Source organism: Propioniciclava sp. (assembly GCF_047602245.1).
Lineage (GTDB): Bacteria > Actinomycetota > Actinomycetes > Propionibacteriales > Propionibacteriaceae > Propioniciclava.
Genome location: NZ_JASGHT010000001.1, coordinates 3,425,853 through 3,539,577, shown reverse-complemented (window position 1 = coordinate 3,539,577; position 113,725 = coordinate 3,425,853). Strand labels below are relative to the sequence as shown.

Annotated in this window: 104 protein-coding genes and 2 pseudogenes (1 of these 106 running past the window's edge); 30 read left to right on the top strand and 76 right to left on the bottom strand. The window is 69.6% G+C overall.

What is annotated here, in order from left to right; genetic code table 11:
- A partial coding sequence (locus QM708_RS16675; protein ID WP_415111184.1) for an efflux RND transporter permease subunit occupies positions 1-2,255 on the top strand: 2,255 nt, incomplete at its 5' end.
- Here the strand turns inward: QM708_RS16675 and QM708_RS16670 are convergent.
- Positions 2,236-2,568, bottom strand: a complete 333-nt coding sequence (locus QM708_RS16670) for a hypothetical protein (RefSeq protein ID WP_415111181.1) — start codon at positions 2,566-2,568, stop codon at positions 2,236-2,238. The two genes, QM708_RS16675 and QM708_RS16670, sit on opposite strands and share 20 nt — an antisense overlap.
- A 50-nt stretch (positions 2,569-2,618) precedes the next feature.
- On the opposite strand from QM708_RS16670, the gene QM708_RS16665 reads away from it, so the two are divergent.
- A complete protein-coding gene (locus QM708_RS16665) occupies positions 2,619-3,572 on the top strand; it encodes a hypothetical protein (RefSeq protein WP_415111178.1) in 954 nt (317 codons plus the stop codon).
- A 176-nt stretch (positions 3,573-3,748) separates the two neighbouring features.
- Here QM708_RS16665 and QM708_RS16660 read toward each other — a convergent pair whose 3' ends face one another.
- Entirely contained in the window at positions 3,749-5,452 is a 1,704-nt protein-coding gene (locus QM708_RS16660; RefSeq protein ID WP_415111175.1) for an ABC-F family ATP-binding cassette domain-containing protein, read from the bottom strand.
- Between the two features lie 417 nt (positions 5,453-5,869).
- Between QM708_RS16660 and QM708_RS16655 the strand changes: the two genes are divergently transcribed.
- A complete protein-coding gene (locus QM708_RS16655) occupies positions 5,870-7,477 on the top strand; it encodes a DUF222 domain-containing protein (protein ID WP_415111172.1) in 1,608 nt (535 codons plus the stop codon).
- Positions 7,478-7,482: 5 nt separating this feature from the next.
- Here the strand turns inward: QM708_RS16655 and hisS are convergent, their stop codons facing one another.
- On the bottom strand, positions 7,483-8,808 hold the full coding sequence (gene hisS / locus QM708_RS16650; protein ID WP_415111169.1) for a histidine--tRNA ligase: 1,326 nt from the start codon (positions 8,806-8,808) through the stop codon (positions 7,483-7,485).
- A gap of 4 nt (positions 8,809-8,812) precedes the next feature.
- On the bottom strand, positions 8,813-9,502 hold the full coding sequence (locus QM708_RS16645) for an MBL fold metallo-hydrolase (RefSeq protein WP_415111166.1): 690 nt from the start codon (positions 9,500-9,502) through the stop codon (positions 8,813-8,815).
- Between the two features lie 64 nt (positions 9,503-9,566).
- Between QM708_RS16645 and QM708_RS16640 the strand changes: the two genes are divergently transcribed.
- Positions 9,567-10,811, top strand: coding sequence for a DUF349 domain-containing protein (locus QM708_RS16640; protein WP_415111164.1), 1,245 nt, complete (start codon positions 9,567-9,569; stop codon positions 10,809-10,811).
- Positions 10,812-10,894: 83 nt separating this feature from the next.
- Here QM708_RS16640 and QM708_RS16635 read toward each other — a convergent pair whose 3' ends face one another.
- The 15 genes from QM708_RS16635 to hisD all read right to left on the bottom strand — a co-directional run bounded on the left by QM708_RS16635 (position 10,895) and on the right by hisD (position 25,647).
- Positions 10,895-13,093 carry a RelA/SpoT family protein gene (locus QM708_RS16635; protein ID WP_415111516.1) on the bottom strand — a complete coding sequence of 733 codons (2,199 nt, stop codon included), beginning with the start codon at positions 13,091-13,093 and terminating at the stop codon, positions 10,895-10,897.
- A gap of 162 nt (positions 13,094-13,255) precedes the next feature.
- Positions 13,256-14,317, bottom strand: coding sequence for a potassium channel family protein (locus QM708_RS16630; protein WP_415111161.1), 1,062 nt, complete (start codon positions 14,315-14,317; stop codon positions 13,256-13,258).
- A gap of 2 nt (positions 14,318-14,319) precedes the next feature.
- Complete coding sequence (locus QM708_RS16625) at positions 14,320-14,853, bottom strand: adenine phosphoribosyltransferase (protein WP_415111158.1); 534 nt, start codon at positions 14,851-14,853, stop codon at positions 14,320-14,322.
- A 5-nt stretch (positions 14,854-14,858) separates the two neighbouring features.
- Positions 14,859-16,040 (bottom strand): protein translocase subunit SecF, encoded by a 1,182-nt coding sequence (secF, locus tag QM708_RS16620; RefSeq protein ID WP_415111155.1) that lies wholly within the window; start codon positions 16,038-16,040, stop codon positions 14,859-14,861.
- Complete coding sequence (gene secD, locus QM708_RS16615) at positions 16,040-17,599, bottom strand: protein translocase subunit SecD (protein ID WP_415111152.1); 1,560 nt, start codon at positions 17,597-17,599, stop codon at positions 16,040-16,042. Before secD ends, secF begins: the two co-directional genes overlap by 1 nt.
- Before the next feature lie 54 nt (positions 17,600-17,653).
- On the bottom strand, positions 17,654-18,058 hold the full coding sequence (gene yajC, locus QM708_RS16610; protein WP_415111149.1) for a preprotein translocase subunit YajC: 405 nt from the start codon (positions 18,056-18,058) through the stop codon (positions 17,654-17,656).
- A 70-nt stretch (positions 18,059-18,128) separates the two neighbouring features.
- Complete coding sequence (gene ruvB / locus QM708_RS16605; protein ID WP_415111146.1) at positions 18,129-19,184, bottom strand: Holliday junction branch migration DNA helicase RuvB; 1,056 nt, start codon at positions 19,182-19,184, stop codon at positions 18,129-18,131.
- On the bottom strand, positions 19,181-19,792 hold the full coding sequence (ruvA, locus tag QM708_RS16600; RefSeq protein WP_415111143.1) for a Holliday junction branch migration protein RuvA: 612 nt from the start codon (positions 19,790-19,792) through the stop codon (positions 19,181-19,183). Before ruvA ends, ruvB begins: the two co-directional genes overlap by 4 nt.
- A complete protein-coding gene (ruvC, locus tag QM708_RS16595) occupies positions 19,789-20,373 on the bottom strand; it encodes a crossover junction endodeoxyribonuclease RuvC (protein WP_415111140.1) in 585 nt (194 codons plus the stop codon). The genes ruvA and ruvC overlap by 4 nt, the downstream gene beginning before the upstream one ends.
- A gap of 43 nt (positions 20,374-20,416) precedes the next feature.
- Positions 20,417-21,184, bottom strand: coding sequence for a YebC/PmpR family DNA-binding transcriptional regulator (locus QM708_RS16590; protein ID WP_415111137.1), 768 nt, complete (start codon positions 21,182-21,184; stop codon positions 20,417-20,419).
- Positions 21,185-21,257: 73 nt separating this feature from the next.
- On the bottom strand, positions 21,258-21,986 hold the full coding sequence (gene priA / locus QM708_RS16585) for a bifunctional 1-(5-phosphoribosyl)-5-((5-phosphoribosylamino)methylideneamino)imidazole-4-carboxamide isomerase/phosphoribosylanthranilate isomerase PriA (RefSeq protein WP_415111134.1): 729 nt from the start codon (positions 21,984-21,986) through the stop codon (positions 21,258-21,260).
- A 19-nt stretch (positions 21,987-22,005) separates the two neighbouring features.
- The gene (gene hisH, locus QM708_RS16580; RefSeq protein ID WP_415111131.1) at positions 22,006-22,635 is read right to left on the bottom strand and encodes an imidazole glycerol phosphate synthase subunit HisH; all 630 of its coding nucleotides are present in this window, start codon (positions 22,633-22,635) and stop codon (positions 22,006-22,008) included.
- Entirely contained in the window at positions 22,632-23,243 is a 612-nt protein-coding gene (gene hisB / locus QM708_RS16575) for an imidazoleglycerol-phosphate dehydratase HisB (RefSeq protein WP_415111128.1), read from the bottom strand. Before hisB ends, hisH begins: the two co-directional genes overlap by 4 nt.
- Positions 23,243-24,340 carry a histidinol-phosphate transaminase gene (locus tag QM708_RS16570; RefSeq protein ID WP_415111125.1) on the bottom strand — a complete coding sequence of 366 codons (1,098 nt, stop codon included), beginning with the start codon at positions 24,338-24,340 and terminating at the stop codon, positions 23,243-23,245. Before QM708_RS16570 ends, hisB begins: the two co-directional genes overlap by 1 nt.
- Positions 24,334-25,647: a histidinol dehydrogenase gene (gene hisD, locus QM708_RS16565; RefSeq protein WP_415111514.1), complete on the bottom strand. Its 1,314-nt coding sequence runs from the start codon at positions 25,645-25,647 to the stop codon at positions 24,334-24,336. Before hisD ends, QM708_RS16570 begins: the two co-directional genes overlap by 7 nt.
- An 18-nt stretch (positions 25,648-25,665) precedes the next feature.
- Here hisD and QM708_RS16560 point away from each other — a divergent pair, with 18 nt between their 5' ends.
- Together QM708_RS16560 and ybaK are read left to right on the top strand one after the other, a co-directional pair.
- Positions 25,666-26,409, top strand: coding sequence for a DUF554 domain-containing protein (locus QM708_RS16560; protein WP_415111122.1), 744 nt, complete (start codon positions 25,666-25,668; stop codon positions 26,407-26,409).
- 41 nt (positions 26,410-26,450) lie between these two features.
- Positions 26,451-26,945 (top strand): Cys-tRNA(Pro) deacylase, encoded by a 495-nt coding sequence (gene ybaK / locus QM708_RS16555; protein WP_415111119.1) that lies wholly within the window; start codon positions 26,451-26,453, stop codon positions 26,943-26,945.
- Between the two features lie 41 nt (positions 26,946-26,986).
- On the opposite strand, the gene QM708_RS16550 is transcribed toward ybaK, so the two are convergent.
- From QM708_RS16550 to hisI, 18 genes and pseudogenes are all read right to left on the bottom strand, one after another.
- Positions 26,987-28,480: a CHAD domain-containing protein gene (locus QM708_RS16550; RefSeq protein WP_415111116.1), complete on the bottom strand. Its 1,494-nt coding sequence runs from the start codon at positions 28,478-28,480 to the stop codon at positions 26,987-26,989.
- Positions 28,473-29,033, bottom strand: coding sequence for a hypothetical protein (locus QM708_RS16545; RefSeq protein WP_415111113.1), 561 nt, complete (start codon positions 29,031-29,033; stop codon positions 28,473-28,475). Before QM708_RS16545 ends, QM708_RS16550 begins: the two co-directional genes overlap by 8 nt.
- Before the next feature lie 10 nt (positions 29,034-29,043).
- Positions 29,044-32,577 carry a DNA polymerase III subunit alpha gene (gene dnaE / locus QM708_RS16540; protein ID WP_415111110.1) on the bottom strand — a complete coding sequence of 1,178 codons (3,534 nt, stop codon included), beginning with the start codon at positions 32,575-32,577 and terminating at the stop codon, positions 29,044-29,046.
- Between the two features lie 29 nt (positions 32,578-32,606).
- A complete protein-coding gene (locus QM708_RS16535) occupies positions 32,607-33,992 on the bottom strand; it encodes a hypothetical protein (RefSeq protein WP_415111107.1) in 1,386 nt (461 codons plus the stop codon).
- 131 nt (positions 33,993-34,123) lie between these two features.
- On the bottom strand, positions 34,124-35,497 hold the full coding sequence (locus QM708_RS16530) for an NAD(P)-binding protein (protein WP_415111104.1): 1,374 nt from the start codon (positions 35,495-35,497) through the stop codon (positions 34,124-34,126).
- A 53-nt stretch (positions 35,498-35,550) separates the two neighbouring features.
- Positions 35,551-36,138 (bottom strand): hypothetical protein, encoded by a 588-nt coding sequence (locus QM708_RS16525; protein WP_415111101.1) that lies wholly within the window; start codon positions 36,136-36,138, stop codon positions 35,551-35,553.
- Positions 36,135-37,328: a hypothetical protein gene (locus QM708_RS16520; protein ID WP_415111098.1), complete on the bottom strand. Its 1,194-nt coding sequence runs from the start codon at positions 37,326-37,328 to the stop codon at positions 36,135-36,137. Before QM708_RS16520 ends, QM708_RS16525 begins: the two co-directional genes overlap by 4 nt.
- On the bottom strand, positions 37,325-38,002 hold the full coding sequence (locus tag QM708_RS16515) for an ABC transporter ATP-binding protein (RefSeq protein ID WP_415111096.1): 678 nt from the start codon (positions 38,000-38,002) through the stop codon (positions 37,325-37,327). Before QM708_RS16515 ends, QM708_RS16520 begins: the two co-directional genes overlap by 4 nt.
- 618 nt (positions 38,003-38,620) lie before the next feature.
- On the bottom strand, positions 38,621-40,087 hold the full coding sequence (locus tag QM708_RS16510; protein ID WP_415111093.1) for a glutamate synthase subunit beta: 1,467 nt from the start codon (positions 40,085-40,087) through the stop codon (positions 38,621-38,623).
- On the bottom strand, positions 40,080-44,588 hold the full coding sequence (gltB, locus tag QM708_RS16505) for a glutamate synthase large subunit (RefSeq protein WP_415111090.1): 4,509 nt from the start codon (positions 44,586-44,588) through the stop codon (positions 40,080-40,082). The genes QM708_RS16510 and gltB overlap by 8 nt, the downstream gene beginning before the upstream one ends.
- Positions 44,589-44,724: 136 nt before the next feature.
- Positions 44,725-45,612 carry a prolipoprotein diacylglyceryl transferase gene (gene lgt / locus QM708_RS16500; RefSeq protein ID WP_415111087.1) on the bottom strand — a complete coding sequence of 296 codons (888 nt, stop codon included), beginning with the start codon at positions 45,610-45,612 and terminating at the stop codon, positions 44,725-44,727.
- 22 nt (positions 45,613-45,634) lie between these two features.
- Positions 45,635-46,474, bottom strand: coding sequence for a tryptophan synthase subunit alpha (gene trpA, locus QM708_RS16495; protein ID WP_415111084.1), 840 nt, complete (start codon positions 46,472-46,474; stop codon positions 45,635-45,637).
- Entirely contained in the window at positions 46,474-47,715 is a 1,242-nt protein-coding gene (trpB, locus tag QM708_RS16490; protein ID WP_415111081.1) for a tryptophan synthase subunit beta, read from the bottom strand. The genes trpA and trpB overlap by 1 nt, the downstream gene beginning before the upstream one ends.
- Before the next feature lie 41 nt (positions 47,716-47,756).
- Positions 47,757-48,551, bottom strand: a complete 795-nt coding sequence (gene trpC / locus QM708_RS16485; protein WP_415111078.1) for an indole-3-glycerol phosphate synthase TrpC — start codon at positions 48,549-48,551, stop codon at positions 47,757-47,759.
- Between the two features lie 8 nt (positions 48,552-48,559).
- The gene (locus tag QM708_RS16480) at positions 48,560-48,775 is read right to left on the bottom strand and encodes an HGxxPAAW family protein (protein ID WP_415111075.1); all 216 of its coding nucleotides are present in this window, start codon (positions 48,773-48,775) and stop codon (positions 48,560-48,562) included.
- Entirely contained in the window at positions 48,772-49,323 is a 552-nt protein-coding gene (locus QM708_RS16475; protein WP_415111072.1) for a Trp biosynthesis-associated membrane protein, read from the bottom strand. Before QM708_RS16475 ends, QM708_RS16480 begins: the two co-directional genes overlap by 4 nt.
- The gene (locus QM708_RS16470) at positions 49,320-50,843 is read right to left on the bottom strand and encodes an anthranilate synthase component I (RefSeq protein ID WP_415111511.1); all 1,524 of its coding nucleotides are present in this window, start codon (positions 50,841-50,843) and stop codon (positions 49,320-49,322) included. Before QM708_RS16470 ends, QM708_RS16475 begins: the two co-directional genes overlap by 4 nt.
- Before the next feature lie 3 nt (positions 50,844-50,846).
- Positions 50,847-51,203: pseudogene (gene hisI / locus QM708_RS16465) on the bottom strand (phosphoribosyl-AMP cyclohydrolase); the annotation flags it as partial.
- Between the two features lie 62 nt (positions 51,204-51,265).
- Here hisI and QM708_RS16460 point away from each other — a divergent pair.
- Both QM708_RS16460 and QM708_RS16455 read left to right on the top strand, forming a co-directional pair.
- Positions 51,266-51,886: a TIGR03085 family metal-binding protein gene (locus tag QM708_RS16460; protein WP_415111069.1), complete on the top strand. Its 621-nt coding sequence runs from the start codon at positions 51,266-51,268 to the stop codon at positions 51,884-51,886.
- Positions 51,887-51,923: 37 nt separating this feature from the next.
- Positions 51,924-52,652, top strand: a complete 729-nt coding sequence (locus QM708_RS16455; protein WP_415111066.1) for a TetR/AcrR family transcriptional regulator — start codon at positions 51,924-51,926, stop codon at positions 52,650-52,652.
- On the opposite strand, the gene QM708_RS16450 is transcribed toward QM708_RS16455, so the two are convergent.
- The 7 genes from QM708_RS16450 to QM708_RS16420 form a co-directional block, all read right to left on the bottom strand.
- On the bottom strand, positions 52,549-53,832 hold the full coding sequence (locus QM708_RS16450; protein ID WP_415111063.1) for an AMP-binding protein: 1,284 nt from the start codon (positions 53,830-53,832) through the stop codon (positions 52,549-52,551). The two genes, QM708_RS16455 and QM708_RS16450, sit on opposite strands and share 104 nt — an antisense overlap.
- Positions 53,714-54,325 (bottom strand): AMP-binding protein, encoded by a 612-nt coding sequence (locus QM708_RS16445; RefSeq protein WP_415111060.1) that lies wholly within the window; start codon positions 54,323-54,325, stop codon positions 53,714-53,716. The genes QM708_RS16450 and QM708_RS16445 overlap by 119 nt, the downstream gene beginning before the upstream one ends.
- A 29-nt stretch (positions 54,326-54,354) precedes the next feature.
- The gene (locus tag QM708_RS16440) at positions 54,355-55,503 is read right to left on the bottom strand and encodes an acyl-CoA dehydrogenase family protein (RefSeq protein WP_415111057.1); all 1,149 of its coding nucleotides are present in this window, start codon (positions 55,501-55,503) and stop codon (positions 54,355-54,357) included.
- An 80-nt stretch (positions 55,504-55,583) separates the two neighbouring features.
- Positions 55,584-56,795, bottom strand: a complete 1,212-nt coding sequence (locus QM708_RS16435; RefSeq protein ID WP_415111054.1) for an MFS transporter — start codon at positions 56,793-56,795, stop codon at positions 55,584-55,586.
- Positions 56,796-56,856: 61 nt separating this feature from the next.
- Positions 56,857-58,077 carry a CaiB/BaiF CoA transferase family protein gene (locus QM708_RS16430; protein ID WP_415111051.1) on the bottom strand — a complete coding sequence of 407 codons (1,221 nt, stop codon included), beginning with the start codon at positions 58,075-58,077 and terminating at the stop codon, positions 56,857-56,859.
- 103 nt (positions 58,078-58,180) lie between these two features.
- Positions 58,181-59,362 carry an acyl-CoA dehydrogenase family protein gene (locus QM708_RS16425; RefSeq protein ID WP_415111048.1) on the bottom strand — a complete coding sequence of 394 codons (1,182 nt, stop codon included), beginning with the start codon at positions 59,360-59,362 and terminating at the stop codon, positions 58,181-58,183.
- Between the two features lie 167 nt (positions 59,363-59,529).
- Positions 59,530-60,570, bottom strand: a complete 1,041-nt coding sequence (locus QM708_RS16420; RefSeq protein ID WP_415111045.1) for an FAD-dependent oxidoreductase — start codon at positions 60,568-60,570, stop codon at positions 59,530-59,532.
- 194 nt (positions 60,571-60,764) lie between these two features.
- On the opposite strand from QM708_RS16420, the gene QM708_RS16415 reads away from it, so the two are divergent.
- The 5 genes from QM708_RS16415 to QM708_RS16395 all read left to right on the top strand — a co-directional run bounded on the left by QM708_RS16415 (position 60,765) and on the right by QM708_RS16395 (position 65,658).
- Entirely contained in the window at positions 60,765-61,517 is a 753-nt protein-coding gene (locus QM708_RS16415; RefSeq protein WP_415111042.1) for an electron transfer flavoprotein subunit beta/FixA family protein, read from the top strand.
- Between the two features lie 71 nt (positions 61,518-61,588).
- On the top strand, positions 61,589-62,413 hold the full coding sequence (locus QM708_RS16410) for an electron transfer flavoprotein subunit alpha/FixB family protein (RefSeq protein ID WP_415111508.1): 825 nt from the start codon (positions 61,589-61,591) through the stop codon (positions 62,411-62,413).
- 9 nt (positions 62,414-62,422) lie between these two features.
- Positions 62,423-63,730, top strand: coding sequence for an FAD-dependent oxidoreductase (locus QM708_RS16405; protein WP_415111039.1), 1,308 nt, complete (start codon positions 62,423-62,425; stop codon positions 63,728-63,730).
- 17 nt (positions 63,731-63,747) lie between these two features.
- Positions 63,748-64,038 carry a ferredoxin family protein gene (locus tag QM708_RS16400; protein WP_415111036.1) on the top strand — a complete coding sequence of 97 codons (291 nt, stop codon included), beginning with the start codon at positions 63,748-63,750 and terminating at the stop codon, positions 64,036-64,038.
- A gap of 27 nt (positions 64,039-64,065) precedes the next feature.
- A complete protein-coding gene (locus QM708_RS16395) occupies positions 64,066-65,658 on the top strand; it encodes a GAF domain-containing sensor histidine kinase (protein ID WP_415111033.1) in 1,593 nt (530 codons plus the stop codon).
- A 29-nt stretch (positions 65,659-65,687) separates the two neighbouring features.
- On the opposite strand, the gene QM708_RS16390 is transcribed toward QM708_RS16395, so the two are convergent.
- The 5 genes from QM708_RS16390 to gatC are packed head-to-tail and all read right to left on the bottom strand — an operon-like array spanning position 65,688 to position 70,126.
- Positions 65,688-66,344: a response regulator gene (locus tag QM708_RS16390; RefSeq protein WP_415111030.1), complete on the bottom strand. Its 657-nt coding sequence runs from the start codon at positions 66,342-66,344 to the stop codon at positions 65,688-65,690.
- Between the two features lie 25 nt (positions 66,345-66,369).
- Entirely contained in the window at positions 66,370-66,783 is a 414-nt protein-coding gene (locus tag QM708_RS16385; RefSeq protein ID WP_415111027.1) for a VanZ family protein, read from the bottom strand.
- Positions 66,784-66,811: 28 nt separating this feature from the next.
- Complete coding sequence (gene gatB, locus QM708_RS16380) at positions 66,812-68,308, bottom strand: Asp-tRNA(Asn)/Glu-tRNA(Gln) amidotransferase subunit GatB (protein WP_415111024.1); 1,497 nt, start codon at positions 68,306-68,308, stop codon at positions 66,812-66,814.
- Between the two features lies 1 nt (position 68,309).
- Positions 68,310-69,830, bottom strand: a complete 1,521-nt coding sequence (gene gatA / locus QM708_RS16375; RefSeq protein ID WP_415111022.1) for an Asp-tRNA(Asn)/Glu-tRNA(Gln) amidotransferase subunit GatA — start codon at positions 69,828-69,830, stop codon at positions 68,310-68,312.
- Entirely contained in the window at positions 69,830-70,126 is a 297-nt protein-coding gene (gene gatC, locus QM708_RS16370; protein ID WP_415111019.1) for an Asp-tRNA(Asn)/Glu-tRNA(Gln) amidotransferase subunit GatC, read from the bottom strand. The genes gatA and gatC overlap by 1 nt, the downstream gene beginning before the upstream one ends.
- A gap of 157 nt (positions 70,127-70,283) precedes the next feature.
- Here gatC and QM708_RS16365 point away from each other — a divergent pair, with 157 nt between their 5' ends.
- Positions 70,284-70,913 (top strand): amino acid-binding protein, encoded by a 630-nt coding sequence (locus QM708_RS16365; RefSeq protein ID WP_415111016.1) that lies wholly within the window; start codon positions 70,284-70,286, stop codon positions 70,911-70,913.
- A 15-nt stretch (positions 70,914-70,928) separates the two neighbouring features.
- Here QM708_RS16365 and QM708_RS16360 read toward each other — a convergent pair whose 3' ends face one another.
- Positions 70,929-71,186 carry a hypothetical protein gene (locus QM708_RS16360; RefSeq protein WP_415111013.1) on the bottom strand — a complete coding sequence of 86 codons (258 nt, stop codon included), beginning with the start codon at positions 71,184-71,186 and terminating at the stop codon, positions 70,929-70,931.
- A 103-nt stretch (positions 71,187-71,289) separates the two neighbouring features.
- Here QM708_RS16360 and QM708_RS16355 point away from each other — a divergent pair, with 103 nt between their 5' ends.
- On the top strand, positions 71,290-72,120 hold the full coding sequence (locus QM708_RS16355; protein WP_415111010.1) for a sugar phosphate isomerase/epimerase family protein: 831 nt from the start codon (positions 71,290-71,292) through the stop codon (positions 72,118-72,120).
- A 279-nt stretch (positions 72,121-72,399) separates the two neighbouring features.
- The gene (locus QM708_RS16350) at positions 72,400-72,630 is read left to right on the top strand and encodes an NIL domain-containing protein (RefSeq protein ID WP_415111007.1); all 231 of its coding nucleotides are present in this window, start codon (positions 72,400-72,402) and stop codon (positions 72,628-72,630) included.
- A gap of 242 nt (positions 72,631-72,872) precedes the next feature.
- Here the strand turns inward: QM708_RS16350 and QM708_RS16345 are convergent, their stop codons facing one another.
- The 7 genes from QM708_RS16345 to QM708_RS16315 all read right to left on the bottom strand — a co-directional run bounded on the left by QM708_RS16345 (position 72,873) and on the right by QM708_RS16315 (position 81,383).
- Positions 72,873-73,310 carry a hypothetical protein gene (locus QM708_RS16345; RefSeq protein WP_415111004.1) on the bottom strand — a complete coding sequence of 146 codons (438 nt, stop codon included), beginning with the start codon at positions 73,308-73,310 and terminating at the stop codon, positions 72,873-72,875.
- A gap of 858 nt (positions 73,311-74,168) precedes the next feature.
- Entirely contained in the window at positions 74,169-74,576 is a 408-nt protein-coding gene (locus QM708_RS16340) for a hypothetical protein (RefSeq protein WP_415111001.1), read from the bottom strand.
- A 971-nt stretch (positions 74,577-75,547) separates the two neighbouring features.
- On the bottom strand, positions 75,548-75,988 hold the full coding sequence (locus QM708_RS16335; protein WP_415110998.1) for a hypothetical protein: 441 nt from the start codon (positions 75,986-75,988) through the stop codon (positions 75,548-75,550).
- Positions 75,989-76,061: 73 nt separating this feature from the next.
- Positions 76,062-78,119, bottom strand: coding sequence for an NAD-dependent DNA ligase LigA (ligA, locus tag QM708_RS16330; protein WP_415110995.1), 2,058 nt, complete (start codon positions 78,117-78,119; stop codon positions 76,062-76,064).
- A gap of 70 nt (positions 78,120-78,189) precedes the next feature.
- Positions 78,190-79,158 carry a methionine synthase vitamin-B12 independent gene (locus QM708_RS16325; RefSeq protein WP_415110992.1) on the bottom strand — a complete coding sequence of 323 codons (969 nt, stop codon included), beginning with the start codon at positions 79,156-79,158 and terminating at the stop codon, positions 78,190-78,192.
- Positions 79,155-80,228 (bottom strand): tRNA 2-thiouridine(34) synthase MnmA, encoded by a 1,074-nt coding sequence (gene mnmA / locus QM708_RS16320; protein WP_415110989.1) that lies wholly within the window; start codon positions 80,226-80,228, stop codon positions 79,155-79,157. Before mnmA ends, QM708_RS16325 begins: the two co-directional genes overlap by 4 nt.
- A 9-nt stretch (positions 80,229-80,237) precedes the next feature.
- A complete protein-coding gene (locus QM708_RS16315) occupies positions 80,238-81,383 on the bottom strand; it encodes a cysteine desulfurase family protein (protein WP_415110986.1) in 1,146 nt (381 codons plus the stop codon).
- A gap of 134 nt (positions 81,384-81,517) precedes the next feature.
- Here QM708_RS16315 and QM708_RS16310 point away from each other — a divergent pair, with 134 nt between their 5' ends.
- The 7 genes from QM708_RS16310 (at position 81,518) to glgB (ending at position 93,257) form a co-directional block, all read left to right on the top strand.
- Positions 81,518-82,000: a YbjN domain-containing protein gene (locus tag QM708_RS16310; RefSeq protein ID WP_415110983.1), complete on the top strand. Its 483-nt coding sequence runs from the start codon at positions 81,518-81,520 to the stop codon at positions 81,998-82,000.
- Entirely contained in the window at positions 81,997-83,847 is a 1,851-nt protein-coding gene (locus tag QM708_RS16305) for an HSP90 family protein (RefSeq protein WP_415110980.1), read from the top strand. Before QM708_RS16310 ends, QM708_RS16305 begins: the two co-directional genes overlap by 4 nt.
- Positions 83,844-85,736, top strand: a complete 1,893-nt coding sequence (locus tag QM708_RS16300) for a hypothetical protein (protein ID WP_415110977.1) — start codon at positions 83,844-83,846, stop codon at positions 85,734-85,736. The genes QM708_RS16305 and QM708_RS16300 overlap by 4 nt, the downstream gene beginning before the upstream one ends.
- 129 nt (positions 85,737-85,865) lie before the next feature.
- A complete protein-coding gene (gene glgX / locus QM708_RS16295; RefSeq protein WP_415110974.1) occupies positions 85,866-87,983 on the top strand; it encodes a glycogen debranching protein GlgX in 2,118 nt (705 codons plus the stop codon).
- Positions 87,984-88,089: 106 nt separating this feature from the next.
- The gene (locus tag QM708_RS16290; RefSeq protein WP_415111505.1) at positions 88,090-90,036 is read left to right on the top strand and encodes an alpha-1,4-glucan--maltose-1-phosphate maltosyltransferase; all 1,947 of its coding nucleotides are present in this window, start codon (positions 88,090-88,092) and stop codon (positions 90,034-90,036) included.
- Between the two features lie 15 nt (positions 90,037-90,051).
- The gene (locus QM708_RS16285; protein WP_415110971.1) at positions 90,052-91,311 is read left to right on the top strand and encodes a phosphotransferase; all 1,260 of its coding nucleotides are present in this window, start codon (positions 90,052-90,054) and stop codon (positions 91,309-91,311) included.
- Positions 91,312-91,313: 2 nt separating this feature from the next.
- Entirely contained in the window at positions 91,314-93,257 is a 1,944-nt protein-coding gene (gene glgB / locus QM708_RS16280) for a 1,4-alpha-glucan branching protein GlgB (protein WP_415110968.1), read from the top strand.
- 81 nt (positions 93,258-93,338) lie between these two features.
- Here the strand turns inward: glgB and QM708_RS16275 are convergent, their stop codons facing one another.
- Positions 93,339-94,223: a tetratricopeptide repeat protein gene (locus QM708_RS16275; protein ID WP_415110965.1), complete on the bottom strand. Its 885-nt coding sequence runs from the start codon at positions 94,221-94,223 to the stop codon at positions 93,339-93,341.
- A gap of 105 nt (positions 94,224-94,328) precedes the next feature.
- On the opposite strand from QM708_RS16275, the gene pgm reads away from it, so the two are divergent.
- Positions 94,329-95,957 (top strand): phosphoglucomutase (alpha-D-glucose-1,6-bisphosphate-dependent), encoded by a 1,629-nt coding sequence (gene pgm / locus QM708_RS16270; RefSeq protein ID WP_415110962.1) that lies wholly within the window; start codon positions 94,329-94,331, stop codon positions 95,955-95,957.
- Between the two features lie 74 nt (positions 95,958-96,031).
- Here the strand turns inward: pgm and QM708_RS16265 are convergent, their stop codons facing one another.
- Positions 96,032-96,580, bottom strand: coding sequence for a PH domain-containing protein (locus tag QM708_RS16265; protein ID WP_415110959.1), 549 nt, complete (start codon positions 96,578-96,580; stop codon positions 96,032-96,034).
- Positions 96,581-96,593: 13 nt separating this feature from the next.
- Positions 96,594-96,749, bottom strand: a complete 156-nt coding sequence (locus QM708_RS16260; protein ID WP_415110956.1) for a hypothetical protein — start codon at positions 96,747-96,749, stop codon at positions 96,594-96,596.
- A gap of 170 nt (positions 96,750-96,919) precedes the next feature.
- On the opposite strand from QM708_RS16260, the gene mce reads away from it, so the two are divergent.
- From mce to QM708_RS16245, 3 genes are all read left to right on the top strand, one after another.
- Positions 96,920-97,372: a methylmalonyl-CoA epimerase gene (gene mce / locus QM708_RS16255; RefSeq protein WP_415110953.1), complete on the top strand. Its 453-nt coding sequence runs from the start codon at positions 96,920-96,922 to the stop codon at positions 97,370-97,372.
- Between the two features lie 131 nt (positions 97,373-97,503).
- A complete protein-coding gene (locus QM708_RS16250; RefSeq protein ID WP_415110950.1) occupies positions 97,504-98,640 on the top strand; it encodes a DivIVA domain-containing protein in 1,137 nt (378 codons plus the stop codon).
- Complete coding sequence (locus tag QM708_RS16245; protein WP_415110947.1) at positions 98,630-99,904, top strand: AI-2E family transporter; 1,275 nt, start codon at positions 98,630-98,632, stop codon at positions 99,902-99,904. Before QM708_RS16250 ends, QM708_RS16245 begins: the two co-directional genes overlap by 11 nt.
- An 18-nt stretch (positions 99,905-99,922) precedes the next feature.
- Here QM708_RS16245 and nucS read toward each other — a convergent pair whose 3' ends face one another.
- Entirely contained in the window at positions 99,923-100,618 is a 696-nt protein-coding gene (gene nucS, locus QM708_RS16240; protein WP_415110945.1) for an endonuclease NucS, read from the bottom strand.
- 30 nt (positions 100,619-100,648) lie between these two features.
- Between nucS and QM708_RS16235 the strand changes: the two genes are divergently transcribed.
- Positions 100,649-100,921 carry a hypothetical protein gene (locus tag QM708_RS16235; protein ID WP_415110942.1) on the top strand — a complete coding sequence of 91 codons (273 nt, stop codon included), beginning with the start codon at positions 100,649-100,651 and terminating at the stop codon, positions 100,919-100,921.
- A gap of 2 nt (positions 100,922-100,923) precedes the next feature.
- Entirely contained in the window at positions 100,924-101,727 is an 804-nt protein-coding gene (locus tag QM708_RS16230; RefSeq protein ID WP_415110939.1) for an alpha/beta fold hydrolase, read from the top strand.
- On the opposite strand, the gene QM708_RS16225 is transcribed toward QM708_RS16230, so the two are convergent.
- Entirely contained in the window at positions 101,717-102,376 is a 660-nt protein-coding gene (locus QM708_RS16225) for a peptidylprolyl isomerase (RefSeq protein ID WP_415110937.1), read from the bottom strand. The genes QM708_RS16230 and QM708_RS16225 overlap by 11 nt on opposite strands.
- 27 nt (positions 102,377-102,403) lie before the next feature.
- Here QM708_RS16225 and QM708_RS16220 point away from each other — a divergent pair, with 27 nt between their 5' ends.
- Entirely contained in the window at positions 102,404-103,063 is a 660-nt protein-coding gene (locus tag QM708_RS16220; RefSeq protein ID WP_415110934.1) for a cob(I)yrinic acid a,c-diamide adenosyltransferase, read from the top strand.
- On the opposite strand, the gene QM708_RS16215 is transcribed toward QM708_RS16220, so the two are convergent.
- The 14 genes and pseudogenes from QM708_RS16215 to prfA all read right to left on the bottom strand — a co-directional run.
- Positions 103,057-103,503 (bottom strand): DUF2550 domain-containing protein, encoded by a 447-nt coding sequence (locus QM708_RS16215; protein ID WP_415111503.1) that lies wholly within the window; start codon positions 103,501-103,503, stop codon positions 103,057-103,059. The two genes, QM708_RS16220 and QM708_RS16215, sit on opposite strands and share 7 nt — an antisense overlap.
- Before the next feature lie 18 nt (positions 103,504-103,521).
- The gene (locus QM708_RS16210; RefSeq protein WP_415110931.1) at positions 103,522-103,944 is read right to left on the bottom strand and encodes a F0F1 ATP synthase subunit epsilon; all 423 of its coding nucleotides are present in this window, start codon (positions 103,942-103,944) and stop codon (positions 103,522-103,524) included.
- A gap of 2 nt (positions 103,945-103,946) precedes the next feature.
- Positions 103,947-105,392: a F0F1 ATP synthase subunit beta gene (gene atpD, locus QM708_RS16205; RefSeq protein WP_415110928.1), complete on the bottom strand. Its 1,446-nt coding sequence runs from the start codon at positions 105,390-105,392 to the stop codon at positions 103,947-103,949.
- Between the two features lie 16 nt (positions 105,393-105,408).
- A complete protein-coding gene (locus QM708_RS16200) occupies positions 105,409-106,317 on the bottom strand; it encodes a F0F1 ATP synthase subunit gamma (protein ID WP_415110925.1) in 909 nt (302 codons plus the stop codon).
- 148 nt (positions 106,318-106,465) lie between these two features.
- Positions 106,466-107,957 (bottom strand): annotated as a pseudogene (atpA, locus tag QM708_RS16195) (F0F1 ATP synthase subunit alpha); the annotation flags it as partial.
- A gap of 61 nt (positions 107,958-108,018) precedes the next feature.
- A complete protein-coding gene (locus QM708_RS16190; RefSeq protein WP_415110922.1) occupies positions 108,019-108,813 on the bottom strand; it encodes a F0F1 ATP synthase subunit delta in 795 nt (264 codons plus the stop codon).
- Positions 108,810-109,352, bottom strand: coding sequence for a F0F1 ATP synthase subunit B (locus QM708_RS16185; RefSeq protein ID WP_415110919.1), 543 nt, complete (start codon positions 109,350-109,352; stop codon positions 108,810-108,812). The genes QM708_RS16190 and QM708_RS16185 overlap by 4 nt, the downstream gene beginning before the upstream one ends.
- A gap of 11 nt (positions 109,353-109,363) precedes the next feature.
- Positions 109,364-109,588, bottom strand: coding sequence for an ATP synthase F0 subunit C (atpE, locus tag QM708_RS16180; protein ID WP_415110916.1), 225 nt, complete (start codon positions 109,586-109,588; stop codon positions 109,364-109,366).
- A gap of 48 nt (positions 109,589-109,636) precedes the next feature.
- On the bottom strand, positions 109,637-110,458 hold the full coding sequence (gene atpB / locus QM708_RS16175; RefSeq protein ID WP_415110913.1) for a F0F1 ATP synthase subunit A: 822 nt from the start codon (positions 110,456-110,458) through the stop codon (positions 109,637-109,639).
- A gap of 110 nt (positions 110,459-110,568) precedes the next feature.
- The gene (locus tag QM708_RS16170) at positions 110,569-111,018 is read right to left on the bottom strand and encodes a hypothetical protein (protein ID WP_415110910.1); all 450 of its coding nucleotides are present in this window, start codon (positions 111,016-111,018) and stop codon (positions 110,569-110,571) included.
- On the bottom strand, positions 111,011-112,111 hold the full coding sequence (locus QM708_RS16165) for an MraY family glycosyltransferase (RefSeq protein WP_415110907.1): 1,101 nt from the start codon (positions 112,109-112,111) through the stop codon (positions 111,011-111,013). The genes QM708_RS16170 and QM708_RS16165 overlap by 8 nt, the downstream gene beginning before the upstream one ends.
- 3 nt (positions 112,112-112,114) lie before the next feature.
- Positions 112,115-112,765 carry an L-threonylcarbamoyladenylate synthase gene (locus QM708_RS16160; protein ID WP_415110904.1) on the bottom strand — a complete coding sequence of 217 codons (651 nt, stop codon included), beginning with the start codon at positions 112,763-112,765 and terminating at the stop codon, positions 112,115-112,117.
- Positions 112,762-113,607 (bottom strand): peptide chain release factor N(5)-glutamine methyltransferase, encoded by an 846-nt coding sequence (gene prmC, locus QM708_RS16155; RefSeq protein WP_415110901.1) that lies wholly within the window; start codon positions 113,605-113,607, stop codon positions 112,762-112,764. The genes QM708_RS16160 and prmC overlap by 4 nt, the downstream gene beginning before the upstream one ends.
- Positions 113,600-113,725: the 3' end of a peptide chain release factor 1 gene (prfA, locus tag QM708_RS16150; protein ID WP_415110898.1), read on the bottom strand. 951 nt of this gene lie beyond the right edge of the window; only the last 126 of its 1,077 coding nucleotides appear in the window; the start codon falls outside the window, past its right edge — the gene reads right to left on this strand; the stop codon is at positions 113,600-113,602. The genes prmC and prfA overlap by 8 nt, the downstream gene beginning before the upstream one ends.

The following is a 113,725-nucleotide window of genomic DNA, read 5'->3' as shown; positions in this document are numbered from 1 at the left end:
CCGGTGAGGTGTTCCGGCCGTTCGCGGTCGCCGCGGTGGTGGCGCTGGCCGCGTCGCTGTTCGTGTCGCTCACCGTGGTTCCGGCGCTCGCCTCGGTGTTCATGCGCCCCGCCCCGAGCCGGGTGGCGGACGCCGCACTGTCCGGCGAGCCCGGTGCTGCGACCGCCTCCGCGCCGAAGGCGTCCGATGACGAGGACACCGACGGCTGGCTGCACCGCGCCTACCTGCCCGTGCTGAACTGGTCGCTGGCACACCGCTGGCTGACCGTCGGCATCGCAATGGCGATCTTCGCCGGCACGATGGGGCTGGTCGGCCGCCTGAAGACCGACTTCATCGGTTCGATGGGAACCGAAAGCCTGAGCATCAGTCAGGAACTTCCCCTCGGCACCGGCCTGTCGGGTACCGACGCCGCCGCCCGACGCGTCGAGGAGGTGCTGGCGGCCGATGCGGACGTCCAGACCTACACCACCACCATCGGCGGCAGCTCGTCGCTGTTCATGGGCGGACAGTCCGACACCAACGAGGCAAGCTTCACCGTGCCGCTGGTGCCCGGAGCGGACGCGACCACGGTCAGGCAGCGGCTGCGCGACAAGCTGAGCAAGCTCGAGGCCGAGGCAGGCACACTTGAGGTGTCGGTCGGTGCGAGCAGCGGTCAGGAAGGCATCGTCGTCTACGTCGAGAGCTCCGATCCCGAGCAGCTCACCCGCGCCAACGAGGCGGTCATGGGCATGATGCGCGGCATCGACGGCCTGAGCAACGTGACCAGCGACCTGGCCACCTCGCGCGACATGATCTCGGTCGACGTCTCCCCGCAGTACGCCGCCGACCTCGGCATGACCTCTGCCTCGGTCGGTCAGGCGGTCGCGCGTGCGTTGCGCGGTCAGCAGATCGGCACCATGGCCAAGGGCGACTCGACGCTACCGGTGTACCTGCGCACGAATGCGCCGGTCGGCTCACTGGAGGAGCTGAAGGGCCTGCCACTGCCGGTCACCCAGTTGATGAACGCGCATGCCAAGCAGGACGCCGCCGACGAGGTGACCAAGCGTTCCGAGCGGCTGCAGGAGGAATCGAAGGCGAAGGCGCTCGACGCCTACAACGAGCAGGTTCAGGCGCTGCGGGACGGTCGCGCGCAGGCGGAGCGGGCGGCGTCCGATTTGGAGGCGCAAGCCGAACAGGCCAAGGCGACGCTGGCCGGCTTGCAGCAGCAGCTCGAATTGGTGCAGCAGAACCCGAACCCGCAGGATCCGGCGGTGACGGCGAGCGTGTTCGCGCTGACCCAGCAGATCCAGGGTGTGTCGGCCCAGGCCGCGCAGCTCGCGGCCGCGGCGGCGTCCTCGAAGGCGGGGGTCGAGTCGATCGACAAGCAGCTCGAGGGGCTGGCCGAGTCGCGCGCAGCCCAGCTGGAGGCCCAAGCCAAGCAGCAGGAACTGACCGACGCGGGCAAACAGGCGGCCGATGCCATCGCGAAGGCGGTGCGCCTGGACGCCGTGGCGGACGTCGCCGTCGTGCAGGCCCCCGGCGTGGTCACCCGCGTGGACGGCGTCCGCGCGGCGACGGTGACCGCGAGTTCTGAGGTGAACGACCTGGGTGGCATCACCACCGCCCTCAACGCCGGGCTAGCCTCGCTCGACCTGCCTGAGGGCGTCTCGGTGCGCATCGGCGGCGTGTCACAACAGCAGGCCGATTCGTTCCGCGACCTCGGGCTCGCGATGGCGATCGCCGTGTTCGTGGTGTACCTGATCATGGTCGGCACCTTCGGTTCGCTGCTGCAACCGCTGATCCTGCTCGTATCGGTGCCGTTCGCGGCGACCGGCGCGCTCGGGTTGTCGCTGCTGACCGACACCCCGCTGGGCGTGCCCAGCATGATCGGCCTGCTGATGCTGATCGGCATCGTGGTCACCAACGCGATCGTGCTGATCGACCTGATCAACCAGCGCCGCGCCGCCGGAGCCGGGGTTGCGGAGTCGATTCAGGACGGCGCCAAACTGCGGTTGCGCCCCATCGTGATGACGGCGCTGGCCACCATCTTCGCGCTGGTGCCGATGGGTCTGGGCCTCACCGGCGGCGGCGTGTTCATCTCGCGCCCGCTGGCGATCGTCGTCATCGGCGGCCTGGTGACCTCGACGCTGCTGACCCTGATCCTGGTGCCGGTGCTGTACGACCTGCTCGAGACCGGACGCGAACGCCGCCGCGGCCGGCGGGACGCCCGGCGTGCGGCGCACGCGGCCGGCCAGGCTAGCGACGCACCGGCGTAGCGGGCAGGCCGGCGCGAAACGCGATCGCCTCACCCAACTCACGCCCGACGGCGCCGGTCTGGAGTGCCTGCCGGATGCCGGCGAGTGCGGCGGCGTCCGGCGCACGCCACATGCGTGCGGCGGCGGACTCGGCCCAGGCATGCAGGTCGGCCAGGCCCAGGCCGTGGACGGCTGCGTCGGCGTCGCCGGCGGCCAGCAGGCCGGCACGGACGCGGTCCCACCCGCCGCGGTTCCGCAGCAGCCGCCACAGACGGCAGCGTTTGACGGCGTCCGCGGACGCCCACAGCGCGGCGGCGTCCTGATATAGGCCCACAGGCCGTCCCGCGCCGCCAGCGCATCGGTCGCCGCCCGCGCGGGACCCGGATGGGGATCGTCGAGGAGCGTCCACAGCATCGGGAGATCGTCTCGCTCGACGTCGTTGGTCAACAGGCGGGCGCAGGCCGAGCGCACCCGCGGGTCGGCGTCGCGCAGGCCGTCTCTGAGTTCGTCCGCACCGATGATCTCGCCGCATGCGGCGGCGCCCAGCAGCCCGCGCGGATCGCGGCGTTCGTCCCACGCCCGCCGGTACAGCGACCCGGCCGGGATGCCGCGCGCCAGCGCTCGTTCGCGTGCCGCGGCCCGCACGCGCACCGCTTGGTGAAACAGCGCCGCTGCGAGGACCGCATCGTCCAATTCGTCATCCGGAAGCGACTCCAGCGCGGCGGCACGAGCCACCGCTTGCCGGGACGCCAACAGACGCCGGATCACTGCCGGGTCGGCGGAATCCACGACGGTGCGCACCAGGTGCGAGGCCACCCACTGATCGGTCTCGCGCTCCAGCATGGTGACGGCCGCGGACGGCTCGATGCTGCCCGCCTCGACCGCGGTGGCGAACCCCCAGCGCCGCGTGGGCCGGTCGGCGTGCGCGAGGAGCACCGTCCACAGCGCGGCGCCCTGGGTGCGCGCGAAGGCGTCCGCATAGCACTCGATCGCGCCCGCACCTCGGAGCCTTCCCTCAGCCCGTACCAGCAGGGGCGTGACGGCGTCAGCCTGCTCTGCGCTGAGCCGGCGCTCCAGCGCTGGCCAGGCCGCGGACCGGATCACCTCCACCGGGTCTGTGAGGCGGAGGGCCAAGAATCGGTCCGCCTCGGGGTGGGGATCGACGGCAAGGCGTCGCACGGCGCGTTCCCGCGCGTAGCCATCTCGTCCGAGGCTGGCCAGCCAGGTCGCGAGCCGGCCTCCCTTCCGGTCCATCAGGCCTATCATCGCCTGCTCGGTTGCGCCGCCGGATCGCCACCACCACGACCCTTTCCGCGCTCGCTCGTCGGCGAGCAGTAGCGTCGGTGCATCCCAGACCCGTATCCGGTTCAGGACCTGTCCTTCGCCGATCGGATCCAGGGCGGCGTCCGCCAACTCCGCCAGGAGCTCATCCATCTCATTCGGCGTGACCACGAGGACATCATGACCCATCGGTCCGTGCCCAGCGGGGCGAACCCCCTGCTGGGTGCTTCTGATCATGACGGGTCTACCGGGTCATGGGGTGAGGGACCCTCGTCCTCGGATGCGGGCCGGTCTGCGTCGAGGAGTTCGGCATCGGCGGTCAGGCGCAGGGTGCGGTCGAGGTTCAGGCGGTCCAGGAACGCCTGGTCGTGGCTGACCACCAGCAGTCCGCCGCGATAGGACGCCACGGCGTCCACCAGGGCATCCACCGTGCTCAGGTCGAGGTTGTTGGTCGGCTCATCCAGCACCAGCAGTTGGCAGGGCGGGTCGGCGAGCAGGACGCGCGCCAGCGCGACCCGGAATCGTTCGCCACCGGACAGCGCGCCCACGGGGCGCACGGTGAGGTCGCCGGCCAGGCCGAACCGGGCCAGCCGGTTGCGCAGCTCCCGATCGGGCACGTGTGGTGCGGCGGCGCCCACCTGGGCCAGCGCGGACGCCGCATCGTCGAGCCCGTCCAGGCGCTGCGCGAGGTAGCCGATCCGCTCGGTGAAGGCGACCGCGGACGCCTCCAGGTGCGACGGACGCCCCTCGGCCAGTGAGCGGAGCAAGGTCGTCTTGCCGACGCCATTCGCCCCGACCAACCCGATCCGTTCCGGCCCGGCCAGGACGATCGCGCCGTTCGTGCCCCGCAGTTCGGCGAGGCGGCGTCCGGAACCCACCCCCGGGTCGGGCAACTCCAGACGCAGCCGGTCGTCGGCGCGCAGGCGGGCCTCGGCGTCCGCCAGCGCGGAGGCTGCTTCGGCCTCGCGGGCGGCCTGCAGCTGGCGGTTGCCCGCCTGCGACTTCTCGGCGCGATTCTGCCGCCAATCCATCGCGATGCGCGCCTCGCCCTTGGTGGCCCGGGCCTTGCCCTGCCGTTCGGAACGGGACTGCTTGGTCTGCGCCTCGATCCGTTGCCGCTTCTCGGCGCGCAGCCGCTGCTCGGCGGTGCGGACGGCCTGGCGGGCGGCGTCCTGTTCGACGGCCAGCGCCTCACAGAACGCCGAGAACCCGCCCCCGAACACGGTCAACGAGCCGGCGCGCAGTTCGGCGGTGGCGTCCATCCGGTCCAGCAGGGCGACATCGTGGCTCGCCACGATCAGCGCGCCGCGCCAGCCGTCCACGAGCGCGTACAGGCGGGCGCGGGCGTCCGCGTCGAGGTTGTTGGTGGGCTCATCCAGCAGGACGACCGGCGTGCGGGCCAACTCCAGGCCCAGCAACGCGACCAGGATCGTCTCGCCGCCCGACAGGGTCGCCACCGGACGGTCGAGCACGTCGGCGCCCACGAGCGAGCTGGACACCGCGTCCAGGCGGGCGATCGAGCGCTCGGCGATGTCCCAGTCGTCGCCGACCGTGTCGAACAGCTCGGGTTCGATCTCGCCCCGTTCGATCGCCGCGAGGGCGTCGAGGGTGGGCCGGACGCCGAGCAGATCGGCCACCGTCGCGTCGGTGCGCAGCGTCAGGGTCTGCGGCAGGTAGCCGACCGGTCCGCCGCCGTGCACCGTGAGCGAACCGCTGGTGGGGCGAAACTCACCGGCGATCAGCCGGAACAAGGTGGACTTGCCGACACCGTTCGAGCCGACCAGCCCCGTGCGGCCCGCGCCGAAGGTGGCGCTCAGGCCGTCGAGGACGCGGGCGGCGCCGGGGTAGGCGAAGGTCAACGCCGCCAAGGTGACGGCGGGCGAGGTGGCGCGTGCGTGCGGCGTGGACGAGGGTGCAACGAAACGAGATGAGGACATGAGGACTCCCGACAATCAGCGAGCGGATGCGCTGCGCCAAAGCCAGGCTCGACGGACAGCGCGGGTTAGCGGCTGGTGTCGAGATCAGTCATCTCAAGGCCTCTCGTCGGCAATAGGACGCCTCCATGATCCCCGGGCTGGCCGCATCCGGCAAGTCGACGCCGAGCAGCAATGACTGGCGCGGTCGGTGGTCTTGCTGTTTTGGCCGTCCTCGGCCCGCCGATATCGTTATCTTGTCGTAATCTTTGCGAGGTCGTTGGGGCAATCATCCGGCCAAAAAATGTCGGAGGCGACCGGCAGGCTTGGGTCATGGACGAGATGATCACGACGCGACGTGAGGCTCCCTTCGAGAGGGCCGTCAGTCCGTCGTCCGCGACTGGCGCCGGGTCGTCACACGATCGCTGGTCGGTTCCGAGCGTGGCCGAGGGCGAGCAGGATGTGTTCGATGAGCTGGTCGAGACCACCCGCGTCCGTTCCATGGCGGCGTCGCGTGAGATCGCGCTGATCGCGCGTGCGTGCGATGAGTACGAGATCATCGAGTCCGACCTGTACGAGGATCCGCCGCTGGACGCGTGCCTGATGGAGGCGCCGGTACGGTCGCGTGGTGCCGTACTCGGCGGCGAGCGGTGGGTGCCCGGTGGGGCGGACGGCACACCGCACGTCGGGGAGTTCCTCGCGCTCGAACTGGCCGGCATTCTCGGCTGCAGCACCGGCAGCGCCACGGCGAAGATCGCAGACGCGCTCAACCTGCGGCATCGGCACCCGCTGCTGTGGGACGCCGTGATCCACGAGCACCGCCTGGAGGCGTGGCAGGCCGTCGCGGTCGCGCGCGAGGCGTCCGCTGCCGGGCTCGGGCTGGAGGCGAGCTTGCGGCTTGATCGTGAGCTGGCCTCCGCGGTCGGGCTGTTGGGATGGCCGCGGGCGCGCCGGCTGCTCAAGGGGCTGATCGTGCGGGTCGATCCCGGATTGGCCGCGCGCAGGGCTGCCGAGGCGCGCGAACGCCGAGGGGTCTGGGTCACGCTGACGAACCGTGGGGTCGTTGACATGAGTGCGCGACTCGATGGAGCCGAAGGTCTGTCGCTGGAGGCCCAGGTCGCCCGCATCGCTGAACTGCTGGCCACCGATGGCGACACGCGCGACCGTCAGCAGCGCCGCGCGACCGCTTTGGCGATGCTCGCTGTTCCGCACCTGGCCGCCGCATTCCTGGAGGATCACTCGGGTGGTCCGGCTGCCACGGCACCTGAACTCGCGACCGGCATGGAGGTGGCGGCTGGTGCGGGCGGCCCTGTGCGACGCATAGATCCGGAGAAGCTCAGGCCCCGGGTCAACCTGTACCTGCACCTGCATGCCGACGACGTCACGCCCTCCCCGGCGCACGGTGGCGCCGTCACCCACCCCGAGGGGCACGGCAGCGGCCTCACCCACCCCGAGGGGCAGGGCAGTGGCGTCGCTCGTGTCGAGGGACACGGCGCGGTCCCGGTCGGCACCCTGCGGGAGTTGCTGAACGGATGCCACGTCACCGTGCGCCCCGTCATCGACCTGAACCAGCCGCCCACCGTCGACCGGTACGAGGTTCCTGATCGGCTGCGCGAACATGTCATCGCCCGGAATCCGGTCGAGGTGTTCCCGTGGTCGGCCCGGCCGTCGCGCGGGTGCCAACTCCACCACACCGTTCCGTATGATCACGCGCTCTCGTACGACCCTGCGGAACGAGCACCGCAGACCCGCGCCGACAATTTGGGACCACTGGGTATCACCGTGCATCGCGCGAAGACGCATGGTCGGTGGCAACTCAGCCAGCCGGAGCCGGGCGTCTTCTTCTGGCGATCGCGCGCCGGCTACCGCTACATGGTGGCACCGGCCGGCACGATCCCGCTCGGACGTGATCCGCACCACACCAAGATCCGGTCCCTCGGCGGCGCCCAGGCCGGACGCCGCCCACCACCGACCACTCGTGACCGAGCTCCTGTCGCTCGCGCAGACGTTGTCCCGATCACGGAGAAGGAACCCCCTCCCCCGTACTGAGCGCCTCAGCCGCGCGGTGCGACCAGCGGGCGCAGGTCGGCGTCCGGGGGGAACCAGGTGTCGGCGTCGGCGGGGACCTGTTCGCCGGAGCGGATGTCCTTCACCGAACCGTCGGAGAACCACACGTAGGGGATCCCGCGGCGGTCGGCGTAGCGGATCTGCTTGCCGAACTTGTCCGCCTTGGGGGCCACCTCGCACGAGATGCCCCGCGCGCGCAGCCGGGCGGCGGTCGCCATCGCAGCGCCGCGGGTGTCCTCGGCGTCCACGGCCACCAGCACGCAGGTGGGCACCGAACGCGACGACGTCAACGCGCCCTTGGCGATCAGCGGCACCAGGATGCGGCTCACCCCCACCGAGATGCCGACGCCGGGCCAGGTGCGCTTGCCGTCGGAGGCCAGCGCGTCGTAGCGGCCGCCCGAGCAGATCGAGCCGAGCGACTCGAAGCCCGCCATCTCGGTCTCGTAGACCGTTCCGGTGTAGTAGTCGAGGCCGCGGGCGATCTTCAGGTCGGCGACCAGACGTCCGGGCACGGCGACGGACGCCGCCGCGACCACGTCCGCCAAGGCGGCCAGGCCCTCATCCAGCAACGGGTGCTCGACGCCCAGCGCACGCACCCGCTCCACGAAGGACGTGTCGGCGGTGCAGATCGTGGCCAACTCCAGGCACTTGTCCGCGTCCGCGACACTCAGGCCTACCTCGTTGACCAGCAGGGTGCGCACGGCGTCCGGACCGATCTTGTCGAGCTTGTCGACGCGCTGCAGGACGGCCATGTGGTCCTCGACGCCGAGGCCGCGGTAGAAGCCCTCGGCGAGCTTGCGGTTGTTGACGTGCATCACCACGGGCGGGACGCCGAAGCGGGTGTGCAGCGCCTCCAGCGCCTCCAGCATCACCAGCGCCACCTCGATGTCGTGGTGTGCCGCCAGCGTGTTCTCGCCGACGATGTCGATATCGGCCTGGGTGAACTCGCGGTAGCGGCCCTCCTGCGGCCGCTCGCCGCGCCACACCTTCTGGATCTGGTAGCGCCTCAGCGGGAACACCAGGTGCCCGGCGTTCTCCAGCACATAGCGCGCGAAGGGCACGGTCAGGTCGAAGTGCAGCCCGAGGTCGTCACCGGATTCGCCTTCGGCGGCGTGTAGACGGCGGACGACGTAGACCTCTTTGGTGATCTCGCCCTTGCGAGTGAGGGCGTCCATCGTCTCGACGGCGCGGGTCTCGATCGAGGCGAAGCCGTGCAGTTCGAAGGTCTCGCGCAGCGAGTCGAGGACGGCCTGCTCGACGATCCGCCCAGACGGCAGGAACTCGGGAAATCCGGACAGTGGCTTGGGTCGCATTGTTCTACCCCAGGAAGGACGGTTGCAGGTACGGGTTGGTGGCCCGCTCATGGGCCATGGTGGTCTGCGGGCCGTGGCCGGGCAGCAGCGCGGCGGCGTCCGGGAGGCCGAGCACGACATCGCGCAGGGACGTGATCATCGCCGCCTGGTCGCCGCCGGGCAGATCGGTGCGGCCGATCGAGCCGGCGAACACGACATCGCCGGAGAAGATCAGCTCGCGCACCGCGGGCATCTGCGGCAGTGCCTCCGGCAGGCGGTGCCGCAGCAGGACGCAGCCCGGTCGATGACCTGGTGCGTGCACGATCTCGAAGGACGCCCCGGCCACCTCGACGGTCTCCCCGCCCGACCAGGTCCGCAGATCGGACGGCTCGCGCAGGTTCACGCCGAACTGGGCGACCAGCACCTCCATCGGCACGCCCGGCATGCCGGGATCGGTCAGCAGTTCGCGGTCGGCGTGGTGAATCCAGGCCGGGACGCCGTAGCGGTCGGCCACGTCGGCGGCGGTGGCCACGTGGTCGATGTGGCCGTGGGTGAGCAGGACGCCTTGCACGGTGAGTCCGTGCTCGTCGACGATGCGCACCACCGGATCGAAAGCGCCCACCCCGGGATCGATGACCACCGCGTGGGTGTCGTCGGGGGCGAACACGTAGGTGTTCGCCTGCCACGGACCCGCCGGGAACGACGTCAAGAACATGATCCTCACCTTATCGAGTGGCGGGTCACGCATGGTTCACGACTTTTCGGGCAAGATGGACCCCATGACTGACTCTGCAGGTCCGGCCAGCTTTGGTCGCGTCGATCCCGATGGCACCGTCTACGTGGTTTCCGGGGAGAGCGAGAGAGCGGTTGGTCAGGTCCCCGATGTGACACCCGACGAGGCATTGGCGTTCTTCGTCCGCCGCTTCGAAGCCCTCGAACTTGAGGTGACGTTCCTCGAGCAGCGCCTCGGCTCCGGCGCGGTGTCGCCCGATGACGCGCGCCACACGATCAAGAGCCTGCGCAAGAAGGTGTCCGAGGCCAATGCGGTCGGCGATCTCGCCGCGCTGGAGACGCGCCTGGAGGCCCTCACGCCGAAGCTGGCTGAGGCGTCGGAGGCCCGCAAGGCCGAACGGGCCCGCCAGCACGAGGCGACCCGTGCCGCCAAGGAGGCGATGGTCGCCGAGGCTGAGACGCTGGCGGCCGGTAACGACTGGCGCGGCGGCGTCAACCGGTTCCGTCAGCTGCTGGACGAGTGGAAGGCGCTCCCCCGCATCGATCGCGCGACCGACGACGCCCTGTGGCACCGGTTCAGTTCGGCCCGCACCACCTACACTCGCCGCCGCAAGGCCCAGTTCGCCCAGCAGTCGGCGCGCTGGAACGAGGCCAAGGCGATCAAGGAAGCCATCATCGAGGAGGCTCGCACCCTGGTCGACTCGACCGAGTGGGGCCCGACCTCGGGTGCGTTCCGTGATCTGATGACCCGCTGGAAGGCCGCCGGATCCGCCGCGCGCGAGGCCGACGACAAGCTGTGGGCCGAATTCCGCGGTCTGCAGGACCAGTTCTTCAATGCCCGTACCGCCGCCCAGTCCGCCCAGGACGCCGAGTTCTCCGGCAACCTGGCCGCGAAGGAGGCCCTGCTCGCCAAGGCGGAAGCCGAGATGGTCCCGGTCACGGACGCCGTCGCCGGCCGCGCCGCGCTGCGCTCCTTCCTGGAGGAGTATCACGCCCTGGGCAAGGTGCCCCGCGATGCGATCCGCGGCCTCGACAACCGCGTCCGCGCCCTGGAGCAGGCGGTCAAGAAGGCCGAGGACGACGAGTGGAAGCGCACCGATCCTGAGGCGCGCCAGCGCGCCGAGGAGACGGTGGCCATGCTGAGCGCCGAGATCGACAAGCTGACCGCCAAGGTGGAGAAGGCGAATGCCCGCGGCGACCAGCAGGCCGCCAAGAAGGCGCAGGACTCGATCACCACCTACGCGACCTGGCTCGACCAGGCGAAGGCAACGCTGGCGGACTTCACGCGCTAGCCAGCGCGTGAAGCATGGGCACAGCACGCGCTAACTAGCGGGTGAAGCATGGGCAGGGCACCCGCTAACTCGCGCGGGGTTGGTCAGCCCGGCTTCACCCGGTTGACCTCGTAGACGCCCGGCAGGCGGCGGAGGCTGTTCAGGACGGTCTCCAGCAGCCGCGGGTCGGGCGTCTGGAAGGTCAGCTGCATGCTGAACACGTGATCCTTCGAGGTCGTCGCGCTCACCGAGACGATGCTCATGTGCAGTTCGGCGAGCACCTTGGTCACGTCGTTGAGCATGCCGGAGCGGTCGATGCCCTCCAGCTGTACGGCGACCAGGAAGACCGCGTCGGCGGTGGGCGCCCAGCTGACGTGGACGATGCGTTCGGGCATCTGTTTGAGTGCGGCGACGTTGGTGCAGTCCTCACGGTGCACCGAAATGCCTTCGCTGCGGGTGACGAAGCCCATGATCTTGTCGCCGGGCACCGGCAGGCAGCACTTGGCGAGTTTCGTGTACATGTCGGCGTCCCCGTCCACGACGACGCCCGAGTGACCGCGCGGAAGCTTGCTCGAGGGGCGTACCAGCAGCGCCTGATCGACCAGGGACGCCTCGGCCGCGGCCTCGTCGCCGCCCACGGTGGTGATCAGTTGGGTGACGACCGCCTGGGCGCCGATGGTGCCCTCGCCGACGGCTGCGAACAGGCTGGGCACATCGGAGACGTGGAAGTGCTGGGCCAGGCTGACCAGCACCTCGTTGGCCAGCAGCCGGGACGCCAGTTGCTGGCGCTTCATTTGCTTGGAGATCATCTCGCGGCCGAGTTCGATGGCCTCGTCGCGGCGCTCGCGGGTGAAGAACTGCCGGATCTTGGACCGGGCGCGCGGCGTCTTGACGAAGCTCAGCCAGTCCCGGCTGGGGCCGGCATTGAGGGCTTTGGAGGTGAGGATGTCGACGCTCATGCCCATCTCGAGCGGTGAATCCAGCGGCACCAGCTTGCCGTTGACGCGCGCCCCGATACAGCGATGGCCGACCTCGGTGTGGATCGCGTAGGCGAAGTCGACCGGGGTGGCGCCCGCGGGCAGCGACAGCACGTCGCCCTTGGGGCTGAAGACGTACACCTCGTTCTTGGCGATCTCTTCGGTGAAGGTCTCCAGGAATTCGCCGGAGTCTTCGGTCTCCCGCTGCCACTCCGAAATCGACTGCACCCAGTTGATCTGGTTGCCGGAGGACTTGCCCTCCTTGTAGCGCCAATGCGCCGCCACGCCGAACTCGGCCTGCCGGTGCATGTCGTGGGTGCGGATCTGGAGTTCGACCGGCTTGCCGCCCGGCCCCACCACCGTCGTGTGCAACGACTGGTAAAGGTTGAACTTCGGCATCGCGATGTAGTCCTTGAACCGCCCTGGCAGCGGACGCCAGCGGGCATGCACGACGCCGAGGACGTCGTAGCAGTCGCGCTTGCTGTCGACCAGGACGCGGATACCGACCAGGTCGTAGATGTCGTAGAAGTCGCGGCCGCGCACCATCATCTTCTGGTAGATGGAGTAGTAGTGCTTGGGCCGCCCGTAGACGGTGGCCTTGATCTTGTTCTCGGCCAGGTCCTCCTTGACTTGGTCGATCACGGTGCCGAGGTACTGGTCGCGCAGCGGGGCGCGTTCGGCGACCAGTTTGACGATCTCGGAGTAGATCTTGGGCTCCAGCACCGAGAAGGACAGATCCTCCAGTTCCCATTTGATCGCGTTCATGCCGAGGCGATGGGCCAGCGGAGCGTAGATCTCGAGGGTGTCGCGGGCGATCCGCATCTGCTTGTCTTGGCGCAGCGAACCGATGGTGCGCATATTGTGCAGCCGGTCGCCGAGCTTGATCACCAGGACGCGGATGTCGCGGCTCATCGCCAGCACCATCTTACGGATGGTCTCGGCCTTCGCCGACTCGCCGTAGACCATCTTGTCGAGCTTGGTCACGCCGTCGACCATGGTGGCGACCTCGTCGCCGAAGTCGATGGTGAGCTGCTTCAGCGTGTAGCCGGTGTCCTCCACCGTGTCGTGCAGCAGGGCGGCGACGATGGTGGGCTCGGTGAGGCCGAGGCCGGCCAGGATGGTCGCCACCGCCAGCGGGTGGGTGATGTAGTTGTCGCCGCTCTTGCGGGTCTGGCCCTCGTGGTGGTGCTCAGCGGTCACGTAGGCCCGTTCGATGAGCGCGGTGTCGATCTTCTGGTGGTGTTGCCGCATGGCGGCGAACAGTGGTTCCAGGGCCGCGGACGCCGACGGCTTCTGGGTGCCGAGCATCGCGAGCATGCGCCGCATGCTGCGCCGCGGCGGCGGTTCGATCGCGGCGGGCTGCTTCAGCGGCGGCGCGGGGACACGCGGATCCGCCGGACCGGCGTGGGTGCCTTCCACCCTGCGAACACTCTCGCTCACGGTTCACCCCCAATGCTGCACGTGCAGCGAGTCTAGCGCCGTCGGCTTCTACTGACGCTCGCGCGACGCGCGCGAACGCGGCGTCCGGCTCGGCCGCACCACGACGAGTTCGTCGCCGGTCTTCAGCACGGCCACGCTCGGATCGAAGAAGCGGCGCAGCAGGCCGCCGCGCACCACCCCGAGGACCCGCTCGCCGGCGATCTCCTGGGTGCTGCGGCCGACCTCGTCCGGCGCCACCTGGCGCTGGGCGATGTCGAGCCCGTCGCCATAGTTGAGCAGGTCCTCCACCGTCGCACCCAGGTCGGGACTGACCGCCGACAGCCCGACCAGGCGGCCCACGGCGTCCGTGCTGGTCACCACGCCGTCGGCGCCCGATTGGCGCAGCAGCGACACGTTCTCGCCGGAACGGACCGCCACCACCAGATGCGCGTGCGGGTTGAGCTGACGGGCCGTCAACGTGGCCAGGATCGCCGTGTCGTCGCGGTTGACGGTGATCACGATGTGTTTGGCCTTCGGCACCTCGGCGCGGCGCAGCAGATCCCGTGAGGTGCAGTCCCCGACGATGGCGGCCACGCCGTCGCGATTGGCCTCCTCCACCGCCGCCTGGCTGGCGTCGACGACCACGATGCGGTCAGGTTCGGCACCATTGCGCAGCAGGGTGGCCAGCGCGCTGCGGCCCATGGTGCCGAAGCCGAGGATGACGGTGTGGTTGCGCATTCTGCTCCTCCAGCGATGATCGATGAGCGCACGCCTGCCCTGGTTGGCCAGCACCTCGATCGTGGTGCCGACCAGCAGGACCAGGAAGGCCATCCGCAGCGGCGTGACCAAGATGGCGTTCAGCAGCCGCGCGTGGTCGGCGACCGGCGTGATGTCGCCGTAGCCGGTGGTGGTGACCGTGACCGTCGCATAGTAGACGGCGTCGATGAAGCTCACGCCGTCACCGTTGACGTTGTCGGCGTAGCTGTCGCGGTCGAGCCAGACGATCAGCGAGTTGGCGGCGATGATCGCCACGGCGAGGAGGCCCCGCCGCAACAGTTCCATCCAGGGATTCCTGGCTTGGGTGGGCAGGCTGACGAGCGCTTCGTAGGCCTCCCGGCGCCGCACGGCCATGGCTAGACCGTGACCACCGCTGACACGGCGTCCACACCCAGTTCGGCCAGCAGCGCGCGGCCGTTGAGGAAGCCGAGTTCCATCACGACAGCCACGTGCACGAGCTGGGCGCCCTGGCGCTTGATCAGCGCGGCGGTGGCGCCCACCGTGCCGCCGGTGGCGAGCACGTCGTCGACGATCATCACGCGGGCGCCCGGCCAGAGTGCGTCGGTGTGGATGGTGAGCACCTCGGCACCGTACTCGAGCGAGAACGCCTCCTCGTCCACCAAGCCCGGCAGCTTGCCGGGCTTGCGCACCGGCACGAATCCAGCGCCCAGGCGCAGCGCGACCGGGGCCGCGAAGATGAATCCGCGCGCCTCCATGCCCACCACGACGTCGATCTCGCCGGGGGCGAGCGCGACGAGTGCGTCGATGGCCGCACCGAAGCCGCCGGCGTCGGCCAGCAGCGGGGTGATGTCCTTGAACACCACCCCCTTGACGGGCCAGTCGGGCACGTCGCGGATCAGTTCACGCACCCGCTCGGCATTGCCGCTCACGAGGCTCAGCCCTTCTTTCGTTGCGCGCGGGTGGAGTGCCGCGGCTGCTGGCGTTCGCGCAGCGCCTCGGCGGGCACCGCACCCAGCTGCACCGGGTCGATCGGCTCTGCCTGCTCCAAGGACGCCTCGGCGGCCGGTGCGCCGAGGACGGGGGCTCCCGCCGCGACGGACGCCGTCGTCGCCTTTGCCTTCTTGGCAGGCTTATGGTCGCGGCGCTCCAGGCGCTTGCGGTGCGCGACCATCGCGGGCTCGCGCTCCTTCATCTGGGCGAACATCGGCGCGGCCAGCACGATCGAGCTGTAGGCGCCGGCGATCATGCCGACGAACAAGGCCAGGCCCAGGTCCTTCAGCGGGCCGGTGCCGAGCACGAACACGCCGGTGACCAGCAGTGCGGCCACCGGCAGGACGCCGATGATGGTGGTGTTGACCGAGCGGACCAGCACCTGGTTGATCGCCAGGTTGGTCGCCTCGGAGAACGAACGGGTTTGCTCGGTGATGCCGCGGGTGTTCTCGCGCACCTTGTCGAACACCACGACGGTGTCGTATAGGGAGTAGCCGAGGATGGTCAGCATCCCGATCAGGCTGGCAGGAGTGAACGCGAATTGCAGCAACGCGAACACACCGACGGTGAGCACCAGGTCGTGCAGCAGCGCGACGATGGCGGCCACCGACATCTTCCAGTTGCGGAAGTAAGCCCAGATCATCAGCGACACCAGCACCAGGAAGATCACCAACGCGATCACGCCCTGCTGGGTGATCTGCTGACCCCACGAGGCGCCGATCAGGTTGTTGGTCACCTGCTCGGCCGGAATTCCGGTCTTCTCGGCGAGCAGCCCGGTCATGTCGTTGATCTCTTCGGCGTTCAGCGCCCGCACCTGAATGCGGACCTGGTTGGTGCCGACCGTGTTGACCTTGATCTCGCCCAGTTCGGGCAGCCCGCTGTCGGCGACAGTGTCGCGGTAGTCGTCGATCGTCGTCGCGGTGACCTGAACCGGCACCGTGAATTCGGAGCCGCCGGTGAAGTCGATCGACAGGTTGAGCCCGCGGATCGCGACGCCCAGCACGCAGATCACGACGATGATCGCCGAGACGAGGTACCACCGCTTGCGGTTGCCGATGAAGTCGTAGCTCAGCTCGCCGGTGTAGAGCTTGTGGGCGAGGCTGGTCTTCTGCTTGTGCTCGCTCATCACGCCTCCTTCGGGGCACCCGCGCGCAGGCGGCGGATCGGGGAACGGCGCTGGACGCCGAGATGCTCAGCCTCGAAGCCGGAGAACCGCCGGCCCTCGCCGTAGAACTTCGTCCGGCCGAGCAGGGTCACCATCGGCTTGGTGAACCAGAACACGATGGCGATATCGATCAGCGTGGTCAGGCCGAGGGTGAACGCGAAGCCGCGCACCGAGCCGATGGCCAGGATGAACAGCACCACCGCCGAGAGCAGCGACACGGCGTCCGCGATCAGAATGGTCTTGCGCGAACCGATCCAGCCGGTCTCGATCGCGCTGCGCAACGGACGCCCTTCGCGCACCTCGTCACGGATGCGTTCGAAGAAGATGATGAACGAGTCGGCCGTCATGCCGATGGCGACGATCGCGCCGGCGATACCGGGCAGGTTGAGCGCGAAGCCCATCGACTCCCCCAACAGCACCATCACCTGGTAGGTCAGCGTGGCCGCGATCACGAGCGAGGCGACCACCACGACCGCCAGCGCCCGGTAGTAGACCACCGAGTACAGGATCACCAGGCCGATGCCGATCAGGCCGGCGATGATGCCGGCGCGCAGCTGCTCACCGCCCAGGGTCGGCGACACGTTGGCCACCTCGGACAGGTCGAAGGTGAGCGGCAGGGAGCCGTACTTCAGGACGCTGGCCAGGTCAGAGGCCGACTGCTGGGTGAAGTTGCCCTCGATCGTGGCCTGGCCACCCGGGATCGCCTTGGACAGCTTCGGATAGGTGACGACCTGGCCGTCCAGCACGACCGCGAACGTGTTCTGCGGCTCGGTGCGCTGCGCGAGAACACCGGTGACCTGCTCGAAGATCCGGCTGCCCTCATCGTTCAGCGACAGGTTGACGATCCAGTTTACGCTCTGCTGCGGCATGCCCGCGGACGCGGAGGTCAGCATATTGCCGTTGATCACCGCCGGGGCGAGCAGCAGCTTCGCGTCCTTCTCACGGGTGCACGCGATCAGCGGCTGGTCGGGAACGTCGGGGAACGGGTCACCGCAGGCGTAGGCCTCGAAGTCGGCCAGGTCGCGTTCGGTCGGCTCCCAGGCGAGTGCCTGGTCGGTGGTCAGCGGAGTCTCGGCGGGCTCGGTCGGGCGTGCCTCGGGCGGCGGCAAGGGCAGCCCAGACGGCATCGCCGTGGCGGCTGCCACCGCGTACACGGGACGGAAGTACAACTGCGCGGTCTGGCCGACCATCTCCTGCAGCTTCGATTCCACCACGTTGGGCACCGAGACCGTGATCTGGTTGGCGCCGACCGTCGCGACCTCGGATTCGCCGACGCCCACGGCGTCCACGCGCTGCTGGATGATGGTGCGCGCCTGCTGCAGGCTGGCCTCATCGACCGCACCGGTGCCGGTCGTATTGCGCGCGGTCAGGGTGATCGTGGTGCCGCCGCGCAGGTCGAGGCCGAGCTTCGGCGTCCACGAGTTCGACAGCGCCATGATGCCGAACAGCGCCAGCACCAGGATCGCGAGGGAGATCAACGGCCGCAGTGGACGCTGCTTGTTCCGGCTTTCGGTGGCCACAGGTTCAGGCTCCGTTCGAGCGTACGAGAGGGAGGGGTGGGGTGGAAGGAAGGGTCAGTTCGCGCGGTTCTCGCCGGGGGTCTCGCCGCGTTCCTCGGAGTTGCCCTGGGCGAAGAAGTCGGGATCGAGGTCGAACTCGCCGACGGTCTCGGCGGCGGTGTCGTCGTCGTACTCGAACTCCTCCTCCTCGGCGTTCACGGTGCGCATGATCGCCTGCTTGAGGACGGTCATCTCGACGCCGGGGGCGATCTCGATGATGGCCTGGCGCTCGCCCATGTGGCGGATCGTGGCGAGCACGCCGGCCGTGGTCATGATCCGCGAGCCCGGTGCCAACTGGCTCACCATCGTCTGCTGCGCCTTCTGCTTCTTCTGCGAAGGACGAATCAGCAGGAAGTAGAACGCCAGGCCCATCACGGCCAGCATCAGCAGGGTGGACAGCATCGAGTTGTCAGCAGGCATCTCTTCACAAACCTTGTTCTCGGGAGTGCAGGACGCCGAACGGCGCCCCACCAATCGGCAAGACTACCGGCTAGCTTTCGGAGTCACTGAAAAGGTCCGCTCGCGTGGCGGGAACCGACAATCCCAGATGACGCCAGGCGCGCGGCGTGGCGACGCGGCCCCGCGGCGTCCGCATCAGGAATCCCTGCCGGATCAGGTATGGTTCGGCGACCTCTTCGACGGTCTCGGTCTCCTCGCCGATGCTCATCGCCAGGGTCGACAATCCCACCGGGCCGCCGGCGAAACGGACGCACACGGCGTCCAGCACCGCGCGGTCGAGCCGGTCCAGACCCAGTTCGTCGACCTCGTACAGGTCGAGAGCGGACGCGGCGAGCTCGGGGGTGATCCGGCCGTCGGCCTTCACCAGGGCGTAGTCGCGGACGCGGCGCAGCAGCCGGTTCGCGATCCGCGGCGTCCCCCGGCTGCGCAGCGCGATCACCTCGGCCGAGTCCTGGCCGAGTCTCAGCCCGAGCAAGGACGCACTGCGGGTGACGATGCCGACCAGGTCGGCAGCCGCGTAGTAGTCGAGCTGCCCGGTGAAGCCGAACCGGTCGCGCAGCGGCCCGGGCAGCAGGCCCGCGCGGGTGGTGGCGCCGACCAGGGTGAAGCGTGGGATCTCGAGTGGGATCTCGGTGGCGCCGGGGCCTTTGCCGACGATCACGTCGACGCGGAAGTCCTCCATGGCCAGGTAGAGCATCTCCTCGGCGGGGCGGCTCATCCGGTGGATCTCGTCGAGGAAGAACACCTCCCCCTCGCTCAGCCCGGACAGGATCGCGGCCAGGTCGCCGGCGTGCTGGATCGCCGGCCCGGAGCTGATCCGCAGCGGGGCGCCCACCTCGTGGGCGATGATCATCGCCAGCGTCGTCTTGCCCAGCCCGGGCGGGCCGGACAGCAGCACATGGTCGGGCACCACCCCGCGCTGCTGGGCGGCGGCCAGCACCAGCCCCAACTGCTCGGCGACGCGCGGCTGGCCGCGGAACTCGGCCAGGGTCGGCGGCCGCAGCGCGGTGTCGACGACCTGGTCGTCGGCGTGGCGGTTCGGGTCGAGCGGATCGTCGGCGCGCGGTCCGTGCAGGGAGGCGTTCATCGGGCCAGGCTCCGCAGTGCGGCGCGCATCAGGTCACCGATGCCGATTCCGGGGTCCTGTTCGCGCAGCGGAACGACCCGCTCGACCGCGGCGGCGGCGTCCTTGGCCGACCAGCCGAGCGACTCCAGGCCCGAACTCACCTGCTCGCGCCACACCTCACCAGAGGGCACCATGCGGGAGGTGGTGCTCAGGTTGGGCACCGCGCCGAGCGCGTTCACCTTGTCTTTCAGCTCGAGGATCATCTTCTGGGCGCCCTTGGGACCGATGCCCGGCACCCGGGTCAGCGCGGTCACGTTCTCCTGGGCGATCGCCGCGCGCAGATCGCCGGGCGGCAGCACCGACACCACCGCCTGGGCGATCTTCGGCCCGATGCCCGAGGCGGACTGCACCAGTTCGAACGCGTCGCGCTCGTCGGCGTCGGCGAAGCCGTAGAGGGTGAGCGAGTCCTCACGGACGATCAGCGAGGTGTGCAGGGTGGTCTGCTCCCCCACCCGGACGGCCGCGACGGTCGCCGGCGTGCACAGGGCACGGACGCCGAAGCCGGACAGGTCGACCACCACCCAGGTGCCGCCCACGGCGGCCACGGTTCCGGTCAGCTGGGCGATCATGCGAACCTCCGGGGGGCGTCGGTGAGGCGGGCTGCGGCGCGGGTGCGGGCGGCGGTCTGGGCTTGGGCGATCTCGCGGCGCTGAGCTGCCTGGGCGAGGCGCGCGATGGCGGGCGCCCGCCACAGATGGCAGATGGCCAGCGCGACGGCGTCCGCGGCGTCGGCGGGTTTGGGTGGGGCGTCCAGGTGCAGGATGCGCATCACCATCTGGCCGACCTGGGCCTTGTCGGCCCGCCCGTTGCCGGTGATGGACGCCTTCACCTCGGTCGGGGTGTGCTCGGCGACGCTCAGCCCGGCGCGGGTGCCGGCCAGCAGCACCACGCCGGAGGCCTGCATCGTGCCCACGATGGTGCTCACGTCGCGGCGCGCGAACACCCGCTCGACCGCGATCGCGTCGGGCCGGTACTCGGCGATGTACTGCACGATGCTGCGCTCGAGGGCCGCCAGCCGCTGCCCCGTCTCCAGGCCGGCGTCGGTCCGCACCACATCGGCGAGCAGCAGCGCCGGCGTCCGGCCCGGCGAGCCCTCGATCACCCCGACCCCGCACCGGGTCAGGCCGGGGTCGATCCCGAGAACCCGCATCGCTTCCCCCTCTTCGCTCCGAACGTTTGTTCGGATTCTAGGGTCAGCCTTCGAGTTCGGCGAGGATTTCGTCCGGCACGTCTTCGTTGCTGTACACGTTCTGCACGTCGTCGACGTCCTCGATGGCGTCCAGCAGCTTGAACAGCTTCTCGGCGGCCTCCTTGGTGTCGATCGCCTGCTCGTACTGGGCGCGGAACTCGACATCGGCGGAGTCGTAGTCGAAACCGGCCGCCTGGACGGCCTTGCGCACCTCGACCAGCACCGACGGATCGCAGACGATCTCGAAGGTCTCGCCGAGATCGTTGATGTCCTCGGGCTCGGCCTCCAGGGTCGCCTCGAGCAGGTCGTCCTCGGACAGTTCCTTGCCGTCCTGCTTCTTCGACACCACGACCACGCCCTTGCGGTCGTAGATGCGGCTCACCGAGCCCACATCGGCCTGGGTGCCGCCGTTGCGGGTGATCGCCACCTTCACATCGGACGCCGACCGGTTGCGGTTGTCGGTCAGGCACTCGATCAGGATCGCGACGCCGCCGGTGCCGTAGGCCTCGTACATGATCTCGGTGTAGTCGACGACCTCGCCGCCGATCCCCGAGCCGCGCTTGACGGCGCGATCGATGTTGTCGTTGGGCACCGAGTTCTTCTTCGCCTTCTGAATGGCGTCATAAAGCGTCGGGTTGCCGCCGGGATCGCCGCCGCCCACGCGCGCCGCGACCTCGATCTTCTTGATCAGGTTCGCGAACAGCTTGCCGCGCTTGGCGTCGATGGCCGCCTTCTTGTGCTTGGTGGTGGCCCACTTGGAGTGACCGCTCATCGGTCTCCTTCGTGCTGTCGTGTCGTCAGGTCCGTCGGCCATCCTATCGCGGGCGCCGGAGCGCTCTGCGCACTCAGCGCTCGGCGACCTCGATGGCTTCCTCAAGGGTGAAGTTGCCAATGTAGAGCGCGGTACCGATGATCGCGCCGGTCACGCCCAGGGGCCTGAGTTCACGGATGGCGCGCAGGTCGTCGAGCTGAGCGATGCCGCCGGAGGCGATCACCTCGGCGTCCGTGCGGGCCGCGACATCGCGCAGCAGTTCGAGGTTGGGACCGGTCAGCATGCCGTCGGACTTCACGTCGGTCACCACGAACGCCTGGCAGCCTGCCGCCGACAGCCGGTCGATCGCCTCGCGCCAATCGCCGCCCTCGCGGACCCAGCCGCGCGCGGCGAGCTGGGTGCCCTTGACGTCGATGGCGATACCGATCCGGTCGCCGTGCTCGGCGATCACCTTCTCGCACCAGGCCGGGTTCTCCAGCGCGGCGGTGCCGATGTTGACCCGGCGGCAGCCGGTCGCCAAGGCGCGCTCCAGGGAGGCGTCATCGCGGATGCCACCGGACAGTTCGACGTTGAGGGTCATCTGCCCGGCGATCTCGGCGATGATCTCGGCGTTCGAGCCACGCCCGAAGGCGGCGTCCAGGTCGACCAGGTGCAGCCAGGACGCACCGGCGTTCTGCCAGCGCAGCGCGGCGGCGAGGGGATCGCCGAAGGTCTTCTCCGACCCGGCGATGCCTTGGGTCAGCTGGACGGCCTGGCCGTTCTGCACGTCGACGGCGGGGAGCAGGTAGAGCGCATCAGTCACGGGGCACGAGGCTACCTGATCAGCTCAGGGTGGCGATCCAGTTGCGCAGCAGGCGTGCGCCGGCGGAGCCCGACTTCTCGGGGTGGAACTGGGTGGCGCTCAGCGCGCCCAGCTCGATCGCGGCCACGACGCGGTCACCGCCGTGCTCGACCCAGGTCACCCGGGCGTCCTCGGGCCAGGCGACGTCTGCGTCGGCACGAACGCCGTAGCTGTGCACGAAGTAGAACCGCTCCGACTCCGCACCCGCGAACAGGGCCGAGCCGTCCGCGGCGTCCACCACGTTCCAGCCCATGTGCGGCAACCGTTCGGCGTGCAGCCGCTCGACGGTGCCGGGCAGCACACCGACACCGGACGCCTCGACGCCGTGCTCGACGCCACGGTCGAACATCACCTGGTGACCGACGCAGATGCCGAGCACCGGACGTCCGGCGGCGAGTCGTTCGCGGATGATCCGTGGGCCGTCCACCGCTGCCAAGCCCTCCATGCACGCTGCGAAGGCGCCGACACCGGGCACGACCAGGCCGTCGGCGTCCAGGCAGGCGGAGGCGTCCGCGGTGAGCAGCACCTGCGCACCCGCCGCCGCGAGCGCGCGGGTCGCCGAGTGCAGGTTGCCCGAGCCGTAGTCGAGCACCGCCACCGTCGGGCTCACAGCGCGCCCTTGGTCGACGGCACGATGCCCTGGATGCGCGGATCGGGTTCGACCGCGGTGCGCAATGCGCGGGCCAGCGCCTTGAACTGGGCCTCGACGATGTGGTGCGGGTCGCGTCCGCGGACCAGTTCGAGGTGGATGCACAGCCCGGCGTTGAGGGCGAGCGCCTCGACGACGTGGTAGGTCATCGAGCCGGCGTACGGGACGCCGGAGCCGCCGATCCGGGCGTAGACCTGTCCTTCGGGCTCGCCGGTGCACACCGCGTACGGGCGGCCGGCGACGTCCACCACCGCGCCGGCCAGTGCTTCATCGAGCGGCACCAGGGCATCGCCGAACCGCTTGATGCCCTTCTTGTCGCCCAGCGCCACCTTGAGCGCCTGGCCGATCACGATGGCGGCGTCCTCGACGACGTGGTGGCCGTCGATGTGCACATCGCCGGAGGCCTCGACCTTCAGGTCGATCAGCGAATGCTTGCTCAGCGCGGTCAGCATGTGGTCGTAGAACCCGACCCCGGTGCTGATCTCGCTGGTGCCTGTGCCGTCGAGGTTCAACTCGACGGTGATCGTGCTCTCCGACGTGCTGCGCTCGATGCGCGCGGTGCGTGCCATCACTCCCCCATCCTCGGCGCGTCCACGCACGCCAACGCGGCGTAGAACGCCTCCATCTCTTCAGGTGTTCCCGCGCTCACGCGCAGGTAGCCGGCCGGGCCGGTCTCGCGGACGAGCACGCCCTGGCCGAGCAGTTGCTGCCAGGCCAGGTGCCGGTCGGACCAGCGGCCGACCAGGACGAAGTTGGCGTCCGAATCGACCACCTCGAAGCCCATCGCGGGCGCCCGGCGCAGCAGTTCGTCGCGGGCGGCGCGCAGGTCGTCGACCCGGGCCAGCATCTCGCCGGCGTGCCGCAACGCGACCGAGGCGACCGCCTGGGTCTGCGCCGACAGGTGGTAGGGCAGCCGGACGATCCGGCAGGCGTCCACGATCGCCGGGGCGGCGGCCAGGTAGCCGAGGCGTCCGCCGGCGAAGGCGAAGGCCTTGCTCATCGTGCGGCTGACCACCAGGTTGCCGAAGCGCGGCAGCAGGGTGAGCGCGGTCTCGTCGGGGTGGCGGGCGAACTCCTGGTAGGCCTCGTCGACCACGACGATCGCGTCGGTGCCGGTGAGCACCCGCTCGATCTCGGCGAGCGGCGTGGTGGTGCCGGTCGGGTTGTTCGGGGTGGTGATGATCACCACCGTCGGGTCGTGTTCGGCGATCGCGCGCAGCACCAGGCCGGCGTCGAGGGTGTAGTCGTCGTGGCGCGGCGCCGTGACGTAGTCCGAATGCGTATTGCGCGCGTACTCGGGGTACATCGAGTAGGTCGGCGTGAACGACAGCACACGGCGTCCGGGGCCGCCGAACGCGCCGAGCACATGGGTCATCACCTCGTTCGAGCCGTTGGCGGCCCACACGTTCGCCACGCCCAGGCCGTGGCCGAGGTAGTCGGCCAGCTGCTGGCGCAAGCCGGTGAATTCGCGGTCGGGGTAGCGGTGATAGGCCGCGTTCCGGATCGCGTCGGCCATCTCCTCCAGGGTGGACGCCGACGGCGGGTACGGGTTCTCGTTGACGTTGAGGCACACCGGCACGTCGAGCTGCGGGGCGCCGTAGGGCTCCTCGCCGACGAGTTCGGGGCGCAGCGGCAGATCCGCCAGCGTGATATCGGCGTTCACCACCGGTCGACCTCCTCGGCGTTGGTGCGGACGGTGATCGCGGCGGCGTGCCCGGGCAGGCGTTCGGCGGTCGCGAAGGTGGCCACGGTGGGACCGACCTCGCGCAGGGCGGCCTCGTCGTAGCAGATCAGGTGCACGGTTTTGCAGAAGCTGCGCACGGTCAGGCCCGAGCCGTGCCGGGCGATGCCGGCGGTGGGCAGCACGTGCGTCGATCCGGCCGAGTAGTCGCCGAGCGGCACCGGCGACCAGGGCCCGACGAAGATCGCCCCGGCATTACGGACGCGGTGAGCCACTTGGTAGGGCTCGCGGGTGTGGATCTCCAGGTGTTCGGCGGCGTAGGCGTCCACCACGGCGAGGCCCTGGTCAAGGTCGTCGACCAGCACGATCGCCGACTGCGGGCCGGTCAGGGCCTTCTCGATCCGGTCGGTGGTCCCGAGGGCCGACACCTGGGCATCGAGCAGGGCGTTCACGGCGTCCGCGAGCGCTGGGGAGTCGGTGACCAGCACCGAGCCGGCCATCGGGTCGTGCTCGGCCTGGCTGATCAGGTCGGCGGCCACGAACCGCGGATCGGCGGTGTCGTCGGCGAGAACGGCGATCTCGGTCGGCCCGGCCTCGGAGTCGATGCCGACCAGGCCGCGCAGGTAGCGCTTGGCGGCGACCACGTAGATATTGCCGGGACCGGTGACCAGGTCGACGCGCGGGCACAGGCCGGGGACGCCGTGGGCGAACATCGCGATCGCCTGCGCCCCACCGACCGCGTACACCTCGTCGACGCCGAGCAGGTGGCACAGCGCCAGGATGCTCGGGTGCGGCAGCCCGCCGAACTCCGCGCTCGGCGGCGTCGCCACCGCGAGGCTGGTCACGCCGGCCACCTGGGCGGGCACCACGTTCATCAGCACGCTGGATGCCAGCGGCGCCAGCCCGCCCGGCACGTACAGGCCCACCCTTCCGACCGGGACCGTCTTGGTCTCCACGACCGCGCCCGGCGCCACCTCGGCGCGCACCAGACCCGGGGTTGCCTCGGTCTCGGCGACCGCACGGCGGCGCCGGATCGACTCGACGAACGCGGCGCGCACGTCGGCGTCCAACTCGTCGGCGTAGCGGGCCAGCACCTCCGCCGGAACCCGCAAGTGTTCGGGGGTGACGTGATCGAAGCGCTCGGCGAACTCGCGCAACGCCGCCTCACCGCGTTCGGCCACCGCATCGCAGATCGGAGCGACGATCTCGACGGCATGCTCGACATCGAAACTCCCGCGCGGCACGATGGCGCGATAGTCGGGGTTCGTTCCTCGGACGTCGATCAGGCGCAGTTTCACGAAGCTGATTGTATGGCGGGCGTGTTCATCGGATTCGGGACGGTCGTCAACATGGTCACCGTCGCCCTCGGCGCCGGCGCCGGCCTTCTGCTCGGCGACCGGATTCCCGTCCGCACCCGAGACACGATCACCGACGTGCTCGGGCTGATCACGCTGGTACTCGGCGTGTCGTCGGCCCTGACACTGTCGTCGGCGGCCTTGTCGGAGGCGGTCGGCTCGACCGGAATGCTGATCGTGCTCGGCTCGCTGCTCATCGGCGCAATCATCGGTTCGCTGCTGCGCATCGAACAACGGCTGGAGGGCGGCGCCGCCTGGTTGCGCACCCGCTTCGCCGGCACCGGCGAGGCCGGCCGGTTCGTGGACGCCGTGGTCACCCCGACGCTGCTGTTCTGCATCGGGCCGCTCTCCCTGCTGGGCACCATGTCGGACGGGTTGGGCCGTGGCGCCGATCAACTGCTGATCAAAGCGACCCTGGACGGCTTCGCGGCGATTGCGTTCGCGAGTTCGCTGGGCTGGGGCGTCCTGGTCTCGGCCATCGCGGTCGGGTTGACGCAAGGAAGCCTGACCCTGGCTGCGTTCCTGCTCGGCGACTTCTTCTCAGCGGCACAGATCGACGCGCTGACCGCGACCGGCGGCGTCATGCTGGTCGGGCTCGGCCTGCGGCTGCTGCAGCTGAAACCCGTCCCCGTCGGCGACCTGCTGCCCGCCCTCGCCATCGCGCCGGTGCTGGTCAGCGTGGTCGCCGCGCTCAACTGACATCCGGCACCGTCCGGCATGATGCGATCAGGAGGAAGTTGATGGCCAAGAAATCCAAGAAGTCCGGCGGCACCCCCGCGACCGACGCGCTCACCGCCGCCGGCGTCCGGTTCGAGCCGATGGAATACGAGCATCACGCCGACGCCACCGACTTCGGGGCCGAGGTGATCCGCCAGACCGGACTCGACCCTGCCGTGGTGTTCAAGACCCTGGTCGTCTCGGTCGGGCCCCGCCAGCTCGCCGTGGGCGTCGTGCCGGTGGCCGGACGCCTCGACCTGAAGGCGATCGCGTCCGCGTTGGGGGTGAAGAAGGCCGAGATGGCCGATCCCAAGGTCGCCGAACGCTCATCCGGCTATGTCGTCGGTGGCGTCTCCCCCATCGGTCAACGGACGCCCCTGCCGACCGTCATCGACGCCTCCGCGGAGTCGCTGGAGATCATGTACGTCTCGGCCGGCAAGCGCGGACTGCAATTGGGCATCGCGCCCGCCGACCTGGCCGCCGTCACCGGCGCGACCTTCGCCCCTATTGCTCGGTAGCCGGCAGCACCGACGCCCACGCGCACGACATGTACCGTTGCCTACGAAATTTCGTGCGCAACGGTACATATCGTGCGCAACGCTGAGCCGCCGACCCGGGCCAAGGCGGCGTCCAGCGCGGACTGGCCCTCGGCGAGCGCGGCCACGCGGCGGGCGTGCTCGGCGTCGCGGAGCGCCTGCCAGGCGGGCTGCTCCTCGGATGAGGCGTCCGCGGCGACGACGTCGATCAGCTCCAGGGCGACGGCGGTGTCCTGCAGCTGCCCGAAGGACTCGGTGACCGCCTCCCAGCGCTCGATCTCGCCGTCGGTGTGCAGCGCGCAGTCGAGCGCCTCGGCGGCGTAGCGCGCGGCCTTCGCGGCCTTGCGCACCTCGTGCCAGCGCTCCAGGTGGTCGGGGTCGGCGAGCGCGTGCTCGCGCAGCGAGGCCACCTCCTGTTTCGCGCGGGCGAACAACGGCGGCAGCACCGCGGACGCCGCGGCGTCCGTTTCGGACCTCAACGGCGGGTCGACGAGCGTGTCGATCAACGCACGCCGCAGAGCCTGCGCCCGCGGCGAGTCGAGCCCCTCCATCAGCGCGGCGTGCGCGCGGGCGTGCTGCTCGGCCAGGTGCCCGAGCAGGCGCCGGCGCACGGTATCGGTCACCGCGTCCGGGCCCAGTTCGTCCATCAGCGTCTCGAACGCCTCGGCGAGCACCTCGGCGTCGCGCGGGTGCCCCAGCAGGTCGGCGAGCCACTTCAGCTCGGCGCGCAGCGCCTTCGCACGCCGCTTGTCGAACAGCGGCGCGAACGTCTTCAGCAGGCTGCGCAGCCGCCGGGTCGCGACCCTCGACTTGTGCACGGCGTCCGGGGCGTTCGCCCGCACGTCGGCTTCGCGGGACTGCAGGACGCCGACTTGGGTCGCCATCCAGGCCAGCAGCACCGCGCGGGCCGGGGTCTGCGGCGAGGCGGGCGCCGAGAAGCGCGCTGCCTGCGCCATCGCGCGGGCCAGCTTCGACCCGTGCCCCGCAGGCTCGGCACCGGCCGCGGTCAACGCGTCCGCCAGCCGCGCCAGCAGCGACGGGTCGGCGCCGGGCTCCAGCTCGACCTCGATCTCGCGCCATGCGGTGGTGCCCGAGGCGGCCACGGCCGACACCTCGTCGCGCACCAGCGTCGCCAGCGGCACGCCGTCGATCCCCAGCAGGGTCTCCACCCGGTCGGTCACCAGCCGCACGACCGGCACCAACGCGTCCAGGCCGGTGATCTCGCGCACCTCCTGGCGCAACTCCTGCGGCACCGAGTCGGCGTCAGGAGCCCACACCTCGGTACGCGCCCCAGCCTCGCCCGCCGGGCGCTTGAGGTGCCAGCCGGCGTCCTTGCCGCCGCTGCGCCGGCGCAGGCCCCAGCCGGCATCGGTCAGCGTCAGTCCGAGCGTGTCGTGATAGACCGCCTCGAGCCGGAACCGCTCCTCGCCCAGGCGCTCCACCACCGCGGACAGGTCCGGGTCGAAGCCCTCGGGTGCGGCGAACTTCAGCTCGCGCTCGATCGTCCGCTCAGCCATCGGACACCCCGGCGAGCGCCGCGTCCTCGGCGGGTGCATGGCGCCGCCGCGCCACCCGCGCCCGGAACTCGGGGTCGGGGCCGAGCGAGGCCGCGAACAGCGGCACCGCGGTGGCGGCGAACACCCAGGCCGCCAGCGCGGAGGGCGTGGTGAGCGTGAGCGCGATCCGGACCTGGTCGCCGGCCCCGGCAGCGGCCAGCCGGGCCGCGAACGGCCCGGGCCCGATCAGCTCGCCCACCTTCCAGCACACGATGGCCGCCAGCACCGACAGGGCCGCGGTGATGACCGCCACCATCCAGCCCAGCGACCTGAGCCGAATCCAGCTGGCGACCCCCACGGCCAAGCCGGCGAACGCCCCGATCACCACGAACCAGAAGTTGCCCGAGAACAGCTTGGCGACATCCGATTCCGCGATCGTCGCGTGCCCGTCCGCCTGGACGACATAGCTGGGCAGCTCGGTGACGTTGGCCCATACCAGGGCACCGACGACGCCCAGCAGCGCCGCCAGCCCGGCGAGCTGGCCGGAGCGGACCAGCACACGCGTCAGACTCATGGTATCGATGCTAGGCGCTGAAGCATGAGGGCCCCAACAACGCCTTGAGATCGGCGATCAGCGAACCGGAATGCTGCACGCGCAGCCGGTCGTCCAGCTTCCACAGCTTGGTTCCGCCGGGGGCCGACACCTTGACCCGCACCTCCTGCGTGCCGGGGTGCTGGCGCAGCGTGAACCGCAGCTGTTCGACGACCTCCGGCGTGCACCGGGCGGCCTGCAGCGCGATGGTCACCGGACCGGACGGGCTGCTGCTCACGTCGGGGAAGCTCACATCGGACGCGGTGAGCTCGACCGATTCGTCGCGCTCGCGCAGGCGTCCGCGGATCTTCACGACCACGTCGGTGCCCAGCGACATCGCCACCGGCATGTAGGCCTTGTTGAACACCATCACCTCCAAGGAGGCGTCCAGGTCCTCCACGGTGAGGATGGCCCAGATCTTGCCTTCCTTGGTCTGCTTGCGCTGGATGCCGGTGATCATGCCGCAGATCGTCACCTGGCCCTCGCGCGGGCCGTCCTCGGCGAGCAACTGCTGGATGCCGAGGTCGCGGTTGGCGGCGATCACATGCTCCAGCCCGTTCAGCGGATGGTCGCTGACATACAGGCCCAGCATCTCGCGCTCGAACGCGAGCCGGGTCATCTTCTCCCACTCGGGCAGATCCGGCACCGGGGACGCCGCGAGCGCGCCCGCGCCATCGGCTTCCTCGGCGCCGAACAGTTCGGCGAACAGGTCGTCCTGGCCGTTGGCCTGGTTGCGTTTGAGGTCGACGACCTCGTCCACCTTGGTCTCGAAGACCTCCATCAGGCCGCGGCGGGTGTGCCCCAGCGAGTCGAACGCGCCCGCCTTGATCAGCGACTCGATCACCCGCTTGTTGCACACCACCGCGGGCACGTGGTCGAGGAACTGGTTGAAGTCGGACGCCTCACCGTGCTCTTCACGCGCCTCCAGAATGCCGCCCACCACGTTGTTGCCCACGTTGCGGATCGCGCCCAGGCCGAAGCGGATGTCGCGGCCGACCGGGGTGAACCGGCCCTGGGAGGAATTCACGTCCGGCGGCAGCACCTTGATACCCATGTGCCGGCATTCGGCTAGGTAGATCGCCGATTTGTCCTTGTCATCACGCACCGACTCCAGCAGCGCGGCCATGTATTCGGCCGGGTAGTGCGCCTTCAGGTAGGCCGTCCAATAGGACACCACCCCGTAGGCGGCGGCGTGCGACTTGTTGAAGCCGTACGCGGAGAACGGGACCATCGTCTCCCACAGCGCATTGATCGCCTCGGCCGAATAGCCGTTGGCTTTCATGCCGGCCTCGAAGTTGGCGAACTCGGCGTCCAGCACCGACTTCTTCTTCTTGCCCATCGCCCGGCGCAGCAGGTCTGCCGAACCGAGGCTGTAGCCGGCCATCTCCTGGGCGATCTGCATGACCTGCTCCTGGTACACCAGCAGGCCGTAGGTCTCGCCAAGCAGCCGTTCCAGGTCGTCGGCGAGTTCGGGATGGATGTGGGTGACCGGCTGCTGGCCGTTCTTGCGCAACGCGTAGTTGACGTGGGTGTTGGTGCCCATCGGGCCCGGACGGTAGAGCGCGCCGAGCGCAGTGATGTCGGCAAACTTGTCCGGGCGCATCAGCCGGCACAGCGCCCGGTAGCCCGAACCATCGAACTGGAACACGCCCAAGGTGTCGCCGCGGGCGAGCAGTTCGTAGGTGGGTGCGTCGTCGGGCTGGCGCGCCAGGGCGTCCAAGTCGATGTCGACGCCGGCGTTGATCTTCACGTTGTTGACGGCGTCGTCGAGGATGGTCAGGTTGCGCAGGCCCAGGAAGTCCATCTTGACCAGGCCCAGGTTCTCGCAGCTGGGGTAGTCGAACTGGGTGATCCGCTGCCCGTCCTGTTCCCGCTTCATGATCGGGATGACGTCGATGAGCGGCTTGCTCGACATGATGACGCCGGCGGCGTGGACGCCCCACTGCCGCTTCAGGCCCTCGATGCCGCGCGCGGTGTCGACGACGTGCTTGACCTCGGGGTCGGCGTTGTACAACTCGCGGAACTCGGTGCCCTCGCCGTAGCGGGGATGCCCGGGGTCGAACACGTCGGCGATGGCGACGTCCTTGCCCTGCACTGCCGGGGTGTACACCTTGGTGATCTGCTCGCCCAGCGCGAACGGCTTGCCGAGGACGCGGCCGGCGTCCTTGATCGCCTGCTTGGCCTTGATCGTGCCGTAGGTGACGATCTGGCAGACCCGGTCGTCACCGTACTTCTCGGTGACGTAGCGGATCACCTCGCCCCTGCGGCGTTCGTCGAAGTCCACGTCGAAGTCGGGCATCGAGGGACGCTCCGGGTTGAGGAAGCGCTCGAAGATCAACCCGTGCGGCACCGGGTCGAGATCGGTGATCCGCATCGCGAAGGCGCACATCGAGCCGGCGCCCGAACCACGGCCCGGGCCGACCCGGATGCCGTTCTCCTTGGCCCACTTGATGTAGTCGGCCACCACGAGGAAGTATCCCGGGTAACCCTTGTCGATGATGACCCGTTCCTCGAACTCCGCCTGCCGGATCGCGTAGTCGGGCACGCCGTCGGGGAAGCGCTCCTCCAGGCCGCGACGCACCTCTTTGACGAACCAGGAATCCTCGGTCTCGCCTTCGGGCACGGGGAACTGCGGCATGTAGGTACCGACGCCCTCGTCGAACTCGATGTTGCAGCGTTCGGCGATCGCGAGGGTGTTGTCGCAGGCCTCGGGCAGGTTGCTGAACAGCAGCCGCATCTCTTCGGGCGACTTCAGGTAGTAGCCGGAGCCGTCGAACTTGAACCGGCCCGGGGTGTCCTTGTTCGCCCCGGCGCTCACGCACAGCAGCGTGTCGTGGTCCTCGGCGTCCTCGGCGTGCACGTAGTGCAGGTCGTTGGTGGCGACCAACGGCAGGTTCAGGTCCTTGGCCAGCCGGAGCAGGTCGGCGCGCACCCGGGTCTCGATGTCGAGGCCGTGATCCATCAACTCGACATAGAAGTTGCCCTCGCCGAAGATGTCGCGGAACTCGGCCGCGGAGGCGATCGCCTGCTCGTACTGCCCCAGCCGCAGGTAGGTCTGCACCTCGCCGGAGGGACAACCGGTAGTGGCGATCAGGCCCTTGCCGTAGGTCTGCAGCAGTTCCCGGTCGGCGCGTGGCTTGTAGAAGAAGCCCTCCAGCGAGCTGCGCGAACTGAGCCGGAACAGGTTGTGCATGCCCGCGGTGTCGGAGGCCCACATCGTCATGTGCGTGTAGGCGCCCTTGGACGCCACATCGTCGCCGGTGCCGTCGCCGAACTGGACGCGCTTGCGCTCGCTGCGGTGCGTCTTCGGGGTCAGGTACGCCTCGAGACCGACGATCGGTTTGACCGAGGACCCCTTGGCGGTCCGGTACCACTCGTAGGCGCCGAACATATTGCCGTGATCGGTGATGGCCAGCGCGGGCATGCCCATCTTCTCGGCGCCGGCGACCAGCGCTTTCAGGCGCGCGGCGCCGTCCAGCATCGAGAACTCGGAGTGGCAGTGCAGGTGAACGAATTCGTCGCCCATGAGCGTGGTGAACCTCCTGGAAAGCCCCCTCAGCCTAGCTGCTGTGCTCCGGGAAGTAGCTCCTGGCAGTCGCGCGTGGCGCCGGGTTCGCACTCCAGCGGTCCCCCGCCACGGCCGTAGCGGACCAGATCGGTCAGCTGGTGCCACCCGGCCACACGCGCCTCGGCCGATCCGGCGGCGGCGCCACGTGCCCACGCGTCGGCCTCCAGCTCCCACCAGTCGGCGAACGTGGACACCCGCACGCCCAGCCGTGCCAGGCGCTGGGCGGCATCCGGGCCGCCGGGCGAACTCAGGCGCCCGGCCTCGAGATCGGCCAAGACGACGTCGACCGTCGCCGCCACCTCGGCCTCGGTGGTGCCGAACAGACCCGCCGGCCCCGGCTTGATCCAGCCGACGACATACTCACCCCGGCAGGCCTGGCCCTTCATCGTGACCACCCGGCCATCGATGTTCGGGATCACGCCGCGCATCTCGTCGAACGGGACGCCGGGAATGCGCCAGCCGCGGTAGCGGGGTGCGCTCAGCACCAACTGGGAGGCCACGCCCATCGCCTCGCCGGTGCCCCGCAGACCGCCGTCGGCGTCCAACCGGGTGCGTTCCAGAATCAGGCCGCGCACGGCAGCACCGCCGATGATCTCGGCCGGACGCCGCCAGAACTCGAAATGAACGCGCAGGCGAGGATCCGGCACGTGCCGAGTGGAGGCCTCCCGCAGCGCCGCCAGGTTCGCGCGAACGCGATCATCGAGACCGGATTCGTCGATGCCGTACAAGTCGGACGCATCGATCACCGGTTGGACGCCCTCCAAAGTGAGCAACTCGCGCAGTTGCTGCGCGCCGAAGCTCGCGTGCTGCGGCCCGCGCCGCCCGAAGACCCAGACGTCGCGCAGCGTGCCCGCGCTCAGCGCGTCGACGATCGCGCGGGGCGCGCCCGCTGAGGCCAGCACGCTCGGGTCGCGGCCGAGCAGCAGCGCGACATCGGCCGCCACATGGCCGACCCCGAAGGTGGCCACGCTGCGGACGCCCTCCAGCGGCACCGGGGTCGCGTCCGGATGCCCGCACCCCCACGCGACGAACTCGCGGGCCGACACCCGGCCCGGGGCGTCTTCGCCGGGCACGCCCAGTCTGCGTTCTTCCGCAGCGCCCGCTGCGTAGATCACCGCCTCGTAGCCGGACAGCAGCTCCGCGCAGGTGAGCGTGCGGCCGAACTCGACCGGTCCCAGGAATCTCACCCGACCGGATTCGAACGGAGCAGCCAACGCGCGCCCGACGCCGCGCAGGCTCGGATGGTCGAGAGGGACGCCGTAACGCAACAGCCCGAACGGTGCGGCCAACCGGTCGATCACGTCGACCTGCACCCGAGGATGCCGCCGCACCAACGCCTGGGCCGCGAACAGCCCCGCGGGGCGTGCGCCCACGATGGCGACGCGAGGTCGGGCTGGCGATGTCACCTCGACATTCTTCCATGTCAGCCTGTACAGGGAGGCCTCGCCATGACCTGCACATTTAACAGTCGGATTCACTCTGGCGCCCTCGTGGCGCCGCACTGTTAACACTCCTGCTCGCGTTCGAGCGGGCCGCCACCGCGGCCGTGCCTGATCAAATCGGTCAGCTGGTGCCAGGAGGCCACCTTGACCCGGGCGCGCCCCTCACGCGTGCCCCGGGCACGCTCCTCGGCGTCAATCCGTTCCCAGTCCTCGAAGGTGGACGCCTCGATTCCGCGGGCAGCGAGCAACTCGGCCGCGTCGGGGCCGTCCGGGAAGCGAGGGTTGGCGGCGAAATCCTCCAGTAGTGCGGCGACCGTCGCGGCGGCGTCGGACTTGTTGGTGCCGATCACCCCGATCGGGCCGCGCTTGATCCAGCCCACCACGTACTCGCCGGGGCAGAGGCGGCCGTCGAGATCGGTGACCCGGCCCTCAGCGTTGGGAATCACGCCGGCCCGGTCGTCGAAGGGGACGTCCGGCAGCGGGCGTCCGCGGTAGCCGATCGCCCGCAACACCAGCTGCGCCTCGATGGTCTCCTGCTCGCCGGTGGCGATGACCGCACCGGAGGCGTCCAATGTGGTGCGCTCCAGCACGACGGCCTCGACCGCACCGTCGCCGAGCAGGCGCACCGGACGCCGCCAGAACAGCAGGTGCAGGCGGGTGTGCGCGTCCGGCACCACCCGGCCGGTGGCGGCGGTCAGCGCCTCGACGTTGGTGCGGGTGCGCCGGTCGAGCGTGGCCGGATCGATGCCGGCCAGGTCGGCGGGGTCGATGAGCGGCTGGACGCCGGGCAACTCCAGCAGTTCGCGCAGTTCGGTGGTGGTGAAGCTGGCGTGCTGAGGCCCGCGGCGTCCGACCAGCCAGACGTCGCTCACCTGAGCGCGGTCGAGTTCCTCCAGCACCTCAGGTGGCATGTCGGTGCCGGCCAGGTGGCTGGAGGAGACCGACAGCACCCGGGCGACATCCACCGCCACGTTGCCCACCCCGAAGGTCATCGCGCTCCGGACGCCGTCCAGGCTCTGCGGCTGGGCGTCCGGGTGCCCGCAGTACCAGGCCACGAACTGACGCGCCGAGCGGCTGCCCGGCAGATCCTCACCGTCGACGCCCAGCCGCCGGTCCTCCGAGGCGCCGGCCGCATAGATTACGGCGTCATAGGACGCCAGCAGATCGGCCCGAGTCAACGTGCTGCCGAATTCGACCATGCCGAAGAACCGCGTCCGCTCCGACCGGAACGGTTCGGCGAGCTTGGGCTGCATGGCCTGAATGCTGGTGTGGTCAGGGGCGACGCCGTAGCGCAGCAAGCCGAACGGCGTCGGTAACCGGTCGAGGACGTCGATCCGGACGTCCTGGTCGCGGCTCAGCAGGGACTGAGCGGCGAACAGCCCCGAGGGGCCTGCGCCGACAATGGCCACCCGCCTGGGACGCAGCACTGCGTTCATACACGCATGCTCCCACATTGCAGGCGGCCGCGAGGCTCGTCGCGCACTCAGCCCTAACGTGGCCGTGTTTCGATGAGCAGCCCGGCGAGGAGGATCACCGGCGCGAGGACCATCAGGCTGCTGTTCGGGTTCGGATCGGCCGGCCAGGCCCACCATGCCAGAGCCATCATCTTCGTGCCCATCAGGGCCGCGGCGGCTGCGTGCACGCTGGGCAGAATCCAAGCCAGGCGGTAGCCCAGGATCCAGCCGGTCACGATGGCCTCGCCGGCCATGCTGAGCAAGATCACCGTGGCCGGACCCAGGTGATCCGGCGCAACAACGGCGGTGAGAAGCAGGAAGCCGGAGCTGAGGAGCAGGACGCGCAGGTGGCGCAACCACCGGCGGTATCCGGTCGCCATCGCCCACACCTGAGGGCTGGGTTCGGTCAGCGTCATCTGAATGGCGATTCCCAGCGGCGTGGCGATCAGGAGCGCGGTGGGGACCAGCGCTTCGCCCGGCGTGAGGAGTTGCGGCACGGGAATCTGCACGGGCAGCCAGCGGAGCAGGGTCGCGCCGAGGATGCACAGGACGGCGAGGGGGCCGAACCAGCCCGTGATCCACCACAGCCTGAGGCGCCGGCGCTGGTCGGGGCCGGTGCTCAACGACATGAGCCCGCCCGGAGTTGCTCGCGCACCCACGCCCGCTGATCGGCGTCGCCGAGGGCGAACACGTCGGCCAGCGGATCATCGGCAGCCGTCGTCGCAGACCCGACCCGCCCGGTCATCCACCGGTAGACGTTGTCCTGGCTGGCCAAGCCGATCTCCGAGTCGGCACAGCGAGGCCTGAGGCCCCAGGCCGCATTCGACACGTGCGCGCTGGCATCGGCCCCGTAGGACATCGGCACGACGTGATCGCCCGGACGAGCCGGATAGTCATGGTGAACCAGATTCTGCGGAACCTCCCATAGGTCCACGATGAAAGCACGCACCTGGCGGAGCGCCTCCACCGTCGCCACCCGCGTCTGCCCACCCAGAGGGTGAGCGCAGAACGTCGATCCGCCGCCCACGGGCTCGCAGACAGGCCCCTCGGGTATCGGACGCAACTCGTAACGCTCGGCCTCCGCCACGGACCCGATCAGCAGAATCCCGGCCGGCACGAGCACCGCGGCGAGGGCTGTCAGCACCCGCCGCCGCACGGGCGTGGTCGCGAACAGCGCCGACGCGCCGAGGATCAACGCCACCGCCACCAGGGAATGCCCCACCGGAGCGCCCGGTGCCGGCTGCGTCCACGGCACGTACCACGGCGAATCGAACGGTGCCGCCAGCCGGAACCGTCCCTCGAAGTACATCGACGAATAGAACCCGGCGAACGCGATGACCCCCAACACCGGACCGGCCAGCCGTCCACGAAACCGGATCCCGAAACTCGCACCCACCCAGACGCCCGCGACGAGGCTGGCCAACGCCTGCACCCAGGACAGCAAAGCAGTGGGCGGAAGTAGGTCATCCGGGCGGATCAGCGCGATCGGCACGAGGCACTGCGCGAGACCGATCAACCCCGCCCACAGGCTGCCCGCCAGCCCCACCAGCAAGGCAGGATGACGCTCGCCCGCCGTCGACGCACTCGACAAAGCGGACAGGCCTTCCATGCGGCGTCCTGACACGATCGCCGACACCGCCATCAGCACAGGGACCGTGTAGATGCAGATCACCGTCGCCACCCGGGTGCGATCCGGCCACAAGGGAGCATTCTCACCGATGACGCTCAGCACCAGGGCCACCACGAACGTTGCCGCACCACCGGCGAGCATCACTCCCGAGGTGGCTTCGGCCCGCACCACCCGCCATCTCATGCCGGTTCCGTATCTCTCACCAGCGCCACGTACGCGTCCTCAACCGTCGCCGCACTCACCGTCCCCGAGCACAAACCCTCAATGGAGCCGTCATAGACAACACGCCCCGCGTCCAGCACTACGACGTGCTCCGCGAGAGCCGCCACGTCATCGACCAGATGCGTCGCCACCACGAGTTGGCAATCCAGCCCCTTCAAGACTTCACGCAACCGGACGCGCTGGAGCGGATCCAGCCCAACGGTTGGTTCGTCGACGATCAGGACCTCGGGCCGGTGCACCAGAGCTTGGGCCACGCACAAACGCTGCCTCATGCCGCCGGACAATGTGCGAATCTTCGAGTTGGCCTGATCACCCAGCCCCACACCGGCCAGGGCACGCTCCACCCCGGCGCGATAGTCGGTCTGCTGGTGCATCCAGCAGGCGTAGGCCAAGAACTCCTCGCACGACCATCCCCCAGGCAGCGACATCGACTGAGGGACGTAGCCCAGCACCCGCCGGGCCGCGGCACGTCCGTCACGCCGCCCCAGATCACTCCCCTGGATGGCCACCCGGCCGCGCTGCACAGGCAACACCGTCGTCGCGAGGCCCAACAACGTGGACTTGCCGGCCCCGTTCGGGCCAAGAAGAGCCACGCTGCGCGCGCTCAAGCAGAGATCGACCTCGTCCAAGGCCACGACCGAACCATAACGATGCGTCACCTTCGCGAACTCGAGTCCGTACGTGGTAGATGACCTAGTCACGAGCCGATTCCCTCCGACCATCTGCCCGGAACGCGACCTTGCTTCATGACCGCATCCTCTCACGGACGTCCCGAATCAGATGCTGGGGATTCCCCTCACCTCGCGGCCTGCACCACCGACGAGTGGGACGGCCTCGGATGACCTCCGGGCTCGGGTGATACCAGCCTCTTCATCGCATGAGGAGGGTCATCGGAAACGCTGAGGACGCGGTCCGATCAGGCCGCCCGGGTTCGTCACACTCGCCCGGTATGTCGCCCGGTGTAGTCACCGTCGCCCGGGTAGGAAACAGGGCGACAGAGCGGCAACCGGGCGGCATACGGCACCTCCGATCCCCGGGTTCTGGGGCCCGCGTGGTGGAGCGAAGACGCGAGAAGGATCGGGCTCGTACTCAGGCCCGATCCTTCTCACTTCCAACCACCGTTTCACGGTGACCTCACCGTCCAGGGTCTCCGATAGCCCTCGAGAGAACAGGCGCGCGCGGTGTCCAACGCGGAGTCGCCCCGATGGAGTCAGCCCGGGAACCCGGGGCGACCCGATCGGGGCTACGTCGGCTCAGACGACCATCGGGCGGTCGTTCGGGCCGATCGGCCTGGGCAGGATGGAGCGGCCTTGCAGGAAGGTGTCCACGCCGTTGGCGGCGCTGCGACCCTCGGCGATGGCCCACACGATCAGCGACTGGCCGCGTCCGGCGTCACCTGCGACGAATACACCCGGCACCGAGGTCTGGAAGTCGGCATCGCGGGCGATGTTGCCGCGCGGGTCCAGCTCGACGCCCAACTCCTCCACCACGCCGGTGCGCTCAGGACCGACGAAGCCCATGGCGAGCAGCACCAGTTCGGCGGGGATGACCTGCTCGGTGCCCTCGACGGGCACGAACCGGCCCTCGGAGAACCGCACCTCGGAGAGTCGCAGGCCGCTGACCTTGCCGTCCGCGCCGAGGAACTCACTGGTCGACACCGCGAACTTGCGGTCGACCTCGCCCTCCTCGTGCGAGGTGGAGACCCGGAAGATCATCGGATAGGTCGGCCACGGCTGGTTGCCGGGACGGTCCTCGGGCGGGGTGGGCATGATCTCGAGCTGGGTGACCGAGGCGGCGCCTTGGCGCAGCGAGGTGCCGATGCAGTCCGATCCGGTGTCGCCGCCGCCGATCACGACGACATGCTTGCCGGTCGCGGTGATCTGGTTCTCCACCGGCTTGCCGACCGCGACCTTGTTCGCCTGGGGCAAGAACTCCATCGCCTGATGGATCCCGTCCAGCTCACGGCCGGGAATCGGCAGGTCGCGGGCCACCGTCGACCCGATGGCCAGCACGACCGCGTCGAAGCGCTCCCGCAGCTGCTCGCCGGTGATGTCGACGCCGATGGTGGTGCTCGGCTTGAAGACGGTGCCTTCTTGGCGCATCTGCTTCAGGCGCCGGTTGAGCACCTTCTTCTCCATCTTGAACTCGGGGATGCCGAAGCGCATCAGCCCGCCGATGTCGTCGGCCCGCTCGTACACGACCACCGTGTGACCGGCGCGGGTGAGCTGCTGGGCGGCGGCCAGTCCGGCCGGGCCCGATCCGACGACCGCGACCGTCTTGCCGGTGTGCCACTCGGGCACCATCGGCACGATGCGGCGGTCGTCCCAGGCCTTGTCGGCGATGGCGACCTCGATGTTCTTGATCGTCACCGGCTCGCGGTTGATCCCCACGACACAGGCTGTCTCGCACGGCGCCGGGCACAGCCGCCCGGTGAACTCCGGGAAGTTGTTGGTCGCGTGCAGCCGGTCGGTGGCGGTGCGCCACAGATCGTTGTAGATCAGGTCGTTCCACTCGGGAATCAGATTGCCCAGCGGGCAGCCCTGATGGCAGAACGGGATGCCGCAGTCCATGCACCGCGACGCCTGCTGCCGGATGATCGGCAGCACCGCCCGCCCGGGCGTGCCCGGGTAGACCTCGTCCCAGTCGGCGACCCGCTCGTCGCTCGGACGCCGCTCGGCCACCTGGCGGGCGACCTTGATAAAGCCCCTCGGATCAGCCATGAGCCGCCTCCATCATCTTCGTAACCGTCTCTTCGTCGCTCAGGCCGGCGGCCTCGGCGTCCGCGCGGGCGGCGAGCACCCGGGCGAAGTCGCGCGGCAGCAGCTTGCTGAACCGTCCCCGCCAAGAATCCGTCCCGCCATCCAGCAGGCGCTGGGCGACGGCGGAGCCCGTCATGGCGACGTGCCGGCGCAGCAGCGTCTCGATCCGGTCGACATCGGAATCGGTCAACGGCCAGGCGTCCACCAGTTCGGTGTTGAGCCGGTCGGTGTTCAGGTCGAGCACCCAGGCGAGGCCACCCGACATGCCCGCGGCCACGTTGCGGCCGGTGCGGCCGAGGATGAGCGCCTCGCCGCCGGTCATGTACTCGCAGGCGTGGTCGCCCACGCCCTCGACGACGGCGGTCGCGCCCGAGTTACGCACGCAGAACCGCTCGCCGACCTGGCCGCGGATGTAGATCTCGCCGGACGTCGCGCCGTAGCCGATCACGTTGCCCGCGATGATCTGCTCCTCGGCGACGAACGACACGTTCTCGGGGGGCCGGACGGACAGGCGTCCGCCGGACAGGCCCTTGCCGAAGTAGTCGTTGGTGTCGCCGATCAGGCGCATCGTGATGCCCCGGGGCACGAACGCGCCGAAGCTCTGCCCGCCGGTGCCGGTGAACGTGATGTCGATCGTGTCCTCCGGCAGCCCCGCGCCCTTGGTCGCCTTGGTGACCGCGTTGCCGAGCATGGTGCCGACCGTCCGGTCCACGTTGGTGACGTCGACCTCGAAGCGGACCTTCGTGCCCAGCTCGAGGGCCGGGCGCGAACGCTCGATCAGCTCGTTGTCGAGCTTGGCGGCCAGGCCGTGATCCTGGGTGGTGATCCGGTGCAGCGGGCCGTCGGTCTGGACGCGGTGCAGGATCGGGCTCAGGTCGAGACCCTCGGCCTTCCAATGGTCGATCGCGGCCTTGGTGCGCAGCGCCTCGACGTGGCCCACCGCCTCCTGGATCGAGCGGAAGCCGAGCGCGGCCAGGTGCTCGCGCACCTCCTGGGCGATGAACTCGAAGAAGTTCACCACGAAGTCGGCGTGGCCGGCGTACTTGGCGCGCAACTCCGGGTTCTGCGTGGCGACGCCCACCGGGCAGGTGTCCAGGTGGCAGACCCGCATCATCACGCAGCCCGAGACGACCAGCGGGGCCGTGGCGAAGCCGAACTCCTCAGCGCCCAGCAGCGCGCCGATCACGACGTCGCGGCCGGTCTTGAGCTGGCCGTCGACCTGGACGACGATCCGGTCACGCAGGCCGTTGAGCAGCAGCGTCTGCTGGGTCTCGGCCAGGCCGAGCTCCCACGGGCCTCCGGCGTGCTTGAGCGAGGTGAGCGGCGCCGCGCCGGTGCCGCCGTCGTGGCCCGAGATGAGCACCACGTCGGCCTTGGCCTTCGAGACGCCGGCCGCGACCGTGCCCACGCCGACCTCGGCGACCAGCTTCACGTGGACGCGAGCCACCGGGTTGGCGCACTTCAGGTCGTGGATCAGCTGCTTGAGATCCTCGATCGAATAGATGTCGTGGTGCGGCGGCGGCGAGATCAGGCCGACCCCGGGCGTCGAGTGCCGGGTCTTGGCCACCCACGGGTACACCTTCTGGCCGGGCAGCTGGCCGCCCTCGCCGGGCTTGGCGCCCTGGGCCATCTTGATCTGGATGTCGTCGGCGTTGGTCAGGTAGTCACTGGTCACGCCGAAGCGGCCGGACGCCACCTGCTTGATCGCCGAGCGGCGCGCCGGATCGTAGAGACGATCGGCGTCCTCACCGCCCTCGCCCGTGTTCGACTTGGCACCGAGCCGATTCATCGCGATCGCGAGCGTCTCGTGCGCCTCCTTGCTGATCGAGCCGTAGCTCATCGCGCCGGTGGAGAACCGCTTGACGATCTCGCTGATCGGCTCGACCTCCTCGATCGGCACCGGGGTGCGGGTGTCGTCGAACTCGAGCAGGCCGCGCAGCGTCATCAGGCGCTTGGCCTGGTCGTTCACCCGCGCGGTGTACTGCTGGAAGATGTCGTAGCGCTTCTCGCGGGTGGCGTGCTGCAGCCGGAACACCGTCTCGGGATCGAACAGGTGCGGCGGGCCTTCGCGGCGCCACTTGTACTCCCCACCCACATCCAGGGTGCGGTGCGGCAGCGTCCGCCGGTCGACCGGGTAGCCGACGTCGTGGCGGGACTGGATCTCGGCGGCCACTTCCTTCAGGCCGATGCCCTCGATCCGGCTCGTCGTGCCGGTGAAGTACTTGTCGACGAAGTCCGAAGCCAGGCCGAGCGCCTCGTAGATCTGCGCGCCCGCGTACGACGCGATGGTGGAGACGCCCATCTTGCTCATCACCTTGAGCACGCCCTTGCCAAGCGCCTTGCGCACGTTCTTGACGGCCTTGTCTGGATCGACGGTGACGAACACCTCGCGGCGAGCCAGGTCTTCGGCCGACTCGAACAACAGGTAGGGGTTCACCGCCGCCGCACCGTAGCCGATCAGCAGCGCGACGTGATGCACCTCGCGGACGTCGCCGGCCTCGACGATCAGCCCCACCTGGCTGCGGGTCTTCTCGCGGACCAGATGGTGGTGGACAGCCGCGGTCAGCAGCAGCGACGGGATCGGTGCGTAGTCGATGTTGGCGTGGCGGTCGGACAGGATGAGGATGCGCGAGCCCCGGGCGATCGCCTCGCTCACTTCGGCGCAGATCTCCTCCAAGCGGCGCTCCAACTCCTCGGGGCCGTCCAACAGCCGGTAGAGGCCGCGGACGACGTGGGCGTCGAACTGCGGCATCGAGCCGTCGCGGTTGATCCGGACCAGCTTCGCGAGCTCGTCCGAGTCGAGCACCGGGTAACCGATCACGATCTGGCCACAGGACTCCGGCCCGGCGCTGAGCAGGTTCGCCTCGGGGCCGACCGAGCTGGCCAGCGAGGTGACGAGCTCTTCTCGGATGGCATCCAGCGGCGGGTTCGTCACCTGCGCGAACAGCTGGCTGAAGTAGTCGAACAGCAACCGCGGACGCTCCGACAGCACCGCGACCGGGGCGTCGGTGCCCATCGAGCCGATCGGCTCCGCGCCGGTCTGCGCCATCGGCGCGACCAGCATCTTGAGCTCCTCGTGGGTGAACCCGAACACCTGCTGGCGGCGGGTCACCGATGCGTGGCTGTGCACGACATGCTGGCGCTCGGGCAGGTCTTCCAGATTGATCCGGTGCGAGACCCACTCGCCGTAGGGATGCTCGGCGGCCAGCGTCGACTTGATCTCCTCGTCGTTGATCAGCCGGTGCTGAGCCAGATCGACCAGCAGCATCCGGCCCGGCTGGAGGCGTCCCTTCTCGATGACCGTGGACTGGTCGATCGGCAGCACGCCGGCCTCGGAGGCGAACACCACCAGGCCGTCCTCAGTCACCCAGTAGCGGCCCGGGCGCAGGCCGTTGCGGTCCAGCGTCGCGCCGATCAGCGAGCCGTCGGTGAAGCAGACCGCGGCCGGGCCGTCCCAGGGCTCCATCACCGAGCTGTGGAAGGAGTAGAAGTCGCGGCGGGCCGGATCCATCTCGGTGTGGTTCTCCCACGCCTCGGGGATCATCATCAGCACCGCGTGCGGCAGCGACCGGCCGCCCAGATGCAGCAGCTCCAGCACCTCGTCGAAGGACGCCGAGTCGGAGCCGTTCGGGTTGCAGATCGGGAACAGGCGCGACAGGTCGCCGGGGATCAGGTCGGTCTCCAGCAGCGCCTCGCGGGCGCGCATCCAGTTGCGGTTGCCCTTGACGGTGTTGATCTCGCCGTTGTGGGCGAGCATCCGGTACGGGTGCGCGAGCTCCCACGCCGGGAACGTGTTGGTGGAGAAGCGCGAGTGCACCAGGGCCATCGCGGACGCCGTCCGCTCGTCGCGCAGGTCGGGGAACACCTCGCCGAGCTGCTGGGTGGTGAGCATGCCCTTGTAGACGGTGGTGCGGGCCGACAGCGAGGCGAAGTAGACGCCGACTTCGTGCTCGGCGCGCTTGCGTAGCGGGTAGACCAGGCGATCCAGGTCGATGCCGCCGACGCCGCGGCTGCCGGTCACGAACAGCTGCTCGAAGTGCGGCATCACCGCGATGGAGACCGGGCTGAGCGTGTGCGAGGTGGTGGGCACGTCGCGCCAGCCGAGGACGCGCAGGCCCTCTTCGATGGCGGTGTACTCGATGCGGCGTTTGGTGGCGGCGCGTTCGGCGTCGTCGACCGGAAGGAAGGCCATGCCCACGGCGTACTCGCCGGCGGGCGGAAGGACGAAGTCGACCGTGGCACGGAACAGTGCGTCGGGGATCTGCAGCAGCATTCCCGCGCCGTCTCCGGCCGCCTCGTCGGCGCCGGTGGCGCCGCGGTGGTCCAGATTCTCCAGAGCCAGCAGGCCCTGGGCGACGATGTCGTGGGTGGCGTTGCCGCTCAGATGGGCGACGAAAGCGACACCGCACGCGTCATGCTCGAAGTCATGGCGATAGAGGCCCTCATCGGGCCGATGGGTCATTGCATTCACTTTTTGTCTCCTGCTCCAACGGGCTTCGTGGCAGCCACCCCTTAAGGCAACCTTCCTGGCCACACCGCATGGTGCGGGAACAAAGTAGCGCGCGTTCTATGACGGCTGTGTTACATCCCGGCGAGGATTATCGCGCGGATTTCGCTTCGTTATTGTCCTGAGATCCCTGGTCCGGACCGCCCACGCCGCGACGTTCCACCCAAGGCTCGCGACCCGGCTTCATCCGCACCGAGACCAGGAAAATCGCCACCCCGGCGAGCGCGATCAGCAGGGCCGCCACCTGGTTGGTGCGCAGCGGACCGACGTAGTAGCTGAAGTCGGTGCGAATCCCCTCGATCCAGAACCGGCCGGTGCCGTAGACCAGCATGTACAGCGCGAACAGCCGCCCCCAGCCCAGTTTGAACTTTCGGTCGAGCGCGAGCAACAGCACTCCCCCGCCCAGGTTCCAGACCATCTCGTAGAGGAAGGTCGGCTGGAAGGTGGCCACGTGGGCGTACTCGGCCGGACGGTGGACCGGGTCGATCTCCAGCCCGAGCGGGCCGTCGTCGGGGCCGCCGAACAGCTCCTGGTTGAACCAGTTGCCGAGGCGTCCGATGCCCTGGGCGATGATCAGGCCGGGCGCCAGCGCGTCGGCGAAGGCCGGCATCCGGGCGCCGAGTCTGCGTGCGGCGATCCAGGCACCGAGCGCGCCGCCGATCAGCGAGCCGAAGATGGCGATGCCGCCCTGCCAGATGTACAGCGCGGTGAGCGGGTCACGGCCGGGACCGAAGTAGTCCTCCCAATGGGTGACGACGTGATAGATCCGGGCGCCGACGATGCCCGACGGGATCGCAACCAGCACGATCGTCTCAAACGTCTCGGCCTGTCCGCCGCGGGCGACCCAGCGGCGGGAGCCAATCAGCCAGGCGGCCACCATGCCCGCCATCAGGCAGAGCGCGTAGAGGTGGATCGTCAGCGGGCCCAGCTCGAACTTGCTGATGTCGGGGCTGGGAATGGAGAGGATCACGAGCCCCATCCTGCCCGACCCGCACAGAAGTTCAACGACCCACGCCCGCCGCCAGCTCGCTGGTCAGGGCGCGCAGCGCGGTGAAGTCGCCGGGCGTCCCGGCATCCTCGGCCGCCAGCAGCGTCTTGATCAGCGCCGACCCGACGATCACGGCGTCCGCGAAGGCGCCGATCTCGGCGGCCTGATCGCCGTTGCTCACGCCCAGCCCGACGCCGATCAGCGTCTCGGGGGCGAGTGCGCGGATGCGGGCGACCAGTTCGGGCGCCAGCGAAGACGTCTGGCCGCGGGCTCCGGTGACGCCCATCACCGCGGTGGCATACACCCAGCCGCGGCAGGCCTGCGTGGTGGCGACGATGCGCTCATCGGTCGAGCTGGGCGCGACCAGGAAGATCCGGTCCAGGCCGTGGGCGTCCGAGGCGGCCATCCACTCGTCGGCCTCGTCGGGGGTCAGGTCGGGGGTGATCAGGCCCGCTCCCCCGGCGTTGGCGAAGTCGCGGGCGAAGGCGTCCACCCCGTAGCGGTCGACGATGTTCCAGTAGGTCATCGACACCGCGGCGGTTCCGGTGGCGGCGACGGCCTCGACGGCCGCGAACAGGTCGCGGGTCCGGACGCCGCGGGCGAGCGCCGAGGTGCCGGCGCGCTGGATGACCGGGCCGTCCATCATCGGGTCCGAGTACGGCATGCCGACCTCGACCAGATCGACGCCCGGGGTGTCCCCGTCGCCGCAGATGACCCGCATCGCCTCCAGGGAGAGCGGCACGTCGGGGTAGCCGACGGGCAGGTAGCCGACCAGGGCGGAGCGGCCCTGCTCGCGGGCGGCCAGCAGCGCGCGCCCTGAGTGGCCGGCGGTGCCGGCGGCGGTGATGCTCATCAGAATCCTCCCACGGTCTGATCGGGTGTGCCGTCGAGCCCGAACCAGCTCAGCGCGGTGGCCACGTCCTTGTCGCCGCGCCCGGACAGGCATACGCAGATCAGCGGCTCCAGATCGGGCTGCTCGGCGGCCAGCCGGCGGCCCAGGCGCAGCGCCCCGGCAATGCCGTGCGCGGATTCGATCGCGGGCATGATGCCCTCGGTGCGGGTGATCAGCTGGAAGGCTTCCATCGCCTCGGCGTCGGTGACCGGTTCGTAGCTGCCGCGCCCGGACGCCGCCAGGTAGGCGTGTTCGGGGCCGACGCCGGGGTAGTCCAGGCCGGCCGAGATCGAGTGCGACTCGACCGTCTGGCCGTCGGCGTCCTGCAGGATGAAGGTGCGCATGCCGTGCAGCACGCCCACCGACCCGCCGGTGATCGAGGACGCGTGCCGGCCGGTCTCGATGCCGTCGCCCTCGGCTTCGAAGCCGTACAGCTTCACCTGCGGATCGTCGATGAAGTCGGCGAACATGCCCATCGCGTTCGATCCGCCGCCCACGCAGGCGGCCACCGCGTAGGGCAGCTCACCGAACCGGTCCAGGATCTGTGCGCGGGCCTCGGTGGAGATCACCCGCTGGAACTCCTTGACCATCCGCGGGAACGGGTGCGGGCCCGCGACGGTGCCGATCAGGTAGTGGGTGTTGTCGACGCTGGCGACCCACTCGCGCATCGCCTCGTTCATCGAGTCCTTCAGCGTCGCCGAGCCGGACTCGACGGCGATCACCTCGGCGCCGAGCAGCTGCATCCGGGCGACGTTGAGCGCCTGGCGGTCGGTGTCGACCTTGCCCATGTAGACCCGGCACTCCAGGCCGAGCAGCGCGGCGGCGGTCGCGGTCGCGACGCCGTGCTGGCCGGCGCCGGTTTCGGCGATCACCCGGGTCTTGCCCATCCGTTTGGTGAGCAGCGCCTGGCCGAGCACGTTGTTGATCTTGTGCGAGCCGGTGTGGTTCAGGTCTTCGCGCTTGACGATGAGCCGGGCGTTTCCGGCGTGCTCGCTGAGCCGCGGCAGGGCGGTGACGGGGGTCGGACGCCCCGCGTACTCGGTGCGCAGCCGGTGCAGTTCGGCGCCGAAGGCCGGATCGGCCATCGCCTCGTCGAACGCGTCGTTGAGCTGGGTGAGGGCGGCGTTGAGGGCCTCGGGGACGTACTGGCCCCCGAACAGGCCGTAGTGGCCGCCCGCGTCGGGCAGGGTGGGTTCGCTCACGCGAGCATTCTCCTCCTCGGCGGGACTTCGGCCCGCCGGTCTTATCGTTGGGCCCTGGTGCCGGCGTCGATGAACGCGGCCAGGGCGGCCCGCGGATCGCCGTGTTTGACCAGCGCCTCGCCGACCAGGATGGCGTCGGCGCCCGCGGCGGCGACGCGTTCGACGTCGGCGATGCCGAGGATGCCGGATTCGGCCACCTTGACCCGGTCGCCGGGGATCAGGCCGGCCAGCTTCTCGAACTGGGCGAGGTCGACCTCGAGGGTCTGCAGGTTGCGGTTGTTGACGCCGATCAGCTCCGCACCCAGCGCGACGGCCCGGCGGGTCTCTTCGGCGGTGTGCACCTCGACCAGCGGGGTCAGCCCCAGGTCGAGCGCGAGGCCGTGCAGGCGGGCGAGGTCGGCGTCGTCGAGGGCGGCCACGATGAGCAGCGCCAGGTCGGCACCGGCAGCACGCGCCTCCCACAGCTGGTACTCGGTGACGATGAAGTCCTTGCGCAGCAGCGGCGTGTCCACCGCCGCGCGCACGGCCACCAGATCGGCGAGCGTGCCCGAGAACCGGCGCTGCTCGGTGAGCACCGAGATCGCCGTCGCCCCGCCGGCCGCGTATTCGCGGGCCAGCGCGGTCGGGTCGGGGATGTCGGCCAGCGCGCCCTTGGACGGGGAGCGGCGCTTCACCTCCGCGATCACCGACACCCCGGGCGCCCGGAGCGCGGGCAGCACGGAACGCGCGGGCGGCGTGCCCGCCACCGCGTCCGTCACCTCGGCCAGCGGTCGCGCCGCCTCACGCGCGGCGAGGTCCTCACGGACGCCCGCCACGATGTCATCGAGAACACCCATCCGGTCGCTCAGTGATCCGCGTACTGCTGGCCGTAGCCGAGTTTCACCATCACGCCGCCGACGATCACGGACGCGGCCATCAGGCCGAGCCCGATCCACACGACCGTCCAGGAGATGTTCATCAGGAAGCCGATCGCGGCGACGATGCTGCCGATGGTGGCGATCACGCTGGCCGTCCAGGCTGCCGGGGTCCTGCCGTGGTGGTACTTCGCGCCGTCGCTCATGCGCCGCCCCTTTCGTCGTCGGTGGGGTCAAGCCCCTGGTCCATAGCTTTCCAAGAATCCAGTGCCGATGTCACGTCCACCGGCTCACCGGCGTTTCGTTTCCGCCGGGACGCCGGTGGTTTCGCGACCAGCCAGACCGACGCGGCGGCCACCAGCGCGCCCGCCGCCGCGTAGCCGAGGGCGCCGCCGGTGGCGGCCGCGACGCGCTCGTTGGCGATGCCCGCTTCGACGATCGTCTGCGCGATCAGCGCGTCACCGGGCGCCGGCACGGTCAGCCCTGCCGCGACCATCCCCAGCCCCGCGAGCGCGGTGAGGACGCCGACGATGCGGCGTCCGCGCGGCCCCAGCGAGAGAGTGAGCAGCACCGCCGCAAGCACGAACACCGGCAGCGCGCTGGCCAGGCCGCTGGTGCCGGCCTGGCCGGTCAGCGGCGCGGAGCCGCTGCCGAAGCCGGACGACCAGGTGACCGTCCACCAGGGCAGTTGGGTGCCGGCGGCCAGGCCGGCCAGCCCGGCCGCGGCGAGCGCGGCGCGCGGGTCGATCCTCACGCCAGCCTGCGCATGCGCGAGGCCAGCGCCACCGCCCGCAGGGCGGCCGCCGCCTTGTTCCGGGATTCGAGGTCTTCGGATGCCGGCACCGAGTCGGCGACGATGCCGCCGCCGGCCTGCACGTAGGCGCGGCCGTCCTTCAGCACCGCGGTGCGGATGGCGATGGCGACATCGGAGTTGCCGGCGAAGTCGAAGTAGCCGACGACGCCGCCGTACAGGCCGCGGCGGGACACCTCGAGCCGGTCGATGATCTCCATCGCGCGCACCTTGGGCGCCCCCGACAGGGTGCCGGCCGGGAAGCAGGCCAGCGTCGCATCCAGTGCGGAGTATTCGTCGCGCAGCTGCCCGACGACGGTGGACTCCAGGTGCATGATGTGGCTGTAGCGGCGCACCGCCATGAACTCGACCACGCTGACCGTGCCGGGCACGCACACACGGCCCAGGTCGTTGCGGCCCAGATCGACCAGCATCAGGTGCTCGGCGCGCTCCTTCGGGTCGCGAACCAGGAAGGCCTCGTGCGCGGCGTCCTCCTCCGCCGTCGCGCCACGCGGCTGCGAGCCGGCGATCGGGTGGGTGAGCACCCGCCGGTCGTTGACGGTGACCAGCGCCTCGGGGCTGGAGCCGACGATGGAGAGGGCGTCCAGGCGCAGCAGGTACATGTACGGGCTCGGGTTGGAGCGGCGCAGCACCCGGTAGACGTCGAGCGGGTCGGCCTCACACGGCGCTTCGAAGCGCTGGCTGACCACGATCTGGAACGCCTCGCCGGCCTTGATGTCCTCGACGGCCGCTCGGACGGCGGCCTCGAACTCGGGCTGGGTGCGCTGGCGGGTGTACTCCACCGGCTCGCCGGCGGGCGCGGGCAGCGAGAGCAGCGGGCTGGCGGGTTCGCGCAGCCGGGCGGCCATCCGGCGGACGCGCGCGACGGCGTCCGCATAGGCGACGTCGATGCGCTCGCCGGTGTCGTCGAAGTTGATCGCGTTCGCGATCAGCCACACCTCGCCGGTGTGGTGGTCAAGGACGGCCATGTCGGAGGCGAGCATCATCACCATCTCGGGCAAGCCGAGGTCGTCGGGGTTGGAGTCGGGTAGCTTCTCCAGCCGGCGGACCACGTCGTAGCCGAGGTAGCCGACCATGCCCGACACCATCGGCGGCAGTTCGGGATCGCGCGGGGTGTGCAGCCGCTCCAGGGTCTCGGCGAGCACCGCGAGCGGGTCGCCGCCGGTGGGCAGGTTCGCCAAGGCCCGGTCAGCCCATGTCCAGTGCGCCTGGCCACCCTGCTCCGAGAGCACGGCAGCCGAGTTGACCCCGACGATCGAGTAGCGCGCCCACACGCCGGCCTCGGCCGACTCCAGCAGGAAGGTGTTCGGCCGGTCGCCGCACAGATGGCTGTAGAGGCCGACCGGGGTGAGGTCGTCGGCGAGCAGCCGCGTCCAGACGCTGACCACCCGGCAGCCCTCCTCGGACGCCTTCGCCCGGAAGCCGTCCAGGTCGGGCGTGACCGGCTCAGGGTGGGAGGCCACCGCATCGTCGGCCAGGAGTTCGCGGGCGTCGAAGCAGGTCGCATCGCCGGTGTGGCAGGCGCCGCCGGTCTGGTCGACGCTGAGCAGGATCGTGTCGCCGTCGCAGTCGAGCTGCACCCGGCGCACATGCTGGGTGTGGCCGCTGGTCAGGCCTTTCACCCACAGCTCGCTGCGGGAGCGCGACCAGTAGGTCGCCTGCCGGGTCCGCAGGGTGAGCGCCAGCGCCTCGTCGTTCATCCAGGCCTGCATCAGGACGGCACCGGTGGTGGCGTCCTGCGCGACGGCGGCGATCAGGCCGTCGGCGTTGCGCTTGAGGGCGTCCGCGAGCTCGGGTGGAAGCGTGCTGGGCATGGGCGCCATTGTTCCACGACGACTCCGCCGTGACCGCCGCGTCCCGGTGCGGGCTTGGCTAGGGTGTGCGCATGGGTTTCGCCAGGCAGGAACGAACGGCACTGTGTGATGCGCTGGAGGCGGCCGGCCCCGATGCGCCGACGTTGTGTGAGGGCTGGACGGCGCACGATCTGGCCGCCCACCTGTGGGTGCGCGAGAACGATCCGTCCGCGCTGCCGGGTATGTTCCTGGCCGCGCTGGCGGATGTGACGGATGCGCGCATGCATGCGACGAAGCGGCGCTGGACGTATCCCGAGCTGATCCACCAGATCCGTCGCGGGCCGCGCCCGATCTCGGTGTTCGCGGTGCCGGTGCTGGACGAACTCGCGAACACCGCGGAGTTCTTCGTGCACACCGAGGACGTCCGCCGTCCCGCCGGGCTGCCGCCCCGTGACCTGGGCGTGGAGTTCGAGGACACCATCGCCAAGAGCCTGAACACGACCGCCAAGACGCTGTTCCGCGGGGCGCCGTGCGGGGTGGTGCTGGAGCGCACCGACCGCGGCCAGAAGCTGCGGGTCAAGCCCGGCGAGAGCACCGTGACCGTGATCGGCAAGCCGTCGGAGTTGCTGCTGTTCGCCTTCGGCCGACGAGCGGACGCCGACGTGCGCCTGGTCGGTGATCCGGGCGCGGAGGCTGCACTGCTGGACCGATAGGCTGGCCAGGCACCTACCCCCAGCCGAGGAGCCGTTGATGAAGGCCAGCGCCGTCGACGGGCGCGTCAAGAATTCCCGTCGCGATCCGGAACTCACCAAGCGCGAGATCCTGGACGCCGCGGCAGCCGAGTTCGCGCTGCAGGGCCCCCGCGGCGCCCGCACCGACGACATCGCGCGGCGGACCAACACCTCCAAGCGGATGATCTACTACTACTTCGGCTCCAAGGAGGGCCTCTACGAGGCGGTGCTGCGCGAGAACTACGCCCGGATCCGTTCGCTGGAGGGCAACCTCGGTCTGGATCACCTGGAGCCGGTCGAGGCCTTGCGCACCCTGGTCTCGGCGACGCTGACCCATTATGAGCGCAACCCGCAGATGGCCAGGATCGTCGCGCTGGAGAACCTGGTGCAGCAGGGCAAGGTGGCTTCTCGGCTGGACGGATTCCAGGAGCTCAACCAGACGGCGCCCGACACCGTCGAGCGCATCCTGCAGCGCGGCCGGGAGGCCGGCGTGATGCGCAGCGATCCGGGCGCACCGAGCGCTCTCGACGTGCATCAGGTGCTGTCGGCGCTCACCTTGAACCGGATCGAGCACCGGGCCACCTTCAAGGTCGCGTTCGGGCGCGACCTGCTCGGCCCCAAGGACCGCGCCCACGTGCGGGCGCTCATCGAGGAGACAGTGCTGCGGCTGGTGCTGGCCGATCCGGCTCAGCTCGGCCTGCCCGCGGAGGATTCGGCACCGGCGGGGCCGGCTCGGGCCGCGGGCTGAGGGCCGCGAGCGCGGCGGCACGGCGGCGCAGCCGGCCGCGGGACACCTTGCCCGAGCTGGTCATCGGCAGCGCGTCGACGTATTCCAGCCGCTCGGGGATCTTGAACTTGGCCACGCCCCGCGCCACGAAGTAGCAGCACAGATCGTGCAGCGACACCGGCTGCTGGCCGGGCGCCACCACGAGGAACGCACAGGCCCGCTCCCCCAGCTGGGCGTCCGGCATGGCGACGACCGCGATCCGCGCGATCGCCGGGTGGGCGAGCAGGATCTGCTCGACTTCGGCGGGACTGATCTTCTCGCCGCCGCGGTTGATCACGTCCTTGCGGCGCCCGGTGATCCGCACGTACCCGTCGGCGTCCATCACGGCGAGGTCGCCGCTGTAGTACCAGCCGTCGGCGTCCAGCACCGACGCGGTGAGTTCGGGCCGGCCGAGGTAGCCGGCGAAGACGGCGGGCCCGCGCGAGGCCTCCTCCCCCTCCACCCCCGGCGGCAGCGGCGCGCGGGTGCGGGGGTCGACGACGCGGATCTCCACACCCGGGCAGGCGCGTCCGTCGGTGCTGAGCACGCGCTCGGCGGAGTCGTGCGCGGTGGTCAGGGTGTGCGGCGCCGACTCGGTGGCGCCATACACGCTGGTCAGCCGGATGCCGAGGGCGTGCGCCCGCGCCATCAGCGGGCGCGGGACCGGTGAGCCGCCGCAGCCGAGGAAGCGCAGCCGGGCCAGGGCGTCCGGCATCTCGGCGGAGGCGCTGAGCAGGGCGTCCATCACCGAGGGCACCGCCATCGACCAGGTGGCGCCGTACCGCGCGGCAAGGGCGGCCATCTCGGCACCTTCGTGGACGTCGCACAGCACGGCGGTCCCCCGGGTGATCAGCGGCAGCACTACCCCGCGCAGGAAGCCCGTCGCGTGACCGAGCGGGGCCGGCATCAGCACCACATCGGTGTGCCCGAGCTCGAGGGCCTGGGCGAACGCGAGCTCGGAGGAGATCAGGTTGTTGTGGGTGAGCATCACGCCCTTGGGCTCCGCCTCGCTGCCCGAGGTGAACAGCACCGCGGCCAGATCGTCACCGGCGGCGTCCGCCCACTCGTGCGGGGGCAGCGGGGCGCAGCGGAGCGCCTCGGCGAGCAGCCACGGACGCCTGCCGCCTCCATAGGTGTCCTGCGGCTCGCCGACGATCAGCACCCGCGGGCGGGCGCACCCCGGCGGGTCGAGCTCGGCCGCGAGCGCGCAATGATCGGTGGAGCGGTAGTGGTCCGGCATCACCAGCAGCGGCAGCCAGGCAGGCCACGATCGCCTGTTCCAGTTCGCAGCGGCGCAGATTGGGCGCGAGCGGCACCACGACCGCGCCGGCCTTGAGCGCGGCCACGAAGACGATCCAGAACTCCGACCAGTTCGGCAGTTGCACCCCGACGCCGTCGCCGGGCCGGACGCCGCGGGCGCGCATCCAGCCCGCGAGCCGCGACGACGCGTGGTCGGCTTCGGCGTAGGTGTACCGGTGCCCGGACCGGTCCACCACCGCGAGCGCGTCCGGCGAGGCCGCCGCCGCGAGTCGCCACCAGGCGAGCAGGCCCGCGTCCCCCCACCAGCCTTGGGCGCGGTAGAGGTCGCGCTGAGCGGCCGGCGTGGACGGCCGGCCGCTCAGCCCCCGCGGCGTCGGTTCGGGGTGATGACGCATGACCTGCTCCTGTCCCGGCGCTGCCGTGCTCACAGCCAGGCGTATTCCTTCTTGAGCTGGCGCGCGATCACGATGGACTGGATCTGGTTGGTGCCCTCCATGATCTGGAACACCTTCGCGTCGCGCATGAGCTTCTCGACCGGGTACTCCTTGGTGTACCCGTTGCCCCCCATCACCTGCACGGCGTCCGAGACCACCTCCTGCATCAGGTCGGTGACGATCTGCTTGGTGATCGCGCCCTCCTTCTGCACGTCGGCGCCGGCGTCGATCATCCGCATGGTGTGCTGCACCAGCGCGCGGCAGGCGACCGTCTTGGCCGACATCCGGGCCAGCATGTCTTGGACCATCTGGAACTCGAAGATGGGGCGTCCGAACTGCTCGCGCTGCAGCGCGTACACGGTGGCCTCGTCGAGCGCCCGCTGCATCATGCCGACCGCGATGGTGGCCATGAACGGACGCGACACGTCGAGTCCGGCCATCGCGACCTTGAAGCCCTCGCCCGGTTTGCCGACCAGGTTGCCGGCCGGCACCCGGACGTTGTTGAGGATCAGGTCGCAGGTGTTGGAGGTGCGCAGGCCCATCTTGTCCTCGTGCTGGCCCGCGACCAGGCCTTCGCGGCCGGCCTCGACCAGGAAGGTGGAGATGCCGCGGGCGCCGGCGGCCGGGTCGGTGGAGGCCGAGATCAGGTAGATGTCGGCGATGCCGCCGTTGGTGATCCAGCACTTCTGCCCGTTGAGCACGTAGTCGTCGCCGTCGCGCACCGCGGTGGTGCGGATGGCGGCGGCGTCCGAGCCTGCACCCGGCTCGGAGATCGCGAAGCAGCCCAGGCCGCCGGCGGCGATGGTGTCGGCGAACAGGCGGGCCTGTTCGCGGGTGCCGGACTGGTGGACGTTGCGGAAGGCGACGAAGGTGGACACCAGCGTGATCGCGTAGCCGGCGTCGACCTTGCCGAGTTCTTCGAACACCATCGAGCCGGTCTCGTAGTCCAGGTTCGATCCGCCGAACTCTTCGGGGAGTTCCAGCATGTGCAGGCCGAGCTCGAAGGCGCCGGCGAAGTCCGCCTTCTCGCAGTGGCTGTCGCGGTCGCGCTGGGCGACGTGCGGGGCGACGTCGGCCCAGACGAACTCCTTCACGGAGTCGATCAGCAGGACCTGCTCGTCGGTGAGCATCTGGGTCATGATGGGGAATACCTCTTTCTGGATGGGTGGCGCTCGGTGAGTGGCACTCGGCGCCGTGAAGTCGGGAACGCGGACGGCGCTCAGGCGGCGCGGGCCACCTCGAGGCGGCTCTTCTCGGCGCGGTCGACGAAGACCGCCAGGGCCACGCCGACCAGCGTCACGCCGGCGTTCAGCAGCAGGACGTTTCCGGGCGCGGCGACCACCCAGGGAGCAGCCAGCGACTGGAACGCGAATCCGCCGATGGCGGAGGCGATCATCACCAACGAGGTCATCAGCCCGCGAGCATGGGGGAACAGCGAGTTGGCGGTCGAGGTGACCAGCTGCAGGACGCCTCCGGCCGCGGTCCAGCCGATGATGAAGCCGGCGGCGGGCACGATCCACGGGGTGTGCACGAAATACACCGCGATCAGGGTGATCGCCGAGACCAGCGGGTAGAAGATGATGATCTGGGTGGCCCGGATCCGGGTGAGCAGCGCGGTGGAGATCAGGATCGCCACCATGGCGCCCGCCGAGTACCAGCTCTGGGTCAGGGCCGGGTTCTCCATGCCGTAGGCCTTGCCGAGTTCCTGGTTGGTGTTGCCCCACAGCGTGAACGTGGTGATGGTGGTGGCGCCGAGCACGATCAGCATGATCATCGGGGCGCTGACGGTGATCGCGGCGCGCGGGGCCGCGCTCGCGGCGTCCTGCTTGGACTCGTTGGGCGGGAACGGCGCGAACAGCAGGCCGACGATGACGGCCGCGATGATCGCGGCGAAGCCGAGGTAGACCGTGCGGAATCCGCCCTCGAGGTCGGCGCCGCCGGTGGCGCTGATGATCAGCGGCAGTAGGAACTGCGCGACCAGGATCGAGAACTTCAAGAACAGGTTCGCGATGTGGGAGTGCTTGGGGAAGACCTCCGACAGGGCGGGGTAAACCGCCGGGTCGAGGAAGCCGTTGCCGAGGCCGGCCACGACGCACATGACGGTGCCGAGCATCGGGTTGGACACGAACACGATGCCGACGAACGACGCCGCCAGCAGCGAGGCGCCGATGATGGCGCCGAGCCGGCGCGACACCCGGTCGGCGATGGGCCCGGCGATCGGGTAGGCGATCAGGCGTCCGACCATCATCCAGGCGATGGCGGCGGCCACACCGGCGACGTCGGTGGACCACTGGCCGGCCAGCGCCGGCTTGAACTGGGCCTGGGCGAACAGCGAGAAGCCCAGCACGAAGTAGGACAGATAGAGCAGGGCGGCGGTCGCCCAGTACTTGCGGGTGGTGGGAGGGCTGGAGACGGTGGTGGCGGTGGACATGATTTCTTCTCTCGTTCATCAGGCGGGTCCCGTCGCGCCGGTGCGGCGGGACCCGGGAGGGTCAGCGTCGTTGGACGCCGCAGGCTCCGCCGGAGGCGATCACGGCCGCGATCTCCTCGGGCGGGTAGCCGAGTTCGGCGAGGATCTGCTCGGTGTCGGCGCCCTGGGCGCGGGTGAGCGCCAGTTCGGGGTCGCCTTGAGACTGGAACCGGACCGGGTTGGTCGGGATCATCCGCTCCGCGCCGGTGCCGCAGGTGACCCTGCGCAGCACGTCGTTGGCCCAGCCCTGCTCGTCGGCGTAGATGTCGGACGGGGTCTGGCAGGCCTCGATCGGCACATCGTTGGCGCGGAAGGTCTGCAACCAGTACTCGCGCTCGCGGGTCGCGAAGGCCTCGTCGAGGACGTCGACGACCTCGCCGTTGCGGCCGGTCTCGTTGAGCACGTCGCAGATGTTGTAGCGCGCGTCGCCGGCGAGGTCGCCGCGGCCGAGCAGGCCCATCACCTTGTCGAAGTCGCGGTCGTATTCGGGCGCGCACAGGGTGAGGATCTGGCCGTCCCCGGCGGTGTAGGTGTTGTTGAACGGGTTGATCACCTCGCGGCGATCCTTCGGGTAGGCGCTGCCGTACTGCGCCGAGATCATCGCGGTGTTCAGCATGAACACGCCGGAGTGGAACAGCGAGGTGGTGACGTAGTCGCCCTGACCGGTGGCCTGACGGCCAAGTAGGGCGGCGAGAATACCGGAGGCCAGCACGAAGGACACCTGGAAGTCGCCGTACCCGTTGGGTGGCAGCATCGGGCGGCTGCCGCGGTTGACCGTGGTGCCGAGGACGCCGCCGCGCGACATGCAGGCGGTCATGTCGAAGCCCGCGGCGTCCTTGAGCGGGCCGCGCGCGCCGAAGCCGAGCACCTGCGCCATCACCAGGCGCGGGAACTTGGCGTGCAGGGTGTCGAAGTCGTAGCCGAGCTTGACCAGCGACTTCACCCGGGTGGAGGTGAGGAACACGTCGGCCTCGGCGAGTAGCCGGTCCATCACCTCACGGCCCGACTCGTGGCGCAGGTCGAGCGTCATGAACCGCTTGTTCATGTTCGACATGTCGAAGCCGAGGTTCTCCTCGTCGGTGTAGGGCGTGCCGAAGACGGCGCCCTGGGTGCGGCCGGGGTCGCCCTTGGGCGCCTCGACCTTGATCACGTCGGCGCCCCACTCCCCGAGCAGGCGTGCGACGGTGGGGGCGGCCAGGAAGGCCGTCATGTCGACGACCTTGATTCCTTGTAGGGGGTTCATGCTTCCTCACTTGCGAGCGAACGGTGGTGGAGTGGGGGTGGTGCACCCGGGCGGGCGTGGCGGTCGCCGGTGTTTCGGCGGGCCCGCCCGGGCGCGGTCGGCGTCAGGAGTTCCAGAGATCCCCGCCGGTCTCGATCAGGCCGCGGGCCGCCGTGATGCGCTGCACGGTCGGGGGGCCTTCTTCAAGCCACATGGCGCGGCAGTCGCGGTAGAGCCGCTCCGCCGGGCCGTAGTCGCACTCCTCGAAGTAGCCGATGCCGCCGAGGATCTCCAGCATGTTGTCGGAGACGATCTTCACCCCGTCGATCGAGGCGAGCTTGCACAGCGACGCCTGCGTCATCGGGTCCTCGCCCTGGTCGTAGCGGGCCGCGGTGTCGTGAATCATCGAGCGCAGCATGTACACCCATTTGCCGGACTCGGCAAGCATCGACTGGATGGCCTGGCGCTTGACCAGCGGCTTGCCGAAGGTGATCCGGTCCTTGGCGCGCGCGATCGAGATCTCCAGCATGCGCTGGGCCATGCCCAGGTTGGAGTCGGCGATGTGCACCCGGGACAGACCGAGGGAGTACATCGCCACGTGCAGGCCCTGGCCGACCTCGCCGAGGCGGTACTTGTCGGGCACCCGGCAGTCGGTGAACCGCAGGCCGGCATGGCCGGCGCCGCGGCAGCCCATCATGTGCGGCATGTCGACGATCTCGTATCCGGGTGTATCGACGGGGACGAAGAACGCGGTCAGCCGGGTGTCCTTGTCGGCCTCGGGATCGGTGACGGTGATCAGATAGGTGCCGTCGGAACAGTCGGTGTGCGAGATCAGCGTCTTCTCGCCGTTGATCACCCACTCGTCGCCGTCGCGCACCGCGGAGGTCTTGATGTCGGCGCCGGAGCCGGCCTCCTTCTCGGTGAGGGCGAAGTTCACGTACAGCGTCTTGTCCTGGAAGCGGGGCATGGCCCATTCCTTGAGTTCGGGCTGGGCGAAGTCGTCCATGATCCGCCAGTTGAGGCCGGCGGCGTGGTGCAGGTGCATCCGCATGCCGCCGGGACCGCGGGAGAACTCCTCCTGCACCTTCATGATCTGCACGGTGGACAGGCCCCAGCCGCCGTACTGCTCGGGCATGTAGAAGCGGTACAGGTGGTGCTGCTTGGCCAGCTCGTAGAACTCGTCGGGGAACTTGTTGGTCACCTCGATCTCGATCTGCATCTCGTCGAGGGGGCCTTGGGCGAGCTCGCGGATCTGAAGCAGATACTGCTGGAACTCTTCGTCGGTCGTCGGCTTGGACGTGATCATGGACATCTCCTTTGATGGCATCGCGCATCCGCGCCAGGGCGGACGTTTCGCGACCTGACTAGCGTGGAAGCTAAAATAATTAACCGGGTAGAACAAACCATAGACCGCGGGAAAGCCTCCGTCAGGGGACTATGGTCCCCACCGTCGAGGACCGCCTCCCGGACCGCTCAGCGGCGCACGATCGCACCCGTGGGGCATTCGGGCGCGCACAGGTGACAGCCACAGCAGGCGTCCGGATCGATCGCGAAGCGGACGCCGTCGCGCGCCAGCACCGCCCCGAACGGGCAGACCGCCTGGCAGTTGCCGCACCCGCTGCAATCGCCGCAGGTCAGGCAGCGGCCCGCCTCGGCCACGGCCGCCTGCAGACCCGAGCCTGCGGCCTTGGCCAGGATGGGCGGCTGCGCCGGGTAGTACCAGCGGGCCAGTTCGTCGGCGCCGACGACGGACGCCGCGGGCGCCTCGGCGAAGTCGCGGCCGGCGAAGTCGGCGATCAGCGCCCGTGCCGCGCGGCGCCCGCGCCCGAGCGAGACGGTGGCCGTGCGGCGCACCCGGCGGTCGGTGTGCACGGGCTGGCGCCACAGCGTCCGCCCGGGCACGATCGCCATGCACATCGAGGCCCCAGCCGCCCACACCACGGCGTCGCAGCCGCGCAGCGCGTCCTCGATCCGGCGCACTCCGCTGCCCGGCACGGCCCGGACGCCGAGGGTGAGAATCCGGCCGATCTCGGCGTCCAGGATCGCCTTCGGCAGGCGGCGCTCGCTGATGCCGCGGCGCAACATCCCGCCGAGGGCGTGGTGCGCCTCGTGCAGCACGACCTCGTGTCCGGCGCGCGCCAGCTGGTAGGCGGCCGACAGTCCACATGGCCCCGAACCCACCACCGCCACCCGGCGCGGCCCACCCTCCGGTGACCGCGGCGCGGGCAGGGCCCAGCCCTGCTCGATCGCGTGGTCGCCGAGCACCCGCTCGCACTCCCGGATCGCCAGCGCGCCGTCCCATCCGCCACGGTTGCAGTCCCGCTCACAGTCGGCGTAGCAGATCCGCCCGAGCACCGCCGGCAGCGGGTTGGCCTCCACCAGCGCACCCCAGGCTTCCCGCACTCCCCCGCCGGCCAGCAGCCCAAGCCAGTCCCGCACCGGCTCGCCGGCGGCGCAGGCCTGATCGCAGGGCGCGGGCCGGGCGGCGACGGCGTACGTCAGCGGGGTCGGCAACGCTCCTCCTCGGGTTTCAGGGCAGACCTCGATCATCGCTGCGAGAAAGCCACGGAATCTAGGACCAAGGGCCATGGACACCCCCGTCCGGCATGCGATGATTGTACTAACCAGTTAATTAGTGGTGTGGACGACGGAGCTGTCGGCCGTCGCGGGACGAAGCGGTCCCGGCACCTCGAGGAAAGAGAGATCCCATGACTGTTGCCGTGGCATACAAGTGGGCCGCCAACCCCCAAGACGCCCAGGTGGGCGCCGACGGGACCGTCGACTGGTCCCGCGCGAAGGCCGCCGTGAGCGAGTACGACCCCGTCGCGATCCAGGTCGGCCGCGCCGTCGCGGACGCCGCGGGCACGCCGCTGATCGGCGTCTCGGTCGGCACGAGCGCCACCGCAGGATCCATGGCCAAGAAAGCGGCGCTCTCGCGCGGCCTCGACAAGGCCGTTCTCGTCGCCGATGACGCCGTCGCCGCGTGGAACCTGACCCAGGTCGCCGGAGCCCTCGCCAGGCTGATCACCCGCACCGGGGACGTCGACCTGCTCGTCACCGGCGACTCCTCCATCGACGAGAACGCGAAAATGGTGCCCGCGCTGGTCGCCGGCCACCTCGGCTGGCCCTGCTTCCAGGACGTCACCGGCGTCAGCAAGACCGACGGCGGCTGGAGCATCACCCAAGAGGTCGCCGGCGGACGCCGCACCGTCGCCGTCACCGGTCCCGCCGTCGTCGCGGTGACCACCGATGCCGCCGCCGTCAAGGTGCCCGGAATGAAGGACATCCTCGCCGCCGGCAAGAAGCCCGCCGAGACCGTACCCGTGGCCGACCTCGCCCTCACCGGCGTGCCGCTACAGGTCGCCGCACGCCGGCGTCCGCAGGCGCGCTCCCGCAAGAACCTGATCGTGTCCGACGCCGCCGCGCTCGCCCAGGCGCTGCGCACCGACGGCGTCCTCTGAGCACCCAAGACCCCCAAGGAGTAGTCATGGCCAACGCCTGGATCATCACCACCACCCCGCAGATCGCCGCACTGATCGACCTCGGTCGCGCCTGGGGCGGCACCGTCACCGTCGTCGCCGTCGGCGAGGACGCCTACGCCGGTGTGGACGCCGTCCGCACCCTCACCCTGCCGCCGGGCACGCCCGCCGAGGCCGCCGCCCCCGCGGTCGCCGCCGCCGTGACCGCCGAGCCGGGCGACCTCGTCCTGGCCCCCAACCGCGCCGCCGAACGCGTGCTGGCCGGCGCCGTCGCGGCGCGGCTGAACGCGCCCGTGGTCACCGGCGTGAGCGCCGTCGCGCCCGGCTCGCTCACCGTGGAGCGCTTCGGCGGGATCACCGAGGAGACGCTGGCCAGCCCCGCGCCGGTCGTGATCGTCGCCGCGGGCGGCGCCGAGGCGTCCGGCGACCCGGTCTCGGCCTCCGCCATCGAGGCCGAGACGCTGCCCGCGACCGTCACCGAGGAGTCCACCACCCAGTCCGACAGCACCGATCTGGCCGCCGCCAAGCGGATCGTGTCGGTGGGGCGCGGCTTCAAAGCCTCCGGCGACCTCGACCTCGCCCGCACACTGGCCTCCGCCCTGGACGCCGAGCTGTGCTGCTCGCGACCGCTGGCCGAAGGAGTGGGGTGGATGCCGAAGGAGAGCTACGTCGGCGTCTCGGGACAGGTCGTCAAGCCCGACCTCTACCTGGCGGTCGGCATTTCGGGCCAGCTGCAGCACATGGTCGGCGCGCGTGACGCGCGCACGATCGTGGCGATCAACGCCGATTCGTCGGCACCGATCTTCAGCCACGCCGACTACGGGGTGGTCGGCGACCTCTACGAGGTGCTGCCCGCCCTGACCGATGCCCTCGCCTAGGAGCGGATGATGGCTTCCTCGCAGGATGACGACGTCTTCGACGTCATCGTGGTCGGCGGCGGCGTCGCCGGCACCGTATGCGCCTACCAGGCCGCGCAGGCCGGCCACCAGGTCGTACTCATCGAGCGCGGCTCACAACCCGGCACCAAGAATCTCTCCGGCGGTGTCTTCTACTGCCGGGTGATGGAGCAGGTGTTCCCCGGTTTCGTCGATCGTGCACCGGTGGAGCGCCGGATCACCCGCAACGTCGTGTCATTCTTGAACGCCACCTCGGCGGTCAACATCGACTACTGGGACCAACGGCTCGCCGCCCCCGTGAACGCGGTCACGGTACTGCGCGCCAAGCTGGACGCCTGGTTGTCGGAGCAGTGCGAGGAAGCCGGCGTCATGGTGATGCCCGGCGTCAAGGTCGATGAACTCATCGTCGAAGCCGGCCAGGTCGTCGGCGTCCGGGCCGGCGAGGACGAGTTGCGCGCCCGGGTGACCGTCCTCGCCGACGGGGTGAACTCGTTCCTCGCCCAGCAGGCGGGCATCCGGCCCAAGCAGCCGCACCAGCACCTTGCGGTCGGGGTCAAGTCGGTGATCCGGCTGCCCCGCACCGTGCTGGAGGATCGCTTCCGGGTCAGCGGTGATGAAGGGGTCGCCTACGCGCTGGTCGGCGACGCCACCCAGGGCTGCGCCGGCGGCGGGTTCCTCTACACGAACGAGGATTCGGTCTCGATCGGCGTGGTGCTGCGCCTGGACGACCTGACCGCCAAGGGGCTGACCTCCTCGGAGGTGCACGACCACTTCTTGCGGCATCCGGCGATCGCGGGCCTGCTCGCCGGCGGCGAGTTGCTCGAGTACGGCTGCCACCTGACCATCGAGGACGGCCCCGCCATGGCGAAGCAGGACCTCACCCGGCCGGGCTTGCTGATCATCGGCGACGCCGCGGGGTTCACGCTCAACACCGGCCTCACCATCCGCGGGATGGATCTGGCGGCGGGCAGCGCGCTGGCCGCGGCGGCCACCATCGATGCGGCGCTGGAGTCCGACGACGTGTCGGGCGCGGCGATGGACCGTTACCGCACCGAGTTGGACGCCGGCTTCGTCGGCCGGGATCTGGCGCTGTACGCGAAGGCACCGGGATTCCTGGAGAACCCGCGGATGTACCGCGACTACGGACTGCTGCTGGCCGACATCCTGCACGGCGTCTTCGATCTCGACACCACGCCGCGCCGGCACCTGGCCGCCACGGCGTGGGACCGGGTGAAGGCGTCCGGAATCGGCATCACCCGCATCGCGCGCGATGCCTGGCAGGCCGTCCGCGCCCTGTAACCCTCAGGAGACCCCTCATGCAATCGTTCCCCAGCGTCACCGAGCGGCTGGCCCGCAACGCCTATGTCACCGACGAGGAATGCGGCCACATTACCGTCCACCAGGACGTCGCCCGCGCGACCGGCACCGGCAAACTGCTGGTGGCGGTCTGCCCGGCGCACGTCTACAGCGAGGAGCCCGACGGCACCATCGCGGTCGAGTACGCGGCCTGCCTCGAATGCGGCACCTGCCTCGCCGTGGCGGCGCCGGGCTCCCTCACCTGGCACTACCCCCGCGGCGGATTCGGCATCGAATTCCGCGAGGGATAGCCCCCGCCACGAACCGGAAGGCCGGCGATGACCGATCCTGTTCTCACCGCAGCGCTGGAGCTCACCGGCCTGCTCGACCTACCGACCGTGCTGCAGACGCTGGTCGGCACCGCGGCGACCCTCACCGATGCTCCCTGTGCGGCGCTGACCGTCCCCGAGCACCACGGTGTGCCCGGCCAGGTGGTGCGCCATCGCGGCGAGGGCCGCCCGCCGGGCGGCGGGTACGGTGCCGCCACCGACCCGCGGCTGCTGGCGCGGGTTCCGGAGGCAGGCGCGCTGCTGCTCGCCGCGCCTGCGCCAGCCTTCCTCGGCGTCCGGATCGCCTTCGGCGACACCGGCACCGCCACGATGACGCTGGCCGGAAAGCAGGCGGGCTTCACCGCCCACGACGCGGAGGCGATCGAGGAGCTGGCCCGGATCGCCGGTGTCGCGATCGCCAACTGCATCCGCTATGAGCAGTCGCGCGCGAGCGAGCGCTGGACCCGCGTCTCGCAGCAGATCACCACCACCCTGCTGGAGGGAACCGACGAGGAGGACGCCTTGCGCCTGGTGGCCGAACGGGTGTGCGAGGTCGCCGAGTCGGACGCCTGCCTGCTCATCCTGCCCTCGGTGGGCGGCGAATGGCGCTGCGAGCTGGCCGCCGGCGCCGACGATCTCGTCGGCCTCGCCTTCCCCGACGAGGGCCGGGCGATGACCGTCCTCCGTCAAGGGTCCGGAGTACGGGTCGACTCGCTGGCGCAGGCGCAGCCGATGCGCGTGCCGCCGCTACGCCGGTTCGGGCCGGCCTTGTACGCGCCCATGGTGGCCCGCGGAGAGACCCTCGGCGTCATCTTGGTGCTGCGCCGCGTCGGCGAGTCCCCCTTCGAGCCGTTCGATCTCAGCATGGCCGAGGGCCTCGCGCAGCAGACCGCGCTCGCGTTGGAGCTCGCCGCCGCCCGGCATTCCCAGGACGTCGCGCACCTGGCCGAGGAGCGGCGCAGGATCAGCCGCGACCTGCACGACCTCGCGATCCAGCAGCTGTTCGCGACCGGCCTGCAGATGGAGGCCGCCCGCCTCTCGTTCACCGGGCAGGATCGTCCCGATCTCGCCGGCCTGCTGGAGCGCGCCCTCGAGGCCGTCGATGAGTCCGTGGGTCAGATCCGCGGCATCGTCGCCGACCTGGAGATTCCGGACGCCGAGGTCGATCTGCTCGACCGGCTGCGCCTCGAACTTGAGGGGGCCGGGGCCGTGCTCGGCTTCGCTCCGAAGCTGACGCTGCTGATCGACGGCCACGAGGAAGGCGACGACGACGTCCCCTCAGCGGCCCAGGCGCTGCGTGCCCGCATCGACGCCGATCTCGCCGCAGACGTGGTCGCCGTGGTGCGGGAGGCACTGAGCAACGTCGCGCGGCACGCGCGTGCCGAGCACGCCCGCGTCTGCCTCAGCCTCGACCGGCGCGGCGGCCACGACGGGCTGCGGATCGAGGTCGCCGACGACGGGGTGGGCTTCTCCGCCGCGTCGGGACGCCGCTCGGGCACCGAGAATCTGGCCGCCCGTGCGCGCCGGCACAGCGGCTGGTCAGGCCTGCAGGCCCGGCCCGAGGGCGGCACACTGCTGGTCTGGGCGGTGCCGCTGAACTGAGTGAGAGGCGCCGCGCGCCGGGGGCTCGCTCAACGCTTCCAGGGCGCGGCCGCCTGGCCGGCGACCCACGCGGCGACCTGGGTACGCCGTTGCAGACCCATCTTCGCCAGCAGCGAGGTGATGTGGTTCTTGACGGTCTTCTCGGCGATACCGAGCTCATCGCCGATCTCGCGGTTCGACAGTCCCTTCCCGATCAACTCGATCACCCGGTGTTCGGACGGTGTCAGCCGCGCCGTCGGGTCGTCGCGCCGCGCTCGCCGCCGGGCGAGCGTCCGCTCGTCGAGCAGGTCGCGGCCGCGGGCCACCGCACGCACGGCGTCCACGATGTCGGTACCGCGAGCGGTCTTCAGCAGGTGCGCCTTCGCGCCCGCCTCGTAGGCCTCGGCGAACGCGCGATCGTCGTCGAAGGAGGTCACCACCAGGCAGCGGGTGGCCGGCAGCAGGTGCCGGAGCCGGCGAACGATGTCGATGCCGGTGCCGTCGGGCAGCTGCAGGTCGACCAGCACGATATCGGGCCGCACCGCCGGTGCCCGGCGCAGTGCCTCACGCATCGAGGACGCCTCGGCGACCACGCTCAGCCCCTCGGCCCGCGTGATGAGTTCGGCCAGGCCTCGCCGGACGATCTCGTGATCGTCGACGATCATCACCCGCGTCTGTGTACCGCTTCCGGCTTCGTTGCCACCCACCTGGCGATTTTAACCGATTGGTACATTAACCGTCACGCTTTCGGGGACGCCCCGGCCCGGGGCCTGCGGCATCACCCGTGCCGTCGACGCGGACGGCCGTCCACCACCCGACCGCGACGCCGAGCAGATCGGCCAGTCCGTCGAGCAGGTCGCCGCTGCGCCCCTCGATCCAGAAGAACTGGATCATCTCGCTGACGGGGATGTGCACGAGCATGGGGACCAGCGCCATCCACGGCTTGGGCACGACTCGCAGCAGCGCCCAGGTCGGCGCCGCGAACAACACCACATGGACGATCTTGTCCATCCCCGGGAACCACAGGCCACCCGCATCGGGCGGGCTCGTCGTGTAGAGGCCCCACAGTTGCAGCGCGAGCGCCAGCGCGACGACGATCCAGGCGGCCGCGGCGCGGCGGCGCGGATCGTCCGGCTCGCCGATCACCGTGGGCTCTCCCGCCTGGATCCCGCGGTCACGACAGCCTGCTCAGGATCAGTTCACGGACGCGCGCGGCGTCCGCCTTGCCCTTCATCTGCTTCATGATCGCCCCGATCAGCGCGCCGGCGGCCTGCACCTTGCCGTCGCGGATCTTCTGCGCCACATCGGGCTGGGCGGCGATCGCGGCGTCCACGGCGGCGCCGAGCGCATCGTCGTCCGACACCACGGCCAGGCCACGGGCGGCCACGACCTGATCGGGCGTGCCCTCACCGGCCAGCAGCCCGTCGAACACCTCTCGGGCCAGCTTGTCGTTGAGGGTGCCCGCGTCGACCAGGCGCTGCACCTCGGCGACCTGCGCGGCACTCACGCCCAGTTCGGAGAGTTCGGTGCCGGCCTCGTTGGCGCGCCGCGCCAGCTCGCCCAGCCACCACTTGCGGGCGGACGCCGCGGACGCCCCCGCCGCCACCGTCGCCTCGATCAGGTCGAGCGAGCCGGGCGTGCCGGCGACGTCGCGCATCTCCAGATCCGTGAAGGCCCACGCGGCCTGCAGCCGGGCGCGGCGCTGGGCGGGCGGCTCGGGCAGGGTGGCCCGCAACTCCTCGATCCAGGCCTCGCTCGGCGCGACCGGCACCAGATCGGGCTCGGGGAAGTAGCGGTAGTCCTCGGCCTGCTCCTTGGAGCGGCCCGGGGAGGTCCAGCCCTCCTCGTGCCAGTGCCGGGTCTCCTGGACGACCCGGCCGCCGCCGGCCAGGATCGCGCCCTGGCGGCAGATCTCGTAGCGCAACGCGCCCTCGACCGACTTCAGCGAGTTCACGTTCTTGGTCTCCGAGCGGGTGCCGAGCGTGGTGGAGCCCTTCGGCGCCAGCGACACGTTCGCGTCGCAGCGCATATTGCCGGCCTCCATCCGAGCGTCCGAGACGCCGAGGGCCAGCATCAGCTCGCGCAGGTGCGCCATGTAGGCACGGGCGACCACGGGCGCCTCCGCGCCCAGGCCGAGGATCGGTTTGGTGACGATCTCCATCAGCGGCGTGCCCGCCCGGTTGTAGTCGACCAGCGAGTAGTCGGCGTCGTGGATGCGGCCGGTCGCGCCCGCGTGGGTGAGCTTGCCGGCGTCCTCCTCCATGTGCACCCGCTCGATGTCGATGCGGTAGGTCCGCCCGTCCACGTCGAGGTCGACATAGCCGTCGAAGCAGATCGGCTCGTCGTACTGCGAGGTCTGGAAGTCCTTGGTCATGTCGGGGTAGAAGTAGTTCTTCCGCGCGAACCGGCTCCACGGCGCGATCGAACAGTTCAGCGCCAGCCCGATCCGGATCGCCGACTCGACCGCCTTGCCGTTGACCACCGGCAGCGAACCGGGCAGGCCCAGGCACACCGGGCAGGTCTTGGTGTTCGGCTCGCCACCCGGGGAGTTGTCGCAGCCGCAGAACATCTTGGTGGCGGTGTTCAGCTCGACGTGCACCTCCAGGCCCACGGCCGGGTCGAAGCGCTCCATCACCTCGTCGTAGTCCATCAGTTCGGTGAGGTCGGTCATCTCAGGCCTCCTTCGCGCCGGACGCCCAGCGGGGGGCGAGTTGATCGGTGAGGACGCCGCCGTCGCGCTCGGTGAGCGCACGCTCCAGCGCCGCGCCGACCCGGTAGACCCGGTCGTCGGCCAGCGGGGGCGCCATCACCTGGAAGCCGACAGGCAGGCCGTCCTCGGGAGCCAGGCCGCACGGGAAAGACCCGGACGCGTTGCCGGCCATATTGGATGGGATGGTGCACAGGTCGGAGGCGTACATGGCCAGCGGGTCGGCCAGCCGCTCGCCGAGTGCGAACGCCGTGGTCGGCGTGGACGGCGACACCAGCACATCGACCTGGGCAAAGGCGGCCTCGAAGTCTTGGGCGATCAGGGTGCGCACCTTCTGCGCCGAGCCGTAGTAGGCGTCATAGTAGCCCGAGCTGAGCGCATAGGTGCCGATGATGATGCGCCGCTTCACCTCGTCGCCGAAGCCGGCGTCGCGGCTGAGCTTCATCACCTCTTCGGTGCTGCGGGTGCCGTCGTCGCCGGCGCGCAGGCCGTAGCGCATCGCGTCGTAGCGGGCCAGGTTGGAGCTGACCTCCGAGGGCATGATCAGGTAGTAGGCGCCCAGCGCGTAGCCGAAGTGCGGGCAGGACACCTCGACGATCTCCGCGCCTCGGGCGCGGAGGAGTTCGACGGCCTCGGTGAAGCGCTGGGTGACGCCGGGGGCATACCCCTCGCCGCCGAGTTCGGTGACCACGCCGATGCGCAGCCCGGTGACGTCACCACAGCGGGCGGCGTCCACCACCGGGGGCACCGGCGCGTCGATCGAGGTGGAGTCCATCGGGTCATGGCCCGCGATCACCTCGTGCAGCAGGGCGGCGTCCAGCACGGTGCGGGCGCACGGGCCGGGCTGGTCGAGCGAGGACGCCATCGCGATCACGCCGTAGCGGGAGGTGCCGCCGTAGGTCGGCTTCACCCCGACCGTGCCGGTGACCGCGCCGGGCTGGCGGATCGAGCCGCCGGTGTCGGTGCCGATCGCCAGCGGGGCCTCGAAGGACGCCAGCGCCGCCGCCGAGCCGCCGCCGGAACCGCCGGGGATCCGGTCCAGGTCCCACGGGTTGCGGGTGGGGCCGTAGGCGGAGTTCTCGGTGGAGGAGCCCATCGCGAACTCGTCCAGGTTCGTCTTGCCGAGAATGACGATGCCGGCGTCCAGCAGCCGCTGGGTGACGGTCGCCGAGTAGGGCGGACGCCACCCCTGCAGAATGCGCGAGGCGGCCGTCGTCGGGACGCCCTCCTGGCAGAACAGATCCTTCAGTGCGAGCGGGACGCCCGCGAGCGGGCCGAGCTTCTCGCCGGCGTCCAGGCGCTCGTCCACGGCGCGGGCCTGGGCGAGCGCACCCGCGGCGTCCACATGCAGGAAGGCGTGCACGTCGGCGTCGACGCGGGCGATCTGATCGAGGAAGGCCTGGGTGACCTCGACCGAGGTGAGGTCGCGAGCAGCGATCCGCGCGCCGAGGTCGGCGGCGGTCGCGGTCAGGATGGCGGCGGTCATCAGCCCTCCTCGCCGAGGATGCGGGGAACCCGGAACCGGGCGTCCTCGACCGCGGGCGCCATCGCGAGCGCCTGCTCGGGGCTCAGGCTGGGGCGCACGGTGTCGTCGCGGAACACGTTGGTCAGCGGCAGCGCGTGCGACATGGGCGCCACGTCGGCGTCCGCCACCTCGGCGACCGAGGCGACGGCCTCGAGGATGACGTCGAGCTGCGGAGCGAGCCGCTCCAGCTCGTCGGGGGACAACTCGATGCGCGCCAGGTCGGCGAGCCGCGCGACATCGGCGGTGGTCAAAGCCACGGTGAACTCCTGATGACGGGTCGGGGGACCTACCCATCCTAGGGCTCCCGGCGGCCGCCGTCCGACCCCGCTCGCGCGTTCCAATCCTGCTACAAGGTGTCCGCTGGGTGGCGCGGGCCGTTGGGGAATGTCGGAGTCATCAGGTATCAAGGGGGGCATGTTCCTTCTGCGCGTGATCATTCCCGACCGGCCCGGGTCGCTCGGCGCCGTCGCGTCGGCACTCGGTCACGCCGAGGCCGACATCAACGCCGTCGAGATCGTCGAAAAGGGTCACGGCTTCGTGATCGACGACTTCATGCTCACCCTGCCCGCCGAGGCGCGGCCCGACACGCTGGTCAGCGCCTGCGCGGCGCTACCCGATGTCGAGGTGATGTGGGTGTCGGTGTACCCCGACGACTGGGGCCTGTCCGGCGACATCGACGTGCTGGAACAGATGGTCACCGTTCCCGAGCACGCCGAGAAGGTGCTCGCCGACCTCGCACCGGCCACCTTCCACTGCAGCTGGGCACTCATCATCGACCGCGACAGCGGGCAGGTGGTGCACCGCAGCAAACTGGCGCCCGAAGAGAATCTCGACCTGGGCCGCTTCGGCGATCTGGGCGGCGCCCACGTGGCCGATCTGGACGCCGGCTGGCACGACGGCTGGGGTGAGCACGCGGTTGCCGCCGCACCGTTCCGCGACGACCACACCATCATCATCGGACGCCCGGGGCCGCCGTTCCGCACCTCGGAGCTGGCCCGGCTGAAGCACCTCGCGCTGCTGGCCGGGGACCACGAGCACGTCTGATCGGGGCGATCCCCTTCAGAAGCCGCGCAGCGTGAAGTAGGCGAAGGTTCCGAAGGCCACCACGACGATCACGATGGCGGTGGTGGCGACGATCGTCCACACCCGCTGATGCCGCTTGCTGCGCGTGGACGGCACGTCCGCCGGCGCCCATTCGCCGACGCGCGGGCGCACCCGGGGCGAGGCGTCGCCGTTCAGGTTCAGGTTCGTGTTGAGGCCCTCCACGCCGGCCAGCGTACCCAGTGCCGCGCCGGCGTCCATCGCGGATGTGGACACCCTGCCCACTGCTAGCTGGTCCAGCTAAGGTTTGCCATACCTAATTTTGGGGTGTGGGTGGGCGCGGCATGCCTCCCCCACCCCGCAACAGCAAGGATGGGCGATGAGACAGTGCATAGCGACTGTGTCCCTGGGCGGCAGCCTGGTGGAGAAGATCGATGCGATCGCGAGCGCCGGGTTCGGAAGCGTCGAGTTGTTCACCGACGACTTCCTGAACTCGGGTTTGTCCGCCCGCGAGGTCGCGCTCCGCTGCCGCGATGCCGGGTTGCGGATCGAGGCCTACCAGCCCTTCCGTCGCGCCGAGGGTGTCACCGATGATGAGTTCACCGAGGTCGTCGCCCGGTTCCGCAAAGACCTGGCGATCATCGCCGAACTGGGCACCGACGCCACCGTCGTCGTCTCCAACACCGATCCGGACGCCATCGCCGACCGGGACCATTCCGCCGCCCAGCTGGCGACGCTGGCTGCGATCGCCGCCGAACACGGCGTCGGGATGATGTTCGAGGCGCTGTCGTGGGGCACCCACATCAAGCGCACCGCCGACGCCTGGGACGTGCTGCAGCGCGCCGGACTGTCCCGCGGCAGCCTGGTGCTGGACACCTTCCACCTGCTCGCGCTGGGCGACGGCCTCGCCGACCTGGCCCCGATTCCTGTCGAGGGGTTCGGCATGGTGCAGGTGGCGGACGCCCCGCTGCTGGAGCTGGACGTGCTGCAGTGGAGCCGCAATCATCGCTGCTTCCCCGGCGAGGGCGAGTTCGACCTGGTCAAGATCACCGAGTCGGTACTCGCCTCCGGATTCGACGGTCTGGTCTCGCTGGAGATCTTCAACCCGCGCTATCGCGAGCAGGATCCGCGCCCGCTCGCCCAGCGCGGCGCCGACTCGCTGAACCTGCTGCTGCAGCAGGCCACCTCCACCGCGCACGCGGGACGCTGAGCCGGTGGCTTCCGGGCTACACGGGGTGCGCGGCCAGCGCCTGCGCCGAGGCCCATTCTCGCCCTGCGGACGGCGGGTTTGCCGTCCGCAGGCCGGGTCGCCTACTCTTCGACTCATGAACTCGGCAGCGCGCACCACCACGCTGTCCTTCGTCATGCCCTCCGGCTGTTGTCTGGGCTGTCGCCGCATGCGCGGCGCCCTCTCCTGACCCGGCTTTTCGGCTGAGCGGGAGCAGGGCCTTCAACCCTCACCCGTTTCCTTCAGCCCAGGAGCATTGTCATGACCCTCGATCTCGTTTTCGTCGGCGCGGACGCCGGACGCGCCACCCTCGGCCAGCTCAGCTCTGAGCTCGGCGTCTCGTTCCGCCTGCTCGCCCAGCGCGAGACCACCATGGAGATCTTCCCGGTGAGCGTCCTCACCGTCGAACTCTCCGGCGACGCCCCCCGTCTTCACGAGGCCAGCCGCTGGATCGCCAGCCGCGGCGTCCATCGTTTGGCGACCGCCGCCTGACCAGCCGCTCTTCGCGCACACAGTCGCGCCGGCCCTCGCCTTCACGTTGCTCCCGCGCACGAGTTGCACCGTTGCGCACGGAATCTCGTCGGTAACGGTGCAACTTGTGCGCATGAGCAAAGACCACCCAGGCGCCAGGCCTGTCCGCGTCTTCAATGCAAAATCGTGGTGCGTCTAGTCACCACGTCTCTACATTGAGCTGAGGGCCAAGCACCCCAGCTTAAACCGGCCACCATCAACCTTTAGCTGCGCGCGCCATCTATCTTCGAACGGATCAGCGTCAACGCACTCCGTATCCGCTTCCCGTCCGGACGCACCGCCACGGTTGCCATCATCAAAATGGGCTTGCTCCTGCCCTCGACGTCCACCAGCACTACAAATTGGCGACCAATGAAGGACGGGACTTCGACGATCTCCGCTGACTCCACGTCCTTCCACTTGACAGACCGATGGAATGGAATCATGAGCCGGGCATCACTGACGAGGACAACCAGCCGACCCAGCATTATCACGACGAAAGGCGTCATCACCGCGAGAAACAGAATACCAAAATCCCGGCTGTCGACATCACCTTCCAGAACATACGACCCTCCGATGGACAAGAAAAGCAACAGCACTAATGCCTGCGGCACAGCCCACGGCGTCGACAGCACACGGACTTTCATATCATCGATGGGCAAGGTACATCCTCGACCAGTTCATGCCAGTGAGTAAGGTCCTGATTCCCGGACATCATAGACCTGCACCTGACTGCCGCCGTTCACCCACAGACACGAACGGCACCCGCCGAACCTCCTTCTCAGCCATCTGGGCACTCTCCCTACTGCTCGTTAGCCAACCAGCCAGACGAGGAACATTGAAACCAGACCATGGTCGACGAACTCCGAGGCACGGCGCCCCTCATCTCTTCTCAGCGACCGAGACCTCGGTCGCGACCAAGGCTACACAGCCAAGCAATACCGATTGTTCCACACAGGAGGAAAATTACTACTAGGGCTACATGATCGCCAATCCCCCCAAATGACACCACAGGATCCCCGAACAGATTGAAAGCAATCTCAGCAGGTACGACTTCTCCTACTTCGACCCTGACGGGGAACTCAACAGAGAGGCTCACATCCCCCTGCTGTGAGGTAAACGTACCGCTCGCCAAACAGCGCTCTCCACCATATCTTCCGACGATCATGTGACAGTCAATACCATCTGCCACAACCCGCCCGCGTAACCCCATACCAAGAAGGAACTGCACCTGAGCCCAAGACTGAAGGAGTGCAATAGCCAGGCCCAGCAAGGCGGAAACACCAATGAATGAACCTCGTATTGGGCCATCAATGTGACCCACGTACCCATCTATCCATCTCCACAGCCGACCTCGATCGCTGCGCTCAACGGCCACGAGACCTCCGAGAATCATACGGTCAGCACTGCAGCCGCCACTCTGCAGCTACGCCAATATCTTTAACACAAGCTTACAGAGTGCCGAGCCGAGCGCGGCATCATCCTCGTCCTCGGAGAACCCGATAGTCCCATCCGACTCGTCAGCGACCGCTCTCGCCTTCCCTCTTTGCCCTCTTCGCAGCCCTACGTCGCCTCGACAGCCAGCGGCGCGCATGCCGATCACCGCCAGAGGCGGCACGGCGCACCCACAACACAGCTTCATTCATCTCGCCCGACTCCTCGTGCAACAGGCCCAGGTTGAAAGCACTAAAGGCGTCCCCGCCCTCCCACGAGCGACGATAGATCTCCCGGGCTTCCTGCTCGCGGCCAAGATTCTCCAGGAGAAGACCCAACGGAGTCCCCACCATTTCATTGCCCGCATCGAACGCGGCCCACAACACCTCGACGGCTCCATCATCGTCGCCGTTCCGCTGTCGGAGAGTCGCCACCGCAACGATTGCTTCATCCCACTCCGAAGCCGCCGCCATCAACTCCTCCTCAGACGGCACACCACCATCCTCGGCGCGCAGCACTGCCTCCAGCGCGACACCCAAACGGGTCGGGCGCTTGAGCGCCGCCCGCCTCGCAGCCTTTCGCTCGCACGAACACGCCCCTGCATGTGATGCGCCAATGCCAGATTATACCATCCGCTGATATCCCTTTTAATGAGCCTTTCACGCGCGTCACCCTCTAGCCCTCCCGCAGAATCAACATCTTCATCCGAAACATTACCCTGACATTCGTCCAGCAAGACCATCACCTCTTCGTTGACTCCGCCCGGAGGTCACAAACGACCATACGCGGCACAGCGCGGCCATCTCAAACGATAAGCAAGATCACCACAATCGCAGCAGACGCATAGACAACAGCCCCCGCCACAGCCACCCGACGCTCAGCTTCAGACAATTTACCGCGATACTCCCGGGTCAGACACAGGACAAGCCCAGGGCGCCCACCTGTGAACAAAACCAGAGTCGGCAAAGTAATGCCCATTTTGAAGAACTCGGATATCGGATAGTCGCCAAAATAGTGGAGCATTGGACCTATCACCGGAGCCAAGGCGAGAACCACTATTCCCAACACCCGCTCACCTCGGCTCACTGGTAGAGTCTCATCTCTATACGCGAGAACAACAGCGACAACGAGAGACAGCAACCAAATGACCGCGTACGGCATCCTAACACCCCTCTAGCCACGAACTCTCTAATAGCGACTCCCCGATTGTGCGTCCACGACAGAGAATCCCGCGCGTTCAGCCAACTCGATCACAAGCTCAAGCGCAACATCAAGCGCGGCGTTCGTTAACACAACACGATACGTCCCATCATCTTCACGGACGGGCGGCCACGCTGCCAAGCCATGCTGCATGAGAACTGGGTCTGACTCAACCAGATCCACAAAGCGCTGGATCCGCTCGCCTCGGCTCTCCTCGATCCCGCTATCGTCGGGCCACGAGAGCACCAATGTCCACGCCATTCACCTATCCCCCGCCGCGCCATAGAAAGTACCCCACGACGAAGGGCACCACATCTCGCAACACAATCCGGCATTGCTTGTCGTCCATCACGTAGATTTGCTCACGCCCCGCGTAACCTCGCCGCCATATCGCGCTTGAGGCTATCCTCAACCGACGCGTCTCGGTCGAACATAACAATGACTCGCGGATCACCTGATGTGGAATTTTCACCGTCACCGCGCCAGGCTTGCCGATACGGATCGCCTTCCCAGGCGTCGCTTGCTCCAACATCGCACAAAGGTAATGCACCTTCACGTCGTACCACAGGAGATGACGCACACTCTTCGCGTCCTCCAGCACCCATGCCTGCTTCTGCGCCAAACGCCGGACCTCGACTTCGGGGCGTTCCAGCGCGATCAGGTTGGTCGTCGCGGCCTCAATACGCCTCACGAATTCCAGATTCATCGTCGTTACCCTCCTTCGCTCCGCGAACACACGGTCGCCATCACCGGCGTGGCCACGACTCAACTCCCGACCGTTACCCCTCCACGGCGTCCAGGCCTCGGGTCAGCAGGTCTTCGAAGCGGTCGGCGTCCAGGATGGGGACGCCCAGGGTTTCGGCTTTGGTGTACTTCGATCCTGAGGACTCCCCTGCGACCAGCACTGATGTCCGTTTCGACACCGAACCGGAGGCTTTGCCGCCGCGGGCGAGGATCGCTTCTTGTGCGGTGTCGCGGGTGTAGCCGGGCACCGATCCGGTGACCACGATGGTCAGGCCGGCCAGCGTTTGTTCGACGGCGGGCTCACTCGCGGCGTCCTCATCGACCTCGTCGGCCAGCACGCAGCCGGCGGCGAGCCACTTGTCGACGATGGCGCGGTGCCAGTCGACGCTGAACCATTCCACGATGGATGCCGCCAGCGTCGGGCCGATGCCGTCGACGGCGGACAGTTCCTCCTCCGAGGCCGACCCCAGCGCCTCGACGCTCGGGAACGCCCGGGCGACATCGGGCGCGACGCCCTTGCCGATGTGCCGGATCGACAGTGCGACCAGGAACTTCGCCCACGGGCGCGTCTTGGCGGCCTCCAGGTTGGCGAGCAGTTTGCCCGCGTTGGCGTTGAGGACACGCTCCTTCGTCTTCGGGTCGGTGCGGGTGAAGAACTCGGTGCGGGCCAGGTCGTCGGCGGTCAGTGAGAACAGGTCGCCCTCGTCCGACACCAGGCCGGCCGACAACAGGGCGTCCGCCCCTTGCCAGCCCAGGTTCTCGATATCCAGCGCCGCCCGCGAAGCGACGTGGAACAGGCGTTCGCGCAGCTGGCTGGGGCAGGAGCGGGTGTTGGGGCAGCGCAGGTCTTTGTCGCCCTCCTTCTCCTCACGCAACTCGGTGCGGCAGCTGGGGCAGTGCGTCGGCATCACCCAGGCCGGCAGGCCTTCGGGGCGCAGCGCGAGCACCGGGCCGAGGATTTCGGGAATCACGTCGCCGGCCTTGCGCAGGATCACCGTGTCCCCAGGGCGGACGTCCTTGCGGGCCACCTCGTGCGCATTGTGCAGGGTGGCCATCTCGACGGTCGAGCCGGCCACGAACACCGGCTCCATGATTCCGTAGGGCGTCACCCGGCCCGTCCGGCCGGTGTTCACCGCGATGCGCAGCAGCTTGGTGTTCACCTCTTCGGGCGGGTACTTGAACGCGATCGCCCAGCGCGGCGCCCGCGAGGTGAAGCCGAGCTCGCGCTGGCGGGCGCGGTCGTTCACCTTGAGCACGACGCCGTCCATCTCGTGCTCGAACGAATGCCGGCGATCCTCCTGCTCGGTGATGTAGGCCAGTGCCTCGGCCAAACCCGGCACCACGCGATTGTGCGGGCTCACCGGCAGCCCCCATGCGCGCAGCTGCTCGTAGCCGTCGGATTGCCGGGCAGTCTCGTCGGCCGAGAAGGCCCCCAGCCCGTGGGCGTAGAAGCGCAGGTTCCGGGACGCGGTGACCCGCGGGTCCTTCTGCCGCAGCGATCCGGCCGAGGAGTTGCGCGGGTTGGCGAACCGGGGGCGTCCGGCCGCCTCCAGGGAATCGTTGAGCGCCGCGAAGTCGCCGGGGCGCATGAACACCTCGCCGCGCACCTCCACCAGATCGGGGGCGTCGTCGGTGAGCATCAGCGGCACGTCGGCGATGGTGCGGACGTTGGCGGTGACGTCTTCGCCGTAGCGTCCGTCGCCACGGGTGGCCGCGGTGTGCAGGCGGCGGTCGCGGTAGACCAGGTCGAGGGCGAGACCGTCGATCTTCACCTCGCACAACAGCTCGGTCTCCCCGCCCAGGCGCGCATACCAGCGCTCCACCTCTTCGACGGTGAACGCGTTGTCGAGGCTCATCATCGGCTCCAGGTGCTCGACCGCCGCGAAGGTCGCCGACACCGCGCCGCCCACCTGCTGCGAGGGCGACTCGGGTGTCCGCAACTCGGGATGGGTCTCCTCCAGCGCCAGCAACTCGTTCATCAGCGCATCGAAGGCGGCATCGGTCAGGTCGGGGGCGTCCAGCACGTAGTACTGGAAGCGCGCGTCGTTGATCAGCTGGGCCAACTCGGCATGCCGGGTGCGAGGATCGGTCACGCGCAGAACTTACCGCGTCCTGGTGCGGGATCGTGGTGCGAGGACCGACCGAAATCCTGCGCTGGAACCGTCAGCGGCTCAGTTCGTCGTCCATCCGCTCGGCGACGACGTTCACGGCGCGCAGCAACGCCGACACCTGCCCCGGAGCCCAACCGGCCAGCCCGCACGCGGGGGTCAGCACCACCCGCTCGCTCAGCACAGGCCCCAGTTCGAGCGGGCGCAGCACGCCGAGCACCCGCCGGGTCAGCGCGTCGGCGTCCGGCCCGGTACCGGACGCCGTGGGCGCGCACCCCAGCCACAGCTGGTGACCCCGCTCGATCGCGGCGCCGAGAACATCCCAGTCCGCCGGCGTGATCAGATCCTGGTCCAGGGCCACCCCGGCAAACCCGGCGCCCCGTTCACCGAACATCAGGCCGACCTCGAGCCCGGCCGCACAGCAGTGCACCACCTGGCCGCCCAGCGGCCGCAACAATTCGGCCACCTCGGCCCGGTCCACGGCGCGATGCCGGAAGTATCCGCCCTCGGTCGGTACCCGCCCGTCCAGCACCGCCGGCAGCGACGGCTCGTCCACCTGCAGCAGCACCGACACTCCGGGCAGCCGCTTCTCGATCTCGCCGGCCAGATCGCGGACGCCACAGGCCAGCGCCTGCGCGAGATCGCGCCGGGCCACCCGGTCACCGAGCACCCGCCCGCCCAGCGGCAGCAACGTCGACGATGCCAGCGTCCACGGGCCGGTCACGGCGATCTTCAGCGGCCCGGTGAGTCCTTGGGCGTTCTCCTCCAGCACATCCAGGTCATCGCGCAACGCGGCCCGGGCCCGCCGCTGGTCCAGCCCGGGCACGGAGGCGAGCTTCCACGCTCCGGCGTCCAACTCGGCGCCGAGGCCGTCCAGCACGCCGAGCGCGCGGCCGATCATTCCCGCCCACGGGCCGCGCGCGGGAAACTCGGGCAGCCAGGGCACCGATACCGATTCGAGTGCCAACCGGACGCCGGCGCCCAGGTCGGTGCCGGGCAGCGAGCCCAGTGCCGAGGTTCTCATCCGGTCTCCGCGATCGTCGCCGCACCGACCACCAGATCGCCGTCGTAGAGCACGGCCGCCTGTCCGGGCGCGATCCCCTGCGCGGCATCGTCCAGCACGATCCGGACGCCCTCGCCCCCGGCGGTGACCGAGCACGGCATGGCGGCACCGTGCGCGCGCACCTGCACCAGCCCGCGCCAGGTCCCTAGCCGGGGCGCGGCGACCGCCCAGGTGGGCCGGATCGCGTCGATCACCGACACCGACAGTCCTTCGCGCGGGCCGACCACGACCGTATTGGTCGCCGGCGTGATGCCGAGCACGTAGCGGGGGCGTCCGTCCGCGGCGGGCACGCCGAGCCGCAGCCCCTTGCGCTGGCCGACGGTGAACTGATGATGCCCGGAGTGATGACCGACCACGGCCCCGGCGGTGTCGACGATCTCGCCGTCGCGTTCGCCGAGCGCACGATTCAGGAACCCGGCCGTGTCACCGTCGGAGATGAAGCAGATGTCGTGCGAATCCGGCTTGGACGCCACCCGCAGCCCGAGCGCGGCGGCCTCGGCCCGCACCTGCGGCTTCTCGGTGCCGTACAGCGGGAACAGGGAGTGGCGCAGCTGCTCCTGGGTGAGGACGCCGAGCACATAGCTCTGGTCCTTGGCGGCGTCCGCGGCCCGGTAGAGCCGCGCCTCGTCGCCGGCCCATTCCAGCCGTGCGTAGTGGCCGGTGGCGACCGCGTCGAAACCGAGCGCGATGCCCCGGTCGAGCACGGCGGCGAACTTGATCTTCTCGTTGCAGCGCAGGCAGGGGTTCGGCGTCCGGCCCGCCGCGTACTCGGCGAGGAAATCCTCCACCACGTCGGCGTGGAAACGCTCGGAGAAGTCCCACACATAGAAGGGGATGCCGAGGGTGTCGGCGACCCGGCGGGCGTCGAGCGAGTCCTCCAGCGAGCAGCAGCCGCGCGAGCCCGAACGGTACGCCTCGGGGTTGCGGTTCAGCGCGAGATGGACGCCGACCACCTCATGCCCCTCGGCGACCAGGCGCGCGGCAGCCACCGAGGAGTCCACTCCCCCTGACATCGCCACCAGAACACGCACCCGCCGATTCTAGGCGAACGCCGCCCGCGCCCTCGCGACGGCATCCGGCCAGTCGGCCAGCACGGCATCGATGTCGGCGGCGGTCGTCGTCCAGCCGAGTGAGAACCGCACCGACGCGGAGGCGTCCGCTTCGCTGCGGCCCATCGCCAGCAGCACCTCGCTGGGCTGGTGGACGCCTGCGGTGCACGCCGACCCGGTCGAGCAATCGATGCCGGCGGCATCCAGCAGGAAGAGGATGTCGTCGGCGCGGGTGCCCGCGACGGTGACGTGGCAGATCGCGGGGCTCACCAGCGCCGGACCGTTCACCCGCACGCCGTCCACGGCGGTCAACCCGCCAACGAGCCGCGTGCGCAGACCGGCGAGCCGGACGGCCTCAGCGTCCAACTCGGCGACGGACGCCGCAGCCGCCGCCGCGAACCCGGCCGCCAACGCGACCGGGACGGTGCCCGAGCGCAGCCGGCGCTCCTGTCCGCCGCCGTGACTGACCACCGCCAACGGCGCGTCCCGGCGGGCGATCAAGGCGCCCACACCGACCGGGCCGCCGGCCTTGTGCGCCGACAAGCTCATCGCATCCAGCCCTGAATCAGCGAAGGAGAGTGGTACGTGACCGAGCGCCTGCACGGCATCGCTGTGCGCCCGGACGCCCGCGCGCCGGCAAGCCTCCACGAAGGCCGCCAGTGGCTGCAGTGCACCTGTCTCGTTGTTCACCGCCATCAGCGACGCCCAGGCCACCTCGCCGCGCAACGATGCCAGCGCGTCGCCGGTGACCACGCCGTCGGCGTCCACGCCGAGCCACACCGCCCGGTCTCCGAGGGCGCGCAGGCCGTGCAGCACCGCGGGGTGTTCCACGGTGGACGCCGCCACGCGCGGGCGTCCGGCACCGGCTCCCCACAAGGCGCCCCCGGCGATCACCAGACCGTCGGCCTCGGTGCCACCGGCGGTGAAGACGACCTCGGCCGGATGGGCGCCGACGGCGTCCGCCAGCTGCTCGCGGGCATCCTCGAGGATGGCGCGCGCCCGGCGTCCGGAGGCGTGCAGCGAACTGGGGTTGCCGACCGCCTCCCACGCCGCGTGCATCGCGGTCAGCGCCTGCGGGCGCAGCGGCGTGGTCGCGGCGTGGTCGAGGTAGTGCCGGTCACGGATCGCCGACGGCATCGGCCCTCCTCATCACTGTGGGCATTCGAGGCATTCCGGGGGCGAGCATAACCAGCACCGTCCGGGCACACGGACTCGCCCGCGGCGGCCCCACCGTCCTCGCTAATGTTGCGGCCAAGCAGAGAGGCACATCCATGGGCTATTTCACGAAACCACGCGAGGCGCGCGCCGCCCTCGCGCCGCTCTCACAGGAGCGCATCCTGCACGCGCTCAGCGAGCGCGGCACGCCCTGCGATCTCGACGACGACGGTGACATCGTCGGTGGTTGGGACGGCTGTTACGTCCACTTCTTCACCGAGGGCGAACGGGGCGAGGTGCTGCGGGTGCGCGGCATGTGGTGGGGCCTGCTCGCACCCGAACGCCTCGGCGATGCCCTGCGCGTCGGCAACGAGTGGAGCTCCCAGTCGCTTTTCCCGCGTCCCCTGGTGCATGAGATCGACGAGGGCGTGCTCATCGCCGCCGACTACACCGTCGATTACGAACACGGTCTCACCGACGCCCAGCTCGAGCTCCACATCAGCTGCGCGCTCAGCGCGTGCGGAGCCTTCTTCGACCATGTGAATGAGCGCTTCCCCGAGGAAGCCGCCACGGCGAAGGCCGAGTTCGAGGCGGAGTGAGCGAGCGTTTCCAGGTCGACCTGGGCGGTCTGATCAGCCTGCTGTCGGGTCACCTCTACTCCGGGCCTCAGGTCTATCTGCGCGAACTGCTGCAGAACGCGGTGGACGCCGTGTCCGCGCGCCGCAGTCTCTGCCCGGACGCCCCCGCCGCCGTCCGGCTGGTCGTGCACGAAAACGGCGTGCCGGAACGCCGCGGGGTTCCGGTGCTGGACGTGATCGACACCGGCATCGGACTGACCGCGGCCGAGGCCGTCGACCTTCTCGCGACCATCGGGCGCAGTTCGAAGACCGATCCCTACCTCGGCGGGGGCCGCGCGGGCTACATCGGCCAGTTCGGCATCGGCCTGCTGGCCGCGTTCATGGTCGCCGACGAGGTGGACATCCTCTCCTGCTCAGCGAGCGCGGGCGCGACGCCGGTCAGCTGGCGAGGCCGCGCTGAGGGCACCTTCGAGGTGGCCGAGCCCCCTGATGACGCCGCGACCGCGATCGGTGCCGGCACCCGGGTCCGGCTGTGGGCGCGCCCGGACGCGGAACATTGGCTGAGCCGCGAGACCGTCGTCACGCTGGCGCGCGACTACGGCGGCCTGCTGCCGATCGATGTCGCCGTCGAGGTCCCGGTCGAGGGCGCCGGCATGCTTCCCCGGCGTGTTTCCTCACCAGCGCTGCCCTGGGACCGAGCCCACCACACCCCGGCGCACCGCGCCGACGCGCTGGCCTCCTACTGCGAGGAGACCTTCGGGTTCACGCCCTTGGGCCACATCGATCTGGCCGTGGACCTGGTCGGGCTCAGCGGGGTCGCCTTCATCCTGCCCCAGGCCGTCGCGCCCGGCATGGGCGGGCATCGGGTCTACCTCAAGCGCATGCTGCTCGGTGACCGGGTGACCGACCTGCTGCCCGAGTGGGCCTTTTTCGTCCGCGTCGTGTTGAACGCCACCGGCCTGCAGCCCACCGCCTCGCGCGAACAGCTCCACGCCGACGAACTGCTGCTCGCCACGCAGGAGGCGCTGGCCGTCCAGCTCAAGGACTGGGCCCGGACCACGCTGGCCGGCGACACCCCGCTCGCGCGCCGCTTCATCCAGGTGCACCACCTCGCGCTGCGCGCCCTGGCCGTGGCCGACGACGAGATGCTCGATCTCGTCGCCGCCGTGCTGCCCTTCGAGACCACCTCCGGTCTGGTCACCCTCGCCGAACTGGCGCGCTCCGGCGAGGTGCTGTACGCGCCCACGGTCGAGGAATACCGCCGCGTGGCCGCGGTGGCCCGCGCCCAGGACATCGCGGTCGTCAATGCCGGCTACGTCTACGACGCCGACCTGCTCGGACGGCTCGCCCGCCGCCCCGGCTGGCGGGTGCGGCCGCTGGCACCCAGCGACCTGGTTCACGTGCTGGCCTTGCTGCCCCCGGTCCGCGAATTGGAACTGCTGGACGCCGTCACCGCGGTGCGCGCGGTGCTGGCGCACGACGACTGCGGCGTGCTGATCCGTTCCTTCGAGCCCGATTCGGTGCCGGCGCTGATGCTGGAGGACCGTGACGGTGCCCACCAGCGCGACCTCCGCCGCCAGCGGGACGCCTCGGCCAACCTGTGGTCGGATGTGCTCGCGGTGTTCGCCACCGATCAACCCACCCGCACGCTGGTGCTCAACGACGCGTCCGCGGTGGTGCGCGATCTGCTGGCCTGCCCGCCCGGACCGGTCTTCGAGGCCGGCGTCCGGTCGCTCTACCTGACCGCGGTGATGCTGGCCGGCGAACGCCTGCGCAACCGTGACCTGACCGCACTCAACGACGCCCTCGGCACACTGCTGCGCGCCGGGGTGCGCGACGACGAGGCTCGTGACGAGGAGGCATCGTGAACCCCGAGGACGTCCGCCACGAACTGGCCCGCATCGGCGCGATGCCCTACTCGCTCGCCCGCACGGCGATCGCCGAGGAGACCGCGCGCCGCATCGAAGCCGACGGCCCACGCGCATGCCTGCCGCTCGCCCTGCTCACCGTCGTCCAGTCGCAGGTCTGGGGCGGCGAGCCCGCCAAGGCGTTCGTGGCCTTCGCCCAGGCGACCCAGCTGTGGGACGCCCACCCGGAGCTGTTCGACGAGGAGGACCGCTTCATCTTCTTCTGGGAACACAAGTGGATGGTCGGCCACCTGATCGAGTTTCCTCAGATCCCCGCGGCGCAGATCGAGGCGTCCCTGAACGACATGGCCCGCCGCTACGCGCTGGCCGGCCACGGGATGAGCGCCGTCGCTCACGAGGCGTTCTGCTGGGCCGAGCACCGGGGCACGGCGGATGCTGAGCGTTTGTTCGAGACGTGGATCTCCACTCCGCGCGACGAGTTCTCCCAGTGCGCGGCCTGCTCGCACCGTGCCGAAGCCGACTGGCACCTGGACGCCGGACGTCCCGAGCGGGCGATCGCCATCGTCGAAGCGGCGCTCGCCGCCGGCGAGAAGTGCGCCAGCGAACCCGCCACCATGCTGAGCACGATCGCACTCGCCTACCTCGACCTGGGGCTCCCGGAGCAGGCACTGTCGGCCCATCGCCGCGCGGAGTCGGCGCTGCGCCACTCCGAGACCGATATGGCCGCCACCCGCGGACGCCGGTTCGCTCTGCTCGCCCGCGGCGGGCTGCCCGAGCGTGCCCTGCGCGCGCTGGCCGAGGACGCGCACCTGCTGCTGGAGGCAGAAAGCCCACTCGCGCGCCTGGGGTTCCTGACCGCCGTGCTCAGCGGGTTGTCCTCGCTGCCCGACCGCGGCACCGCGATCGCCCTGGCCGGGATTCCGGCGGCCACCGTGGACGAGGTGCGCGGCTGGGTCCACGCCGAGGCGTCCCGGCTCGCGGCCGCGTTCGACCGCCGCAACGGCACGGACGCCCACACCCGCAGGGTGGCGGCGGCCCTGGCGGCGACTCCGGCCCCGGAGCCGATCGACTTCACGGTGCTCGGTCCCCCGGCCGCCACACCCCCGCCGGTTCAGCACATCACCACCTCCCGGGAGGATCCGTCCGAAGACCTCGCCCGGTTGCTCGGGAACGCCGAGACCCTCGTCGAGCTCGATCAGCTCGAGTCGGCGGCGTCGGCCTACCTCGCCGCCGCACAAGCCGCCGAGCGGGCAGGGCTGCTCACCGATGCGGGATTCGCCTACGCCGAGGCGGCGGCCTGCGCACAGGCGTGCGGCGACGACCCGGGCGCCCATCGCGCGTTCTCCGACGCCGTCGCGCGCCTGAAGGCGGACGCCGTCGATGACCCCCACCTCGCCCCGGTGCTGACCGCCTGGGCGCCGGTCGCCGTCCAGGCGGGTGCTCCCGAGCCGGTGCTGGCCGAGCTGGAACAGGCCCTCGTCCGGCTCGGCCGCGACGCAGGCGAGGCAACGCCCAGCAACGCCGACGAGCGGGAACGCCGCCGGCTGTGGGCCGACCTCAGCGACACCGCCGCCCGCGTCCTCGCCTCCCTGCCCGCCGGTGACGCCGCCGGGGCGATCGAGTACGCCCTGAACGCCGCGCACGCCTACGCCGCTCTCGACTTGTCCGGGGACGCCGCGCACGCGTTCTGGCTCGCCGGCCAGATCCAGCGCGACACCGGCCGGCTCGCCGAGGCCGCCGACAGTCTTCAGGCCGCCGTCACCCGCGCCGGCAACGCCTTCGACGAACAACTACGCGCCGAGGCCGGCAGCGCGTTGCTACGCATCCTGCGAGAAACCGGCCAGGACGCCCGCGCTGCCGTGCTGCTCCGCTCACTGAAGCCCCGCTGAAGCTAACCCGCGGCCGCCGCGCCGGACCAGAAAGGTGCATCCGGTACCCGCGGTGCGTCATAATGGCCCGGCCCGCCCGCCCCTGTCCGGGGTCCGGCGTGTCTTCTCACCTCACCTGAAAGTGACATCGTGCGACTGCCCCTGCCCCGACCGGAGGATTCTTCGCGCCTGGGCGCCCACATGGTCGACGGTGGCACCCGGTTCTCCTTGTGGGCGCCGCGTGCGACCCGGGTTCAGGTGGCGCTGGTCGGCACCGACCGCCGCCAGACGAACCACGATCTGACCCACCACAGCGACGGCGTCTGGACCGTCGTCGTGCCCGGCGTCACCGAGGGTCAGCGGTACGGCTACCGCGTGCACGGCCCGTGGAGTCCCGAGACCGGTCAGCGGTTTAACTCATCAAAGCTGCTGATCGACCCGTACGCCCGCGCGATCACCGGCGGCGTCGACTACTCCGGCCCGATCAGCGACCACACCCCCGAATCGAACTACAAGCCGGACCCGCGCGACTCGTCCCCGTCGGTGCCGCTCAGCGTCGTGGTCGCCGACAGCCCGCCGCCGCGTCCGCTCGCCGTCAAGCCTCGGCTGGAGGATCTCGTCGTCTACGAGACCCACCTGAAGGGCTACACCCAACTGCATCCGGCCGTGCCCGAGCACATGCGCGGCACCTACGCCGGCATGGCCTACCCGGCGGTGATCGAGCACCTCACCTCGCTCGGCGTCAACGCGGTGGAGTTCCTGCCGCTGCATCACTTCATCTCCGAGCCGTTCGCGATCGGTAAGGGCCTGGTCAACTACTGGGGCTACAACACGCTGGGCTATTTCGCGCCGCACGCGCCCTACTCCAGTTCGGGCACGCTGGGCCAGCAGGTCGCCGAGTTCAAGCAGATGGTCTCCGATCTGCACGAGGCCGGCATCGCCGTCATCTTGGATGTGGTCTACAACCACACCGCCGAGGGCGGGCACGACGGGCCGACACTGAGCTTCCGCGGCATCGACCATGCCGGCTACTACCGGCTCACCTCCGATCTGCGCAACGACTACGACGTGACCGGCTGCGGCAACGCGGTCGACACCTCCGTCGACGGCGTCCTCGACCTGATCATCGACTCGCTGCGCTACTGGGTCACCGAGATGGGCGTGGACGGCTTCCGCTTCGACCTGTGCACCACGCTGATCCGCGACGACAACCACCACGTGCAGCAGGATCACGCCTTTAAGGCGCGGGTCGCCGACGATCCGGTGTTGTCGCAAGCGATCTTGATCACCGAACCCTGGGACATCGGTCCCTACGGCTACCAGGTAGGCCGGTGGGGCCGTGGCTGGTCGGAGTGGAACGACCGCTTCCGCGGCTTCACCCGCGACTTCTGGCGCGGCGCCGTCCACGGCGTCGAGGAGTTGGCCACCCGACTCGCGGGTTCGGCCGACATCTTCGATCACGACGGACGCCCGGCGACCAGTTCGATCAACTTCGTCACCGCCCACGACGGCTTCACCATGCGCGATGTGGTCACCTACGACCTCAAGCACAACGAGGCCAACGGCGAGCGCAACCGCGACGGCGCCGACGACAACCGGTCCTGGAACCACGGCGCCGAGGGCGAGACCGACGATGCCGAGATCAACGCCGCCCGCCGGCGCACCATCCGCAACATGATGGCGACCCTGCTGCTGTCCACCGGAACCCCGATGGTGCTCGCCGGCGACGAGATGGGCCGCACCCAGCAGGGCAACAACAACGCCTACTGCCAGGACTCCCCGATCTCGTGGGTGAACTGGACCGCCACCGAGGACTGGAACGACCTCACCGAACTCACCCGCACCCTGCTGGCGTTGCGTGCGACGCATCCGGTGCTGCGCCCGGCGAGTTTCCGCCGCCGGGTCGAGGTGCTGGACGCCGACGGCGAAGGCCTGGGCCGCACCGAGTCGGCGTGGTTCTCCGAGCACGGCACCGAGATGACCATAGGTGAGTGGCACGACGGCGGACGCCGCACCCTCGGCATGTACCTCAGCGACGCCGACGACACCCTCTACGTGCTCTTCCATGCCAGCGCCGAGCCGGTGGTCGCCACCCTGCCCGGCCCGCCGTGGGCGTCCGGCTACGAAATCCTGGCGCACACCGGCGAACCGGACGAGTTCCCCCAGTCGACTCTGGTGCCCGGCGCCCGCCTGCCGATCCCTGGACGGACCGTCGTGGTGATGAGAGGCCTGGACGATCCGGGTGCATCGGACGTGACCGTGCAGTAGCGTGTGCGGCGTGACGCAGAGCAATCAGACCACGCCCCACGCCACCTCGACCACGGACGCCGTCGTCCCCGTCGACCTCTCCGCGACCAAGACGGTCGTACGAGGAATCGGTCGGATTCCGGTCGTCAAGGTGTCCCCGGTGATCGAGGGCGGCGCCTATGCCGCCAAGGCGACGGTGGGCGAACTCCTCCCCATCCGCGCCAAGGTGTTCCGCGAAGGCCATGACGCCGTCAACGCCTCGGTGATCCTCACCGATCCCGAGGGCCGTGAGACCCGCCACGACATGACCCCGCTGGCCCCGCGCGGGCTGGATCCGTGGGAAGCGTGGGTGCGGTTCGATGCCGAAGGCGCCTGGACGTTCCGCGTCGAAGGCTGGTCGGACCCGTGGGGTACCTGGCTGCACAACGCGCAGGCCAAGCTTCCGGCGGGCGTCGACATCGAACTGGTCTGCCTGGAAGGCCGCGACCTGTTCGAGCGCACCGCCAAGGCCGCGGACGCCGCCGGCGACCCGATCGAGGCGTCCATCCTGCGCGCCACCGCGCAGCTGCTGATCCCCGAGCGCCCGGCCGAAGACCTGCTCGACGTCGCCAACGGCACCGGCCTGGCCAAGGCGATGCGCAAGTACGGCCCCCGCGAACTGGTCTCCCCGACTGCCGATTTCCCGATCTTCGTCGACCGCAAGCAGGCGCTGTTCGCGTCCTGGTACGAGTTCTTCCCGCGCAGCGAGGGCGCGAGCTACGACGCCGCGACCGACACCTGGACCTCCGGCACCTTCGACAGCTGCCACCGCCGCCTGGAGGAGATCGCGGCGATGGGCTTCGACGTGGTCTACTTCCCGCCGGTCCACCCGATCGGCAGCGCGTTCAAGAAGGGCAAGAACAACACCCTCGACGCGACCGACAAGGACCCGGGCTCGCCGTGGGCGGTCGGCAGCGCCGACGGCGGTCACGACGCGATCCATCCCGATCTGGGCGACTGGGAGAGCTTCGACCGTCTCGTCGCGAAGGCCCGCGAACTCGGCCTGGAGATCGCGCTCGACTTCGCGCTGCAGGCCTCCCCGGACCACCCGTGGGTGACCGAGCATCCGGAATGGTTCACCACCCGCATCGACGGCACCATCGCCTACGCGGAGAACCCGCCGAAGAAGTACCAGGACATCTACCCGATCAACTTCGACAACGATCCCGAGGGCATCTACAACGAGGTGCTGCGCATCCTGCGGCTGTGGATGGACCACGGTGTGCGGATCTTCCGTGTCGACAACCCGCACACCAAGCCGGTGCAGTTCTGGGGCTGGGTCTTCGACCAGATCCGCGCCACCGATCCGGACGTGATCTTCTTCGCCGAGGCGTTCACCAAGCCCGAGATGATGCACGCACTCGGCAAGGTCGGCTTCCACACCTCGTACACCTACTTCACCTGGCGGGTCAGCAAGGCGGAGATCGAGGAGTACATGTACGAGCTCTCCCGCGACATGGACTCGTTCTACCGGCCGAACTTCTTCGTCAACACCCCCGACATCCTGCCCTTCCACCTGCAGTCGGGGAACCCGTCGATCTTCGCGATCCGCGCCATCCTGGCCGCGATGCTGTCGCCGGCCTGGGGCGTCTACTCCGGCTTCGAGCTGTTCGAGTACCAGCCGCTCGCACCGGGACGCGAGGAGTACCTCAACTCCGAGAAGTACGAGTTCCGGCCGCGCGACTTCAACGCCCAGCCCAACCTCAACGTGCTGATGGGACGCCTCAACGAGATCCGGCACGCGCACCCGGCGCTGCAGCAGTTGCGCCAGATCGACTTCCATGTCGCGCTGGACGATCAGCTGATCGCGTTCAGCAAGGTCGACGGTGACGACAAGATCGTGGTGATCTGCTCGCTCGATCCCGACAACACCATCGAGACCGAGGTGCACCTCGACCTGACCAAGCTGGGCCTGCCCGCCGACGCTCCGCTGCCGGTGCGCGACGAGCTGACCGGGGCCACCTTCACCTGGGGAGCACGCAACTTCGTCCGGCTGAGTCCCGCCCAACCCGCGCACATCCTGGCGGTGCTGTAGGGACCGGCGGTTCCCGTGAACGAGGAGCTCGACGGCGCCTGGATGCGCCACCTGGAATCGGTTCGCTGGTTCGGCGGTAAGGGCGCCGGCGCGCACATCGTGCGCCGGGATGCCCTGCCCGCCCACACCGCTGAAGGCGCGTGGCCGCGGGTGCGCAGCGAGATCGCCACGCTCGCCTACCCCGACGGCCACCAGGAGTACTACCACCTGCTGGTCGCGCACCGGCCCTCGGACGTCCCGGCGGGCGCCGTGGTGCTGGGCACCAGTACGGACGCCGACGGCGCACCGGTGCAGGTCATCGACGCCACCACCGACGCCGAGGCGCTCACCGCGTTCGTCGCAGCCACCATGCCCGCCTTCGCCGGCCGCCCGGTCGGCGTGTGGTCCGGCGAGCAGTCCAACACCACCCTGACCCTGGGTGAGGGCGACCTGTACAAGGTCTTCCGGCGCATCGAGCCGGGCCCGAACCTGGAGACCGAGGTGCTGATGGCGCTGGCCGGTGGCCCAGTGCCGCAGGTGCGCGGACGCCTGGTCGGCGACTGGCCGGCCGGAACCGGCACCGACCTGGGCATCGTGATGGAGCGCATTCCCGGTGCGGTCGACGGCTGGGAGCTCGCCACCGCCGCCTGCCGCGCAGGCGAGGACTTCTCGCCCCGCGCCCAGGCGCTCGGCGAGGCGCTGCGCCGCACGCACACCCGGCTGGCCGAGGCCTTCGGCGTCCGTGAGGCGAGCGGCGACGCGATCGCCGAGCTGATGAGCGCACGCCTGGACGCCGCGGTGGCCGCCGCACCCGGGCTCGCCGAACATGCCGCACCGCTGCGCGCGGCCTTCGACGGCGTCCGCGGCCGCACCCTGGCCGTGCAGCGGGTGCACGGCGATTTCCATCTCGGCCAGACCCTCGACTCACCCGCGGGGTGGACGCTGATCGATTTTGAGGGGGAACCGGCCAAGACGGCCGCCGAGCGGCGCGCGTTCGACTCCCCCTGGCGTGACGTGGCGGGCATGGTGCGGTCCTTCGACTACGCCCGCAGCGCGCACGACGACCCCGCTTCGGCAGAAGCCATCGGTTGGGCCGATCTCTCCCGCGAAGCCTTCGTGGCGGGCTACTGTGGTCCCCACACCCCGGACGACGTGCTCCGGGCGTACATGATCGACAAGGCTGTCTACGAAGTGGTGTACGAAGTGCGCAACCGACCCGACTGGGTGTCCATCCCGATGAGGGCCATTCACGAGGCCGCGGGCACCCCCACGTCCTCCCACACCGACAAGGAGTAACCATGGCACACGACCCGTTCGGCGGATTGGCCGGCTGGGATCTGGAAGGATTCCACAACGGCGGCGACACCGAGCTGTGGAAGCGCCTCGGCGCCCACGTCGTGACGATTCACGACGACGAGCGCGGCGAGATCACCGGCACCCGGTTCACCGTGTGGGCGCCGAACGCCCGCGAGGTGCGCATCAACGCCGACTTCAACTGGTGGACCGGCGACGTGATGCAGCTCATCCCCGGCACCGGCGTGTGGGGCACCTTCGTGGAGGGCGTCGGCGACGGCACCCTGTACAAGTTCAACATCCTGGGCGCGGACGGCCAGTGGCACGAGAAGGTCGACCCGATGGCCTTCTTCGCCGAGCAGGCGCCGGCCAACAGCTCCATCGTCTACACCAGCCAGTTCGGCTGGGGCGACGACGAGTGGATGGAAAAGCGCAAGAGCCGCAACTTCCAAAACGAGCCGATGAGCATCTATGAAGTGCATCTGGGCAGCTGGCGCAAGGGCAAGACCTATCTCGAGCTCGCCGACGAACTCGTCGAATACGTCACCTGGCAGGGCTACACCCATGTGGAGTTCATGCCGGTCACCGAGCATCCCTTCGAGCCGTCGTGGGGCTACCAGGTCACCAACTACTTCGCGCCGCAGTCGCGGCTGGGGCGTCCCGACGAACTGCGCTATCTGATCGACCGGCTGCACCAGGCCGGCGTCGGCGTCATCCTCGACTGGGTGCCCGGCCACTTCCCCAAGGACGCCTTCGCGCTGGGCCGCTTCGACGGCACCGCCCTGTACGAGCACGCCGACCCGCGCCAGGGCGAGCACATGGACTGGGGCACCTACATCTTCAACTACGGCCGCAACGAGGTGAAGAGCTTCCTGGTCTCCAACGCGCTGTACTGGGTGACCGAGTTCCACATCGACGCGTTGCGCGTCGACGCGGTGGCGTCCATGCTCTACCTCGACTACAGCCGCGAGGACGGCCAGTGGGTGCCGAACGAGTTCGGCGGCAACCACAACCTGGAGGCGATCGACTTCCTGCGCTATGTGAACCGGCACCTGTACGAGCGCGTGCCTGGTGTCACCATGATCGCCGAGGAGTCCACCTCGTTCGGCGGGGTGACCCAGCCCACCAACCTGGGCGGTCTCGGTTTCGGCTTCAAGTGGAATATGGGCTGGATGAACGACTCGCTGCGCTACCTGGCGCTCGAGCCGGTCTACCGCCAGTGGCATCACCACGAGATGACGTTCGCGATGGTCTACCAGTACAGCGAGAACTTCGTGCTGCCGATCAGCCACGACGAGGTCGTGCACGGCAAGGGGTCGATGATCAACAAGATCCCCCAGGACGCCTGGCGCCAGTTCGCGACGCTGCGTGCGTTCTACAGCTTCATGTGGGCGTTCCCGGGCAAGCAGCTGCTGTTCATGGGCCAGGAGTTCGGCCAGCGCTCGGAGTTCAACGAGGCGGTCAGCCTGGAGTGGTGGGTCTCGGATCTGTGGGGCCACCACGGCCTGCAGCGCCTGGTGAAGGACCTCAACGAGCTCTACGTGGCGCATCCGGCCCTGTGGAAGCTCGACAACGACCCGGTCGGGTTCCAGTGGATCAACGCCGATGACGCCGCCCGGAACACCTACAGCTGGGTGCGCCGCGACGGCGAGGGCCAGCAGATCGCCGTGATCGTCAACTACAGCTCCGAGCCGTGGTACGACTACGAGATCGGCCTGCCCGCGACCGGCCGCTGGACCGAGATCTTCAACTCGGACTCGACCCACTACGACGGCTCCGGCATCGGCAACTTCGGCGGCGTGGACGCCGTCGAGGGCGAGTGGGGCGCATTCCCCGCCCGCGCCACCGTGCAGGTGCCGCCGCTGGGCGCGGTGTTCTTCCGTCTGGACGCCGAGGAGGAGGCCGCCGAGGCGTCCGCCGACGAGGCGATCGAGGAGGCCTCTGCCTGACGCCTCTCCGTACCGGACCGAAAGGGACCCGGGGACTCTCACGAGTTCCCAGGCCCCTTTCGGCGTCGTTGCGCCGGCGGATCAGAACAGGGCGCTCATCAGGGCGCGGCGGGCGGTGAGGACGGCCGGGTCGGTGGGTCCGATCGTCTCGAACAGTTCCAGCAGGCGGACGCGGACCCTCTCGCGCTCCTCCCCCGTCGTCTGGCGGATCAGCTCCACCAGGCGGGCGAAGGCGGCGTCGACGTTGCCGGCGGCCAGCTCCAGGTCGGCCATGGCGAGGTTGGCGTCCACGTCGTACACGTCGAAGGCCAGGGCGGAGCGGACGGCGTCCGGATCACCGGTGGTGACCCGCTGGATCAGCCGGGCCTGCGCGCGCCCGGCGGACGCCTCGGTGTCGGCGGGGTTGGCGGCCAGCAGCTTGTCGAACTCCGCGATGGCGGTCTCGTAGTCGCCGCGTTCCAGCGCCGCGTCGGCCGCCTCGAAGCGCGGGTCGGGCCCGTCGGTGGCCGCGGCGTCCGGCACCACCGGCTGGGCGCGCCCGGCGATGCCCTGCTGGTGGGACAAGGCCACCAGCTGATCGATGACCGCCTTCACCTGCGCCTTGTCGGCGGTGCCCTGGAACAGCGGGGCGAGCTGTCCGCCGACGATGCCGATCACCATCGGCACGCCCTGCACCTGCAGCGCCTGCGCGATGCCCTGGGCCTGGTCGACATCGACCCGAACCAACAGCCAGGCGCCGGCAGCCTCGTTGGCGAGGTCCTTCAGGTCGGCTGACAGCTGCGCGGCCGACGGGGCCCGCGGAGACCAGAACTCGACGACGATGGGGTGCTGCATCGACAACCCCAGGTAGGACTCGAAGGTGCGGTCGTCCGCCTCGACCCACCACACCGCGCCGGCGGGCGCCGGCGGTGCGGGCTTGAGTGCGGACAGATCGATGGCTCCACCACGGAACGGCACAGACGTCATGGCACCATTCTTCCACCCCGCACGCGCGTCGTCGTGGCGGACGGATCGGACGCAAGACGGGACGGCGGGGTGCGGAGCCCCCCGCCAGGGGGCAAGATGGGGCGCATGGTTCACGCACGCGCCGGGCAGCCCGCACTGCCGGAAGATCTCATCAACGTCGACGAAGTCCTCGCGGCCTACTACGACCTCGTCCCCGATCCCACCAATCCCGATCAGATGGTCGTCTTCGGCACGTCCGGCCATCGCGGCAGCTCGCTGAACACCGCGTTCAACGAGGCCCATATCGCCGCCACCACCCAAGCGATCGTGGAGTACCGCGCGGCGCAAGGTGTCACCGGCCCGCTGTTCATCGGCAAGGACACCCACGGCCTGTCGCTTCCGGCCTGGAAGACCGCCCTGGAAGTGCTGCACGCCAACGGCGTCGACGTCCGCGCCGAGCGCGACGACGAGTACACGCCGACCCCGGCCGTGTCTCGCGCGATCATCGTCTACAACCGCGACCATTCCGGCCCGCGCGCCGACGGCATCGTGGTGACCCCGTCGCACAACCCGCCCACCGACGGCGGCTTCAAGTACAACCCGCCGCACGGCGGCCCGGCGGACTCCGACGCCACTTCGGTGATCGCGGCCCGCGCCAACGAGTTGATGGCCGACTGGCGCTCGATCAAGCGTTCGCCGTATGAGAAGATCGCCGGCGAGATCACCCGCCACGACTACCGGACGCCGTACTGCGCCGACCTCGCCAACGTGATCAATCTCGACGCGATCCGCGCCGCCGGGCTGAACATCGGTGCGGACGCCATGGGTGGTGCGGCCGTCCAGTACTGGGAGTACATCGCCGACACACTCAACCTGGGCCTGACCGCGATCAACCGCACCGTCAACCCGGCCTGGCCGTTCATGACGCTGGACTGGGACGGCAAGATCCGGATGGACTGCTCCAGCCCGTACGCGATGGCCTCGCTGATCAACAACAAGGACGCCTACGACCTGTCCACCGGCAACGACGCCGACTCCGACCGGCACGGCATCGTCACCCCGGACGCCGGCCTGATGAACCCCAACCACTACCTCGCCGTGGCGATCCAGTACCTGTTCAGCCACCGCGACGGCTGGGATCCGGCCGCCGGCATCGGCAAGACCTTGGTGTCCAGCTCGATGATCGACAACGTGGCCAAGAAGATCAACAAGACACTGGTCGAGGTGCCGGTGGGCTTCAAGTGGTTCGTGCCCGGCCTGTCCGACGGCTCGATCGGTTTCGGCGGCGAGGAGTCGGCAGGCGCGTCCTTCCTCACCCTCGACGGCAAGACCTGGACGACCGACAAGGACGGCATCATCCTCGATCTGCTGGCCTCGGAGATCCTCGCCGTCACCGGCAAGACGCCCTCGCAGCATTACGCGGATCTGGAGGCCGAGTTCGGCTCCACCGCGTACGCCCGGGTGGACGCCCCCGCCAACCGCGCGCAAAAGGCGAAGCTGGGCAAGCTCTCGCCCGAGGACGTCACCGCCACCGAGCTGGCCGGCGAGGCGATCGTGGCCAAGATGACCAACGCTCCCGGCAACAACGCCGCGATCGGTGGCCTGAAGGTCGTCACCGAGAACGCCTGGTTCGCGGCGCGCCCGTCCGGCACCGAGGACGTCTACAAGATCTACGCCGAGTCCTTCAAGGGCCCCGAGCACCTCGCCCAGGTGCAAGCCGAGGCCAAGGAGGTCGTGGACGCCGTCCTGTCCTGACCCCTGACGCGACGAATCCGGCGCGCCTGGGGGCGCCGGATTCGTGCTGTCCGGGTTCGTGCTGTCCGAGGAGGTCAGACGCCGTCAGGGTCCTCATCGTCGTCGGGAGCCTTCATCCGCGCGCGCAGGCCGGCGCGCTGGATGACCCGCTGGATGGTGAGGTCGTGGCGCTCGATGTCGGGCACATAGTTGATGTTCTTCAGGCCCTGGTCCTGGGCGGCCGACTCGAAGATGAAGTGCCCGTAGCCGAGCAACTGGCCGATGAAGGGCTGCCGCACCGAGATGTCGAGGATGCGCGCGATCGGCATGGTGGCCATGTGCTGATCGATGATGCCCCGGACCCGGAACACCCGCATATTGGTGATCACGAACCGGGTCATGAAAAGCGAGTGGATGCGATAGAAGCCGTAGCCACCCAGGCCTAGGCCGAGGACCAGGCCGAGCCACCAGACCGGGCCCAGCACCGGCATCGCGGCAAAGCAGAGCATGCCCGCGATCACGATCAGCACGGGCACGACGTTCGTGATCCAATGCGGGCTCACCTCGTCGACGATGAACTCGCCCTCGTCGACGAGCATCCGGCGCGAGACCTCCGGGCGCCAGAAGCGGGTCAGGATGCCCATCGGCTCGGCCCTGCTACTTGGCCAGCGACTCGAAGAAGCGCCCGATCGATTCGAAGATGCCGAAGATGGTCTTCACGAAACCGGCCGCGGATTCCGGGCGCGTGTAGAGCATGTAGATGGCGAACATAATGACCAGGGCGATCAGGATCGTGCGGATCCATTTCTCCATTGTGTGTGCCTCCAGGGGGAAGTCTGGTGTCGACGATACCTGCTCAGTCTGCCGCACGCGAGACGCGGACGCGCGCAGGCCGCGCCGCGCGAACACGCGGCGCCAGCGTCCGGCCCTACTTTCGCACCGATTCCCGCTCGCCGCACGTCTGGTCGTGCCAGGGTTGAGGCATGAACAATTCCGACCTTTTCGTGTGCATCGACCACGTCGGCTACGCCGTCCCCAACCTGGACGACGCCATCAAGCTCCACTGTGAGGTCTTCGGCTGGCGGGTGCTGCACCGCGAGACCAACGAGGAGCAGGGCGTCGAGGAGGCCATGCTCGGCACCGGCGACCAGCATTCCGAGAACGCGCAGATCCAGCTGCTCGCGCCGCTGAACCCTGCCTCCACCATCGCGAAGTGGCTGGAGCGCAACGGCGGACGCGGCGGCGTCCAGCAGGTGGCCTACCGCGTCCATGACATCGATGCGGTCTCGGCCACGCTGCGCGAGCGCGGCGTGACCCTGCTCTACGACGAGCCGAAGATCGGCACGGGCGGCTCCCGAATCCAGTTCGCGCATCCGAAGAGCACCGGCGGCATCCTGCTCGAGATCGTCGAGCCTGCCCAGGGCGCCGCGCACTGACGCCACCCCCGCCGACAGGCCCTTCGGATTTCACTCTCGGAGGGCCTGTCGGCGCGCCGGGGATGCTCCGCGCGGAGTAGCATCGACGTGCCAACCCCCGGAGCGGCACGAGCCTGTGAGAGGACGCAGCGGTGACAGACGAGCACGACACCCATGGCCTGGATTTGTTCGACGAGACGGCCAGTGCCGTCCGCGGATTCCCCAACGCCATGCTCGGCTATGACAAAAAGGCCGTCGATGACTACATCCGCGATGTCGAGCGCCAGCTCGCTCTCGCCAAGCACCAACTGCGTGCGGTGCAGCGCGAGCTCACCGCGGCGAACCTCCGCGTCGATGACACCGACTTCAGCAAGCTCGGCGCCCACACCGCGAATCTGATCAAGGTGGCCGAGGCCCAGGCCGGCGAGATGATCCAGAATGCGCACAATCGGGCCGAGGAACTGCTCGCGCAGGCGCGCACCGAGGCCGAGCGCACCCGGCTGGACGCCGCGCAGACCACCGAGGCCGCCCGCCAGGAGGGCCTCGCCTCGATCAAGGTGCTGCGCGTCCAGCTCGAGGAGCAGACCAGCCGCGAACTTGAAGCCGCCCGCACCGAGGCCGAGGGTCTGCGCCAGGCCGCCGACGAGCACGGCGCCACGGTGCTCGCCGAGGCGCGTCAGCGGGCGTCCGCCGCCCTCGACGCCGCCCGCCGCGAAGCCGAGGCCGTGCGCGAGGCCGCCGAGGCGGACGCCGCCGCGACCCGTTCGGCCGCCGCCGCCGAGCGCGAGGAACGCCTGCGCCAACTGCACGCCGAGCAGCAGGTCATCACCGAGGAATTCGGCCAGGCGCTGGCATCGGCTAAGGAGCGGTCGGCGCGGCTTCAGGAGGCGCTGGCCGAGGCCTCGCGCGAGCTGCGCTCCCGCCAGCAGGCCGCCTACGCCGAGGCCGAGGACATCAAAGCGGCCGCCATCGCGGAGGCGTCCGGCATTGTCGGCGAGGCACGCACCCAGGCCGAGACGTTGCTCGCCGAGACCGACAGCGAACTGGCCCAGCGCAACGAGAAGCTCAAGCGCGAACACCGGCAGTTGCGCCAGCGCAAGCGCGCGCTGCTCACCCAGCTCGAGCAGCTGTCCAGCCTCGCCACCCAGACCGCAGACGAGTTCCCCGAGGACGAGTTGACCGGTCCCATCCCGGACGCCCTGGCCGATGAGCCGGCCCCGGGCCGGCCGCCGGCGAATCCACCGACGACCAGCCCGACGGTGAGGAACGGGACGAGTCGTGACCGGTGACGCCTCGTTGGACGCCGACGACGGGGCACAGCGAGATTCTCCGCGCGAGGAGGCGCCCGCGTCGCCGGCGTCCTCACCGCGGCCCCGGCCGGGCACCCCGGGTTCGGCCGCGACGCCTCCGACGGTGTCGGCTGAACCGCGCCGGTGGTGGCGTAAGCTACGCCGCACCTCCTCGCAGCTGACCCCGGCCGATCCTGAACTCCCCCAGGTGGTGGAGGCTCCAGGCCCGGTGAGCCTGCTCTATCGCTCGCCCTTCCAGATCGGGTTCCTGATCACCATGGGCGGCTTGGTCGCGTTCGGCCTGCTGGCGGCGCTGGCGGCGCTGCAGAGCGTGCTCGTGCTCGGCCTGCTGTCGCTGTACCTGGCGCTCGGCCTGAGCCCGTTGGTGGACTCCCTGCACCGCAGCGGGCTCCGGCGCGGATTCGCGGTGGCCCTGGTAGCGGTCGGCCTGCTCGTGCTCATCGCGCTGGGTGCCTGGGCCGTCCTGCCGGTGCTCACCGAGCAGGTGAACATCACGGTGCAGAACACCGCCGCCTACCTGCAGACGCTGCGGGAGAACCCGCAGGTGGCCGGGCTGGACGGCCAGTTCGATCTGCTCAACCGGGTGACCAGCGTGATGACCTCGGGCGCCTGGATCGAGGGCCTGTTCGGCGGCATCTTGGGCGCCTCGATGGCGATCGCGAACATCGTGTTCAGTCTCGTCGTGACGCTGGTGCTCACCTTGTGGTTCCTCGCCTCGCTGCCCTCGATCAAGGACACCATCTACCAGCTGGCGCCCGCCTCGAGGCGTCCACGGGCCAAATACCTGGCCAACGAGGTGTTCCGCCGGATCAGCGGCTACATGTCGGGGTTGTTCACCATCGTCGTGCTCGCCAGCGGTTCGGCTTTCCTGTTCCTGAACGTGGTCGGTCTGGGGCCGTACTCGCTGGCGCTCAGCGTCGTGGTGGCGCTGTTCGCGTTCATCCCGATCGTCGGGCCCACCTTGTCGATGCTGATCGTGTCACTGGTCGCCTTCTCCAACAACACCACGATCGGCATCGTGACCCTGGTGTTCTTCATCGTCTACCAGCAGCTGGACGCCTACCTGCTGCAGCCACGCGTCTTCCAGCGCTCGGTGAACGTGCCCGGCCCGCTGATCGTGCTCGCGGCCATCTCTGGCGGCGTCCTGTTCGGCATCGCGGGCGCGCTGCTCGCCATCCCGACGGTCGCCTCGCTGCTGCTGCTCTACCGCGAGGTCGTCATCCCCGCGCTCGACCGCGCCTGAGCGGCGCCGACCGCCGGCTCAGAACAGACGATCCTCGGCGTTGTCGAGGCCACGCAGGGCGTCGTAGTCCACCGTCACGCAGGTGATGCCGCGCGAGGCGGCCAGCACACGCGCCTGCGGCTTGATCTGCTGGGCGGCGAACACCCCGCTCACCGGGCGCAGCAGCGGGTCGGCGTTCATCAGCTCCAGGTAGCGGGTGAGCTGCTCCACGCCGTCGATCTCGCCGCGGCGCTTCACCTCGACGGCCACATGGCCGCCGGCGGCGTCGCGCAGCAGCAGGTCGACCGGACCGATGGCGGTCATGTACTCCCGGCGCACCAGCGTCCAGCCTTCCCCGAAGGTCCCAGGGTTCTCGGCGAGCAGCACCTGCAGATGGGCCTCCACGCCGTCCTTGACCAGGCCCGGATCGACACCGAGTTCGTGGGAGGAGTCGTGCAGCACCTCGGCCACCGAGATCAGCAAGGTGTCGCCGTCCTTGTTCGCGACCGTCCAGACCTGCTCCAGGCCGGCCTCGTCGGCCTCGCCCGGATCGGCCTGGCGCATCACGACGGTGCACGGCGGGTTCATCCAGTTCAGCGGCTTGTAGGCACGGTCGTCGGCATGGATCGAGATCGAACCATCAGCCTTGAGCAGGATCAGCCGCGGCGCCATCGGGAGATGCGCGGACAGCCGCCCCGCGTAGTCGACCTGGCAGCGGGCAATCATGAGACGCACCCGCGGAACCCTACCGTCTAAACTCGTCGAATGGCCCGACGTCCCAGCAAGCACCTGCGTCCACCCCGGCCGCTGCCGGCCTCGTTCGGTCAGGTGCAGGGCAAGACCGACGGCGCCTGGGTGGTCCAGTCGCTGTCCGCGGGGCGTACCGAAAAGACGTATCTGTGCCCGGGCTGCCACCAGCCGATCGCGGTGGGCGCACCCCAGATCGTCGCCTGGCCGCGGACACCGGCGATCGGCACTTCCTCCCCCGTCGAGGCGCGCCGGCATTGGCACACCTCCTGCTGGTCCCGGAGGCGCTGACCGTGGACCTGCATGTGACGCGCATCGGCGAGGGGACGCCGCGGGTCGCCTACCTGCACGGCCTGCTCGGCCAGGGCAAGAACCTGGCCACGATCGCGAAAGCCGTGGCCGGCGCCGAGCCGGGGCTGCTCTACGATCTGCCCAACCACGGCCGCAGCCCCTGGACAGATACCTTCGGCTACGCCGCCTGGGCGGACGCCGTCGCCGCCGACCTACGCGACCGCCTCGGTCCGGCCACCCCGATCAGCGTGTTCGGGCACTCGATGGGCGGCAAGACCGCGATGGCGCTGGCGCTGCGGCACCCGTCGCTGGTGCGCGGCCTGGTGGTGGCCGACATCGCCCCGGACAGTTCCAGCCACGGCTACGGCTTCGGGCGTCTGATCGGCTCGCTACGCACGCTGCCGCTGGAGCGGATCCAGACGCGTGCCGAGGCGGACACCGCACTCGCCACGTCCGTGCGCGAGCCGGGGGTGCGCGCCTTCCTGCTACAGAACCTGCACCGTGTGCCCGGGGGCGGCTGGCGCTGGCTGCCGAACCTCGCCCTGCTCGAGAAGGCGCTCCCCCAGATCAGCGGGTGGCCGGCCGGCCTCCGCGGCCCGTTTCCCCGCCCGGTGCTGTGGATGCGCGGCCGGGAGTCGGGGTATGTGACCGACGAGCACGTGCCCGCCATGCGCGCGCTGTTCCCGCATGCGCGGCTGATCACCGTCAAGAACGCCGGGCACTGGCTGCACGCCGACCAGCCCGAAGCGGTCGCGGGCGCGCTCGCGATGTACCTGACCAGTCTGCGACCGCAGCTCAGCCGCTGACCACCGAGGTGATCACGGTGGGCACGTTCGGGCGTCCGGTGCCGTCGGGGTAGCTGGCGTCGTGCCCCTGCTCGGCCCGCTGCGCGATCGCCTCGATGCCGGCGGTATCCATCCGCCCGAAGGCGGTGTATTGGGGCGGCAGCGGCGTGTCGGCGTACACCAGGAAGAACTGGCTTCCGTTGGTGTCGCGGCCGGAGTTGGCCATCGCGACCGTGCCGGCCGGATAGTCCTTGGTCTGTGCCAGTTCGTCGTTGAAGGCGTAGCCGGGGCCGCCACGGCCGGTGCCGGTCGGGTCACCGCACTGCAGGATGAAGATGCCCTGGGTCGACAGGCGGTGGCATTCGGTGCCGTTGAAATAGCCCTGCTGAGCCAGGCTCTCGAAGGAGTTCACCGTGCAGGGCGCCGCCGCACGGTCCAGTTCGACGCGCACCTGGGTGTCGCCCAGGTCGAGGGTCAGCGTCGCCGTCCCGGTGGCCGGCACGTCGGTGACCGGCGGCAGATCCACCGGCGTGGCCGGGGAGCCGCCCGGACGGTAGTCGCAGCGCACGGTGCCGTTGGCGGACACCCCACCGGTGGGTGGGCTGACGGCGCACCCGGCGAGCGCGAGCGCGAGGACGGCGGGAACGAGGCTCAGGCGGATCAGACTCACCGGACCAACGTCACATAAGCTGCCGTCATGGTCAATTTGACGCGGATCTACACCCGCACGGGCGACGCCGGATCGACACGGCTGTCGGATATGTCGCTGGCCCGCAAGACGGATCTGCGGGTCGCCGCCTACGGCGACGTCGACGAGGCGAATGCGGTCATCGGGCTCGCCGTCACCCTCGGCGGTCTTCCGGACGCCGTGGTCGAGGCGTTGCGCGAGGTGCAGAACGAGATGTTCGACCTCGGCGCCGACCTGTCGAACCCGCTGGTGGCCGAGCCGTCCTGGGAGCCGTTGCGGATCACCCAGGCCAGCATCGACCGGCTGGAGGCCTGGTGCGACGAGTTCGGTGAGGATCTCGGCGACCTGGTCAGCTTCATCCTGCCCGGCGGCACGCCCGGCGGCGCCTACCTGCATCAGGCTCGCACGGTCGTCCGCCGCGCCGAACGCGCCGCCTGGGCCGCGGCCGAGGCGTACGGCTTCGAGACCAGCACCGGTGAGGAGCCCGGGGGCGTCAACAAGCTGGCGATCACCTACCTGAACCGGCTCAGCGACCTGCTCTTCGTACTGGGCCGGGTCGCCAACGCCGAGGCCGGGGACGTGCTGTGGGTGCCGGGCAAGGATCGCGAGCCCGCCGGAGAGCGTGCGCAGCGCCAGCGCGCCAAGATCGAGCGCGCGCAGCGTCAGTAGCCGACGCGCTGGCTGTCGGGGCCGCCCGGTGGGCCGGCCTCGGTCCAGCTGCTGAACGCGGTCAGGTCGGGCCGCGACATGGCCAGCAGCAGGCCCTCGTGCGGGGCGCCGAGTTCGGCGATGTAGTGGCCTCGGTACAGCTCATCGGTTTCGTCGGCCCCCGGCGGGCGGACCTTCACCACATGGGTGTGCGCCCGCTCGAAACAGTAACGAGGGCGCACCGACAATCCGAACACGCGGAACCACTCGAAGGTGTCGTCACGGAACCGGGCGATACCCAGCGTCCACACCGGGCTGTCCGGACGCCGCAGCGAACACTGCAGCACGCGGCCGTGGCGGGACAGCCAGCGCCCGCGCAGCACCAGCCAAAAGATCGGGGTGAGCACGCAGACCAGGGCAACCAGGACCAGGATCGCGGTCCAGTTCCACCCCTCGGGCATGCTCACCCCGTCGCTTCGTCAGTGCTGCTCGGCCGCCCGGTGCGCCGCGCGTAGTTGGGCACGAGCACGATAGTAGTGCTGTCGCGTCTCCAAGCTGACATCGCCCGCGTCGAGAGCTTTGCGTGCCGCCGCATACTCGCGTTCGGCGTCGGTCAGCTTGATCTCACGAGCCATCCGGCCGTGGCCGGTGAGCACCGAGACCCGGTTCTCGTCGACGGCCAGGAAGCCGCCGTCGATCGCGATGATCTCGCGCACGCCGCCGTCCGCGCTGAGCACCTCCACCGCGCACGGCACCAGGCTGGCCAGGATCGGCTCGTGGTGGCGCAGGATGCCGATGTCGCCCTCGGTGGTCCGGGCGAGGAAGGACTCTGCCTCCCCCTCCCAGACGATGCCGTCCGCGGCGACGATCTCGACCCGCAGCGGGCTGGAGTCGAACGCCATGCTCAGCCTTCCTTCTGGATGCGGTCCCAGTTCTCCATGACCATGTCCATGCCGCCCACGTTGAAGAAGGCCTGCTCGGCGATGTGGTCGACCTCGCCGTTGCAGATCATCTTGAACGATTCGATGGTGTCGGCCAGCGGCACCGTGGAGCCCTCGATCTGGGTGAACTTGGTGGCCATGTAGGTGTTCTGGCTGAGGAACTGCTGGATGCGGCGCGCCCGGCCGACGATGATCTTGTCCTCTTCGGACAGCTCATCGACGCCCAGGATCGCGATGATGTCCTGGAGCTCCTTGTTGCGCTGCAGGATCTGCTTGACCCGGGTCGCGGTGTCGTAGTGATCCTGGCCCACGTACTGCGGATCGAGGATGCGCGAGGTCGAGGTCAGCGGGTCCACGGCCGGGTACAGGCCGCGGCTGGCGATGTCGCGGCTGAGCTCGGTGGTGGCGTCCAGGTGCGCGAAGGTGGTCGCCGGCGCCGGGTCGGTGTAGTCGTCGGCGGGCACGTAGATCGCCTGCATCGAGGTGATCGAGTGGCCGCGGGTCGAGGTGATCCGCTCCTGCAGCTGGCCCATCTCATCGGCCAGGTTCGGCTGGTAGCCCACCGCGGACGGCATCCGGCCCAGCAGCGTCGACACCTCCGAACCCGCCTGGGTGAAGCGGAAGATGTTGTCGATGAACAGCAGCACGTCCTGCTTCTGCACGTCGCGGAAGTACTCGGCCATGGTCAGGGCCGACAGCGCGACGCGCAGGCGGGTGCCCGGCGGCTCGTCCATCTGGCCGAACACCAAGGCGGTGTCCTTCATGACGCCGGCCTCGATCATCTCGTTGATCAGGTCGTTGCCCTCACGGGTGCGCTCGCCCACGCCGGCGAACACCGAGGTGCCGCCGAAGTTGTGCGCGATACGGAAGATCATCTCCTGGATGAGCACCGTCTTGCCGACGCCCGCGCCGCCGAACAGGCCGATCTTGCCGCCCTTGACGTAGGGGGTGAGCAGGTCGAGCACCTTGATGCCGGTCTCCAGCATCTCGGTCTTCGGCTCGAGCTCGTCGAACTTCGGGGCCGGACGGTGGATCGGCCAGCGCTCGGTGATCTCGACGCCGGAGATGTCCTCGTTGAGGCACTCGCCGGTCACGTTCCACACCCGGCCCTTGGTGGCGTCGCCCACCGGCACCGAGATCGGCGCGCCGGTGTCGAACACCTCGGTGCCGCGGCGCATGCCATCGGTGGGCTTGAGCGAGATGGCGCGCACGATGTTGTCGCCCACGTGCAGCGCGACCTCGGCGGTGATCTCGCGAGACAGCTCGCCGGCGTCGGAGATCTTGATCGTCAGCGCGTTCATGATGTCGGGCATCTGGTCGGCGGGGAACTCCACGTCCACCACCGGGCCGATGACGCGCGCGACGCGGCCCACACCGGTCGTGGTCGGATTCTCAGCAGTCAGGGTCATGGTTGCCTCTCTCGCCTCAGTCCTGGGCGCTCGCCTCGGCGAGCGCGCTGGCGCCACCGACGATCTCGGTAATTTCCTGGGTGATCTCGGCCTGACGCGCCTGGTTCGCCTCGCGGGTCAGGGATTCGATCAGTTGGTTGGCGTTGTCGGTCGCCGACTTCATGGCCCGCTGCTGGCTGGCCAGGATGGACGCGGCCGTCTGCAGCATGTAGAACCACACGCGGCTGCGGATGTACTGCGGCATGACCGCGTTCAGCACCGTGTCGGCGTCCGGTTCGAACTCGTACTGGGGAATGTGCCCCAACTCGTCGAGGGTGTGCACACCTTCGACGACCTCCAGCGGCAGCAGCCGGCGCACGCGCGGGGTCTGGGTGAGCATCGACTCCATCCGGGTGTAGACCGCGTGGATCTCGTCCACGCCGCCTTCCTCGTAGGGGGTCATGAACGCCTCCATCAGCACGTCCGCGATCTCTTGCGCATGCGCGTAGGTCGGCGCGTCGCTGAAACCCTCCCACGACTGGATCACCGGGATCTCGCGGAACTTGTGGTACGCGATGCCCTTGCGGCCGACCACGTACCGGCGGACTTCCACGCCCTGGGATTCCAGACGCGCGCGCATCCGCGCCGCCGTCTTGATCAGGTTCGTGTTGAACGCGCCGTTCATGCCCCGGTCGGAGGTGAACATCAGCAGCGCCGCACGGCGCGGCTGCTCCACATGCCTGGTCAGCGGATGGTCGACGCTGGCGTGCGTCGCCAGGGCCGACATCGCCCGGTTCAGCTCGCGGGTGTAGGGCAGCGCCCGGACGCCCGCCTGCTGCGCGCGGATCACCTTCGAGGCGGCGATGAGCTCCATCGCCTTGGTGATCTTCATGGTCGCCGACACCGACTTACGTCGCTGCCGAAGCTCCCTCAGACTCGACGCCATGCTCAGCCCTTCTTGGCCACGATCTTCTCGGCGTCGACATCGCGGTCGCCGAGCGCCTTGGCGTGCGGGTTGTCCCCGGCCGGCGCCGCCTTCGAGCTGGCCCGGAACTGCTGCTTGACCTTCACGATCTCGGCCGTCACCGCCGCGGCGGTGTCGTCGTCCCACTTCTGGGTCTCGGCGATCGTGGTCAGGATCGAGGTGTTGTGCCGCAGGTGCTCCAGCAGCTCGGCCTCGAAGCGCAGCACATCCTCCACGGCGATGTCGTCGAACAGGCCGTTGGTGCCGGCCCACACGCTGATCACCTGCTCCTCGACCGGGTACGGGGTGTACTGGCCCTGGCGGAGCAACTCGGTGAGGCGCGCGCCCCGGTCGAGCTGGCGGCGGGAGGCCGCGTCCAGGTCGGAGGCGAACATGGCGAACGCCTGCATGTCGCGGTACTGGGCCAGGCTGATCTTCAGGGTTCCGGCCACACCCTTCATCGCCTTGATCTGCGCGGCGCCGCCGACGCGGGACACCGAGATGCCCACATCGATGGCGGGACGCTGGTTGGCGTTGAACAGGTCCGACTGCAGGAAGATCTGGCCATCGGTGATGGAGATGACGTTGGTCGGGATGTAGGCCGACACGTCGTTGGCCTTGGTCTCGATGATCGGCAGGCCGGTCATCGAGCCGCCGCCCAACTCATCGGACAGCTTGGCGCAACGCTCCAGCAGGCGCGAGTGCAGGTAGAACACGTCGCCGGGGTAGGCCTCGCGGCCCGGCGGCCGGCGCAGCAGCAGCGACATGGCGCGGTAGGCCTCGGCCTGCTTGGTCAGGTCGTCGAAGATGATCAGCACGTGCTTGCCCTGGTACATCCAGTGCTGGCCGATGGCCGAGCCGGAGTACGGCGCGATGTACTTGAAGCCCGCGGGGTCGGACGCCGGCGCGTGCACGATGGTGGTGTACTCCATCGCGCCGGCCTCTTCGAGGGTCTTGCGCAGCGCCGCGATCGTGGAGCCCTTCTGGCCGATCGCCACGTAGATGCAGCGCACCTGCTTGGCCGGGTCTCCGCTGGCCCAGTTGGCCTTCTGGTTGATGATCGTGTCGACGGCGATGGCGGTCTTGCCCGTCTTGCGGTCGCCGATGATCAACTGGCGCTGGCCGCGTCCGATCGGGATCATCGCGTCGATGGCCTTCAGGCCGGTCTGCAGCGGCTCGCGCACCTCTTGGCGATCCATCACGCCGGCGGCCTGCAACTCCAGGACGCGACGCTCGGGCACGTCGGCGATCTCGCCGAGGCCGTCGATCGGGTTGCCCATGGCATCGACCGTGCGGCCGAGGTAGCCGTCGCCCACCGGCACGGAGAGCACCTCGCCGGTGCGGCGCACCTGCGAACCCTCTTCAATGCCCTCGGACTCGCCGAGCACCACGACGCCGATCTCGCGGACGTCCAGGTTCAGCGCGATGCCGAGCGTGCCGTTCTCGAACTCGAGCAGCTCGTTGGCCATCGCCGACGGCAGCCCCTCGACGCGAGCGATGCCGTCACCGGAGGTTGCCACGGTGCCGACCTCCTCACGGGTGGAGGTGTCCGGCGTGTACTGGGAGACAAACCGGTCAAGGGCGTCCCGAATCTCATCGGGTCGAATGGTCAGATCCGCCATGGGAGTGCGTTCCTTCGCTGCTTCGCTGCTTTGCTGTGAGTTCAGTTCAGTTACTCGGCCGTCAGGCGAGTTTGCGCTGCGCGTCGTCCAGACGTGCAGCCACGGTTCCCTCGATGACCTCGTCACCCAGGGACACGCGCACACCGCCGATCACGGTGGGGTCGAGGACCACGCGTAGGTTCACGTCGCGGCCCACTTGGCGGGACAGCACGGTCTTCAGGCGCGCCTCCTGCTCGTCGGTCAGGGGAATCGCCGTCGTGACGGTGGCGATCGCCCGCTCGCGCAGAGCCGCCGCCATCGCGAGGTAGCCCTCGACGGTCAGCGCGAAGGTGCGCTGACGCGCCTCCACCGCTCGGCGGGCCAGTTGCCGGGTCGCCTCCAGCACACGGCCCTGGAGCAGTCCGGAGAGCAGATCCTTGCGGCCCTGCACCGGCGTGACCCGGTCGGCGAGCGCCTGGCGCAGTTCGGGGTTGGCGTCCACGAGCCGCTCGACCTTGAAGAGCTGGTCTTCCAGCTCATCGAGCTTGCCCTCGTCCTGCGCAGCCCGAAGCAGGGCGCGGACGCCCTGGCGTTCGATGGCCGCGATGAACGAACTGGAGGACCCCCAGCGCGCTCGTGCCGCCTGCGCGATCACCGTGACGGTGGTGCCGCCGAGTCGCTGCCCGAACAGGGACTCCGCGAGCTGGGCGCGCACCTCGTCCGGGGTGGACGGGTCGCTCAGCGCACGGCGCAGGGCGGGTTGAGCACCCAGCGCGTCCACGACGGAGAACAGCTCGTCGGCGAGCGCCGCGGTGGCGTGCTGGCCGTCCAGCACGCCGTCGAGGGCCTGCAGGCGAGACTCGGCGGCGGCGCTCATGCGTGCTCCGCCGTCTGCGACTCGAGGTCGGCGATGAACCGCTCGACCGTCCGGCGGGCGCGCTCGTCATCGTCGAGGGATTCCCCGACGATCCGGCCGGCCAGCGTGGTAGCCAGGCCGCCGATCTCGGAACGCAACTCGTTGACCGCCGCGGCGCGCTCGGCGTCGATCTGCGCCTTGGCGTTGGCGAGCAGCCGACTGCTCTCTTCGGTGGCCTGCTGGCGCATGTCGGCGAGGATCGCCGCACCCTGAGCCTTCGCCTCCTCGCGGATGCGGGAGGCCTCCTCACGGGCGGTGGCGAGTTGCGCCTTGTACTCCTCCAGTGCGGCAGCGGCCTCGGCCTGCGCGGCCTCGGCCTTCTCGATGCCGCCCTGGATCGCGGCGGTGCGCTCGGCGTAGGTCTTCTCGAACATCGGCACGACCTTCTTCCAGATCACCAGGTAGATGATCACGAAGAGAGCAATGCCGACGAACAACTCCTCAATGTGCTCCGGCAGGAGTGGTCCCAGTTGGAGACCTCCTGATTCGAGGGGCAGCATGGACGCCTCGATCAGCCGAGAACGAACGCGAGGGCGATGCCGATGATGGCGAGCGCCTCAACCACGGCGAAGCCGATCCACGCGGTGCCCATCATCGCACCACGAGCCTCGGGCTGGCGGGCGGTGCCGTTGATCACCGAAGCGAAGATCCAAGCCACGCCGATGGCCGGGCCGAGGGTCGCCAGGGCGTAGCCGATCATGTTGATCGAGCCGTTGATCTCCAGGAGAGAGAGCATGGGTTCAGTTCCTTTCGGATGGGTTCTTTCTGACGAAAGCTCGGAGGTTTAGTGGTCTTCGGCGACGGCCGACGACACGTACTGGGCGGTCAGGACGGTGAAGATATAAGCCTGGATGGCGCCCACCAGCAGTTCGAGGGCGAAGATCGCGAAGCTGAACAGGATGGAGACCACGCCGGCGACATTGAGCAGCGGGATCGGGAATCCACCCAGGCTCTCGGTGGCCGTCAGCAGCATCGTGCCACCCACCACGAACACCACGATGACCAGGTGGCCGGCGAACAGGTTGGCGAACAGACGTAGGCCCAGCGTGAGCGGCCTCACGATGATGTTGGACAGGAACTCCAGCGGAATGATCAGCGGCCACAAGGCCTTCGGCACGCCGGCGGGCAGGGTCGCGTGCTTGAGGTAGCCGAAGAAGCCGTGCTTCTTGATGCCGGCACCGTTGTAGAGCAGCCAGGCCAGCAGGGCCAGGGCCCAGGCGAAGCCGATCTTGGAGAACGTCGGGAACATGAACACGAAGGTCTGGCCGAACAGGTTGTTCACCAGAATGAACGAGAACAGCGCCAGCAGGAACGGCAGGTACTTGCGGTATTCCGGGCCCAGGATGTCGCGGGCGATGCCGTTACGGACGAAGTTGTAGACGAACTCGCCGACTGCCTGCTTCTTGCCCGGAACAATCGTCTGGCGCGCCGACATCCACAGCCAGAATACGATCACGAGAATCGCACCGATCACGGCCTGGGCCACGTGATTGTTCACCCAGTCTGGGAGCACCCCGGGGAACAGGGGGCGCGAATCGAAGCTGTGTTCGCCGGGGGGCCAGGAAGCCCCCTCCAGCGGAAGGATCAGCCCCGTGAGCCCGCCCATACTTCCTCCTTGCTGTGCCTACTGAAGTCGTGCACAGCAAACCCTCGCGGGCTCGTGGTCTGTGCGGTCGCGTTGACTCTAGCAACGCGACGGTCACACGTCACATCTCACTACGCCGAGATGTCTGGCGGGTCGTACACCGGAACGCGCATCCGCGAGAACGTCCACAACTCCGCGCCGAGCCAGCCCCCGACGGTGCCGACCGTTCCGGTGAACAGCGCCACCGGGTCCAGCCAGGCCCAGCGCTCCGCGTTGGCCAGCACGGCCGCCAGTGCCAGTCCGAGCAGGCTCACCCGGGTGACGTAGGAGGCGAACCACGCGAACAGGACGACCTTCGGTGAGGCGTCCGCCACGGCGAGCTGGACGCCGAGGGCGATCGTGTAGAAGGCGAGGGTGGCCGCGGCGCCGATCGCGGCGGTCGCACCCGCCTGCGGCCCGCTGACCACCCAGAACAACCCGATCACGGTGAATGCGACCGCGTGCCCGCCGGCGAGACCGGCCTTGAGCAGCTCCTGGGCACGCCGGGCGTTCGCGCTCAGCCGGCGTCCGCGCTCAGCCACGGGTGGCCTTCCGCCGAGCCCCGAAGGTGAGCCAGGCGGCCAGCACCAGCCCCGCCACCAGGAACGCGAACGCCCACCACGCCGCGGTGATGCCGATCGCGACCACACCGAAGGCGACCACGGCCGACCACAGCCACAACAGGGCCACGGCCCGGCCATGGCTGTGCCCGAGCTCGAGCATCCGGTGGTGCAGGTGCTGCTTGTCGGCCTGGAACCACAGCCCGCCGGCGAGGGTGCGCCGCACGTAGGCGGTCACCACGTCGAGGAAGGGCAGCGCCATCACCGCCAGCGGCAGCACCAGCGGCAGGTAGGAACTGATCAGCTCTCCCCCGCTCGCGGTGAGCTTCGACGGGTCGATCTGCCCGGTCAGGCTGATCATCGCGGTCGCGAACAGGAAGCCCAGCAGCATCGATCCCGAGTCGCCCATGAACATCCGGGCCCGGTGCACGTTGTGCGGCAAGAACCCCGCGCACAGCCCGACCAACGTCACGGTCAGCAGCGAGCTCGTCGTCGCGCGCACCAACTCCTGCTCGTAGCTGAGCATGTAGGCGTAGACGAAGAAGGCGCCCGCGCCGATGCCGACCACACCCGCGGCGAGGCCGTCCAGGCCGTCGACCAGGTTGATCGCGTTCACGCAGAACAGGATCACGAACACCGCGACCGCGATCGAGGCCACATTGTCGAGGGCGATGATCCGGTCGGGCAGCGGGATCCAGTAGAACTTCACGCCGTTCATCACCACGATGCCGGCCGCGAGCACCTGGCCCGACAGCTTCGCGGCCGCCCCCAGTTCGAGGACGTCATCAAGCAGCCCGACGACGCAGATCGTCACCGAGGACCAGAACACGGCCCAGGCGTCGCGTTGGACCAACTCGAAGCCGCCTAGCCAGGGCAGGTGCGTGGCCACCACCAGGGCCGCCGTGACGCCGGCGAGCATCGCCGCACCGCCGAAGTAGGGCACCGGCTTGGTGTGCACGTCACGGTCCCGCACCAGCGCCACCGCGTTGAAGCGGAACGCCAGCCGGCGCGCCAGCGACGCCGTGGCGTAGGTGACGCCCGCGGCGACCAGCAGCACCAGCAGGTATTCGCGCATGGCTCAGGCCTCGTCGTCCTCGGCGATCAGGCCAGGCACGGCCGCATTGAGGTCCGTGGTGCTCAGGCGTCCGTGCCGCAGCACACGCGCCTTCGGCCCGGTCAGGTCGACGATCGTCGACGGCACCGGCCCGGACGCCTCACCGTCGTCGAGGTAGAGCGCGCAGGCGTCGCCCAGTTGCTCGGTGGCGTCCGCGATACTGAGGGCGGCGTCGCGGCCGTGCACGTTGGCGCTGCTCACCGCCAGAGGTCCCGTCCGGCGTAGCAGTTCGCGCGTGAAGGCGTGATCGGGCACCCGGACGGCGATGGTGGCGCCACGATCGCCGAGGTCCATCCGCAGCGTCGGGCGCGCGTTCAGGATCACGGTCAGCGCGCCCGGCCAGAAGGCCTCGGCCAGCCCGGTGAGGCGCTCGTCGGTGCCTGAGGCCAGCGCACGGGCCATCGCCACCTCGGCCACCAGCACCGGAGGCGGGAAGTCGCGCCCGCGTTGCTTGGCGTCCAGCAGCCTCTGCACGGCTGGCGCCGACGTCGCGTCGGCGCCCACTCCGTAGACGGTGTCGGTGGGCAGGACGATCACCTCGCCGGAGGCCACGGCCTGCGCCGCGGCCTCGAAGGCGTCCTCCGCCTCGCTGGTCGGAATCACTCGATAGCTCACGGAATCATCCTGCCAGCCCGGCGGGCCGTGACGAACCGCGGTCTCCCGGTGAGGTCGCGATGGTCGGCCACCGCGGTGAATCCACCGGCCTCCACGAACACGCGCGGCGCCGAATGCTCCTGCACCTCGGCGTGCTCGGCGCACACCCAGCCGTGGGGCTTCAGCAGGCGGCGCGCGACGGATGCGACGACCCGCATGGCGTCCAGCCCGTCGGCACCCGACACCAGCGCGAGCGCCGGGTCGTGGTCGCGCACCTCGGCCGGCACGTCCTGCCAGTGCTCCAGCGGGACATAGGGCGGGTTGGCGATCACCAGATCGACACGGCCGTCCAGGTCGGCGAACTCCTCGGCCATGTCGCCGAGCCGCAGATCGACGCCGAGGCCGGCCAGATTGCGCTCCAGATACGGGTAGGCGTCCGGCGACAGCTCGACGCAATGGAAGCGGCCCGCGGGGCCCTCCTCGACCAGCGCCCGCGTGATCGCGCCCGACCCCGCGCACAGTTCGACGACCACCGGCTCGGTGGACGCGCACTCGGCGAGGCGGTCCAGCGCCCAGCCGGTCATCACCTCGGTTTCGGGACGCGGGATGAACACGCCGGGCCCGACGGCCAGCTCGACGGTACGGAATGGGGCGCGCCCGGTGAGGTGCTGCAACGGCTCCCCCGCCTCGCGGCGCGCCAGCAGAGCGTCCAGGCGGTCCAGGGCCTCCGGCGACGGCGGCCCGGCCAACAACAGCCCCGACGGTGCGACACCCAGCACATGCGCCAGCAACAGCCGGGCTTCGTGCGGGCGGCCCAGCCGCGCCCCGGCGCGCGCGATGACCGCGGTGACGGACTCAGGCACCGGCGGAACTCAGCCGCTCGGCCAGATCGGCGGCCTGCAGCGCATCGACGACGGCCGACAGGTCGCCGCCCAGGACGGCGTCCAGGTTGTAGGCCTTGTAGCCGATGCGGTGGTCGGC

Coding starts and splice junctions, on each gene's coding strand:
- QM708_RS16665 (WP_415111178.1), top strand. CDS start 2,619: ATGGGGATCGTCGAGGAGCGTCCACAGCATCGGGAGATCGTCTCGCTC.
- QM708_RS16660 (WP_415111175.1), bottom strand. CDS start 5,452: ATGTCCTCATCTCGTTTCGTTGCACCCTCGTCCACGCCGCACGCACGC.
- hisS (WP_415111169.1), bottom strand. CDS start 8,808: ATGCGACCCAAGCCACTGTCCGGATTTCCCGAGTTCCTGCCGTCTGGG.
- QM708_RS16645 (WP_415111166.1), bottom strand. CDS start 9,502: ATGTTCTTGACGTCGTTCCCGGCGGGTCCGTGGCAGGCGAACACCTAC.
- QM708_RS16640 (WP_415111164.1), top strand. CDS start 9,567: ATGACTGACTCTGCAGGTCCGGCCAGCTTTGGTCGCGTCGATCCCGAT.
- QM708_RS16635 (WP_415111516.1), bottom strand. CDS start 13,093: ATGCGGCGCATGCTCGCGATGCTCGGCACCCAGAAGCCGTCGGCGTCC.
- QM708_RS16630 (WP_415111161.1), bottom strand. CDS start 14,317: ATGGCCGTGCGGCGCCGGGAGGCCTACGAAGCGCTCGTCAGCCTGCCC.
- secF (WP_415111155.1), bottom strand. CDS start 16,040: ATGAGCGAGCACAAGCAGAAGACCAGCCTCGCCCACAAGCTCTACACC.
- yajC (WP_415111149.1), bottom strand. CDS start 18,058: ATGCCTGCTGACAACTCGATGCTGTCCACCCTGCTGATGCTGGCCGTG.
- ruvB (WP_415111146.1), bottom strand. CDS start 19,184: ATGAACGCCTCCCTGCACGGACCGCGCGCCGACGATCCGCTCGACCCG.
- ruvA (WP_415111143.1), bottom strand. CDS start 19,792: ATGATCGCCCAGCTGACCGGAACCGTGGCCGCCGTGGGCGGCACCTGG.
- ruvC (WP_415111140.1), bottom strand. CDS start 20,373: ATGCGGGTTCTCGGGATCGACCCCGGCCTGACCCGGTGCGGGGTCGGG.
- QM708_RS16590 (WP_415111137.1), bottom strand. CDS start 21,184: ATGAGCGGTCACTCCAAGTGGGCCACCACCAAGCACAAGAAGGCGGCC.
- hisB (WP_415111128.1), bottom strand. CDS start 23,243: ATGGCACGCACCGCGCGCATCGAGCGCAGCACGTCGGAGAGCACGATC.
- QM708_RS16560 (WP_415111122.1), top strand. CDS start 25,666: ATGGCGGGCGTGTTCATCGGATTCGGGACGGTCGTCAACATGGTCACC.
- ybaK (WP_415111119.1), top strand. CDS start 26,451: ATGGCCAAGAAATCCAAGAAGTCCGGCGGCACCCCCGCGACCGACGCG.
- QM708_RS16550 (WP_415111116.1), bottom strand. CDS start 28,480: ATGGCTGAGCGGACGATCGAGCGCGAGCTGAAGTTCGCCGCACCCGAG.
- QM708_RS16545 (WP_415111113.1), bottom strand. CDS start 29,033: ATGAGTCTGACGCGTGTGCTGGTCCGCTCCGGCCAGCTCGCCGGGCTG.
- dnaE (WP_415111110.1), bottom strand. CDS start 32,577: ATGGGCGACGAATTCGTTCACCTGCACTGCCACTCCGAGTTCTCGATG.
- QM708_RS16530 (WP_415111104.1), bottom strand. CDS start 35,497: ATGAACGCAGTGCTGCGTCCCAGGCGGGTGGCCATTGTCGGCGCAGGC.
- QM708_RS16520 (WP_415111098.1), bottom strand. CDS start 37,328: ATGAGATGGCGGGTGGTGCGGGCCGAAGCCACCTCGGGAGTGATGCTC.
- QM708_RS16510 (WP_415111093.1), bottom strand. CDS start 40,087: ATGGCTGATCCGAGGGGCTTTATCAAGGTCGCCCGCCAGGTGGCCGAG.
- gltB (WP_415111090.1), bottom strand. CDS start 44,588: ATGACCCATCGGCCCGATGAGGGCCTCTATCGCCATGACTTCGAGCAT.
- lgt (WP_415111087.1), bottom strand. CDS start 45,612: ATGGGGCTCGTGATCCTCTCCATTCCCAGCCCCGACATCAGCAAGTTC.
- trpA (WP_415111084.1), bottom strand. CDS start 46,474: ATGAGCATCACCGCCGCCGGCACCGCCGGCCACTCAGGGCGCGCGCTG.
- trpC (WP_415111078.1), bottom strand. CDS start 48,551: ATGGGTGTTCTCGATGACATCGTGGCGGGCGTCCGTGAGGACCTCGCC.
- QM708_RS16480 (WP_415111075.1), bottom strand. CDS start 48,775: ATGAGCGACGGCGCGAAGTACCACCACGGCAGGACCCCGGCAGCCTGG.
- QM708_RS16460 (WP_415111069.1), top strand. CDS start 51,266: ATGGGTTTCGCCAGGCAGGAACGAACGGCACTGTGTGATGCGCTGGAG.
- QM708_RS16455 (WP_415111066.1), top strand. CDS start 51,924: ATGAAGGCCAGCGCCGTCGACGGGCGCGTCAAGAATTCCCGTCGCGAT.
- QM708_RS16445 (WP_415111060.1), bottom strand. CDS start 54,325: ATGCGTCATCACCCCGAACCGACGCCGCGGGGGCTGAGCGGCCGGCCG.
- QM708_RS16440 (WP_415111057.1), bottom strand. CDS start 55,503: ATGACCCAGATGCTCACCGACGAGCAGGTCCTGCTGATCGACTCCGTG.
- QM708_RS16435 (WP_415111054.1), bottom strand. CDS start 56,795: ATGTCCACCGCCACCACCGTCTCCAGCCCTCCCACCACCCGCAAGTAC.
- QM708_RS16430 (WP_415111051.1), bottom strand. CDS start 58,077: ATGAACCCCCTACAAGGAATCAAGGTCGTCGACATGACGGCCTTCCTG.
- QM708_RS16425 (WP_415111048.1), bottom strand. CDS start 59,362: ATGATCACGTCCAAGCCGACGACCGACGAAGAGTTCCAGCAGTATCTG.
- QM708_RS16415 (WP_415111042.1), top strand. CDS start 60,765: ATGACTGTTGCCGTGGCATACAAGTGGGCCGCCAACCCCCAAGACGCC.
- QM708_RS16405 (WP_415111039.1), top strand. CDS start 62,423: ATGGCTTCCTCGCAGGATGACGACGTCTTCGACGTCATCGTGGTCGGC.
- QM708_RS16400 (WP_415111036.1), top strand. CDS start 63,748: ATGCAATCGTTCCCCAGCGTCACCGAGCGGCTGGCCCGCAACGCCTAT.
- QM708_RS16395 (WP_415111033.1), top strand. CDS start 64,066: ATGACCGATCCTGTTCTCACCGCAGCGCTGGAGCTCACCGGCCTGCTC.
- gatB (WP_415111024.1), bottom strand. CDS start 68,308: ATGACCGACCTCACCGAACTGATGGACTACGACGAGGTGATGGAGCGC.
- gatA (WP_415111022.1), bottom strand. CDS start 69,830: ATGACCGCCGCCATCCTGACCGCGACCGCCGCCGACCTCGGCGCGCGG.
- QM708_RS16365 (WP_415111016.1), top strand. CDS start 70,284: ATGTTCCTTCTGCGCGTGATCATTCCCGACCGGCCCGGGTCGCTCGGC.
- QM708_RS16355 (WP_415111010.1), top strand. CDS start 71,290: ATGAGACAGTGCATAGCGACTGTGTCCCTGGGCGGCAGCCTGGTGGAG.
- QM708_RS16350 (WP_415111007.1), top strand. CDS start 72,400: ATGACCCTCGATCTCGTTTTCGTCGGCGCGGACGCCGGACGCGCCACC.
- QM708_RS16335 (WP_415110998.1), bottom strand. CDS start 75,988: ATGAATCTGGAATTCGTGAGGCGTATTGAGGCCGCGACGACCAACCTG.
- QM708_RS16325 (WP_415110992.1), bottom strand. CDS start 79,158: ATGAGAACCTCGGCACTGGGCTCGCTGCCCGGCACCGACCTGGGCGCC.
- QM708_RS16315 (WP_415110986.1), bottom strand. CDS start 81,383: ATGCCGTCGGCGATCCGTGACCGGCACTACCTCGACCACGCCGCGACC.
- QM708_RS16310 (WP_415110983.1), top strand. CDS start 81,518: ATGGGCTATTTCACGAAACCACGCGAGGCGCGCGCCGCCCTCGCGCCG.
- glgB (WP_415110968.1), top strand. CDS start 91,314: ATGGCACACGACCCGTTCGGCGGATTGGCCGGCTGGGATCTGGAAGGA.
- QM708_RS16275 (WP_415110965.1), bottom strand. CDS start 94,223: ATGACGTCTGTGCCGTTCCGTGGTGGAGCCATCGATCTGTCCGCACTC.
- pgm (WP_415110962.1), top strand. CDS start 94,329: ATGGTTCACGCACGCGCCGGGCAGCCCGCACTGCCGGAAGATCTCATC.
- QM708_RS16265 (WP_415110959.1), bottom strand. CDS start 96,580: ATGGGCATCCTGACCCGCTTCTGGCGCCCGGAGGTCTCGCGCCGGATG.
- QM708_RS16260 (WP_415110956.1), bottom strand. CDS start 96,749: ATGGAGAAATGGATCCGCACGATCCTGATCGCCCTGGTCATTATGTTC.
- mce (WP_415110953.1), top strand. CDS start 96,920: ATGAACAATTCCGACCTTTTCGTGTGCATCGACCACGTCGGCTACGCC.
- QM708_RS16235 (WP_415110942.1), top strand. CDS start 100,649: ATGGCCCGACGTCCCAGCAAGCACCTGCGTCCACCCCGGCCGCTGCCG.
- QM708_RS16220 (WP_415110934.1), top strand. CDS start 102,404: ATGGTCAATTTGACGCGGATCTACACCCGCACGGGCGACGCCGGATCG.
- QM708_RS16215 (WP_415111503.1), bottom strand. CDS start 103,503: ATGCCCGAGGGGTGGAACTGGACCGCGATCCTGGTCCTGGTTGCCCTG.
- QM708_RS16210 (WP_415110931.1), bottom strand. CDS start 103,944: ATGGCGTTCGACTCCAGCCCGCTGCGGGTCGAGATCGTCGCCGCGGAC.
- atpD (WP_415110928.1), bottom strand. CDS start 105,392: ATGACCCTGACTGCTGAGAATCCGACCACGACCGGTGTGGGCCGCGTC.
- QM708_RS16200 (WP_415110925.1), bottom strand. CDS start 106,317: ATGGCGTCGAGTCTGAGGGAGCTTCGGCAGCGACGTAAGTCGGTGTCG.
- QM708_RS16190 (WP_415110922.1), bottom strand. CDS start 108,813: ATGAGCGCCGCCGCCGAGTCTCGCCTGCAGGCCCTCGACGGCGTGCTG.
- QM708_RS16185 (WP_415110919.1), bottom strand. CDS start 109,352: ATGCTGCCCCTCGAATCAGGAGGTCTCCAACTGGGACCACTCCTGCCG.
- atpE (WP_415110916.1), bottom strand. CDS start 109,588: ATGCTCTCTCTCCTGGAGATCAACGGCTCGATCAACATGATCGGCTAC.
- atpB (WP_415110913.1), bottom strand. CDS start 110,458: ATGGGCGGGCTCACGGGGCTGATCCTTCCGCTGGAGGGGGCTTCCTGG.
- QM708_RS16165 (WP_415110907.1), bottom strand. CDS start 112,111: ATGCGCGAATACCTGCTGGTGCTGCTGGTCGCCGCGGGCGTCACCTAC.